General features: G+C 44.7%; 107 protein-coding genes, 1 riboswitch and 1 other annotated feature (1 of these 109 running past the window's edge). Of the genes, 44 read left to right on the top strand and 63 right to left on the bottom strand.

What is annotated here, in order from left to right; translation table 11 throughout:
- The first annotated feature begins 629 nt into the window (after positions 1 to 629).
- Positions 630 to 2,318 carry a bifunctional UDP-sugar hydrolase/5'-nucleotidase UshA gene (gene ushA / locus R8O11_RS13870; protein WP_203345809.1) on the top strand — a complete coding sequence of 563 codons (1,689 nt, stop codon included), beginning with the start codon at positions 630 to 632 and terminating at the stop codon, positions 2,316 to 2,318.
- 415 nt (positions 2,319 to 2,733) lie between these two features.
- Positions 2,734 to 2,955 (top strand): hypothetical protein, encoded by a 222-nt coding sequence (locus R8O11_RS13875; protein WP_005386686.1) that lies wholly within the window; start codon positions 2,734 to 2,736, stop codon positions 2,953 to 2,955.
- A 135-nt stretch (positions 2,956 to 3,090) separates the two neighbouring features.
- On the opposite strand, the gene R8O11_RS13880 is transcribed toward R8O11_RS13875, so the two are convergent.
- Positions 3,091 to 3,339 (bottom strand): DUF1289 domain-containing protein, encoded by a 249-nt coding sequence (locus R8O11_RS13880; protein WP_005378062.1) that lies wholly within the window; start codon positions 3,337 to 3,339, stop codon positions 3,091 to 3,093.
- 184 nt (positions 3,340 to 3,523) lie between these two features.
- On the opposite strand from R8O11_RS13880, the gene R8O11_RS13885 reads away from it, so the two are divergent.
- From R8O11_RS13885 to R8O11_RS13925, 9 genes are all read left to right on the top strand, one after another.
- Positions 3,524 to 3,970 (top strand): META domain-containing protein, encoded by a 447-nt coding sequence (locus tag R8O11_RS13885; RefSeq protein ID WP_005378077.1) that lies wholly within the window; start codon positions 3,524 to 3,526, stop codon positions 3,968 to 3,970.
- 434 nt (positions 3,971 to 4,404) lie between these two features.
- The gene (locus R8O11_RS13890) at positions 4,405 to 5,565 is read left to right on the top strand and encodes an ABC transporter substrate-binding protein (protein ID WP_203345808.1); all 1,161 of its coding nucleotides are present in this window, start codon (positions 4,405 to 4,407) and stop codon (positions 5,563 to 5,565) included.
- A 9-nt stretch (positions 5,566 to 5,574) separates the two neighbouring features.
- Positions 5,575 to 7,284 (top strand): thiamine ABC transporter permease, encoded by a 1,710-nt coding sequence (locus tag R8O11_RS13895; protein ID WP_318194226.1) that lies wholly within the window; start codon positions 5,575 to 5,577, stop codon positions 7,282 to 7,284.
- Entirely contained in the window at positions 7,250 to 7,897 is a 648-nt protein-coding gene (locus R8O11_RS13900) for an ATP-binding cassette domain-containing protein (RefSeq protein ID WP_318194227.1), read from the top strand. The genes R8O11_RS13895 and R8O11_RS13900 overlap by 35 nt, the downstream gene beginning before the upstream one ends.
- On the top strand, positions 7,890 to 8,501 hold the full coding sequence (locus R8O11_RS13905) for a CDP-alcohol phosphatidyltransferase family protein (RefSeq protein ID WP_033905112.1): 612 nt from the start codon (positions 7,890 to 7,892) through the stop codon (positions 8,499 to 8,501). The genes R8O11_RS13900 and R8O11_RS13905 overlap by 8 nt, the downstream gene beginning before the upstream one ends.
- 123 nt (positions 8,502 to 8,624) lie before the next feature.
- Positions 8,625 to 9,104: a glycine zipper 2TM domain-containing protein gene (locus tag R8O11_RS13910; protein ID WP_005386695.1), complete on the top strand. Its 480-nt coding sequence runs from the start codon at positions 8,625 to 8,627 to the stop codon at positions 9,102 to 9,104.
- Positions 9,105 to 9,306: 202 nt separating this feature from the next.
- Positions 9,307 to 10,836 (top strand): nitric oxide reductase transcriptional regulator NorR, encoded by a 1,530-nt coding sequence (gene norR, locus R8O11_RS13915; protein WP_318194228.1) that lies wholly within the window; start codon positions 9,307 to 9,309, stop codon positions 10,834 to 10,836.
- A gap of 174 nt (positions 10,837 to 11,010) precedes the next feature.
- On the top strand, positions 11,011 to 12,672 hold the full coding sequence (gene hcp, locus R8O11_RS13920) for a hydroxylamine reductase (protein ID WP_170890561.1): 1,662 nt from the start codon (positions 11,011 to 11,013) through the stop codon (positions 12,670 to 12,672).
- Between the two features lie 81 nt (positions 12,673 to 12,753).
- On the top strand, positions 12,754 to 13,809 hold the full coding sequence (locus R8O11_RS13925; RefSeq protein WP_318194229.1) for a hybrid-cluster NAD(P)-dependent oxidoreductase: 1,056 nt from the start codon (positions 12,754 to 12,756) through the stop codon (positions 13,807 to 13,809).
- A 213-nt stretch (positions 13,810 to 14,022) separates the two neighbouring features.
- Here R8O11_RS13925 and R8O11_RS13930 read toward each other — a convergent pair whose 3' ends face one another.
- From R8O11_RS13930 to R8O11_RS13940, 3 genes are all read right to left on the bottom strand, one after another.
- The gene (locus R8O11_RS13930) at positions 14,023 to 14,964 is read right to left on the bottom strand and encodes a class I SAM-dependent methyltransferase (protein ID WP_318194230.1); all 942 of its coding nucleotides are present in this window, start codon (positions 14,962 to 14,964) and stop codon (positions 14,023 to 14,025) included.
- A gap of 31 nt (positions 14,965 to 14,995) precedes the next feature.
- Positions 14,996 to 15,688 (bottom strand): TIGR01621 family pseudouridine synthase, encoded by a 693-nt coding sequence (locus tag R8O11_RS13935; protein WP_104975233.1) that lies wholly within the window; start codon positions 15,686 to 15,688, stop codon positions 14,996 to 14,998.
- Positions 15,689 to 15,770: 82 nt separating this feature from the next.
- Positions 15,771 to 17,141, bottom strand: a complete 1,371-nt coding sequence (locus tag R8O11_RS13940) for a sodium-dependent transporter (protein WP_043884644.1) — start codon at positions 17,139 to 17,141, stop codon at positions 15,771 to 15,773.
- A gap of 430 nt (positions 17,142 to 17,571) precedes the next feature.
- Here R8O11_RS13940 and cls point away from each other — a divergent pair, with 430 nt between their 5' ends.
- The 4 genes from cls to R8O11_RS13960 all read left to right on the top strand — a co-directional run bounded on the left by cls (position 17,572) and on the right by R8O11_RS13960 (position 22,470).
- Positions 17,572 to 19,026 carry a cardiolipin synthase gene (gene cls / locus R8O11_RS13945; RefSeq protein ID WP_017820861.1) on the top strand — a complete coding sequence of 485 codons (1,455 nt, stop codon included), beginning with the start codon at positions 17,572 to 17,574 and terminating at the stop codon, positions 19,024 to 19,026.
- Between the two features lie 211 nt (positions 19,027 to 19,237).
- Positions 19,238 to 20,443, top strand: coding sequence for a cystathionine beta-lyase (locus R8O11_RS13950; RefSeq protein WP_017820862.1), 1,206 nt, complete (start codon positions 19,238 to 19,240; stop codon positions 20,441 to 20,443).
- Positions 20,444 to 20,691: 248 nt separating this feature from the next.
- Positions 20,692 to 21,597 carry an esterase/lipase family protein gene (locus R8O11_RS13955; protein WP_017820863.1) on the top strand — a complete coding sequence of 302 codons (906 nt, stop codon included), beginning with the start codon at positions 20,692 to 20,694 and terminating at the stop codon, positions 21,595 to 21,597.
- A gap of 12 nt (positions 21,598 to 21,609) precedes the next feature.
- Complete coding sequence (locus tag R8O11_RS13960) at positions 21,610 to 22,470, top strand: lipase secretion chaperone (protein ID WP_182016153.1); 861 nt, start codon at positions 21,610 to 21,612, stop codon at positions 22,468 to 22,470.
- Positions 22,471 to 22,494: 24 nt separating this feature from the next.
- Here the strand turns inward: R8O11_RS13960 and R8O11_RS13965 are convergent, their stop codons facing one another.
- From R8O11_RS13965 to pspA, 7 genes are all read right to left on the bottom strand, one after another.
- Complete coding sequence (locus R8O11_RS13965; protein WP_053807226.1) at positions 22,495 to 23,061, bottom strand: DNA-3-methyladenine glycosylase I; 567 nt, start codon at positions 23,059 to 23,061, stop codon at positions 22,495 to 22,497.
- Between the two features lie 72 nt (positions 23,062 to 23,133).
- Complete coding sequence (gene vmeI, locus R8O11_RS13970; protein WP_053307437.1) at positions 23,134 to 26,244, bottom strand: efflux RND transporter permease subunit VmeI; 3,111 nt, start codon at positions 26,242 to 26,244, stop codon at positions 23,134 to 23,136.
- Complete coding sequence (locus tag R8O11_RS13975; protein WP_005378112.1) at positions 26,241 to 27,338, bottom strand: efflux RND transporter periplasmic adaptor subunit; 1,098 nt, start codon at positions 27,336 to 27,338, stop codon at positions 26,241 to 26,243. The genes vmeI and R8O11_RS13975 overlap by 4 nt, the downstream gene beginning before the upstream one ends.
- Before the next feature lies 1 nt (position 27,339).
- Positions 27,340 to 28,371: an efflux RND transporter periplasmic adaptor subunit gene (locus tag R8O11_RS13980; RefSeq protein WP_053307438.1), complete on the bottom strand. Its 1,032-nt coding sequence runs from the start codon at positions 28,369 to 28,371 to the stop codon at positions 27,340 to 27,342.
- Positions 28,372 to 28,532: 161 nt separating this feature from the next.
- The gene (pspC, locus tag R8O11_RS13985) at positions 28,533 to 28,922 is read right to left on the bottom strand and encodes an envelope stress response membrane protein PspC (RefSeq protein ID WP_017634673.1); all 390 of its coding nucleotides are present in this window, start codon (positions 28,920 to 28,922) and stop codon (positions 28,533 to 28,535) included.
- Entirely contained in the window at positions 28,915 to 29,148 is a 234-nt protein-coding gene (gene pspB, locus R8O11_RS13990; RefSeq protein WP_005378117.1) for an envelope stress response membrane protein PspB, read from the bottom strand. The genes pspC and pspB overlap by 8 nt, the downstream gene beginning before the upstream one ends.
- 14 nt (positions 29,149 to 29,162) lie before the next feature.
- Positions 29,163 to 29,834: a phage shock protein PspA gene (gene pspA, locus R8O11_RS13995; RefSeq protein ID WP_005378119.1), complete on the bottom strand. Its 672-nt coding sequence runs from the start codon at positions 29,832 to 29,834 to the stop codon at positions 29,163 to 29,165.
- 232 nt (positions 29,835 to 30,066) lie between these two features.
- Between pspA and pspF the strand changes: the two genes are divergently transcribed.
- The 6 genes from pspF to R8O11_RS14025 all read left to right on the top strand — a co-directional run bounded on the left by pspF (position 30,067) and on the right by R8O11_RS14025 (position 36,518).
- Positions 30,067 to 31,074 (top strand): phage shock protein operon transcriptional activator, encoded by a 1,008-nt coding sequence (gene pspF, locus R8O11_RS14000; RefSeq protein ID WP_213969490.1) that lies wholly within the window; start codon positions 30,067 to 30,069, stop codon positions 31,072 to 31,074.
- Between the two features lie 205 nt (positions 31,075 to 31,279).
- On the top strand, positions 31,280 to 32,899 hold the full coding sequence (gene sapA, locus R8O11_RS14005) for an ABC transporter substrate-binding protein SapA (RefSeq protein WP_213969489.1): 1,620 nt from the start codon (positions 31,280 to 31,282) through the stop codon (positions 32,897 to 32,899).
- Positions 32,899 to 33,861: an ABC transporter permease gene (locus R8O11_RS14010; protein ID WP_005378122.1), complete on the top strand. Its 963-nt coding sequence runs from the start codon at positions 32,899 to 32,901 to the stop codon at positions 33,859 to 33,861. Before sapA ends, R8O11_RS14010 begins: the two co-directional genes overlap by 1 nt.
- Positions 33,848 to 34,735 (top strand): ABC transporter permease subunit, encoded by an 888-nt coding sequence (locus R8O11_RS14015; RefSeq protein ID WP_005378123.1) that lies wholly within the window; start codon positions 33,848 to 33,850, stop codon positions 34,733 to 34,735. Before R8O11_RS14010 ends, R8O11_RS14015 begins: the two co-directional genes overlap by 14 nt.
- The gene (locus R8O11_RS14020; protein ID WP_005378126.1) at positions 34,735 to 35,730 is read left to right on the top strand and encodes an oligopeptide/dipeptide ABC transporter ATP-binding protein; all 996 of its coding nucleotides are present in this window, start codon (positions 34,735 to 34,737) and stop codon (positions 35,728 to 35,730) included. Before R8O11_RS14015 ends, R8O11_RS14020 begins: the two co-directional genes overlap by 1 nt.
- A complete protein-coding gene (locus R8O11_RS14025; RefSeq protein WP_005393308.1) occupies positions 35,727 to 36,518 on the top strand; it encodes an ATP-binding cassette domain-containing protein in 792 nt (263 codons plus the stop codon). Before R8O11_RS14020 ends, R8O11_RS14025 begins: the two co-directional genes overlap by 4 nt.
- Before the next feature lie 82 nt (positions 36,519 to 36,600).
- Here R8O11_RS14025 and R8O11_RS14030 read toward each other — a convergent pair whose 3' ends face one another.
- Both R8O11_RS14030 and R8O11_RS14035 read right to left on the bottom strand, forming a co-directional pair.
- Positions 36,601 to 36,990: a DUF2750 domain-containing protein gene (locus R8O11_RS14030; protein WP_005378129.1), complete on the bottom strand. Its 390-nt coding sequence runs from the start codon at positions 36,988 to 36,990 to the stop codon at positions 36,601 to 36,603.
- Between the two features lie 68 nt (positions 36,991 to 37,058).
- Positions 37,059 to 37,964 carry a manganese-dependent inorganic pyrophosphatase gene (locus R8O11_RS14035; protein WP_017634678.1) on the bottom strand — a complete coding sequence of 302 codons (906 nt, stop codon included), beginning with the start codon at positions 37,962 to 37,964 and terminating at the stop codon, positions 37,059 to 37,061.
- Between the two features lie 186 nt (positions 37,965 to 38,150).
- Here R8O11_RS14035 and R8O11_RS14040 point away from each other — a divergent pair, with 186 nt between their 5' ends.
- The gene (locus R8O11_RS14040; RefSeq protein WP_054700662.1) at positions 38,151 to 39,365 is read left to right on the top strand and encodes a putative manganese transporter; all 1,215 of its coding nucleotides are present in this window, start codon (positions 38,151 to 38,153) and stop codon (positions 39,363 to 39,365) included.
- Positions 39,366 to 39,442: 77 nt separating this feature from the next.
- On the opposite strand, the gene R8O11_RS14045 is transcribed toward R8O11_RS14040, so the two are convergent.
- The 4 genes from R8O11_RS14045 to torE all read right to left on the bottom strand — a co-directional run bounded on the left by R8O11_RS14045 (position 39,443) and on the right by torE (position 45,284).
- Positions 39,443 to 41,182, bottom strand: coding sequence for a glycoside hydrolase family 36 protein (locus tag R8O11_RS14045; protein ID WP_213969488.1), 1,740 nt, complete (start codon positions 41,180 to 41,182; stop codon positions 39,443 to 39,445).
- A gap of 198 nt (positions 41,183 to 41,380) precedes the next feature.
- On the bottom strand, positions 41,381 to 43,843 hold the full coding sequence (torA, locus tag R8O11_RS14050; RefSeq protein WP_062730706.1) for a trimethylamine-N-oxide reductase TorA: 2,463 nt from the start codon (positions 43,841 to 43,843) through the stop codon (positions 41,381 to 41,383).
- A 26-nt stretch (positions 43,844 to 43,869) separates the two neighbouring features.
- A complete protein-coding gene (torC, locus tag R8O11_RS14055; protein WP_005378139.1) occupies positions 43,870 to 45,054 on the bottom strand; it encodes a pentaheme c-type cytochrome TorC in 1,185 nt (394 codons plus the stop codon).
- Between the two features lie 50 nt (positions 45,055 to 45,104).
- The gene (gene torE, locus R8O11_RS14060; protein ID WP_005378141.1) at positions 45,105 to 45,284 is read right to left on the bottom strand and encodes a trimethylamine N-oxide reductase system protein TorE; all 180 of its coding nucleotides are present in this window, start codon (positions 45,282 to 45,284) and stop codon (positions 45,105 to 45,107) included.
- Positions 45,285 to 45,746: 462 nt separating this feature from the next.
- Between torE and R8O11_RS14065 the strand changes: the two genes are divergently transcribed.
- Together R8O11_RS14065 and R8O11_RS14070 are read left to right on the top strand one after the other, a co-directional pair.
- Positions 45,747 to 46,559 carry an ABC transporter permease gene (locus R8O11_RS14065; RefSeq protein WP_318194231.1) on the top strand — a complete coding sequence of 271 codons (813 nt, stop codon included), beginning with the start codon at positions 45,747 to 45,749 and terminating at the stop codon, positions 46,557 to 46,559.
- Positions 46,560 to 46,913: 354 nt separating this feature from the next.
- Positions 46,914 to 47,051, top strand: coding sequence for a hypothetical protein (locus R8O11_RS14070; protein WP_005378145.1), 138 nt, complete (start codon positions 46,914 to 46,916; stop codon positions 47,049 to 47,051).
- 85 nt (positions 47,052 to 47,136) lie between these two features.
- Here R8O11_RS14070 and focA read toward each other — a convergent pair whose 3' ends face one another.
- A complete protein-coding gene (focA, locus tag R8O11_RS14075) occupies positions 47,137 to 47,997 on the bottom strand; it encodes a formate transporter FocA (RefSeq protein ID WP_005378146.1) in 861 nt (286 codons plus the stop codon).
- A gap of 299 nt (positions 47,998 to 48,296) precedes the next feature.
- Here focA and R8O11_RS14080 point away from each other — a divergent pair, with 299 nt between their 5' ends.
- Positions 48,297 to 48,530 carry a TIGR02647 family protein gene (locus tag R8O11_RS14080; protein WP_005378148.1) on the top strand — a complete coding sequence of 78 codons (234 nt, stop codon included), beginning with the start codon at positions 48,297 to 48,299 and terminating at the stop codon, positions 48,528 to 48,530.
- Between the two features lie 43 nt (positions 48,531 to 48,573).
- On the opposite strand, the gene R8O11_RS14085 is transcribed toward R8O11_RS14080, so the two are convergent.
- A complete protein-coding gene (locus R8O11_RS14085; RefSeq protein ID WP_025766871.1) occupies positions 48,574 to 49,020 on the bottom strand; it encodes a PACE efflux transporter in 447 nt (148 codons plus the stop codon).
- An 89-nt stretch (positions 49,021 to 49,109) separates the two neighbouring features.
- On the opposite strand from R8O11_RS14085, the gene R8O11_RS14090 reads away from it, so the two are divergent.
- Genes R8O11_RS14090 through R8O11_RS14100 form a run of 3 tightly spaced genes read left to right on the top strand, consistent with a single transcriptional unit; the run spans position 49,110 to position 51,469 of the window.
- Positions 49,110 to 49,988 (top strand): LysR family transcriptional regulator, encoded by an 879-nt coding sequence (locus R8O11_RS14090; RefSeq protein ID WP_025766872.1) that lies wholly within the window; start codon positions 49,110 to 49,112, stop codon positions 49,986 to 49,988.
- An 18-nt stretch (positions 49,989 to 50,006) separates the two neighbouring features.
- Complete coding sequence (locus tag R8O11_RS14095; protein ID WP_025766873.1) at positions 50,007 to 50,834, top strand: NAD-dependent epimerase/dehydratase family protein; 828 nt, start codon at positions 50,007 to 50,009, stop codon at positions 50,832 to 50,834.
- Positions 50,831 to 51,469 carry a YdcF family protein gene (locus R8O11_RS14100; protein WP_025766874.1) on the top strand — a complete coding sequence of 213 codons (639 nt, stop codon included), beginning with the start codon at positions 50,831 to 50,833 and terminating at the stop codon, positions 51,467 to 51,469. Before R8O11_RS14095 ends, R8O11_RS14100 begins: the two co-directional genes overlap by 4 nt.
- A gap of 60 nt (positions 51,470 to 51,529) precedes the next feature.
- Here R8O11_RS14100 and R8O11_RS14105 read toward each other — a convergent pair whose 3' ends face one another.
- A complete protein-coding gene (locus R8O11_RS14105; RefSeq protein WP_005378154.1) occupies positions 51,530 to 52,108 on the bottom strand; it encodes a thymidine kinase in 579 nt (192 codons plus the stop codon).
- A gap of 87 nt (positions 52,109 to 52,195) precedes the next feature.
- Positions 52,196 to 53,578, bottom strand: a complete 1,383-nt coding sequence (gene cysS, locus R8O11_RS14110; RefSeq protein WP_005378155.1) for a cysteine--tRNA ligase — start codon at positions 53,576 to 53,578, stop codon at positions 52,196 to 52,198.
- Between the two features lie 202 nt (positions 53,579 to 53,780).
- On the opposite strand from cysS, the gene R8O11_RS14115 reads away from it, so the two are divergent.
- From R8O11_RS14115 to R8O11_RS14130, 4 genes are all read left to right on the top strand, one after another.
- On the top strand, positions 53,781 to 54,275 hold the full coding sequence (locus R8O11_RS14115; protein WP_005378156.1) for a peptidylprolyl isomerase: 495 nt from the start codon (positions 53,781 to 53,783) through the stop codon (positions 54,273 to 54,275).
- Positions 54,276 to 54,335: 60 nt separating this feature from the next.
- Positions 54,336 to 55,073, top strand: coding sequence for a UDP-2,3-diacylglucosamine diphosphatase (gene lpxH, locus R8O11_RS14120; protein ID WP_005389817.1), 738 nt, complete (start codon positions 54,336 to 54,338; stop codon positions 55,071 to 55,073).
- 98 nt (positions 55,074 to 55,171) lie between these two features.
- Positions 55,172 to 56,386: an EAL and HDOD domain-containing protein gene (locus R8O11_RS14125; RefSeq protein ID WP_005378158.1), complete on the top strand. Its 1,215-nt coding sequence runs from the start codon at positions 55,172 to 55,174 to the stop codon at positions 56,384 to 56,386.
- Positions 56,387 to 56,466: 80 nt separating this feature from the next.
- The gene (locus R8O11_RS14130) at positions 56,467 to 56,982 is read left to right on the top strand and encodes a YchJ family protein (protein WP_318194232.1); all 516 of its coding nucleotides are present in this window, start codon (positions 56,467 to 56,469) and stop codon (positions 56,980 to 56,982) included.
- Positions 56,983 to 57,262: 280 nt separating this feature from the next.
- Here R8O11_RS14130 and hisIE read toward each other — a convergent pair whose 3' ends face one another.
- The 9 genes from hisIE to tet(35) all read right to left on the bottom strand — a co-directional run bounded on the left by hisIE (position 57,263) and on the right by tet(35) (position 66,410).
- Complete coding sequence (gene hisIE, locus R8O11_RS14135; protein WP_005533681.1) at positions 57,263 to 57,898, bottom strand: bifunctional phosphoribosyl-AMP cyclohydrolase/phosphoribosyl-ATP diphosphatase HisIE; 636 nt, start codon at positions 57,896 to 57,898, stop codon at positions 57,263 to 57,265.
- Positions 57,895 to 58,668, bottom strand: coding sequence for an imidazole glycerol phosphate synthase subunit HisF (gene hisF, locus R8O11_RS14140; protein ID WP_004749837.1), 774 nt, complete (start codon positions 58,666 to 58,668; stop codon positions 57,895 to 57,897). Before hisF ends, hisIE begins: the two co-directional genes overlap by 4 nt.
- Positions 58,650 to 59,387 carry a 1-(5-phosphoribosyl)-5-[(5-phosphoribosylamino)methylideneamino]imidazole-4-carboxamide isomerase gene (hisA, locus tag R8O11_RS14145; protein ID WP_182038182.1) on the bottom strand — a complete coding sequence of 246 codons (738 nt, stop codon included), beginning with the start codon at positions 59,385 to 59,387 and terminating at the stop codon, positions 58,650 to 58,652. Before hisA ends, hisF begins: the two co-directional genes overlap by 19 nt.
- 12 nt (positions 59,388 to 59,399) lie before the next feature.
- Complete coding sequence (gene hisH / locus R8O11_RS14150; protein WP_005389830.1) at positions 59,400 to 60,014, bottom strand: imidazole glycerol phosphate synthase subunit HisH; 615 nt, start codon at positions 60,012 to 60,014, stop codon at positions 59,400 to 59,402.
- A 26-nt stretch (positions 60,015 to 60,040) separates the two neighbouring features.
- A complete protein-coding gene (gene hisB / locus R8O11_RS14155) occupies positions 60,041 to 61,114 on the bottom strand; it encodes a bifunctional histidinol-phosphatase/imidazoleglycerol-phosphate dehydratase HisB (RefSeq protein ID WP_182038184.1) in 1,074 nt (357 codons plus the stop codon).
- 69 nt (positions 61,115 to 61,183) lie between these two features.
- Entirely contained in the window at positions 61,184 to 62,224 is a 1,041-nt protein-coding gene (hisC, locus tag R8O11_RS14160; protein ID WP_318194233.1) for a histidinol-phosphate transaminase, read from the bottom strand.
- Between the two features lie 12 nt (positions 62,225 to 62,236).
- Complete coding sequence (gene hisD / locus R8O11_RS14165; protein WP_318194234.1) at positions 62,237 to 63,535, bottom strand: histidinol dehydrogenase; 1,299 nt, start codon at positions 63,533 to 63,535, stop codon at positions 62,237 to 62,239.
- A 5-nt stretch (positions 63,536 to 63,540) separates the two neighbouring features.
- Positions 63,541 to 64,437: an ATP phosphoribosyltransferase gene (gene hisG / locus R8O11_RS14170; protein ID WP_005378180.1), complete on the bottom strand. Its 897-nt coding sequence runs from the start codon at positions 64,435 to 64,437 to the stop codon at positions 63,541 to 63,543.
- A gap of 53 nt (positions 64,438 to 64,490) precedes the next feature.
- Positions 64,491 to 64,628: a sequence feature (His leader region), on the bottom strand.
- A 180-nt stretch (positions 64,629 to 64,808) separates the two neighbouring features.
- Entirely contained in the window at positions 64,809 to 66,410 is a 1,602-nt protein-coding gene (tet(35), locus tag R8O11_RS14175; RefSeq protein WP_064376956.1) for a tetracycline efflux Na+/H+ antiporter family transporter Tet(35), read from the bottom strand.
- Positions 66,411 to 66,519: 109 nt separating this feature from the next.
- Positions 66,520 to 66,702: riboswitch (Lysine riboswitch) on the bottom strand.
- Positions 66,703 to 67,284: 582 nt separating this feature from the next.
- On the opposite strand from tet(35), the gene R8O11_RS14180 reads away from it, so the two are divergent.
- Positions 67,285 to 67,692 (top strand): H-NS family nucleoid-associated regulatory protein, encoded by a 408-nt coding sequence (locus R8O11_RS14180; protein WP_005378185.1) that lies wholly within the window; start codon positions 67,285 to 67,287, stop codon positions 67,690 to 67,692.
- 127 nt (positions 67,693 to 67,819) lie between these two features.
- Here the strand turns inward: R8O11_RS14180 and R8O11_RS14185 are convergent, their stop codons facing one another.
- Both R8O11_RS14185 and R8O11_RS14190 read right to left on the bottom strand, forming a co-directional pair.
- Entirely contained in the window at positions 67,820 to 69,124 is a 1,305-nt protein-coding gene (locus R8O11_RS14185; protein ID WP_005378187.1) for an inosine/guanosine kinase, read from the bottom strand.
- 117 nt (positions 69,125 to 69,241) lie between these two features.
- Positions 69,242 to 69,511, bottom strand: coding sequence for a hypothetical protein (locus R8O11_RS14190; RefSeq protein WP_005378190.1), 270 nt, complete (start codon positions 69,509 to 69,511; stop codon positions 69,242 to 69,244).
- A gap of 188 nt (positions 69,512 to 69,699) precedes the next feature.
- Between R8O11_RS14190 and mnmA the strand changes: the two genes are divergently transcribed.
- The 3 genes from mnmA to purB all read left to right on the top strand — a co-directional run bounded on the left by mnmA (position 69,700) and on the right by purB (position 72,976).
- Positions 69,700 to 70,824, top strand: coding sequence for a tRNA 2-thiouridine(34) synthase MnmA (mnmA, locus tag R8O11_RS14195; protein ID WP_005378192.1), 1,125 nt, complete (start codon positions 69,700 to 69,702; stop codon positions 70,822 to 70,824).
- 10 nt (positions 70,825 to 70,834) lie between these two features.
- On the top strand, positions 70,835 to 71,452 hold the full coding sequence (gene hflD, locus R8O11_RS14200) for a high frequency lysogenization protein HflD (RefSeq protein ID WP_017634387.1): 618 nt from the start codon (positions 70,835 to 70,837) through the stop codon (positions 71,450 to 71,452).
- Between the two features lie 153 nt (positions 71,453 to 71,605).
- Positions 71,606 to 72,976: an adenylosuccinate lyase gene (purB, locus tag R8O11_RS14205; protein WP_005378198.1), complete on the top strand. Its 1,371-nt coding sequence runs from the start codon at positions 71,606 to 71,608 to the stop codon at positions 72,974 to 72,976.
- Between the two features lie 133 nt (positions 72,977 to 73,109).
- On the opposite strand, the gene R8O11_RS14210 is transcribed toward purB, so the two are convergent.
- The 9 genes from R8O11_RS14210 to htpX form a co-directional block, all read right to left on the bottom strand.
- Positions 73,110 to 73,643, bottom strand: a complete 534-nt coding sequence (locus R8O11_RS14210) for a DUF3833 domain-containing protein (RefSeq protein ID WP_005378200.1) — start codon at positions 73,641 to 73,643, stop codon at positions 73,110 to 73,112.
- Positions 73,643 to 74,236: a chalcone isomerase family protein gene (locus R8O11_RS14215; protein ID WP_138939996.1), complete on the bottom strand. Its 594-nt coding sequence runs from the start codon at positions 74,234 to 74,236 to the stop codon at positions 73,643 to 73,645. Before R8O11_RS14215 ends, R8O11_RS14210 begins: the two co-directional genes overlap by 1 nt.
- Entirely contained in the window at positions 74,196 to 74,708 is a 513-nt protein-coding gene (locus R8O11_RS14220) for a DUF2878 domain-containing protein (RefSeq protein ID WP_053303214.1), read from the bottom strand. The genes R8O11_RS14215 and R8O11_RS14220 overlap by 41 nt, the downstream gene beginning before the upstream one ends.
- Positions 74,709 to 74,714: 6 nt before the next feature.
- Positions 74,715 to 75,971 (bottom strand): SAM-dependent methyltransferase, encoded by a 1,257-nt coding sequence (locus R8O11_RS14225; protein ID WP_171342736.1) that lies wholly within the window; start codon positions 75,969 to 75,971, stop codon positions 74,715 to 74,717.
- Complete coding sequence (locus R8O11_RS14230) at positions 75,965 to 76,783, bottom strand: DUF1365 domain-containing protein (RefSeq protein WP_285400638.1); 819 nt, start codon at positions 76,781 to 76,783, stop codon at positions 75,965 to 75,967. The genes R8O11_RS14225 and R8O11_RS14230 overlap by 7 nt, the downstream gene beginning before the upstream one ends.
- Before the next feature lies 1 nt (position 76,784).
- Positions 76,785 to 78,095 (bottom strand): NAD(P)/FAD-dependent oxidoreductase, encoded by a 1,311-nt coding sequence (locus R8O11_RS14235; protein WP_054575130.1) that lies wholly within the window; start codon positions 78,093 to 78,095, stop codon positions 76,785 to 76,787.
- Between the two features lie 12 nt (positions 78,096 to 78,107).
- Entirely contained in the window at positions 78,108 to 78,833 is a 726-nt protein-coding gene (locus tag R8O11_RS14240) for an SDR family oxidoreductase (RefSeq protein WP_318194235.1), read from the bottom strand.
- A complete protein-coding gene (locus R8O11_RS14245) occupies positions 78,830 to 79,249 on the bottom strand; it encodes a nuclear transport factor 2 family protein (RefSeq protein ID WP_005378211.1) in 420 nt (139 codons plus the stop codon). The genes R8O11_RS14240 and R8O11_RS14245 overlap by 4 nt, the downstream gene beginning before the upstream one ends.
- Before the next feature lie 209 nt (positions 79,250 to 79,458).
- Entirely contained in the window at positions 79,459 to 80,328 is an 870-nt protein-coding gene (gene htpX, locus R8O11_RS14250; protein ID WP_005388085.1) for a protease HtpX, read from the bottom strand.
- Positions 80,329 to 80,837: 509 nt separating this feature from the next.
- Between htpX and R8O11_RS14255 the strand changes: the two genes are divergently transcribed.
- Positions 80,838 to 81,005 carry a hypothetical protein gene (locus R8O11_RS14255; protein WP_005378215.1) on the top strand — a complete coding sequence of 56 codons (168 nt, stop codon included), beginning with the start codon at positions 80,838 to 80,840 and terminating at the stop codon, positions 81,003 to 81,005.
- Positions 81,006 to 81,087: 82 nt separating this feature from the next.
- Here the strand turns inward: R8O11_RS14255 and bioD are convergent, their stop codons facing one another.
- From bioD to bioB, 4 genes are read right to left on the bottom strand one after another with little or no spacing between them, the layout of a single operon-like run.
- A complete protein-coding gene (gene bioD / locus R8O11_RS14260) occupies positions 81,088 to 81,774 on the bottom strand; it encodes a dethiobiotin synthase (RefSeq protein WP_005378217.1) in 687 nt (228 codons plus the stop codon).
- A complete protein-coding gene (gene bioC, locus R8O11_RS14265; RefSeq protein WP_053307453.1) occupies positions 81,771 to 82,592 on the bottom strand; it encodes a malonyl-ACP O-methyltransferase BioC in 822 nt (273 codons plus the stop codon). The genes bioD and bioC overlap by 4 nt, the downstream gene beginning before the upstream one ends.
- Positions 82,592 to 83,743, bottom strand: a complete 1,152-nt coding sequence (gene bioF, locus R8O11_RS14270; protein ID WP_017821706.1) for an 8-amino-7-oxononanoate synthase — start codon at positions 83,741 to 83,743, stop codon at positions 82,592 to 82,594. The genes bioC and bioF overlap by 1 nt, the downstream gene beginning before the upstream one ends.
- Positions 83,730 to 84,782 carry a biotin synthase BioB gene (gene bioB / locus R8O11_RS14275; protein ID WP_005378222.1) on the bottom strand — a complete coding sequence of 351 codons (1,053 nt, stop codon included), beginning with the start codon at positions 84,780 to 84,782 and terminating at the stop codon, positions 83,730 to 83,732. Before bioB ends, bioF begins: the two co-directional genes overlap by 14 nt.
- Before the next feature lie 130 nt (positions 84,783 to 84,912).
- On the opposite strand from bioB, the gene bioA reads away from it, so the two are divergent.
- Positions 84,913 to 86,193 (top strand): adenosylmethionine--8-amino-7-oxononanoate transaminase, encoded by a 1,281-nt coding sequence (gene bioA / locus R8O11_RS14280; protein ID WP_318194236.1) that lies wholly within the window; start codon positions 84,913 to 84,915, stop codon positions 86,191 to 86,193.
- Between the two features lie 69 nt (positions 86,194 to 86,262).
- Here the strand turns inward: bioA and R8O11_RS14285 are convergent, their stop codons facing one another.
- From R8O11_RS14285 to lrp, 9 genes are all read right to left on the bottom strand, one after another.
- Positions 86,263 to 86,529 carry a DksA/TraR family C4-type zinc finger protein gene (locus tag R8O11_RS14285; protein WP_213965350.1) on the bottom strand — a complete coding sequence of 89 codons (267 nt, stop codon included), beginning with the start codon at positions 86,527 to 86,529 and terminating at the stop codon, positions 86,263 to 86,265.
- Positions 86,530 to 86,666: 137 nt separating this feature from the next.
- Complete coding sequence (locus R8O11_RS14290; RefSeq protein ID WP_262627721.1) at positions 86,667 to 87,095, bottom strand: hypothetical protein; 429 nt, start codon at positions 87,093 to 87,095, stop codon at positions 86,667 to 86,669.
- Complete coding sequence (locus R8O11_RS14295; RefSeq protein WP_318194237.1) at positions 87,085 to 87,753, bottom strand: N-acetylmuramidase family protein; 669 nt, start codon at positions 87,751 to 87,753, stop codon at positions 87,085 to 87,087. Before R8O11_RS14295 ends, R8O11_RS14290 begins: the two co-directional genes overlap by 11 nt.
- The gene (locus tag R8O11_RS14300; RefSeq protein ID WP_285399639.1) at positions 87,731 to 87,976 is read right to left on the bottom strand and encodes a hypothetical protein; all 246 of its coding nucleotides are present in this window, start codon (positions 87,974 to 87,976) and stop codon (positions 87,731 to 87,733) included. Before R8O11_RS14300 ends, R8O11_RS14295 begins: the two co-directional genes overlap by 23 nt.
- A gap of 203 nt (positions 87,977 to 88,179) precedes the next feature.
- Entirely contained in the window at positions 88,180 to 89,487 is a 1,308-nt protein-coding gene (gene serS / locus R8O11_RS14305; protein WP_005378225.1) for a serine--tRNA ligase, read from the bottom strand.
- 91 nt (positions 89,488 to 89,578) lie between these two features.
- Positions 89,579 to 90,934 (bottom strand): replication-associated recombination protein A, encoded by a 1,356-nt coding sequence (locus R8O11_RS14310; RefSeq protein WP_017821702.1) that lies wholly within the window; start codon positions 90,932 to 90,934, stop codon positions 89,579 to 89,581.
- Positions 90,935 to 91,561, bottom strand: a complete 627-nt coding sequence (gene lolA, locus R8O11_RS14315; RefSeq protein WP_005388103.1) for an outer membrane lipoprotein chaperone LolA — start codon at positions 91,559 to 91,561, stop codon at positions 90,935 to 90,937. It abuts the gene before it with no gap.
- Between the two features lie 61 nt (positions 91,562 to 91,622).
- Positions 91,623 to 94,670 (bottom strand): DNA translocase FtsK 4TM domain-containing protein, encoded by a 3,048-nt coding sequence (locus tag R8O11_RS14320; protein WP_025766892.1) that lies wholly within the window; start codon positions 94,668 to 94,670, stop codon positions 91,623 to 91,625.
- Between the two features lie 152 nt (positions 94,671 to 94,822).
- A complete protein-coding gene (gene lrp, locus R8O11_RS14325; protein ID WP_005378234.1) occupies positions 94,823 to 95,317 on the bottom strand; it encodes a leucine-responsive transcriptional regulator Lrp in 495 nt (164 codons plus the stop codon).
- A 156-nt stretch (positions 95,318 to 95,473) separates the two neighbouring features.
- Here lrp and ald point away from each other — a divergent pair, with 156 nt between their 5' ends.
- Positions 95,474 to 96,598: an alanine dehydrogenase gene (gene ald, locus R8O11_RS14330; RefSeq protein WP_005378241.1), complete on the top strand. Its 1,125-nt coding sequence runs from the start codon at positions 95,474 to 95,476 to the stop codon at positions 96,596 to 96,598.
- 93 nt (positions 96,599 to 96,691) lie between these two features.
- Here the strand turns inward: ald and R8O11_RS14335 are convergent, their stop codons facing one another.
- On the bottom strand, positions 96,692 to 97,888 hold the full coding sequence (locus R8O11_RS14335; RefSeq protein ID WP_318194238.1) for a methyltransferase: 1,197 nt from the start codon (positions 97,886 to 97,888) through the stop codon (positions 96,692 to 96,694).
- Between the two features lie 53 nt (positions 97,889 to 97,941).
- Positions 97,942 to 98,916, bottom strand: a complete 975-nt coding sequence (cysB, locus tag R8O11_RS14340) for an HTH-type transcriptional regulator CysB (protein ID WP_025766894.1) — start codon at positions 98,914 to 98,916, stop codon at positions 97,942 to 97,944.
- Positions 98,917 to 99,229: 313 nt separating this feature from the next.
- Between cysB and R8O11_RS14345 the strand changes: the two genes are divergently transcribed.
- Together R8O11_RS14345 and miaE are read left to right on the top strand one after the other, a co-directional pair.
- Positions 99,230 to 99,994 carry a hypothetical protein gene (locus R8O11_RS14345; protein WP_005378247.1) on the top strand — a complete coding sequence of 255 codons (765 nt, stop codon included), beginning with the start codon at positions 99,230 to 99,232 and terminating at the stop codon, positions 99,992 to 99,994.
- Between the two features lie 97 nt (positions 99,995 to 100,091).
- Positions 100,092 to 100,862, top strand: a complete 771-nt coding sequence (gene miaE, locus R8O11_RS14350; protein WP_318194239.1) for a tRNA isopentenyl-2-thiomethyl-A-37 hydroxylase MiaE — start codon at positions 100,092 to 100,094, stop codon at positions 100,860 to 100,862.
- Between the two features lie 125 nt (positions 100,863 to 100,987).
- Here miaE and R8O11_RS14355 read toward each other — a convergent pair whose 3' ends face one another.
- A complete protein-coding gene (locus R8O11_RS14355) occupies positions 100,988 to 102,616 on the bottom strand; it encodes a methyl-accepting chemotaxis protein (RefSeq protein ID WP_017634953.1) in 1,629 nt (542 codons plus the stop codon).
- A gap of 155 nt (positions 102,617 to 102,771) precedes the next feature.
- On the bottom strand, positions 102,772 to 103,038 hold the full coding sequence (locus R8O11_RS14360; RefSeq protein ID WP_005388970.1) for a hypothetical protein: 267 nt from the start codon (positions 103,036 to 103,038) through the stop codon (positions 102,772 to 102,774).
- 291 nt (positions 103,039 to 103,329) lie between these two features.
- On the opposite strand from R8O11_RS14360, the gene R8O11_RS14365 reads away from it, so the two are divergent.
- On the top strand, positions 103,330 to 104,658 hold the full coding sequence (locus R8O11_RS14365; RefSeq protein ID WP_213866925.1) for a sphingomyelin phosphodiesterase: 1,329 nt from the start codon (positions 103,330 to 103,332) through the stop codon (positions 104,656 to 104,658).
- Positions 104,655 to 105,611 carry an ATP-dependent dsDNA exonuclease gene (locus R8O11_RS14370; RefSeq protein WP_225495539.1) on the top strand — a complete coding sequence of 319 codons (957 nt, stop codon included), beginning with the start codon at positions 104,655 to 104,657 and terminating at the stop codon, positions 105,609 to 105,611. Before R8O11_RS14365 ends, R8O11_RS14370 begins: the two co-directional genes overlap by 4 nt.
- 84 nt (positions 105,612 to 105,695) lie before the next feature.
- On the opposite strand, the gene trpS is transcribed toward R8O11_RS14370, so the two are convergent.
- A complete protein-coding gene (gene trpS, locus R8O11_RS14375) occupies positions 105,696 to 106,718 on the bottom strand; it encodes a tryptophan--tRNA ligase (RefSeq protein ID WP_318194240.1) in 1,023 nt (340 codons plus the stop codon).
- Positions 106,719 to 107,319: 601 nt separating this feature from the next.
- On the opposite strand from trpS, the gene R8O11_RS14380 reads away from it, so the two are divergent.
- Positions 107,320 to 108,276, top strand: a complete 957-nt coding sequence (locus R8O11_RS14380; protein WP_005388415.1) for an AEC family transporter — start codon at positions 107,320 to 107,322, stop codon at positions 108,274 to 108,276.
- Positions 108,277 to 108,320: 44 nt separating this feature from the next.
- Here R8O11_RS14380 and R8O11_RS14385 read toward each other — a convergent pair whose 3' ends face one another.
- The 4 genes from R8O11_RS14385 to R8O11_RS14400 form a co-directional block, all read right to left on the bottom strand.
- The gene (locus R8O11_RS14385; RefSeq protein WP_017635039.1) at positions 108,321 to 108,776 is read right to left on the bottom strand and encodes a MarR family winged helix-turn-helix transcriptional regulator; all 456 of its coding nucleotides are present in this window, start codon (positions 108,774 to 108,776) and stop codon (positions 108,321 to 108,323) included.
- 187 nt (positions 108,777 to 108,963) lie between these two features.
- Positions 108,964 to 112,125, bottom strand: a complete 3,162-nt coding sequence (locus R8O11_RS14390) for an efflux RND transporter permease subunit (RefSeq protein ID WP_318194241.1) — start codon at positions 112,123 to 112,125, stop codon at positions 108,964 to 108,966.
- Between the two features lie 2 nt (positions 112,126 to 112,127).
- On the bottom strand, positions 112,128 to 113,267 hold the full coding sequence (locus R8O11_RS14395; RefSeq protein ID WP_318194242.1) for an efflux RND transporter periplasmic adaptor subunit: 1,140 nt from the start codon (positions 113,265 to 113,267) through the stop codon (positions 112,128 to 112,130).
- Between the two features lie 466 nt (positions 113,268 to 113,733).
- A protein-coding gene (locus tag R8O11_RS14400) for a methyl-accepting chemotaxis protein (protein WP_186584348.1) crosses the window boundary here: on the bottom strand, positions 113,734 to 115,343 show its 3' portion. The gene runs 28 nt beyond the window's last position; only the last 1,610 of its 1,638 coding nucleotides appear in the window; the start codon falls outside the window, past its right edge; it ends in the stop codon at positions 113,734 to 113,736.

The raw sequence follows: 115,343 nt of genomic DNA on the forward strand, positions 1-115,343 counted from the left end.
TACATGGAAGTTACTGAAGAACTTAATGAAAACAGGATGTTAAGTCTTCAGCAACAATTAAAGGGAACATAGCCAATCTATTTGTTTAAACACTCGAGTGTCAAATGCGGAATAAGCACGATAAGGTATCGGATGAGGATAAATAAACGATGCCTAAAGCATAAGGTTTCTAAACGATCGCAATTATAGTAAAGAGATAAATACAATTTTTGATAGAGTTTGGCAGAATAAAGCCATGATCAAATGAGTTTAAGCTCTGTGCTGTTCATTATGCATACAAACCGAGCCCCTCATTATTAGAGCGAAAATTTATAACGATTTGTGTCATACCTATTAGGAAAAACATAAACCTGGCAAAATAATCACCAAAATCAGCGTAATACTTCGCAAAAATGCGCATTGATTCACACAAACAACACACATTCAATTAACTACCTCACAAAAAATAGAGCTAGCGATATAAAATAAATACTAAATACCAATTCTGTTTATTTATAGACGTAGTTTGCAGGCTTATTAATTCATTTCTCCGATAGAAGTATAAATAAGAGATAGATCACTAAAGTTTCACATTAATTCCGTATATTTCACGCCGTAACAATAACAAAATCACAAAGAAAGGATCCCTTATGAAGTTTTCCAAATCTCTTTTGGTAGTGGCAGTGGGCGCTGCGCTAGCAGGATGCGGCTCAGACAGCGACAATTCTCCAGTAACCTGCGAGACTGCAGATTCTTGTACTAAGTTCACCGTTCTCCACACTAACGATAACCATGGTCGCTTTTGGCATAACAGCGACGGCGAATACGGCATGGCTGCGCGTCACACTTTAATCGAATCTATCCGCGCAGAAGTCGAAGCAAAAGGCGGTGAAACCATTCTGCTATCTGGCGGTGATATTAATACCGGTGTACCAGAATCAGACATGCAAGATGCGGTTCCAGACTTCGTAGGGATGAACCTACTTGGTTACGATGCAATGGCTGTCGGTAACCACGAATTTGATAACTCACTAGATATTCTCGATATGCAGGCCGAGCTAGCTGACTTCCCTATGCTGGCTGCGAATATCTATAAAAAAGATACAAACGAGCGTTACTTCGACCCTTACAAAGTATTTACTATCAACGGCCTTAAGATCGCTGTTATTGGTCTAACAACGCAAGACACTGCGAAGCTAGTCAATCCAGACAACGTATCAAACATCCACTTCGAAGACCCTCAAGTAGAAATCAAAAAGGTACTGAAGGAAATCGAAGAGAACGAAAAGGTAGACCTAGTATTTGCAACGACGCACATGGGTCACTACGAAGATGGCAAAAACGGTAGTGAAGCACCAGGTGACGTTAAACTCGCTCGCTCTCTTGAAGAAGGACAGCTAAACGCTATCATCGGTGGTCACTCACAAAACCCTGTATGTATGGAACCAGGTACCAATGAGTATGCTGATTTCAAACCTGGGGATGATTGTGCCCCAGACCAACAAAAAGGCACTTGGATTATGCAAGCGCATGAGTGGGGTAAATATGTGGGTCGTGCTGACTTCGAATACTACGACGGCAAGCTTCACTTAGCGAATTACGCACTGATTCCTGTAAACCTTCTAGACGAAAACGATGAAGTTATCGGTGAACGAATTCAACAAGATGCAACAGTAAAAGCGTTACTACTGCCATACCAACAACAAGGTCAAGAGTTATTAGATGAGAAGATTTCTAATACGACGGGTAAGTTAGAAGGTGATCGTAACGTAGTTCGCTCTCAACAAACTAACCTAGGTCACCTACTCGGTGAGGCATACCGTACTTACAAAACGGTAAATGCTGACTTTGGTGTGATGAACTCTGGCGGCGTGCGTGATTCAATCCAAGATGGTGATATCACTTACCGTGACGTATTAACGGTTCAGCCATTTGGTAACTTCGTGACTAAAGCAACTATGACAGGTAAAGAAGTTAAAGAATACCTAGACGTGGTTGCGACGAAATCTGCAGGCTCTGGTGCTTACGCTCAACTAGATAACATCACTTTAGATGTAAATTGTGATGCTGGCTCAGTAACCATTACCGATATTAACAATAAAGGCTTCGATCTAGACGCAACGTACACATTCTCTGTAATCAGCTTCAGTGCTGCTGGTGGCGATAACTATCCAATCATCGATGTTCAATCTACACAGCTAACCGATGCATACGTTTTGCGCGAGTTCTTCGTAAACAAACCACAAATCTCTGCGGATAACTACAACAAGAACTTAGAGAACATCAAGTACTTCAGTAATGGCCAACCAGTAAAAGGCTGTCCTGCATCTGGTAGCTAATACTCAACACCTTACCCCTGGCACTAAGAGCTTTTACAAGCAATTTCGTCAGGGCTTTCCTCAAAACCGAAGCTTTGTGCTTCGGTTTTTTATTTTCGATAAATTACTGAAAACTCTCCACCTTCACAATATGTTCAAAAATTGTTCATTTGTGTTATTGACGCCCCTGTGTTGGGCTTCTATGTTTGATAAGGTCTTTTTAATATGCAGGTTCATCGGCTAAATTTCGCGAAACATTTTTAATCGCATAGTCAATGATTCTGAGAAAGATGTGAATGGCGTTACAAACACTGCTCTCAAACAATTTGTCTTTGGACTTCAAACGATGGTGATGTGCCTCCACGCGCACACTAATGAGCAGCGATCTGGACGTCAATGTGTTCAAACTGCTGCCATCGAGTTCTGGAGGTCAAAAATGAAACGAGCCAGCAATAGCTACAGACTCCAAATGATCAAAGAAGTAGTTACCCGTAGAGAGCGTGAAGCTTGTACGGATCCTATGGCGAGATATATTCATCAACTGATGGATGAACGCCCAACAAGTAAATTAGATGTTGAATTCAATCATCGATTTTCAGGAAATCACTTCGACGAACAAGCGGGAGGCTGGGTTAGCGACCGTTGGTCGATGAAATAACGCCAATTACCGCTCTATAGGGAAAATGGATAGGAGATTCCCGGTTCTTAAAGGACACCTTGCCGGACCGGGAATATGTAAAAGCCTAATCAGAACCGAAAGCGAAGGCGTAACCCCACAGACTGAACAAGAATTCTAGAATAAGTCTTGCTGAGGCGATGACTCATCTTGAAGCTGTTCTGGCTTCGTCTTCCCTGCCAACATCTTTCGTCTGTACCTTTGACGACACAACTTAATAACGTGCAACTGCTGAGCGGGGGTTAAGTTAAGCCAATTAAACCTTTCCTCTCTCTTTCTCATACACCCCTTGCAATACCCTTTTTCATCGGAGGTACATACTCCAACACAAGGGCTTGGGACAGTAAAAAACTCCAGTTGCTCCATACTAAAACCGCTCTTTCCATATTAGGGCGTATTGGCCTAGTTTAAATAATGAGAAGATTAGTCAGCAACAAAACTTGCTATATGCTTCGTTATGTCAAAAACATACGAAACCATAACCTTATGCTGACAAAAACAGTGTTTTATTACTTATACTTACCGCGTTTATAAAAACGGAGTCTATAAAATGAAGCTTAGCCTAAAAACGTTAGTTACAGCAATCTCTCTCCCTGTTCTTATGACTGCTTGTGCTAGCAACGGTGATGATGTGAAAGAAATAACGGCTCAAGATTTGCAGCACCACAACTGGGAACTTGTTCAAGTTGATGGCAAAAATATCGTTCTAGACGAACACCAAAAAGCGGCTCGCCTAGAAATCGGTGAAAATCTAACCGCAAACGGCAACGCAGGTTGTAATAACTTCTTCGGTCAAGCCGAGCTGAAAAACAACCAACTACGCATCGAAAAAATGGGCATGACCATGAAGATGTGTATGGAAGATCAAATGAAGATCGAAAACGCAATGACACAAACACTATCTAACTGGAGCGATATCACGCTAACTAAAGATGGTCTTGTTCTGAAAAGTGCCGATCACGAATTGACGTTTACACTACGTGACTGGGTAAACTAATCCCAACTAAGTAAACCAGATAGTATCTTAAAGCAGCCAAACGGCTGCTTTTTTATATCGATGAATCGTTAGTCATGCATGCTAAAGTCATTTAAATGGCCAACTTTCTTTCTCTTTTCGCCCTCAATTCCATGCTTTAGACATCAATTTTGCTCTGTAAAACAACCTATTCATATCTCTGGGGACAATAATTTTCAATTACTTGAAAGAATATCCTCAAACAAACGGTCCGCTCCTAAAATGACACCAAATTTGTCCTTTATTCGTTTTGCTTCACATTGAGAGTAATTCTTTGAATCAATGAGTGATTCCGTTTGGGATTGGCATTGATAATAGAGAGAGATGAATTACTATCCTTGTAACAGAGCGGAACGACTTGCGAAAACGTCAATAGAAACGAAAGCAAGAACCAAAAGACATAACACGGAATAGATATGAAAAAGCTACTCAGCAGCATTGGCATTTTAGCCACGACTTTTGCGACACCTTCTTTTGCCGATTCATCAGTGAATAGCGAATGGCAAAAAATCGAACAGCAAGCCGACGGGCAATCCGTCTACTTTCATGCTTGGGGCGGAAGCCAAGAAATTAATCGCTACATACAGTGGGCGAGTAGAGAGCTAAAATCACGTTATAACGTGACGCTAAACCACGTTAAAGTAACTGATATTTCTGAGACCACTACTCGACTTATCGCAGAAAAAGCGGCAGGCAAAAACAGCGGTGGCAGTGTTGATATGGTTTGGATCAATGGCGAAAACTTCAAATCAATGAAGGATAACCAATTGCTATTTGGTCCTTTTGTCGAAGGTTTGCCAAGCTGGCAATATGTGGATAAATCTCTACCAATTGATGTGGACTTCTCCGAGCCAACAGAAGGTCTAGAAGCACCTTGGGGAGTAGGACAATTAGTGTTTATCCATGACGAGCAAACCCTCCATAACCCTCCAAAATCATTCGCAGAAATGCTGAGCTATGCAAAAGCGTTCCCGAATCGTCTGACTTACCCTCGACCACCAGAGTTTCATGGCACAAGCTTTATCAAAGCATTACTCATTGAACTGTCTAACAACGCCCCTGAGCTGCAACAACCAGCTACCGATGACACGTTTGAGCAAGTCACTCAACCGCTGTGGTCTTATCTAGATGAGTTCCATAAAGTCGCTTGGCGCGGTGGTAAGCAGTTTCCAGGCGGTACAGCAGAAACCCTTCAGCTACTAGATGATGGTCAGACTGACCTGGCGATTACCTTTAACCCGAACGCGGTTTTCTCTGCGCAGTCGAGCGGTAATCTTGCAGAGAGCACCAAAGCGTACGCAATGGACGCAGGAGCACTCTCAAATATCCACTTTTTAGCGATTCCTTGGAACGCAAATGCCAGTGCTGGTGCACAAGTTGCGATAAACTTTTTATTGAGCCCTGAAGCACAGTCTCGCAAAGGTAACCTAAACATCTGGGGCGACCCTTCGGTACTAAGCAACCAATACCTAACTGGTTCGGCCAAAAACACTCAACAATTCAAATCTATCGCTGAGCCACATCCAAGTTGGCAAGCGGCGTTAGAAAAAGAATGGTTGAAACGCTACGGGAATTAGTAAGAATCCATGTTAAGAGCGCTGTATTTAGTCATTATCGCAGTTTGTATTTTGCCTACCATTCCGGGACTATTTGGAGTGGTGGTCTCTGCGCTCGGTTATGTACCTCCTATCGGTCTACACCACTTTTCTTTTGATGGCTTCAATGCCGTCTTTGATTGGGAAGGTGTTTGGACATCCATCGGGCTTACTTTCTACTCCGCCATTTTCAGTAGCTACTTGGCTTGCTTCATCACGTTTGCCATTCTACAGGCGTCTTGGGGCAGCAAGTTTTGGCGAAAAATTGAAGTTAGCCTTTCCCCACTTCTCGCTATGCCGCACGTCGCTTTTGCCATTGGCTTTGCGTTCTTATTTGCCCCAACGGGTATGGGCGTTCGTGTTCTCAACCAACTGTTTGGTTACGACCCGAATGCACAAACGGTGAATGACTTAGCATTGCTGATTAAAGACCCACATGCACTCGGTTTGGTCATCATGCTAGCGATTAAAGAAGTGCCGTTTTTATTGTTGATGAGTATTCCGATCCTTCAGCAATTGAAAGTCGATAAGGTTGAAAAAGTCAGTCACTCGATGGGCTATAGTTCGGCGCAAGCGTGGTGGAAATGCGTATTTCCGCAATGGTTAGCAAAACTTCGTTTCCCAATGCTGGCGGTATTGGCTTACAGTTTGTCCGTTGTCGATGTCGCCCTGATTATTGGCCCTACCAACCCGCCGACGTTTGCGGTTTTGGTATGGCAATGGTTTAACGATCCAGATTTATCGCTCCTACCAAGAGCGGCCGCTGGGGCAGTAATACTGTTTGTGATGGCTAGTCTTTTGATTGGTTTCGCTCGATTGGTGGAATGGTTAACGACCAAAGACTTCAAACGCTGGCAGTACTCTGGTCGAAACGGGTTTCGTTTACCCGGTAAAACCCTATTTTCACTGATTGCGCTACTTGCACTTCTAATGATTCCACTCATGGTGCTGTGGAGCTTTGCCCAACGTTGGCGCTTTCCAGATTTGCTCCCAAGCCGTTACAGCCTGCGTTTTTTGGAATACGAATGGCACAGTATTCTAGGGACTCTAGAACAAAGTATGTCAATCGCCCTAATCAGCGCGACTGTCGCGCTAGTTCTTGCTTTAATAGCACATGAGTATCGTCTCCGTTATCGCTGGCAGGTGCCCGGTTACATCATCGCCATCCCAATGCTGATTCCTCAGCTATCCGTGCTATTCGGTATGCAAGTAGTGACGCTGTACTTAAACAGTAACGCGTATTTCTTTTGGGTATGTTGGGCGCATGTATTCTTTGCGTTCCCATTTATTTACCTCTCGCTAGACGGTCCGTGGCGCAGCTTCGATAACGGCTTAACTCGCGTCGCACTCAGCTTGGGTAAATCACCGATGCAAGCTTGGTTAAAAGTGAAACTGCCAATCCTCCTGCCTGCAATTGCATTCGCGTGTGCTGTCGGTATTAGTGTCAGCCTAGCGCAATACCTACCTACATTAGTGCTAGGGGCTGGGCGCATTAGCACCATCACAACCGAAGCCGTTGCACTATCCAGTGGTTTTGACCGACGTGTCACCGCTATTTACGCCATTTGGCAAGCTCTGCTGCCATTCTTGTTCTTCTCTTTTGCGATACTGCTTAGCCACTTGCACAGAAAGTATCGCCGCTTGTCTATAAAAGGTTTACTACTGAATGAGTCTTTGTCTCGAAAACCTCGCCATCCGTAAAACCAATGGCGACGCGCTTTTCTCGGCGTTCAATATGACCGTAGAAAAAGGTGAAATCGTTACCCTGATGGGGCCTAGCGGTTGTGGTAAATCCACTTTGTTGGATGCCATTGCCGGGCACCTATCCGCCGAGTTCTACTACTCTGGATCCATTACGCTTGATAACGAAAAGTTGGATGCCCTCCCTGCCCATAAGCGTCAGGTCGGTATTCTATTCCAAGACGATTTGCTCTTCCCTCATTTAACGGTGTGGGAGAACCTTGCCTTCGCGCTACCAAACTCAATCAAAGGTGAAGAGCGTAAAGCTCACGCTATGCAAGCACTGAAGAACATTTCATTGACCAAACTAGCAGAGTCCTTTCCTGACCAAATTTCGGGAGGGCAACGTGCCCGTATCTCATTGACTCGTATGCTGCTAGCAAAGCCGAAAGTTGCGCTACTTGATGAGCCCTATAGCAAGCTGGATAAAGACCTGCGCGTGCAATTTCGTAATTGGGTGGCCGAACAATTGCAGCAAGCGAACATCCCTACTTTGATGGTAACGCACGATGAAGACGATATTCCTGATGGCAGCCGCTGCCTAAACTGGCCGTGGGAGACAAATCATGCTTGATAGCCTGAGTATAAAGCTCATCCGCAAACCGCTGGCACTCAGTGCGACATATCTCGATAAATGTGGTATCACTGCAAATCAGACGACAGTGTTTGGTTTTGTACTTGGCTGTTTTGCCCTGCCTGCTTTGATCGCCGAACAGTACTTGTTGGCGTTGCTGTTTATTTTGCTGAACAGAATCTGTGATGGGTTAGACGGTGCACTGGCAAGGATTCAGGGCATTACCGATGCGGGTGGTTTTCTTGATATCAGCTTAGATTTTTTGTTCTATTCGTTGATTCCTTTTGGCTTTGTGCTTGCCAACCCAGAGCACAATGCCGTTGCAGGCGCATTTTTGATTTTTTCCTTCATCGGCACTGGTAGTAGCTTTTTGGCTTTTGCCATCATGGCAGGAAAACAAGGCATCGATAATCCGGTATATAAAAACAAATCGCTTTACTACATGAGCGGCTTAACCGAAGGTACAGAAACCATTGGCTGCTTGGTTTTATTTTGTTTGCTACCGCAACACTTTGCCGTCATCGCGTATATCTTTGGCGCGGCATGCTGGTTTACTACTTTTACACGTATTTATTCAGGGTTTCATACGCTTAACGATCATTAATACTGCTTAGACAATCGCGTTTCCTTAAGGGACAGGCCGCTAAGCCACTGTTTTATAAAGCACCAAAACGCAGGTTAAATTGGGGTATATACTCTTTGAATGAAGAAACCATTCGGAGGCTATATGAAAAAACAGATCAATTTAGGCATGTTGCTCACCATTACTTGTGCGCTCGTGCTTGGCGGCTGTAGCTCACCTAACCCGTACGGAGATGCATACGGCTCATCCGACACTCGCAAAGTTCAGCAGGTTTACTACGGCACAGTAGAAAAAGTAGAACCCGTAACCATTGATGCCTCTACCCAATCCAATGCCATTGGCACCATCGCTGGTGCTGCCGTGGGCGGGATCTTAGGCTCAAAAGTTGGGGGCGGTTCTGGCTCGGATATCGCTGCCATTGGTGGTGGTCTATTGGGTGGCTATGCAGGCAGCAAAGCGGCTGAAGCAACCGCGAAAAGAAATGGCGTGAATCTGACCATTCGTTTAGAGGACGGAAAGATTATCTCTATTGTTCAAGAAGCAAATCCAAACATGATTTTCCAACCAGGCCAAGCGGTCCAAATCAATGTTTCTGGTAATGACGCTAGAGTCGTTCCTCGTTAATTCGGACGAACCAAACCTTTGGCCTGCTTTAATTCAAACACCTAACCCGCGCAAGCTTACATCACTGGCTTGTTAACTTGCGCGTTTCTTTTCGTATCAAACTTGATCGTCGTCAATGGAACATCAATCTCCCACACCTTTCGATGTTCAAATGACATCAAGTTGCTAGCATGAGCCCATTCCAGATAACTTTGGGCTTGTTATGACTCCGACTGTTGACCACGTACTCCTTAATATCGCGCTAAACCTCAGCTCAAATCGCTCTCACGAGCAGCAATATCAAAATCTCATTGATGGGGTCGCGCAAGTATTCCCATGTGATGCGAGCTGCCTGTTTATCTTCGATGAGGATGGTTTTCTAACTCCTGTCGCGGTAAAAGGCTTATCCAGCTCGGTCTTAGGTCGTCGCTATTTCCCCAAGGCGCACCCTCGTTTAGATGCCATTATTCATAGCCGTGAACCGGTGCGTTTCGATGCCGATTGTTCACTGCCGGATCCTTTCGACGGCACACTATTAACTGAAGACCAATGCATTGATGTTCACGATTGCATGGGCTTTAGCTTGTATGTCGAAGGCCAACTTGTTGGCGCACTAACGATGGATGCACTAACGGTGGGCGCGTTTGATGGCATCGATCCTGTCGCTATCGAAACCTTTGCGGCTTTGACCGCTGCGACATTGCGTAACATTGCGCAATTAAAAGCACTCAAAGCACAAAACCAGAAGCAAAAAAGCGTCACTCAAACCCTTATCCAGCAAGCCCGTTCTCAACATGGCGAAATGGTGGGTTTGAGTCCACAGATCAACCAGTTACGAAACAACATTGCGACTGTTGCTCAATCAGATTACGCAGTACTTATCACAGGAGAGACCGGTACTGGTAAAGAACTGGTCGCGCACTCAGTACACGCGCAATCTCATCGTAGCGATAAGCCGATGATTTACGTCAACTGTGCGGCCCTGCCTGAAGGTCTGGCTGAGAGTGAACTGTTTGGCCATGTCAAAGGCGCATTTACAGGTGCTAATAGCCACCGTGCCGGTAAGTTTGAACTGGCAGACGGTGGAACGATTTTCCTTGATGAAGTGGGCGAACTGCCTATGATTTTGCAAGCAAAATTGCTGCGCGTAATTCAGCAAGGCGAGCTGCAACGTGTGGGTAGCGATCAGCATTTGATGGTCAATGTGCGCATCATCGCCGCGACCAATCGACAATTAGAAAAAGAGGTCGAAGCTGGCACGTTTCGAGCAGACCTTTTCCACCGTTTAAACGTATTCCCAATCCAAGTTCCCCCACTTCGTGCCCGTGACGGTGATATTCCCGTTTTAGCCGGATATCTGTTAGAAAAGGTACGCCAACAATTTAATGCGCCCAATCTTCACGTTCACCCTAAAGTGTTGACTCAACTGGAGTCTTTACCTTGGTACGGAAACGTACGCGAGCTCGAACACACTTTAACTCGCGCGGCTTTACACGCTATTCAACAAGGTGCAAGCACGATCATGCTTAACCATTTTGACACCTCACTGGCTCTCGATGATGTAAAAAACACATCGCATTATCTGCCTAAAGAAAGCCAACCAATGCGAGAGCTAATAGAAAGCTATCAACGTGATTTAATTGAACATGCTTTGAGCCAAACTGGTGGCGTTTGGGCAAAAGCAGCGGAGTTTTTACAAATGAATCGCGGGAACTTATATCGGATGGGTAAAAAGCTCGGGATCAATAAATAACCGACCACAAGAAGTCGATGTGATTAAGACATCAACCCCGTTGTCTTAATTACATCAACCACTCTCCTAAATCTGATAAAATTCAATATAAATCAACAAGATAATAATTGGCACACATTCTGCTCTCTAGTGGTCAACATCACGACTATTAAAACAATCACTGGAGAACCCAATATGTTCTGTATTCAATGTGAACAGACAATTCAAACCCCAGCTGTTAAAGGTTGTTCTTTTGCACAAGGTATGTGTGGTAAAACTTCTGAAGTATCTGACCTTCAAGACGTGTTGGTTTACACACTGCAAGGGGTTTCTTTTTGGGCATCAAAAGCACTTGAATTCAACATCATTAACGATGAAATCAACCAATGGGCACCAAAGGCATTTTTCTCTACATTGACGAACGTAAACTTTGACCCTGAACGTGTCCTAGAGCTAACTTCTCAAGCGGCAACGTACAAAGCATTGCTAAAAGAGCAAGTAATGTCTGCTGCAACTTTGTCAAACACCAACCTTACTGACATTCCTGCCGTTGCCAACTTCGAGCTACCAAACAGCGCAGAAGCGATCTTAGCTTTTGCTCCTCAAGTCGCGGTTAACCGTGGTAAAGACCAAGTACATGAAGATGTTATTGGCCTACGCCTACTTTGCCTATACGGACTTAAAGGTGCAGCCGCGTACATGGAGCACGCACGTGTTCTTGAGCAAACCAACAACGATATCTATGCCGAATACCATGAAATCATGGCGTGGTTGGGCACAGACCCTGAAGATCTTGGCGAACTACTTGATTGCTCAATGCGCATTGGCCTGATGAACTACAAAGTGATGGAAATGCTCGACCAAGGTGAAACAACGACCTTCGGCCATCCAGAACCAACCACGGTGAACGTCAAGCCAGTAAAAGGTAAATGTATTCTTGTTTCTGGCCATGATTTGCATGACCTAGAAAAAATCCTGCAACAGACCGAAGGCAAAGGCATTAACGTTTACACCAATGGTGAAATGCTGCCTGCACACGGCTACCCTGAGCTGAAGAAATACTCTCATCTTGTCGGTAACTACGGCAGCGCATGGCAAAACCAGCAGAAAGAATTCGCAAACTTCCCTGGCGCAATCGTAATGACGTCAAACTGTTTGTTGAATCCAAATGTGGGTCAATACGCAGACCGTCTATTCACCCGCAGTATTGTTGGCTGGCCTGGAGTGGCTCACATCGAAGGCGATGATTTTAGCCAAGTGATTGAATGTGCTCTAGCGCAAGACGGTTTCCAACACGATGAAATCGAACACCACATCACGGTTGGTTTTGGTCGCAATGCACTGATGAACGCCGCCCCTGCGGTTATCGACCAAGTGAAGCAAGGCAACATCAAACACTTCTTCCTAGTCGGCGGTTGTGATGGTGATAAAGCGGAACGCAGCTACTACACCGATTTTACGGCTGAAGCGCCAGAAGACACGCTAATCCTGACCTTGGCGTGTGGTAAGTTCCGCTTCAACAAGAATACGTTCGGAGATATCAACGGCATCCCTCGCCTATTGGATGTGGGCCAATGTAACGATGCTTACTCTGCAATCCAGCTTGCACTTGCACTGGCGAAAGAGTTTGACTGTGATATCAATGAACTACCACTCACGCTTGTGCTTTCTTGGTTCGAGCAAAAAGCGATCGTTATCTTGCTAACGCTATTTGCATTGGGCGTGAAAGGCATTTACACAGGCCCTACTGCACCGGCATTCCTAACGCCAAACCTAATCGCCATCATCCAAGAGAAGTTCGATATGCGCAGTATTGGCAATGTTCAGGATGATCTAAAAGCCATCCTAGCAGCTTAATAAACTTGCTTGTTACGCGCCTCCTTACGCGGAGGCGCTATCTATTTCGAACCAAAAATAGCCACAACCAAAGAGATTGTTATGTTTTTTGAATGGCAAGGTAACCAACCCGTCACACTCCGTTGCATCGACAAATACTTCGAAACACACGACACCGTCAGCATCAAATTGGCTGAACTAACCGAGTCACTTCTGTTTCAGTTTAAGCCTGGCCAGTTTATTAACTTAGGCGTGGAAATTGATGGAAAAATGGAGTTTCGCGCCTATTCAATCAGCTCGATCAATGAAGACGATCACCTTCAACTCACCATCAAACGAGTATCTGGCGGTAAAGTATCGAACTACATCGTTGACTCGCTGCTGCTCGGTGATACTGTTCAAGCATTACCACCAGCAGGCGAATTTAACTGCATCGACCATCCACCCGTGTTACGTGATGGCGAAACAAAAGCCTTGCTTATCAGTGCAGGTTGCGGCGTCACGCCCGTATTTTCGATGGCAAAACACTGGCTGAGTAATCAAGATGAAAACGAAAACGATGTGGACATCGCATTTCTTCATATCGCACGCAGCCCAGAAGAGACGATTTACTACGATCAGCTAGAAACGTTAGACGCCGTATATCCCAACTTCCATTTAAAGCTGTTGCTGAAAAACCGCGAAGGAACGTCACACCCACAAGGTCGTTTGAATGCCGACTGGATTAAAGAGCTTGTTCCTGATTTCAAGCAACGCACCGTTTACCTGTGTGGTCCAAGCCAGTTTATGCAAGATGTTCACGGCTATTTGAATGATCTTGGTTTTGAAATGACGAACTTCTACCAAGAGAGTTTTACGCCAGCGACTGGCGCAGAATCATCGGTCTCCGATGAGACGGTTAACGTTTCTGTTCCTGATTTTGCTCAAAGCATCGATGCGCAAAAAGGTCAGGTACTGGCCGATGTGCTCGAAGGCGCAGGTTTACCATTAATCGTCGCTTGTCGAAGCGGGATTTGTGGCTCGTGTAAATGCAAGGTTCGTAAAGGCAACGTCTCTTCCACCAGCCTAGAAACATTGACGCAAGAAGAAATTGAACAAGGCTATGTGCTCGCCTGCTCATCAACCATCGAAGCGGATATTGAAGTGCAGATCGGTTAATGCTGCTGGTATCGATCTTTTATTGTTTCCCGTCATTCCGACGAGCCTAGGCGAGATCAGGAATCTAATATCAGCGTGTTAGGAATAACTCACTCTGATAATAGACTCTGAATCACACTCGCGTCTCGCTATTCAGATTAACGGGGTATCGTGGAAATGCCAGCCGTACTCAAACGGCTGGTATTATAGATAGGCACAACTTTCGTTTCGTCTTCATTGCTTCTCGCTAAACAGCAACACTTTCAATGCTGCTTCGCTGTCTACGTCTATAAACTCTGGTGGGTTATCCAGACGCTCACGGAATGTCAACTCTGGCGCTTCTTCTTTCATGCTCTCAATCAAGAAGTCGCTTGTCACAGATGGTGAGTTCACACATGCCATCACTTGACCGCCTTCTGCCAACAAATCCGGCAATCGACGTAGAATCTTTTTGTAGTCTTTAGTCAGCGCAAAGCTGCCTTTCTGGAATGAAGGCGGATCGATGATAATCAAGCCATACTGACCAGATTTTTTAATCTTACCCCACGATTTGAAGATATCGTGCCCCATAAAGCTTACCTGGTTGATGTTATGACCATTTAGCTTGTGGTTCTCACGACCTTTAGACAGCGACGCTTTTGCCATGTCGACGTTAACCACTTTATCTGCGCCACCCGCAATGGCAGCGACAGAAAAGCCACAGGTGTAAGCAAACAAGTTAAGCACGTTTTTGTGCTTCGCATTTTCGCGAACCCAATCACGACCGTAGCGCATGTCCAAAAACAGACCGAAGTTTTGGTTGCGGCCAATATCCAATTGGTATTTCAAACCGCTTTCTTCAACGACAGGGCGAGCGTCTAATTCACCGACAAGCACTTCTGAAGGCGTACCATCGGCATAACGGTGCTGAAGAACCATAGTACGACCTTGCTTGTCTGCCCACAACTGCGATTGTGCCAACGCATTGAGGCCGCTTTTCAGCTCAGCGAGAAACGCGTCGTCGACTTCTTTAAACAAGTTGATGATCAACTGACCTTGTAACCAGTCACAGGTGATTTGCTCTAGACCTTCAAAACGACGGCCACGACCGTGAAACAGTCGACGAATTTCATTCGGAGCTTGCGCGAGCTCGGTTTCTAGATGCTGAAAAAACAGCGAAAGTTGTGATGCTTGCATCGAGTTCTCTTATTAGTTTTCTTTGTGACGGTTATTTGATCGTAGGCCAGTTCAGTTCCCAGGGGGAAAGCCAAGTATCCAAACCCTGAGAGACGATTTCACTGTGCCATTTGTTACCAAGCACTTTGTATTCTCGTGGATCGCAAACAAAGCGATATTGCTCATCTCGGTATTGGAAGCAAAGTGAAAATGCATGCAGGTAACCGCGATCAGCCTCATTGCCTGCATTGTAAATCGGGTCGCCAACAATACCTGAGCCAACCGATTTTAATGCCACGCGGATTTGATGCGTTTTACCAGTGTGTGGCTTACATAAAAATAGGCGCTCTCCGGGCTCTGCCGCAAGAGAGAAAAACTGGGTGACGGCTGGGTTATTTTTGCTGTTGACCAGCTTCCATGATGAACGGCGCGAACGCTCCATATCACCAACGACCAAACCTTGTTTCTTTTTCGGCTTTTTAGAGCCAATCGCTAGGTAGAACTTTTCTACTTGGCGGTCAGCGAAGGCTTGCGATAACGCACTGGCCGCTTTGGCGTTGCGTCCGAGGAGCAGAATACCCGATGTCATTTTATCCAAGCGATGGATAAGATAGAGCTGCTGATCACCACTCTGCTTAGCCACTTCTTGCAGCAGCATTGTGTCGCCATCGTCTTTATGAACAGAGACGTTGGGATGCTTATTGATGATCAGAAAATCGGGATGGGTATGTAGAATATCGAACATAAAAAAACTGGCTCCACGTTTGGAGCCAGCAGTATACATAAGTTATCGGACAAAGCTATCGAGGCTTGCCCTAAGGCCTGAGCTAGAGCTTTCTAGAGAAAATACCAGCAAGACCAATGATTGCGATACCCAGCAGCATGATTTCACCTTTACCACTATCAAAGCCAGACTTAATCCCCATGAAGGCAACAATAGCAATCGCAACAGGAATCAGGTATTTAACTAGGTTGTACCACAATCCAAATAGCGGGAAGGATACTTCGCCGTCATTAGTGATCTCTTTTTCTAGCTCAGCACGGCTTAGGCGCCATCCAGCAAAGATACAAACCAACATACCACCAACCGCTAGGAAGATTTTGTCCGTTAGCAAGTCGAAGATATCAAAGGCACCGGTACCAAACAGCGTTGGTCCCATTCCACCTAACGATAGTGACGCAAAAATACATAATGCCGCCATAACTGCGCTTGCAGACAGAACTGCGTTAGAGCGCTTCATGCCTTTCTCGTCGATTAGGTAAGACACGACAACTTCCAATAGTGATACTGAAGAAGTTAATGCCGCCACCGTCAAACCGATGAAAAATAGCAACGCGAATAGCAACCCAATCACTCCGCCCATTTCAGCAAATAGCTGAGGAACGACAACGAATACAAGACCAGGGCCTGCTGCAGGCTCCATGCCAAAGGCAAACATTGCTGGGAACATAGCAACACCAGCAAGAATCGCGACACCAGTATCCATCGCTGTAACCATACCGGTTGTTTGAACTAGATTCTCTTTCTTCTTCAGGTAAGAACCGTACGTCATCATACAACCCATACCTAAGCTAAGTGAGAAGAACGCCTGTCCTAGTGCAGCAAGAACCACGTTGCTGTCGACTTTAGAAAAGTCCGGCATGAATAAGAACTCAAGGCCAGCCATTGCACCTGGCAGCATTAAGCCCTTAACAGAAACAACGATTAGGATTAAGAACAGAAGCGGCATCAGAACCTTACCGGCTTTCTCAATACCACCCGAAATCCCTTTCATCACGATCATGACGTTAAGGAACAGGTAAACACCCATCCACATTAAAGGTTGAATCGGATCTGAGATGAAACCGCCAAAACTGTCGCCAATTGCTTCTGGCGCGCTGAGTAGACCACCACCCACTTTAAAGATGTAGGCCAATGCCCAACCACCAACCACAGGGTAGAAGCCCATGATCAAAAGACCACTGAAAACTCCCATAACGCCAGTGAACGTCCAGCGTCGGTCAGTTGTTTTGAATGCACCTACGGCAGAAAGACCTGTCTTACGACCAATAGCGAACTCTGTCAGCATCACGCTAAAGCCGATAAAAATTACAAAGATAAGATAGATAGCAACGAATGCACCGCCGCCACTCTCACCTGCTGTGTAAGGGAATTTCCATATATTGCCTAAACCGACAGCGGAACCCGCTGCTGCCATTACGAAGCCTAGTTTAGACCCCCACGTATCACGTGGTGCTGCTGTATTAGTTGTAGCCACGCTTTTTCTCCAAAATTAGTTTGTTGTGTATGCATAGAGATAGGCGTCTAAAAAGTTTATGTAAAAATTATTGTACACTTATAAAATAAGCGTTCGACGCACTATATCTAGAAAGTAAAGCAGCTCCCCTTTAAAATTGGAACCCCAAAAAAGTACATTTATCGCACAAGTGTCGAGTTACGCAGGTTAAATGCTGCTTTTTTGTTCAAAAGTTAAAGAATGACCTTATTTTTCACATTAAAATAACAGAATCAGCTGTTATGAAATTCGTTCCTCATATAAGGTCAATCCCACGTCTAAATGGGAAATCTATTCCCCCAACCCACTTTTATGCTTAATATCCTAGAAGGGCATATTACTCTGAGCGTATATGGACAAGTTTTATCACTTTCTTACTTTAGCTGGCATCGGGCTATATTGGTTACTGGTCGCAGGTGTGACCATTCGTGTCGTTTTAAAGCGCCGTGCAGTGAGCGTGTCTTTAGCTTGGCTAATGATCATTTATATCCTTCCCGTTCTGGGTGTCGCATGTTATTTCCTCTTCGGTGAACTGAACTTAGGCAGAAAGCGAGCCGAACGTGCGAAAGAGATGTTTACACCATTCGAGAAGTGGTTCAGTCAGCTTAACGACTGTAACGCGCACAACCCAGAAACGATGGGAAGGCACATCTACCGAATTGATGAACTTTGTAACAACCGCCTTGGTCTTCCCGCATTGAGCGGTAATACATTGTCGCTGCAACAGTCACCTAATGAGATTTTGCATTCCATTATTGAAGACATCGAAAACGCGCAGAGCAGTATTCGAATGGTATTCTACATTTGGCATCCGGGTGGTTTGGCTGACTCTGTCGCTTCTGCGCTTATTCAAGCGGCTAAACGCGGCGTAGATGTCAAACTATTGCTCGATTCAGCAGGTAGTCCACGTTTTTTCAGAAGTCCTTGGTATCGAATGATGCAGGATGCTGGAATTGAAGTTATTCAAGCGCTAGAAGTGAAGATGTGGCGTATTTTCTTACGTCGTCTTGATCTTCGCCAACATCGCAAGATCATCGTAATTGATGATGAAATTGCTTATACAGGTTCAATGAACTTGGTTGACCCGGCTTACTTCAAGCAAAATAGTGGCGTTGGGCATTGGGTGGATATCATGGTTCGCATTACAGGACCAACGGTAAACGTATTGAGTGCCATCCACTGTTGGGATTGGGAAGTCGAAACTGGCGAACGTCATTTACCAAGACTACCTGAATGCAAGATCGATGAGAGTGAATTCCAACACCCTATTCAGGTTGTGCCTTCTGGCCCAGGTATGCCGGAATATCTGATCTATCAAGTATTAACATTGGCAATAAACCAAGCCAATCGCTCGGTACGAATCACAACACCATATTTCGTGCCCAATGCTGATTTACTCGAAACGTTAAAGATGACAGCACAACGAGGCATTAACGTTGAACTCATTATTCCCCATAAAAATGACTCTATGATGGTGCAATGGGCTTCACGCGCTTTTTATAGTGAGCTCTTGAGTGCAGGGGTCAAGATTTATGAGTTTTATGGTGGTTTGCTGCATACAAAATCTGTCGTAATTGACGACCAATTCTGTTTAGTTGGCACCGTAAACATGGATATGCGCAGCTTGTGGCTGAACTTCGAAGTGACCCTCGCCGTTGATGACGAAGAGTTCACCAAGCAAATGTCTTGGTTACAAGATAGCTATATTAAGCAATCTCACACTGTTGTATTGGAAGAATGGGAGAAAAGGAGCCTATTTTCTCGGTTCTTAGAGCGAGTGTTCTATCTCTTCAACCCACTCCTCTAATACCTCAAATACACAGGCTAAAAAACCTCCAGCGCTACATGCATCCTGCTGGAGGTTTGTTCTTTTAGCTCCCTATCTACACGATACCTCTCGACATCATTACCTGTTCATCTTGGCTGTTATTGGCTGATAGTTGACTTTTCCCTTGCATAACCTACGTCGTCCATGTTTTAAATATTCAAAACCGCAATATTTAAGACAGGGAACTTTTATGTCAGAGGGAAAAAAAACCAAACTCATTACCGCTGGCCGCGATAAAAAGTGGACAAATGGTGTTGTAAACCCACCCGTTCAACGCGCTTCAACCGTGGTATTCAATACCGTTGCAGAAAAGAACCAAGCCACCATTAATCGTGCAAACAAAACATTGTTTTATGGTCGCCGAGGCACCAACACGCACTTTGCTTTCCAAGACGCAATGGTTGAGATTGAAGGTGGAGCTGGTTGCGCGCTTTACCCTTGTGGAACGGCAGCAATTTCAAACGCCATCCTCTCTTTCGTTGAAACTGGCGATCACATTCTAATGGTGGACACTTGTTACGAACCAACTCGTGACTTTTGTAACACCATCATGAAAAAGATGGGCATCGAAACCACCTATTATGACCCAATGATCGGTGAAGGTATCCGAGACTTGATTCAGCCGAATACCAAAGTCCTTTTCTTGGAATCTCCTGGTTCAATAACCATGGAAGTCCAAGATGTACCTACATTAGCGCGCATTGCCCACGAGCAAGATATCATTGTGATGCTTGACAACACATGGGGAGCTGGCGTGAACTTCTCTCCTTTCGAGCATGGCGTAGACATTTCCATTCAAGCGGCGACTAAGTATATCGTTGGACATTCAGATGTCATGCTAGGTACTGCTGTGGCTTCTGAAAAGTATTGGGATCAGCTTCGTGAACAAAGCTACCTGATGGGTCAGTGCGTTTCTCCTGACGACGCATACCTAGGTCTTCGAGGTATTCGCACGTTGGATGTTCGCCTAAGACAGCACGCAGAAAGCAGTTTAAAAGTCGCTCAGTGGCTCGCTTCTCGCCCAGAAGTTGATCATGTCCGCCATCCAGCTTTAGAAACAAGCCCTGGCCATGAGTTTTTCAAACGAGACTTCACAGGGGGAAACGGCTTGTTTTCATTTGTTCTCAAAACGTCTTATCCAAAAGCGACGACGGCTCTGCTTGATGGCATGAAACACTTCAGTATGGGTTACTCTTGGGGCGGTTATGAAAGCCTCATTCTAGCTAACGAACCTAAGAGCTTTAACAGTCTGAGAACCGTAGCTCACCCACACTTTGAAGGTACTTTGGTTCGTATTCATATTGGCTTAGAAGACGTAAATGACTTGATCGCTGATTTAGAGGCTGGTTTTGCGCGTTATAATGCCTTAATGCTTGAAAAAGAAGTCTCCCTATAACAATGATTGAATCGCCCTGCATTGCGGGGCGTTTTTATAACTCCCTGACTTAATTAGAATTAACTAACATTCACCAGAACTATTAATTAATGTTAATCATTTGTGTTGTTTTTCAATTGAGCAGTCACAGAATGAAATAATGTGCCACAAATAGGCTTTCCAAATTTAGAGTTTCTCTCCTACTTTTTATCATTCATAAGAGGTCATACCACAAGGAGATAGTTTTGAAACTCAAATTTATAGCGCTAATGCTTTTTACCTTAGTTACCGTCCCAATAACCTCCGTATACGCTGCAACAGGTTATACCCAAACCAAGTATCCGATTGTTCTGGTTCACGGTTTGTTTGGTTTTGATACCCTGGCAGGCGTTGATTACTTTTTCGGAATACCACATTCCTTAACAAAAGATGGCGCTACGGTTTATGTTGCACAGGTATCCGCGACCAATAGCAGCGAAGTTCGAGGGGAGCAACTGCTTGCTCAAGTCGAAACCTTACTTGCAGCAACAGGCGCAGAGAAAGTCAATCTCATTGGTCACAGTCATGGTGGTCCAACAACGCGCTATGTTGCCTCTGTCCGTCCTGACCTAGTCGCATCAGTTACGAGTATAGGAGGCGTTAATAAAGGGTCTAAAGTGGCAGATCTAGTTCGTGGCACCGTATCCGAGGGTTCGGGTAGTGAGCAGCTCGCGGTAAAACTGGCGCAAGGCTTAACTACTCTTATTAATCTTCTATCAGGTGGTTCTGATCTCGACCAAGACCCTTTAGCCTCACTAGCAGCATTAACCACGGAAGGATCATTAGCGTTTAACCAACACTACCCGGAGGGAGTCCCTACCAGTGAATGTGGTAATGGTGACTTGCTAGCTTCAAATGGCGTTTATTACTACTCATGGACCGGATCATCCACTTTTACAAACGTTTTCGATCCGACCGACGCTGCCATGATGGTACTTGGCTTAGCCTTTGATGGGCCAAATGATGGCTTAGTTGGTGCGTGCAGCACACATTTGGGCAAAGTCATACGTGATGATTATCAAATGAACCATTTGGATGAAATTAACGGCCTACTCGGTATTCATCATCTTTTTGAAACCGATCCAGTCACGCTTTATCGCCAACATGCAAATCGTCTCAAACTTCAAGGTTTATAAGAGGTCATCACAATGAAGAAAGTCGCTCTCACCACTTTTATCCTGCTCTCGATATTTGGCGTGGGAGCACTTTCTCTGTTGCAAAGCGACAAACAACAAGAGATAACCTCTAACCATTCGCAATCTCAGCAAGATATAGCCGCCGATGTCTCTTCCCCAAAAGACTTCTTCGAATATTCTCTTAGCCGGCTGGGCGAAGAAGATCTCGATACGATCAAAGCGGAAGTCAATGATGACACTTTAGCAAAGCAAACTCTGAATATTGATGCCACACTTTTTCAAGCCTACCTTTCCTACAAGCAAGCACTCACTGCATTAGAGCCTTTTGAGCACAACCACCTAACGCTTGAACAGTTAACCATGCTGAATGAAGCAATACTGAACTTACAGCTTCAATACTTTAACGAGGTGCAGATAACCCAATTGTTTGACGAAGAAAACCGACTTCGCCAACTTGCTTTAGAAAAGCTGACGATTAAAACGCAGGCATCGGATATCGAGAGTCAAGCACACCTTCTCAATCAAGCGTTATCAGAACAACCGGATTACATACGAGAAAGTGAACGCAATAACGCATTAGCAGAGCAGCTCGAGCAAGCTTCTCAGCTTGATTCACAAGACAAGTACATCGCCCGTGTTGCTCTGGTAGGAGATGCCGGAGCGCAGAGGCTGCAAAAGCTTGATGAGCAAAGAGCATCATTTGAGACTCAACTCGCCACTTACTTAAAGCAGCGTCAAAATATTCTGAATAGGGATTTTCTAGGGCAAGACGAAAAACAGGCAGAAATCATTTCTTTAAGAAAACAAAGCTTCGATGCCACTCAATGGCGTCGAATCGAAGCTTTGGAACGTATTCATGATAGCCAGAACTAACAACATTAGCTTAATCGCCAAACGTTACTTATTCTGCTTTTTAGGACATCCAACGATATGGTCATCCACCATGCCGACGGCTTGCATGAAAGCATAACAGATGGTTTCACCGACAAACTTGAAGCCTTTCTTTTTTAGGAATTTACTCATGGCTTTGGATTGCTCTGTCGAAGCTGGTACGTCACTCATATGTTGCCATTGATTAATGATTGGTTCGCCGTCCACGAACTGCCACAACGCGTCTGATAAACTCCCGTATTCAGCAATTAACGCTTTAGCCGCTTTGGCATTACTGAATACCGAGTTAATCTTTCCGCGATGTCTCACAACATCGAAGTTTTCCACGATGTATTCAGCGCGTTCTTCATTTCTTTGTTCCAACGCATCTAGATCGTAATTCTCGAACGCTTCTCTGTAACCTTCGCGTTTTTTAAGGATGGTGATCCAGCTAAGTCCAGCTTGCGCACCTTCCAAAGTAATAAATTCAAACAGGACTTGGTCGTCATATACTGGCACGCCCCATTCGGAATCATGATATTCGCGCTCTAATGGGTGATTCATCGCCCACGCACACGTTTTTTGTTCTGTCATTATTCTTCCTTAAAAAGCGCCTCTAACTGATGAGCTAGAGGCGCAATACTTTTCATCGTTATATCAGTAGCACTAAGCCTGTTTCGGTACTGCCACTTTATGGAACAAACGATACAACACTGGCACGACAATCAGTGTCAGGACTGTCGCAAAACCCAAACCAAACATAATCGTAACCGCCATTGGTTTGAAGAAAATATCTGGCAACAGTGGGATCATACCAAGGATCGTCGTGATAGCAGCCATACAAACGGGACGGACGCGACTTACCGCAGCATCAACGACCGCGTCATAAGCCTCTTTACCGGACTTCATTTCAATTTCAATTTGGTCCAGTAATACGATGCCATTTTTGAGCACCATTCCCGATAAGCTTAAGAAGCCGAGCAATGCCATAAAACCAAACGGCGTGTTGAGCGCCAACAAACCGGTAGTGACACCAATTAACGCCAGCGGCACGGTAAGCCAAACAATGAGTGGCTCTTTGATAGAGTTAAATAGGAATACAGTGATCAAGAACATGAACAAGTACCCCATTGGCATGGTAGTAAACAGCGACTCTTGAGCATCACCAGAAGATTCGTATTCACCACCCCACTCTAGTGAATAGCCAGGAGGCATTTGAATCGCTTCGATTTGGGGCTGTAAACGTTTTTGCAACGTCGATGCGGTTTCTTCACCTAGAATATCAGGGTCTGCCATCACAGTGAGCATACGCTTACGGTTCTTACGTACGATGATAGGATCCTCCCAACGCATGTCGTAACCCATTGTGACTTGTTGAAGTGGGATAAACTCACTCTGTGCTGGACTCCATATTTTCATGCCTTCGATGTTACGAATATCAATGCGCTCATCTTCTGGTAAACGAGCCACTATAGGCATGAGCGTCGTGCCGTCTCGGTATAAGCCTATCGTCATTCCAGAGAATGACATGGACAAGAAATCATCGACGTCCGATTTGGTAATGCCATAGCGACGTGCCTGACTCTCGTTAAACTGAGGTTCAAGAACTTGGGTTCGTTCACGCCAATCATGCCTGATATTTGTTGCCTGAGGGTCGGCGTACATGATGTCCTTGACCTGAGCGGCTATCGTACGAAGGACGGTTGGATCTGAGCCAATAATACGCGCTTCAATTTTTGCACCACCACCAGGGCCTAACTCAATCTGTTTGAGCTTGTAATTGATTTCTGGATAGTTGGCTTTTAAATACTCTCGAAACTTCGCCATTAATGGTTTCAACGCTTCGTAATTTTCCATACGAGTGGTTATCTCACCATAAGCCGCATAACTTTTCTCTGGCGCGTACGTTAACATGAAGCGCTGTAAGCCTTTACCCGCGGTCGTCGTGATATGGTCAACATGCTCTTGCTTAGCTAACCAACTTTCTAACTCTTTAAGCGTTGTGTTGGTTGCTCGAATATCAGTTCCTTCTGGCATCCATACATCTAACTGAAAAATCGGCGTTGTCGAAGATGGGAAAAACGCTTGCTTCACAAAGGTGAACCCGTAAACACTTGCCGCTAATCCCACAATCAGCACCACAACGGTAAACCAAGCACGACGCATACAAAACTGAAGAAACTTTTTATAAATAACGAAAATAACCCCGTTATATGGATCATTTTCTTCCCCTTCACCTTGTTTAATCTTCTGGCCTTTAAAGAAGATGTCAGCAAAGAATGGTGTCAACGAGATAGCGGTAAACCAGCTCAACATTAAAGAGATCAGCAGAACCGTAAATAAAGTGCCACAGTATTCGCCCGTCGAGTCTTCAGACAGTCCAATTGGCGCAAATGCAGTTACCGCAATCACAGTTGCCCCAAGTAATGGCCACTTTGTTTGGGTAACAATGTCGGTCGCTGCTTGGAGTCGAGTTCGCCCTTTTTGAGTACCAATCAAAATCCCCTCAACCACAACGATTGCATTGTCCACCAGCATACCTAACGCGATAACCAAGGCACCTAATGAAATCCGCTGCAAATCTATCGCGAGATACTTCATGAAAATGAACGTACCCAATACCGTCAGCAGCAAGATTAAACCAATAAGTAGCCCCGAACGTAGCCCCATAAAGAACAGAAGTACGATAATAACGATACCGACTGCTTGAGCTAAGCTCACAACAAAACCGCTAACCGATTTATCCACCTCTTTAGGCTGACTGTAAATTTCGGAAATTTCGATACCGACAGGTTGTTGGTACTTTAGCTCGGCAAGGCGATGATCAAATGCTTTTCCGACTTCAACCACATTGACGCCTTCAGCAAAAGAAACGCCGACGTTTAGTGCAAGACTTCCGTTAAAATTAATAATATTACTCGGTACTTCTACATACCCGCGTTTTATTTCCGCCACATCTTTCAAGAAAATGAGCCCCTGAGCGCCCGACTCAGTAATCAACAAATCACCCAGCTCCTCCACACTCTGGAACTCGCCAGTCGGCTGAATTCTGATGTACTCGTCACCAATTCTGATCGCTCCTGCGTCAGAAACCACGTTTTGCGTCGAAAGAAGATTAAACACGGTATCCGGAGCAAGACCTATACTGCTCAGCTTTTTCATCGATACTTCGATGAAAACTTGCTCTTGCTGTTGCCCGGATACCGAAACTTTACTCACGCCATCAACCAGTTCGAGCTCTCGGCGTAAGTAATCGACGTAATCCAGTAGCTCTTTATAGCTATAACCGTCGCCAGTCACCGCTAACAAAATCCCGTAAACATCACCAAAATCATCGATCACTTGAGGTTCATTCACACCTGGAGGCAACGTCCCTTTAAGGTCGTTCACTTTACGGCGCAACTCATCCCAAATTTGTGGTAGATCATCAGGGCCATAATTGTTCTTCATCGTGACCGTGATTTGAGATAAGCCTCGGCTAGAAATCGAATTTACTTCATCAACATAAGTAAGCTGCTGAATCGCTTTTTCGATTGGATACGTCACTTCTTCTTCGACTTGTTGCGGTGTAGCACCAGGGTAAGAGGTCACTACCATCGCATCTTTAATAGTAAAAGCAGGGTCCTCAAGACGCCCTAAACCAAAGAATGCGGCGATACCACCAATCAAAAATATCAGTGCAACCATCCAACTGATGACGCGATTTCGGATGAAGTACGCAGCAATACCGGTCACATCATCATCACTTTGAGGCACTGATTTATTAAGATCGCTCATAGACCGGCCTCCTGCGTAGCCATTTCCTGTATCACTTCCACTTTCATGCCATCCCTTAATCGAGAAACACCGGCAATCACAACTTTGTCTTTGAGCATGAGACCATCAAGGATTTGAATGGACGTTTTAGATGCCTTACCTGCTCGCACCTGTTTGCGCGATACCGTATTGTCGTCATTCAGTACCCAAACAAATTTGTTTTCGCGCCCCAGCTCGTCACCGTCCGCATTAAAAATGGCTTCGATAGGGACATTAATTCCTAGGTTGAGATCAAGCCCAACATTCTCGTCTTTAGACGTTACCTCAACAGCCATACCATCTAGGATGTACTCTTCTTCCGGCATAGGAAGCGACAGTGTGACAGTAAACGTACCTGTTGTTGGATCGGGTTCGGTCGTAAATTCTTTTACCGTCGCGTTATATTCGTTACCGCTGGGCACGCGCACCAATGCTTTGATCGCTGTGAGTCTTTCTTCCGTTGGCGGTTGGTTCACATAGAGGCGGTCTGGAAGCTGAATCAACACTTCGACTCGCTCCAAGCTGTGAATATTAACGATATGCTGTCCGACTTGAACATTTTCGAATTGGTCGATATTAACTCGCGAAATAATCCCATCCACGGGCGCTTTTAAGGCAGTAAATGATAGACGAAGTTTGGCTAACTGAAGCTCAGCTAAGGCGATTTGTCGTTGTGCTGCAATTTCATCAAACTGAGACTTAGCTAATAGGCCTTTATCAACCAAAGGGCGTGAGCGGCGATACTGACTGTCGACAACAGAAAAACGCGCACTCGCATTATCTACATCCAACTCATAGTCAGTGGGATCTAGCGTTGCAATAACATCACCCTTCGTGACTTTGTCGCCCTCTTTTACCATGATGCGGCTGACTTCTCCTGCCACTCTGAAGCTCAAATGAGAGCGATCCGCTGCATTCGCAACCGCAGGGAAGTACAAGTTGTCGTCCACCTTGTTTCCCGCTAATGACGTAACTCTAACTCGTGGCGTTTCGAGCTCTTTTTCTGGCGCCTTATCCCCACAGCCAACGAGAAAAAGCGTTGAAAGTAAAGTCGCTAGAGAGATGATTCCTTTCATATTACAACCCTCTTTCCTTAATCCACGCTCTTACCTTAATTCCGGGTTCAATTACACTGACACCCGAGATAATGATTTGGTCGCCATCGTTAAGCCCGGCTAACACTTGATTTTTGTCATTCATCTCAATTGCGGCTTTGGACACAATGCCTTGCTCATCGACACGCCAAACGTATGTTTTGCCGTTCTCTTCTAGCAACGCGGAGTTAGGAATCTTTGTCGCTCCTGCACTTTTGGACAGGAGGTAAGCATTGCCAGACATTCCCGGCAAAAGGCCTATTTCTGCTGGTCGCTCCATGACCATCGTAACTTTGTAACTGCCCGTTTTAGGGTCGGCTTCAGTATCGATTTCCTGAAAGGTTAAGTCAAAGGCTTGCTCGGGGAACGCATCAAATATCATTCTGGCAGAGACATCGCTCCCCTGCGTGTAACGATTTAGAAGATAGTCTGGGATTTGGAATATCACTTTGAGGAGTTGGTTGGACTGAATATTCATCACCCCTTCTTTCGCGGCAACATATTCATGGTTTTCTGCTGGAATGTACGAAATGGTGCCATCATATGGCGCGACAAGTTTGGTATATCTTAAGTTTGCCTTTGCTTGATTCCATTGAGCTTTTGCCGAGTTGTGGTTCGCTTTTGCCTCATCAAAATCTTGCTCAGATACTACTTGGTCTTTACGTAGCTTTTGGTATCGCTTGTATTGCACATCTGCGAGCAAAAAATTTGCCCGAGCTTGCTGTTCGAGCAGAGAATATTCATCTGGGTTTAATGACGCCAAAACATCACCTTTACTGACGACTTGACCTTCATTCACTTCTATCGTTTGAAGAAGCCCTGGAACTCGAAATGTCAGTACTGCTCTATCGCCAGCTTCCGTCGTGGCAGGAAAATGTCGCTCAAACTGGGCATTGCCAACAGATACTGTAAATAGCTTCGCAGGACGCGATTCAGGTTCAGGAACAGGAGGAAGTTCTTTGCCGCACCCCGACAAGACAGCCGAGATGGCAATAGGAATGAGCAATTTTCTCATTACATTCATCCATAAAAATTGGGGGATTATTTTTAAAGTAGATGAATTTTGAACGAACTTCCAGAGTAGAAAAGATTAATAGTGCTTTAAAATTAGTAATTTGTGATAAAAAAGCAGGCTTTATGCCTGCTTCAGTTAAATCTTCTTTGGATACAAAATGCCTAGAGCTTACTGAATTCTCTGTTCACCCTATATGTATCAGACGTAACATAAGCTTCCATGTTACGAATTTTGCCATCAAGACGGTCAAAATCCCTTTCCAACACACTGAGCAGTTGATCAGGGCTTTGCCCTTTCTGCCAAGGCTTACTTTTGAGCGTATGCTCTTGCTGCGCTCTGATATTTTCAGAATACGTTACTGGTTGCTTTTCTAACATAAACGCCATCGCGACGTACGCTAACAATACCAAAAACGTACCACCTAGCAGCGCTGCAGAAATCACTACAATACGAATCAACCAAACTTCTGCACCAAAGTAGTTGGCAATACCGGCGCAAACACCGGAGATTTTGCCATTTACTGGATCACGATACAGTTCTCGATTATTCATACTTGCGTCTCCATGTTGGTGACTCAGCATCCAAGATGCGCTCCAATGTATCAACTCGGGACTGCATCGCTTCCGCTTTTTCAGATAGTACCTGAAGGCGCTCTAAATCTTGGCTCGACAGTGCACTATCTGTTTTGCGTTTGCTGCGATAGTGTAAGAAGAGCCATAGTGGAGCGACAAAGATTAAAAAGACAATCACTGGTCCTGCTATAAAAAATGCCGACATAAATGGCTCCTTTCTTATTTATCTTTCGATGACATCTGTTCTTTCAGTTTTGCCAACTCTTTTTCAATTTCGTCTTGTGCCTGCAACTCTGCAAACTCTTGTTCTAGCGATTTAGCATTACCAGTTTGAGCATACAGGTCTGCTTCCGCTTCCATTTCATCCACTTTACGTGAGTACTGCTCAAATTTCGCCATCGCTTCATTAGTGCGGCTAGTGTGCAGGTGTTTTTGCACATCACGACGGTTAGATGCAGTTTGGTTACGAATTGCTAGTGCTTGCTGTTTTGCGCGCGTTTCAGCAATTTTGCTTTCCAACTTACCAATCTCGCCAGTAAGCTTATCGATCGTTTCTTCCACTAAGGTTTGCTCAGTGTGGAGGCCTTTAATCACTTGCTCTAGCTTTTGCTTTTCAATTAACGCTGCACGAGCTAGATCTTCACGCTCTTTCACTAATGCTAAGCTCGCTTTTTGGCCCCATTCGCCAATTTGCTCTTCTAACGTTTCAACCTTACGAGCCAACTCTTTCTTGTCTGCAATCGCTTTAGCCGAGTTAGTACGCACTTCAACAAGTGTGTCTTCCATTTCTTGAATGATAAGACGGATCATTTTTTCAGGATCTTCCGCCTTGTCCAGTAATGCACTGATGTTTGAGTTAACGATATCTGCAAATCGAGAAAAAATACCCATAACGGAACTCCTCTTTTTTCCTATTAAAACTCGACAAGGTGGTGATTAACCTTGTGTCTCCCTGAATATATAACAAGTAACGTGCCAACTTATAATTTTCTTTTAAATCAGAGTGTTATTCATTTTGTTGTCGTTACACACTATTGTGCTATGATGTTTTTCACCAACTGTTGGTGAAATTTACCAACTCTATCCCTGAATCATGGCTCGGCTGTTAAATAAGAAGGACTTTATGAAGCAAAACCTGATTGGTGAATCACCTGCTTTTCTCGCTGTACTAGATAAAGTATCACAACTTGCACCCATTGAGCGCCCTGTCCTCATCATTGGTGAACGAGGTACGGGTAAAGAACTCATCGCTCAGCGTTTGCATTATTTATCAAGACGTTGGGATAAACCACTACTATCACTCAACTGTGCGACATTAAGCGAAGGGCTAATAGATTCCGAATTGTTTGGACATGAATCCGGCTCCTTCACGGGCTCTAAAGGTAAGCATAAAGGGCGTTTCGAGCGCGCCGAGGGCGGTACTTTGTTTCTTGACGAACTGGCAACCGCACCACTTTTAGTTCAAGAAAAGCTATTACGTGTCATTGAATATGGTGAATATGAACGAGTTGGCGGTCATACCGCTCTCAATGCGGATGTTCGACTTGTTTGTGCAACCAATGCCGACCTACCAAAGTTGGCAGAGCAAGGTGATTTTCGTGCAGATCTGCTCGACAGGCTAGCCTTCGATGTCATTATGTTACCCCCTCTTCGCGAGCGCAAAGAAGACATTCTCTCTTTAGCAGAGCACTACGCGATGAAAATGTGTCGTGAACTGCAACTGGAATACTTTGTCGGTTTTACCCCAAAAGCGCAGCAGTCGCTTATTGAATATGAATGGCCCGGTAACGTCCGCGAACTAAAAAACGTGATTGAACGTGCGATTTACCAACATGGTCTGAATGCTGACCCAATTGATGAACTGATTTTCAATCCTTTTGAAACGGTTTGGCACAGCGCGCTTGGCCATAGTGCAAAACAAGCAGAACAACAAGAAGAGGAAGCATCAAGCAACACCATCCAATTCCCTCTAGACTATAAACAATGGCAAGAGGAACAAGATATCCATTTACTCAATCGTGCATTGGAAGAAGCCAAGTTTAATCAACGACAAGCAGCCGAGCTACTTGGCTTGAGCTATCACCAATTACGAGGGATGGTTAGAAAATATGGTTTGGTCGGACAAAGCTAACTTGACCGAGAGTACTCAATCAATACACGAGCTCGTGACTGCGCTCTAATTCGCATGCATTTATGGCATAACACCTTACAGTGTATGGATTTTATGTTTGGAGCGAGTTCACAAAGGTGATAAATTAGCGAGATCATTTTCGCTTGTTAGCTTTGAAAGAGTAAGATCAAACGAAACGAGCAAGATCCAATGAACATTTCATATTATGAATGCTTTTATAAGATTATCGCTGAGCCTTATTGGGATTAGCCTACTGACCGCTTGTGGCGATGAAATTGACCACAATGATATTCGCAAAGCTGGCTTTGTGTTTTGCGGGCAAGGTAAGCCGACCACGTTTAACCCTCAGCTTATTGATAGCGGTATTACCGCAGAGGCTCTGAGCCCGCAGCTGTACGATACGCTGCTCACGCTCGATCCTAAATCACATCAGCCCGTGGCAAGCATCGCCGAGAGTTGGTCAGTAAATGAATCAGGGACGGAATACACGTTTAAGCTTAAACGTGGTGTTAAATTCCAAACCACGCCTTGGTTCACACCCACTCGCCCATTGAATGCAAAAGATGTGGTATTTAGCTTCAAGCGAATCATCGATGTAGACCATCCTTTTCACCAAGTAGGTGGTGGTTTTTATCCATGGTTTGCAGGGTTAGATTTTCAAAACCTACTCCAAGACGTGGTTGCAATAGATGAGCATACGGTAAGGTTTACGTTATCTCAGCCAAACTTTTCTTTCTTGGCCAATATTGCCACCAGCCATGCGGTTATCTTGTCTGCGGAGTACGGACAGCAATTGGCTGCAAAAGATCATAAAGAAGAAATCGACCAACTTCCTATCGGTACCGGCCCTTATCAATTAAAAGAGTACCAAGTGAACGATTTGATTCGATTAGAGCGTCATTCTAATTACTGGAAGTCACCAGCAAAAATGGAACAAGTGGTGTTCGATATCTCTCACAGAGGCACGGGTACACTAGCTAAACTTTTAAGAAACGAGTGTGACGTACTCTCTTCACCTATTTCGAGCCAAATACCTGTCATTCAAGAAAATGACAACCTTGAGCTGACGGCTACACCAGCTAACAACGTTTCCTTTATTGCGATAAACACAGAAACCACCGCGCTGAGTGATACTCGAGTTCGCCAAGCACTTAACTTAGCGATCAACCGTCAAAATATTTTAGATTCGGTTTACTACGGAACTGGCTCCCAAGCTTATACCTTGCTACCACCTAATTCATGGGCTTATCAAAAAGATAGCGTAAAAATTCGTTATGACCGGAATTATGCATTGGCACTACTTCGAGATGCAGGCTACGAAGACGGCCTAGAATTGACCATGTGGGTACCACTTGAACCACGTGCTTTTAACCCAAGCCCTCGTAAGACTGCGGAGTTAATCCAAGCGAATTTTGCCGATATTGGGGTTAAATTAACGCTACTGACCGATGATAGGTTTGAACGTGTGGATTTGGAGAACATCAACGATATCGATTTACTTTTAACAGGTTGGATTGGTGATACCGGGGATCCTGACAACTTTTTCCGCCCTTTATTATCTTGCGAGTCTGACCGCGTTGGCCTTAACGTGTCCATGTGGTGTAACGATGACTTCGATTTCTTGCTCGATTTGGCGTTAGAAACTCAAGAACCGCGTTACCGTTTGAACCTATATCGCCAAGCACAGAACATTTTGAATCAAGAGTTCCCGGTTATTCCTCTGGCGCATGGCGTGCAGTTCCGTGTGCACGACAAATCGCTGACAGGCTTCAAATCAAGCCCTTTCAATGCCCAACCGTTTGATAGAGTTGAGAGAATTCACTGATGTTTTGGTATACCGTTCGACGCTTTAACCTATTTATCATCACTTTGATGATCCTTACATTAGTGGGTTTTTCTCTGCTGCGCCTTGACCCTCTCTCGCACTGGGCAAACGTTGATTTTTGGTCTGGCTGGCAAACTTACTTGATCAACCTTTCTCAACTCGATTTTGGCATAAGTAAAAACGGCAATGCGATTTACGACGAGCTCGCCGTTGTATTCCCAGCCACTTTGGAATTGTGTTTCTTTGCCTTTTTGGTGTCCCTTTTGATCGGCATTCCACTTGGAACCGTGGCCGGGATGAAGCAAGGTAAATGGCTCGATACCAGCATTTCATTCATGTCAATGTCTGGTTATTCCGCCCCAATCTTTTGGGTAGCTCTGTTACTTATCATGGTCTTTTCATTGGAATACCAACTCTTTCCCGTTGCGGGACGGTATGATTTACTTTACGAAATTGATCATGTAACCGGGTTTGCCATTATCGACGCATTCATGGCGAAAGGCGAATACCGCGCTCATGCACTGCAAAGCGTTATTGAGCATATGGTGCTGCCATGTTTGGTGCTCGCTTTGGCTCCAACCACCCAGGTTGTCGGACTAATGCGCTCCTCGGTAGCGGAAGTGATGAGCCAAAACTACATCCGTGCAGCGAGAATCAAAGGTCTTTCTAACCGCGAAATCGTAACTCAACATGTATTGCGGAATGCGATACCGCCTATCATTCCCAAAGTTGGTGTTCAACTTTCGAGTATGATTACCTTAGCTATCATCACGGAGTCTATTTTTAACTGGCCAGGTATTGGTCGTTGGCTTTTAGATGCGCTGGCAAGCCAAGACTATGCATCTATCCAAGCTGGCGTGATGGTACTTGCGACTTTGGTTCTTACCGCTAACATTCTCTCGGATTTGATTGGCGCGATGATTAACCCTTTAGTTCGAAAGGAATGGTATGCTAACAAATAACGTTTATCAGGAAGAGCGCATTCCAACACAGTTTGAGCGTTTTTGGCGAAGCTACCGCGCCAACGGACTAGCCATGTTTGGCTTGTGGTGCTTGGTGTTTATCGTCCTTATTACCATTTTTGCCCCCCTACTTGCACCATTTGACGCCCAAGCACAGTCAGGTGAGTTGCTTGTGCCGCCATCATGGGCCCCAGCAGGAACGGTTGATTACTTTTTGGGGACCGATGACTTAGGTAGAGATATTCTTTCGCGCCTGATTATGGGCTCTCAGCTGACATTTGGCGCTGCTGTCGCCATCACCGCAATTGCTGCCGTTGTAGGCTGTTTAATTGGCGTATTGGCAGGTATGACGAAAGGCTTACTGTCGAGTACTCTCAACCACTTGCTCGATACCGTCATGTCGATCCCGTCGCTCTTATTAGCAATCATTTTTGTGGCATTTCTAGGCTTTGGTGGGTTCAATATTTTACTCGCAATCTGCTTGGCTTTGATTCCGCGTTTTATTCGCTCCGTTTATATCGCAGTCCACACCGAAGTTGAAAAAGACTACATAATGGCAGCACGCCTTGATGGCGCTAATGATTTCTACTTACTGTGGAGTTCAATTCTTCCTAACATTCTGACGGTCATTGCCGCTGAAATCACACTCGCGCTCTCTGCTGCGATTTTAGATATTACGGCACTGGGTTTTCTTGGCCTAGGCGCACAGGCCCCAAGCACCGAGTGGGGAGCAATATTAGGTGACTCTGTCGAGCTTATTTATATTGCACCTTGGACAGTGACCCTACCCGGCCTGACCATCATGTTTACTGTTATTACCCTAAACTTAGTAGGTGAAGGTGTACGTCAAGCGCTTAATGCGGGGATCGAATAATGCCGTTGTTAGATATTCGACATTTGACCATTGAGATCGAAACACCTCAAGGGTTGGTCAAAGCCGTTGACCGAATGAGCCTAACTTTGAACGAAGGCGAAATTCGTGGTCTTGTAGGTGAGTCTGGTTCAGGGAAAAGCTTAGTTGCAAAAGCGATTGTCGGGGTAAGTAAAGATAACTGGCGCATCACCGCAGACCGTATGCGCCTTGGCAATATTGACTTGCTTCAGCTTACACCAAAAGAGCGTCGGCGCGTCATTGCTCGTGATATTGCGATGATTTTCCAAGAACCTTCAACTTGTCTTGACCCTTCAGAGGAAGTCGGGCGTCAATTGATTGAATCCATTCCATCTCGCGCATTTGAAGGGAAATGGTGGGAGCGATTTAAATGGCGTAAAAAACAGGCCATCGCGCTTTTGCATAAAGTGGGTATTAAAGATCACAAGCGTTTAATGGGTAGCTACCCTTATGAACTGACTGATGGTGAGTGTCAAAAAGTCATGATTGCCATGGCGATAGCGACCAAACCAAAGTTGCTGATCGCAGATGAGCCAACCAACGACTTAGACCCGATTACCCAATCGCAAATTTTGCGTCTGTTGAGCCGCATGAACCAACTTAATAACACAACCATTCTGCTTATCGGCCACGACTTAGCGACCATAACACAGTGGGCAGGACGTATTACGGTAATGTATTGTGGTCAGTCGGTGGAGTCTGCCGATACCAGTAAAATCATTGCGGCACCCAAGCACCCGTACACCGATGCCTTGCTTAAAGCGATGCCTGACTTTAATGATTGGGTACCACACAAGCAAAAACTCCAATCCCTACCGGGCTCGATTCCGCCATTGCAGCATCTGCCTATCGGTTGTCGCCTCGGACCACGTTGCCCATATGCGCAGAAACAATGTGTAGAAATTCCACACACCAGACGAATTAAGAATCATAAATTTAACTGCCACTTTCCATTGAACACGGAGAAAAAGTCATGAGTGCGTTACTTGAAGTCGATAATTTATCGAAGCAATTTGTTACGCGCTCCCGTCTGTTCAAACGTCAGGTTAATGAGGCAGTGAAACCGGTAAGCTTTACTTTAGAGCCAGGACAAACTATTGGTTTTATTGGTCAAAACGGGTCAGGAAAATCCACACTAGCTCGTATGCTTGCTGGCGTTGTTGAACCAAGCTCCGGAGAGATCCGTGTGAATGGCGAACGATTGGAGCACAAAGATTACGCGACACGCTGCAAGCTCATCCGCATGATTTTCCAAGATCCAAACACATCGTTAAACCCACGTATCCAGATTGGTCGTATTTTAGAAGGTCCGCTAAAGCGAAATACCAACATGCCGCCAGATGCGCGCATGCAGCGTGTAAAGAACACCTTGCTCCGCGTAGGATTGCTGCCTGAGCACGCCTATTTTTATCCACAAATGCTAGCTGCCGGTCAAAAACAGCGCGTATGTTTGGCTCGTGCACTTATTCTTCAACCTTCCATCATTGTCGCTGATGAGGCGTTAAACGGTTTGGATATGGCAATGCGCTCGCAGATCATTAACTTATTCCTCGAGTTGCAAGAAGAGATGGGATTGTCATTTGTGTACGTGTCTCAGCATATTGGCATTGTTAAGCATATTACTGATAAAGTGATGGTGATGCATGAAGGTGAAGTGGTCGAGTTTGGCGAGACCAACCAAGTACTGACTCATCCCGAGCATCCTATTACTCAACGATTAGTCGAAAGCCACTTTTATAAAGCGCCAAGCCATCAAACAAAATAGCTTATCAAAGATGTAATCGTGCAAATGTAAAGAAGCCTGCTTTAACGCAGGCTTCTTTATTGCATGGGTACTAATCAAAAAACTAACGGCGGCTCGCTTGTTTGCGCAGTTCAAAATCAAACTCGTCAGGAAACAATACGACCCCTTCTTCATTTTGATTTGGGAATACAACAATCGATAGCTCGTCATCCTCTAGACCAGAGGTCCAACGGCTGTGCCACTTGTTTAGAGAGATCGCTTCTGGCTCGCAATCTTCCCAATCACCATTCGCCCATTGCAAAGCGAACTCTTCGTTTGGCCATACTGGTACACAATCATCATCTTCTGTATTTAACATGACACAGCCATGTTCGTCTTTCAGAATCCAAACCTTACGATTCGCCACAATCTCTTTTACGCAGTACTTTAAACGTTGCTCTTCGTTGTAGCGATTAATGGTATCCATCTGCTCTTGGGTCAGTTGCTCAGACATATTCGTCTCCTATTTCCCATAGAAAAATGCCCGCAGCTAGGCGGGCATTTAAAGTATATGCTAGAAAATTAAGCTAGCTCAGTTTGAAGCCAAGGCCAACCTTGCTTCTTACGACTTAGCGTGTTTTCCATCATTAGCATGCCGTCTTTTTCGTGCTTAACAAGCTTCTCAGCCCACTCACCTTTGTATAGAAGACGAGTTTGAGCAGTCGTGATGTCTGTTAGCATTACAGCAGCGAACGCTAGGTTATCTTTCTCACAACGAGATTCTAGGTCTGCTTCTAGTGCTTCGATCATACCGTCAACTTGCTCAAGAGTTGCAAGTTCAACTTGACCAACCACTACGTCACGACCGTTGAATGGGTAACCTTTAAGGTCTTTCTCAACAAGCTCAGCCGCTGATAGACCTTCGATGTTTGTTTTAGCAATTAGAAGATCTTTAGTGAACGCGTCAACATCTTGTACGTCTGCGATTGCCGCTAGTTCAGCAACGGCATCTTTGTCTTTTTGTGTACAAGTTGGAGAAGCAAAACCTACTGTGTCAGATAGAATTGCTGACATCATTAGCTTAGCAATTTGTGGAGTAATCGCGTGACCTTCAATCTTGAACATGTTGAATAGAACAGTGTTGGTACAACCAACAGGCCAGATCCATGCTTCCATTGGGTTTACTGTCATCACGTCACCTAGACGGTGGTGGTCAACAATACCCGCAATTTCAGCTTCTGCGATATCGTCTGGTGCTTGTGCTAGATCTGAGTAATCTACTAGCCAAACGGTCTCACCCGCAACTGATGTGCGAAGCTCAGGAACTTCAGCGCCAGCAACTTCTAGGATGTGCTGAGTTTCACGGTTGATTTCGCCTTGGCGAATTGGCATAGCTTCAACGCCACGCGCTTTTAGAAGTTCAGTTGCAACGAGTGCACTACAAATACTGTCACTGTCTGGGTTCTTATGACCTACAACTAGAATCATGTTTCTTCCTATTCAAGTCAATTTTATACGCCGCCTAATACAGTTAATTAGGGCGTGTTTGCTCACAAAGGCCGATACTTTACCTGATTTCAGAGAGTTTGACACGAAGAAAAGTTCACAATGCTATTGCGAATAAATCTCATTTACATATAATGATAATTATTCCTATTTGCATTTGAGTAAACGATGAACGCGACCCAATTTTTACACTCTGCACAACAGTTGTTTCAGCCTACTCAGTTTCGTTTAGCTTATAAGCGATTGCTGATCCCTATCGTCATGCTCATTTTGCTAGGCAATGAAAATACACGTGACGTTGCCGTACAGACGCTATCCGACTCATTCTGGGCAGTGTCATGCTATGTTGCTGCCACATTGGCTATTTATCATTATCTTTCAAACTTTATGTCGAAAACCAATCGAATTACCGAGCTATACCATCGCTCGCGTAATCATCAGGTTTTCTTTGCTTCTTTATTGGGTGCTTTGCCTGGCTGTGGTGGCGCTATTGTTGTGACAACGCAATTTATTAGTGGCCGAGTGGGATTTGGTGCGATTGTCGCGGTACTTACTTCAACAATGGGTGACGCTGCCTTTTTACTTCTGGCCGCCAAACCAAGTGTTGGATTAGGCGTGGTTGGATTAGGCATTATCGTGGGTACTCTTTCAGGGTTAGTCGTTAATGCTTTTCATGCTGATAACTTTCTGCGACCAGAACCAAAAGAAGCACCTCAGACACATGCTTGTTGCCAACACCAGACAGACCGACATACACCCCTTGAACAACGTGCAATCAATCTACAAGGCGCATTTTGGAAATGGCTTATTGTGCCTGCTAGTGTCGTTGCTGTGTTAATGTCTTTCCAAATCGATATTAATCAGTTGCTATCTTTGAAAGCCAACACCATTGAATGGCTGGGCGCTATCTTTGCAGTGATCACAATGTCGTTGTGGGCGATGACAAAAGAGCTCGGCGATTATCAGTCAACAGTCTCTGAAGATGAAAAAATTGTGGACTCGCACCCAATTCAAAAAGCGGCTCAAGACACAAACTTCGTCAGTGCTTGGGTGATCGTGGCGTTTCTGGCGTTTGAACTGACGACCTATTTTTCTGGACTCGACCTTGTAGAAACCTTTTCTCATTGGGGGATATGGATGCCATTAGCTGGCTTAGCCATTGGTATGCTACCTGGTTGTGGTCCGCAAATTTTAGTCACTAGCCTGTACATCTCTGGTGCAGCGCCACTTTCTGCGCAACTGGCCAATGCGATTTCTAACGATGGTGACGCCCTATTCCCCGCCATTGCAATGGCACCGAAAGCTGCTTTGGTCGCGACTATTTACTCGTCCATTCCTGCGTTTATTGTTGGATACGGGTATTACTTTTTATTCGAGTTCTAACGCCCAGAGCATCAAAACGAGAAAGGAGCCGCAATAGGCTCCTTTCTTGATCTTGGTATTGGGCGATTTACTTCACGTTATGCTGTAACGATCGCTTTCGCATTGAGCCCTTTATCAACGCTCACCATTAACAACTGGCAAGGTTCTTGGTTTAGCTTTTCCCCTGTCCAGTAATCATACCAGTCCACCGGTTGATCAGACGTCAGCGTAAATTCCATCGCTCCGTAACTCGCATAATTAAACAAACAATGGAGGTCATTCTTCGTCGTTAGTTTTAAAAACGCGTGATTTAAACTCAAAGCGGTAAACTTTGCAGATTGTTGGTTACGTTGTTGACGTAACATGAGCTTAGACAGTGTCTTCTTAGCAAACGGCGTAATCTCAGGGAGCGGGTCACCAGACAGCAGCAAACCACCACTCGCTAATAACACCGTGCGATGAAATTCATACTCTTCTCTGGATGCAGATTGATTAGCTAATGAAGTGAACGTGGCGCAATCCGGGTCAATTTGCCACAATTTTCGATGCTGCCAACTACGGTAAAAGGTTTCTTTGGCTATCTGCTCGAATCGACGACTATGACGCTCTACATCGTCAGAAACACGCATTGCATCCACAAGTCCCAGAGATGGCCACATTGGCGCGTTACAGCCTAACAGCCATGCATCCCCTGCCCCTTTAGCGATCGCTTCCATACCCATGCGGTAGGCTTCTACACCGGTGACACCCGATTGGCTTCGTTTACCTTTTAACGTGCCCCAGTAGTTTGCGTCTAATTTGAATAGCTCAACGCCCCACTCTTGACGCATAACAGAGACCACATGAGTTAGGTGATCTTGCACTTCAGGGTTTGAAGTATCGAGAATGTACCAAGGCGTGCATCGCCAACCACCGTATGTGACATCTTCTGCTTTAAGTAAGCCACCATCCTTGTGGCGAACAAACCAATCTGGATGCTGTTTGAAGATCTCCGACTCAGGCTGTGCAATGAAAGGCGCCATCCAAATCGCCGGCTTTTTGCCTTTTGCACGGATACTATGAATGAGCTCTTTCACACCACCAGAAAACTTATCCGATGGGATTAACCAATCGCCCATAAAGGCTTGATAGCCATCATCCAGAAGTAGCCACTCTAGGTCTTCGAGCTTATCTTGCATGCAATCAACGTTCTGCATGATGTTTTGCTCTGTCACGTCTGCGTAGTACGCATACCACGAACACCAACCAACAGGCGCATCTTGTGTCACACCTTGGCGAACAGGATGATGCTCTGCAATCATCTCGCCATAGGTTTGATAAAGCTCGGACAGCGATTGACCACAGAGTACCGCCACGGATTCAAGTTGATTACTTTCCCAATCCGCCACTTGAGTCAACTCACCATCAATTGCGGCTGATAAAACCCAATGCCCATCACGCAGTACAACATCAAAATAGCCAGCAAAGCGATGACATGATGTGAAGCCAAATAATGTGTAGCCCGCTGAACCTTCCACCACTAAATAGTTGTAATAACGCTTAGGGGCATCTTTAGGGTAGATTCGATAAGAAGGATTATTGTCTGGGCAGCGACCAATATCAACGGGGTGATTGATCGTTCCCGCCGTTTGCGCCAACATTTGAAAACCATCCCCAATTACGTTGGCCTCGTGCTCGTACAAAAACGGCATTTCGAGCAACACTTCACGGTCGGTAAAGGTTTTATTGTGGAGACCAGCAAAAGAAAAATGTAATTGATTACCCTCGACTTCAACTTGGAAGTCATTGTTATTCACAGTGATCTCAGTGTGATTTGCCAATTGAATGCTCTGAGCCATAAAGAGTCTACTCACTTAATTATTATTGTTTAGCTTGGCGCATTATCTCCTGCTTGTCTCACCCAATTCGTTACCATCATCACGAATACCAGTCTCGTTTAACGTTATGAAGTTACTATTGAGACAACGCTCACTGAAATTTTGATAAAAAAATACCAGCCCTGAGGCTGGTATTTCGATTTATGCAAACTGCACTAATTAAGCAACTTCGATCGGACCACCAAATGAAGTGACTGGTGGCACTTTACCTGTGAACTTCTCGAAGTCTACGATACATGTGTTCGCAGAAGTCGCCTGTGCAAGCTCAGAAGAACCGATGTCTTGCGTCAGCGTGTTAGGATCACCGTAGGTACAGATTGCGCCCTCTTTCTCGTTTAGAGGACCGTACCATGCACCTTCTTCGATACGAACAACGCCACGTGGGTAGCTGTCAGTCAAAACAGCACCAGCTAACAGCTGACCACGACCGTTGAATACACGTACCAAATCACCATCTTTGATGCCTTTTGCTTTGGCATCCGCTGGGTTGATGTAAACCGGCTCACGACCTTGTACCGCGTAAGTCGCGCGGAACTCTTCAGACTCACACATCTGAGAGTGCAGACGCTTATCAGGGTGGCAAGACTGCAACCAGAATGGGTATTTATCTGAACCAGGACCACCGTGTGAACGCTCTGATTTTTCGAACCACATTGGGTGCTCTTGACAGTGTTCGTAACCGTAACGGCCGATCTTACGAGACGTGATCTCGATGAAGCCAGACGGCGTACCTAGTGGATTCAGCTCAGGGTCTTTACGGAAGTCCGCATGACGAACCCAAGGTTTACCTTCACCGAAGTCTAGTACGCTCTTCTCCCAGAACTCGTTGAATTCTGGCATTTCGAACTTACCTTCGTTCGCTTTTTTACAATCGTTGTAAAGGCTTTCGATCCATTCCATCTCGCTCATACCACGAGTGTATTCTTCGCGGCGACCAAAACGCTGAGTTAGTTCACTCATGATTTGGAAGTCAGGCTTAGATTGGAACAATGGATCAACGAGGCGATGCATTGCAATCAGACCTTTGTTCGAGTATGAACCGTATACGTCGATGTCGTTACGTTCCCATTGCGTACACGCCGGTAGAACGATATCTGAGAAACGACATGTCGCAGTCCAAGCAAACTCGATCGTTACAACCGTTTGAAGCTTGCGGAACGCTTTCTTCATGCGGTTACGATCTTGATGGTGGTGCCATGGGTTACAACCCGAGATAACCATCATCTTGAAGTCTGGCAGTTTCACTTTACCGCCGTTGTAGTTGATCTCTTTGCCAGGCTCTAGCAGACAGTCGATCCAACGTGCAACAGGGATAGTACGACTGTAACCGTTAAAGTCGTTGTTGTCCCACTTCGGTTTCATACCTTGGTCAAGGTTACGAGGGAAACCACCAGGGCCCGCGAAACCAGTAGAAGGCACACCGATACTTGAGTAATGGTGACCGTAAGAGATACCACCGCCAGGTAGACCGATTTGACCAACCATTGCAGCAACCACAGCCGCTGCCCAGTATGGCTGCTCACCGTGCTCTTGACGCTGGATACACCAACCCATCAGGATCTGTGTACGACCGCTGACTAGCATGCGTGCGAATTCACGGATCTTGTCCGCTTTCACGCCACAAATCGCTGCTGCCCATTCGGGCGTCTTCTCTACTTTGTCTTTTGTCTTACCTTGAACGTATTGAATGAACTCTTCAAAGCCTAGACAGTAAGTATCAATGAATTTCTTATCGTACAGGTTTTCGTTGTACAACACGTGTGCCACAGCGAGCATGAACGCTACGTCTGTCAGCGGGTTGATGTACAAGTGATCGTTCTCTAAGTAGCGCTGAGTTTTGTTCTTCACTGGGTCTACAGATAGAACGTTGATCTCACCTTTTGCCACTTTTTCTTTTAGTTGTGCAAGGTACTTAAACGACTCATGCGTTTCACAGTTCCAACCTACTTGAAGGTTTTTCACTGGGTCGTTAGCCCAAAGAACGATGTTGTCAGAGTTTTCTAGGATCTCAGACCAAGACGTACCTTGTGCATAAACTTCGGTTGAGCCTAGCACGTACGGCATAATGGTTTGACCTGCACCCGTCGAGTAGTCACCTACTTTAGTGATGAAGTTGCCATGCATACCTACTGCACGTTGCATGTGCGCAGTACAGTTGTTAAATGAACCCGTTTGGTTCCAACCTGTTTGACCTGCATGCAGCGCCCATGGGCCGTAGTCTTTTTGAATACGTTCTAGTTCGCGATAAAACAAATCTAGCGCTTCATCCCAAGTTACTCGGATGAAACGGTTGTTACCGCGAGTATCTGCGCTGTATTTATGTTTCTTCAACCAATCTAGACGAACCATTGGGTAACGAACACGTGAAGGGCTGTAGATAATACCCTTAATGCCGTTCAACATTTCTGTTGGGTTTTTGTCTAGCTCTAGCGGCTTGATCTCTTGAACTTTACCCGCGTAGATGTGGGCGCGAAACGCGCCCCAGTGAGAACCGGTTACTTTCCAAGTACCTGTCGTCTCAACGGCATTTGCAGAGGCGGACGCCAATAAGCTAGGACCAATTACTGACGCTGCACTTGTGGTTGCTACACCTTTAAGAAAACTTCTTCGTGTAATAGCCATTTAAAATTACTCCAATCCGACGCTTATTAGTGGTGACCTTCAGCATAATCTGAAGAGTGTTTCTGTAGATACTTCAAGATCAGTGCTTCACTGTCTGTATCTAGGTTAACGAACGCCAACATACCGTCGAACATACCTGGCCAGGTGTTCGCGTCGAAGTGCGCTTCCGCAGGTTGAGTGTGACATACAGAACAATTGGTCTTGTAGGCTTCACGAGATTTTTCCCAAACAGGATTGATGTCGTTCAGCATAGACTCTTTCTTAATCCATACTTTCGCCGCTACTTTTTCCCAAGGAAGGCCTGTTAACTCATCCACTTTTTTCTCACCAGTCGTCACAATGTTGCTGTCTGTTGCTGCTTCTTTCATCAGAGACGCAGTCGCAATGTTCTTACCGAAGTCTTCTTGAATTACACGACCAAAACCTTTTGCTTTGCGCCAACCGTCAATTTCGATCTCAACAAACTCGCCTTTGTCTTCAAGAACTTTAACGGTCGATGCAGGATTAAGAAGACCAGCTTCTTTACTGCCTTGCGCATCAAAGTAAATTGGTAGGTGACGAACGCTCACGAGTTGCTGACCAACGCCGTAATCCGTGTTAGAAGTCATACCCTCTAGATCACCCACGATACCGCCAATGCTGTCCATGCCTGCTGGTAGGTTGTGCGCAATACCCTTGTGACAGTCAACACAGCTTTGATCTTTCTCAGCGGCTTGCTTCATTTGGATACGAGCCGTAGGAGACATTTGCTCGAAATCCATCGATTCGTAGTTGTGACAGTTTTTACACTCCAGAGATTTGTTTGCCGAGAAACGATCCCATTCGTGTTTAGCAAGTTCGATACGACGCTCTTCGAACACACCCGGTTCGTCGTAGTTGCCAAATACTTGTGCAAATACTTCTTTAGAAGCTTGCATCTTACGAGCGATCTTATCTGTCCAGTTATGTGGAACGTGACAATCAGGACAGGTAGCACGAACACCAGAGTGGTTTTTCCAGTGCACCGTTTCTTGTAGCTCAACGTACACGTTGTCACGCATTGTGTGACAACTAATACAGAATTCTTCTGTGTTGGTTGCTTCTAGAGCGGTGTTAAAGCCACCCCAAAAGATAACACCAGCAATAAAGCCGCCCATAGTCAGCACACCTAGGCTGATATGTACAGCTGGGCGCGTCATGGTACGCCACAGTTTAATGATTAATGATTTCATTATTTGCTCTCTTAAAATCTTTTCAAAAGTGTGGTTATGAGCTCACTGGCTTACATGCCGTGCGCGCCTGGAGGTCCAAAGAAGAAGACTTGCAACATCCAAACGATGAACCCGTAGCCGCCAACAAAGGCCACACTCAGAATTGGGAAGAGAACAACTGCAATGAAGAGGAACGACTTCCACTCCAGGGAGCGTTTTTCACCACTCTCAATTTTATTAACATCACTCATACATTTGCCTATTTTGTATCTAGTGTTATTGAAAAGCCCGCGTAACCAAGCTTAAGTTTTTTACAATCTCTAATGGAAAATGTTAGACCATACTAATAGTAGGGTTCAATCAAATAAGCGACCTCAGACCTTGTAATTCAACACTTTTTTGAGCTCATCCAGAGATATGATGGATTGATGTTATTTATTAAAAAACATGAACAGATGTGACAAAATAAGTCTTTTAAGGAGTTGTTAAATAACCAACATTTAAGAAACATCGATCACATTTAAATCGTAATTACCATGCCATAAATCGACTTAAAAACTCCGAAAAAGATATCCACTTGTAAACAGAATGCTGCGTATTAATGTCTAAAATAGCACTCAAGGTTTACTTTAAGAACAGCAAAAAGTGCACATAGTGGTTCATATAAAGGGGAGGCTTAGATACAATTATTCGCGTATTTTCAAGGAGCGATTATGGATAGCGTGGTGGATATAAGCTTGGTCAAACTGGCACTGTTTGGTTTGATTTTATTGGTCCCCTTCTTTATCAATGCCCGCTACAAATTAGGGATAGCAAAAGACACCATAATCAGTGTTATCCGAATGACACTTCAGCTCATATTGATTGGCGTGTATTTAGAATATCTTTTTCAATTAAACAGCTTACTTGTCAACATACTTTGGCTTGCCATCATGCTACTGATTGGTGCCAGCTCAATTGCGGGAAAAGCTCACTTACCTAAAAAGCCACTTATGCTTCCGCTACTAACGGGCCTTATCTGTGGTCTAATACCACTTCTGATAGCAATTACAGCAGGCTTAGTGCAACCATCCCCTATTTACAATGCGCAGTACATGATCCCACTTGCTGGTATGTTATTGGGTAACAGCTTGAGTAGTAATATCATCGCTCTTCAGAATTTGTTTACGGCTTTTGAGCAGAGACAAGCAGAATATGAGGCTGCAATCTCACTTGGAGCATCTCCTCGCTACGCATCCTTCCCCTTCATTCAAGAGTCTCTTAGAAAGTCCCTTGCCCCGACTTTAGCTTCTATGGCCACTACAGGGCTGGTTACCTTACCGGGTATGATGACCGGTCAAATTCTAGGTGGCGCGAGCCCGATGGTTGCGATTAAATACCAGTTAGTAATTATGCTGGCTATTTTCGTCATGTTGAGTGCCTCCGTAACCATAACGTTAGAAATGACATTGCGCTGGGTACAAACCAAAGAAGGCCGAATCAAGATAAAAATCGAGCAACCCGAATCGACCAAAACTCACGGTTAGTTGGCGCTTGTGGGTAAAGACCGTTAAACAACTTATATTGCCAAGTCGAACGTACTTATAACTGAATAACTCAACTATTCTTCGAGCACTCATCAAGACGCTTTCAGATGAAAAGTCAGGCAGAATTCTTTTTGATATAAGCCTCTAATTTTATGAAATTTTCTTTGCAAGTTTAGATACGCACGACCTTTGATACAGGTTATCCACAGAAAATGTGGATAAGCCCCCAAAACCCATACGCAACCAGAAACATAGCAACATAAGTGATCAATCGAATCGTCATGCATTGATCACGTGACTGACATGTTCTAATTTTAAAGTAAAGGCAGTGACCACAAACTTGGAGAGACGTACATGGATGTCTTAATGATCAAAGAAAATTACGATGAACTCCTGTCCGATGCACCTCTGGATTGGCTCGTTCAAGAACCAAAGGAAGTAACTTCTCATTGGCTCCCAACCGATTTTGGCATCAACGAAGAGTTGATTTAGCATGACTCGACTTGTTTGACATTTGCAGAGACAAATAAAAAGAAAGGCGAACCATCTAGTTCGCCTTTCTTGTGATCTTCTAAACTTATCGCAAATGGTTATCTTCATCGCGTAGATAAATCATCCAATACCACATGCCAACAAATACGCCACCACCAATAATGTTTCCTATCGTAACAGGAATTAGGTTGTTTACGATGAACCCCATCATGTTTAAGTCCGCGTAGTTTGCAATATCTGCCCCTGTCATTTGCCAAAACGCTTCTGGCGCAAAGTACTTAATACCAATCGCCATAGGTACTTGGAACATATTCGCAATACAGTGCTCAAAACCTGCCGACACGAACATAGCCACAGGCAAAATCATGACCGCTATTTTATCTGTCAATGTTCGCCCACTAAACGTCATCCAAACTGCAATACAAACTAATACGTTACACATAATGCCAAGCGCAACAGCGGCAAAGAAACCATGATGTAATTTGTGTTGGGAGATCGCCATCGCGTTGAGACCAACTTGGCCATGATCAAACATATATTGCTTGGTAACTAGCATACAGGCCACGAGCAAAATGGCCCCAACCATATTGCCAAAGTAAACCACCAACCAGTTTTTGATAAGTGCTTGCCAAGAGATTTTTCCACTCGCACGCGCAACTAGTGTCAGCACAGAGCTAGTGAAAAGCTCGCCGCCAGTAACCACCACCAAAATCAAACCAAGGCTAAATGCCAGACCACCAATGAGTCGTGTAATGCCCCAAGGCAGCTCGCCTGCGCCTGTCGTTACTGTGGTATAGAAGATGAAAGCAATACCAATATGAAGCCCCGCAGAAATGGCGAGCAGAAAAGATTTGATTGGAGCTTTCGTTGCTTTGCCTACCCCCACTTCAGCCGCGCGTTCCGCAGCTTGTGGCGGTAATAGTGAGTCAAACTGATTAAAGTTCATTCTGGTGTAACATTTAGAAACATTTAAAGAGGCGCGGATAATCGCTCTATTTCCCTATTTTTTCAAGTGCTATTTGGCGTGTTTACTAAAATCGTTGTTATTGGGAGATCAAGCAATAAATAGCGCCTATCATTCGCTACCGTAAGTATCATTGATACTTAACAAGTATTCGGCCTTTCGAACAAAGATCCTGCGTTATATCAGCCTGATAGCGCCATACTTAACACTTCTTGTCGTTGAATGTTGCCCAACGCTACTTTTCAGACTAGCTTGGTAAAAAAAGCGCAAAGGAATCATTTATGAAATATTCAGCTGAACATATCGCCGAATTGAATCTACTTCTTCAGTTCGACCTAAGTAGTGCTGCAACTGGTATTAAAGTTCATACAGACGCGTCAGAAGAAATGCAGGCAGCCGTTGCTCGTCTATATGAGAAGCAACTTTGTACACAGCCTGACGGTGGTTATCTAACAGACGAAGGCATTGAAGTTGCAGAACATGCAGATAAGATTTTAAGAGTTTTGTCTGTGTAATTTGAACAAAAAACGCCACCGAACTCGGTGGCGTTTTTTAGTCCTATATTTTTCCTGTCGATGCCTGCGGCAATAATCGCTTTTTCATTTTGCTAAATGGTTGAACCTTGTCATACAACCAGTTAAAACCAGTGGCATAAAATAGGAAGAAAACGAGGAAGCCGGCTTCCAGCATTAGAGCTTGAAGAAGCGTAATTTCTAAGAACCAGGCAATCACAGGTAGAGAGATAAAGATTAATCCTCCCTCGAAACCAATAGTGTGTCCAAGCCGCATCGCTAAACTTCGCTCAGCTCGATTGTCACCAAACCACTTATCAAAGTACAAGTTGTAGATGTAGTTCCATAGCACGGTATACATGCTCAACCCGACCCCAACCAACGCAAGATCACTAGAGCCCTTTCCAGTGATCAATGAAGCCGCTGGTACAATAATCGCGAGTGCGATTAACTCAAAAAGTACTGCATGAAAAATTCGTTCGTTACGAGTCATATTTCTCTGTCCAAATAGTTCTACTCAATGCTTAGAATTTTATCTATTATTTAGATAACCAAAAGTTAGATACCATCGGTTTAAGCGATATGTTTACCATCGAACAACTGCAAGCTTTTATTGCTACATCAGAAGCAGGATCATTTTCAGGAGCAGCTAGAAAGCTGGGGCGAGCTCAATCTGTAGTGAGCCAGCACATCATGAATATGGAGATCGACTGTGGCGTTGAGCTTTTTGATCGATCAGGCAGGTACCCTAAATTAACTGAGAATGGCCTCGCTCTCGTACCCTATGCACAAGCAACAATCAGCCAACTCGACCGCCTAAACAATAGGGCATCGCAGCTCTTTTCCACGCCAACGAACAAATTAGCCTTAGCTATTGATGAAGGGATTCCTCTGACTCGCTTGCCGGATGTGCTAAAGAAGTTAGAGCAACGCTTTCCACACTTACAAGTTGAATGCTTAACGGCATCAAGCCCTGATATCATTGAATTGGTTAAGTCGGAACGCGCCACGACTGGGATTATTTTGAGTGATTTACAAATGCCAAGGCACATCGATTTCACCAATCTTGGCAATATTGCATTTGATGTCTATGTCTCTTCAACGCATCCTTTAGCAAAGCAGCAAATCACTCACATTGATCAACTAAAACAACATCGTCAATTGGTCATACGATCCAAAAGTGCAGAGCCATGTGGTCTCAATCAAGCATTTAGCCCAGATATCTGGTACGCTGATAACTACTATATTTTGTTGGAATTGGCGAATAAAGGGTTTGGTTGGTGCTTTCTACCACAGCATTTAGTCGCGTATTCACCTAATACATTAAAAAAAGTTGGGGATGATTTCACAAAACTGGCTTGGCAAGTCAATGTTGACCTTATTCAGCACCAGAAATGGCATTCAGATCCCCTCCATCAACAAGCTAAAGCAGAACTGCTCAACCTATTCGGGCAGACATAAGTAAGTAGGAAGACCCAAATGGCAAATACATTGATCGTAGGTGCAGGCTGGCTCGGAACTCCGCTAGCAGAAACATTGATGAAAGATGGACACTATGTTGTCGTCACTCGTCGTAGCCAAACTCGATTAAAAGAGTTACCCACCTCATTAACTCACTCCGCATTGTTCGATTTCAATCAATTGAACGCCACAGCACGGCTAGATGAGCTGCTCAAACAGCATCAAATTACGCACGTTATCGGTGCTTTTCCTCCAGGATTTCGTAAAGGACGCGGTCAAGAATATGCACAGCAATGGCAAATACTTGCCAACGCAGCTAAGCAAAACAACGTTGAAAAACTTCTCATGATCAGCTCTACCACGGTTTACCCTAACCTTGCTTCCGATATGGAAGAAGCTGACGCGTCACTCTCGTTAGCAGCCGAAAGCCCTTATTTCTCTGACAATGCACGTATTATGCTTCAAGCAGAGCAGCATGTTATCGACTCGAATATTAACTTTGTTATTCTACGTTGTAGCGGATTAATCGGGCCAGATAGACACCCATCTCGCTTTGCAGCAAGGCTTCAACAAGTTAGTCGTAAAGCACCAGCTAATATGCTTCATCAAGATGATGCTGTCTCGGCTGCGAAATTTGCCTTAGGCAATTTAAGCAACCAAGTCATTAACGTTACTACACCTCATACTGTCAGCAAGGCTGAGTTCTACCAAGCTGCCATAAACAAAATCGGAAGTGAGATACCTCTTCCACCCGTCACAGAGCAAGCTGACAAGCGTATTCTTGCTGACAAACTACTCTCACTTGGTTATCGATTTCACTTCAATTCAACTTTGGATGCGCTATGAGACTCTATAGACATATAGAAACGCTTTGGGATTACATGCAACTCAAACATGAACTGAAACCTGCGGACTGTTTGTTTGTGATGTGCAGTAATGATGTGCGTGTAGCGGAGCACGCTGCCAAGCTCTACCACCAAAAGTTGGCACCTTTGATTGTATTTTCAGGGGGTGAAGGTCGCTTCACAGATGGACTGTTTGAAAAAAGCGAAGCAGAAACCTTTGCCGAGATTGCAAAGATGTCGGGCGTTCCAAGTGAAGCAATTTTGCTCGAAACTGAATCCACAAACAGTGGAGAAAATGTTCGCTTTACTGAGCAACGATTAAAAGAGGAAGGAAAACAGTGTTCCTCGTTTATTCTGGTACAAAAACCGTTTATGGAGCGTAGAGCAATCGCGACATTTGAAAAACAGTGGCAGTCACCCTACACTCAGCTCCAAGTAAGCTCTGCGGCTCTTCCATTTTTTGAATACATTAATGAAGACATGCCATTAATGATGGTGCTAGAAGCACTAATGGAAGATTTCTCTCGCGTAAAAAGCTATCCAGAGAAAGGATTTCAAACCGAGCAGAACATCCCTCAGCAAGTCGAATCTTCTTACCAGGTTTTACTCGAGCGGTTTGGTTTTGACTTAGTCTAACTTTTTCTAACCGACAACAAAAAGCCACCAAGTTCGGTGGCTTTTCTGTATCAATACGGCTTATTTACCGAGCGCTTCTTTGTAATGTTGGCGGCATACGGAGACATACTTATCGTTACCGCCGATCGCAACTTGATCGCCTTCTTTAATTGCCACGCCGTGTTCATCGGTACGAATAACCATATTCGCTTTGCGGCCGCAATGGCAGATTGTTTTGAGCTCAACCAGCTTGTCTGCCCAAGATAATAGATACTTACTGCCTTCAAAAAGTTCGCCTAGAAAATCGGTGCGAAGGCCGTAACACAATACTGGAATATGCAACTTATCAACGACTTCAGTAAGTTGATAAACTTGTTCTTTCGACAAGAACTGACACTCATCAACAAGAATACAGTGACGTTTTTCAACCTCATTCAGAGCTGCGATCTCCTGATACAAATTGGTATCCTGACGAAATAAATGTGCGTCAGATTGAAGACCAATACGAGAGCTCACTTTACCGACACCAAAACGATCATCTAGCGCAGCCGTAAAAATAACTGGCGTCATGCCGCGTTCTTGATAGTTGAAAGAGGATTGAAGAAGCGTTGTTGATTTACCCGCATTCATTGCTGAGTAATAGAAATACATCTGAGCCACAGAGCATTACCTAAAGTTAAAGTTTTAATTTATGGAAATGGAAAATAAAAGGGCTGAATTATCAGCCCTTTAAAAATGAAAATTCAATTACTTACGACGCCACGTTGTGCCTTCTGGACCATCTTCCAGAACAATGCCCATTTCGGTCAGCTTGTCACGAGCCATATCTGCATTCGCCCAATCTTTCGCAGCGCGAGAGTCATTACGTAGCTTGATCAGAGCTTCGATTTCAGCCACTTCATCATCGTTACCCGCATCACCTTTTAGGAAGGCTTCAGGATCTTGGTGAAGAATACCGATCACGTCAGCCAGTTCACGCATTAGCGCACCGAGTTCGCTCGCTTTCTCTAGGTTTTCTGTCTTCAGGCGGTTAACTTCTCGCGCCATATCGAACAGTACTGAGTACGCTTCTGGTGTATTGAAGTCATCGTTCATCGCTGCTGTAAAGCGAGATACGTACTCTTCACCACCAGCAGGAGCAGCATTTAGATCCAAACCACGTAGAGATGTGTACAGGCGCTCAAGCGAAGCACGTGCTTGGTTTAGGTTATCTTCGCTGTAGTTTAACTGGCTACGGTAGTGACCAGACATTAGGAAGTAACGAACTGTTTCAGCATCGTAGTGACCAAGAACGTCACGGATAGTAAAGAAGTTACCTAGAGATTTAGACATCTTCTCACGATCTACCATTACCATGCCGCTGTGCATCCATGTGTTCACGTATTGTGTATCGTGTGCACAGCATGATTGTGCGATTTCATTTTCATGGTGTGGGAACTGAAGGTCAGAACCACCGCCGTGAATGTCGAAGTGGTTACCTAGGATTGAAGAGTTCATTGCTGAACACTCAATGTGCCAACCTGGACGACCTGGACCCCATGGTGACTCCCACGTTGGTTCACCCGGCTTTGACATCTTCCAAAGTACAAAGTCTAGAGGGCTGCGTTTTGCTGTTTCGATATCAACGCGCGCGCCAGCTTGAAGCTGATCAAGGTCTTGCTTAGAAAGCTTGCCGTATTCGTTGAATTTACCTACCTCAAACATTACGTCACCGTTATCTGCAACGTATGCAAAACCGCGCTCGATTAGCTTCTCAACCAATTCGATGATTTCAGCAATAAACTGTGTCGCACGAGGTTCAACGTCCGGACGTTTCATGTTCAGCGCATCAAAATCAGCGTGCATTTCACCAATCAAACGCTCAGTCAATGAATCGCAAGACTCACCATTTTCTGCGGCACGTTTGATGATCTTATCGTCGATATCTGTGATGTTACGTACAAACGTCAGATCGTAGCCCAAGTAGCGAAGGTAACGTGATACAACGTCAAAAGAGACGAAAGTGCGACCGTGACCAATGTGACAGAGATCGTAGATGGTAACTCCACAGACATACATACCGACTTTGCCAGCTGTAATTGGTTTGAATTCCTCTTTCTGTCTTGTGAGTGTGTTATATATCTTTAACATGATCTCTATCTATGATTGTGAATGAATAAAAGAAGATGAGTATATCAACTCCAACCTAGTTAGGTAATAGCAATTAACCGATAAAACGATAATCGGCTAAACTTCAAGCACAAAACGAAGAATTTCCTCTTCCTGAGTTTTTAAAGCACTAGAACTTAGGCTAGAATCTCGGGCTCAACACAACAGAGTAAAGGAAAGTAGCATGATCACCCTTCACACTAATTTTGGTGACATCAAGATTCAACTAAACGAAGAGAAAGCGCCAGAGACAAGCGCAAACTTCCTTCAGTACTGCCGCGACGGTTTCTACGACAACACGCTTTTCCACCGTGTTATTGACGGCTTCATGATCCAAGGTGGTGGTATGGAGTCTGGTCTACGTGAAAAAGCGACTCGTGCACCTATCAAGAACGAAGCAAACAATGGCCTTAGCAACAAAGTGGGTACACTTGCTATGGCACGTACTATGGAGCCGCATTCAGCAAGCTCTCAGTTCTTCATCAACGTAAACAACAACACATTCCTAGACTTCCGTAGCGAAAGCCTAGATGGTTGGGGTTACTGTGTGTTCGGTGAAGTAATCGAAGGCATGGACATCGTAAATAAGATCAAAGGCGTTAGCACTGGTTCTTACGGCATGCACCAAGACGTACCTCTAGAAGACGTAGTAATCACTGGTACAACAATTGAAGAGTAATTCTTAGGAATTATTTTTAAAAGATAAGTTAATGGGGAGGCATAGCTTCCCCTTATTTCTATGACGACATTATTTATTTCCGATCTTCACCTTACCCCATCACGTCCTGATATCACGGAATGTTTTGTGACGTTCATGCGAACAGAAGCAACAAAAGCTGATGCACTTTATGTACTCGGCGATCTGTTTGAGTTCTGGATTGGTGACGATGACAACACCCCTTTTGCAGACCAAATCCGCGCAGAATTTAAAGCACTGACGGATGCGGGTGTGCCAACTTTTTTCATCCAAGGCAATCGAGATTTTTTACTCGGCAAACGCTTTTGCAAAGAAACCGGTATGACATTACTCGACGATGTCTGCACGATTGATCTTTATGGTCAAAAAGCCGTAATCCTACATGGCGATACGCTCTGCATTGACGATGTGAAATACCAAGAGTTTAGAAAAACCGTTCACAAGCCATGGCTACAATGGTTGTTTAACCGTATTCCTTGGTTCATTAAGAAGAAAATTGTCTCAAAAGTTCAATCCGATATTCGTGATGATAAAATGAGCAAGTCATTAGATATCATGGACGTCAACCAAAATGAGGTCGAGAAAGTGATGTCTCAGAACTGCGTCAACTTAATGATTCATGGTCACACGCATCGCCCGAACACACATTTTTTTGACGTCGATGGCGTTAAAAAGACCCGAATTGTTTTAGGGGATTGGTATACGCAAGGCTCAGTTTTAAAAGTAAATTCTGATAGTTTTGACCTACAAACGAGACCGTTCATACAGAATTTGCGTTAAGCATGTAGAGCGTGTAGAAGATTCACGCTCAAGTCGTAGATATTTTGTAAAAAATCGCTATTATCATAATACTAAGTTAAACAGAACGAAGTACCTAATTGAAGTATTCTTACGTAGCTCGCCAACCGATTCTGGATAGAGAAAAACGAACCATAGGTTACGAACTCCTCTTTCGAGACGGCCCTAAAAATACCTTCCCTGAAGTAGAACCAGAGCTGGCTACTAGTCGACTGCTATCCGATCATTTTTTGTCGACGCATTACAACACATTAGGAAACAAACTTGGCTTTGTTAACTTTCCGCATCAAAGCTTGGTGAACTTGGTCCCAACTTTGTTCCCTAAAGAATCTCTCGTCATTGAAGTCCTTGAAGACTGCGAACCGACAGAAGAACTGTTAGAAGCCATCAAGCACCTTCATGAGTGCGGATACAAAATTGCTCTGGATGATTTTGTTCCGACGAAAGCTTGGAAGCGTTTTCTTCCATACGTTTCCATGATCAAGTTTGATATTAGACTTGTGCCGATTAAGAAAGCTGCCATTTTTATTCAGGCGTTGAGCCCATTTAAAATCGACTTTCTTGCGGAAAAGGTAGAGACCTATGAAGAGTTTGAGCAAGCTCTAGAAGCCGGTTTTAACTATTTTCAAGGGTATTTTTTTAGCAAACCTGAGATGATCCAGAAAAAACGGTTGAACCCCGCGTTTCTTACCGTCATCCAACTTTGTAAAGAGATTGCAGATAAGCCCATCGACTTCAATGAGGTTGAACGTCTGTTTTCGATTGATGTGACGCTGTCATACAAGCTGCTTACTTACGTTAATTCAGGCTATACATTAACGACCAAGATTAAGTCGTTCAGACAAGCGCTTATTTATCTGGGTGAAGAGCGACTACGACGCTTTATTTCCTTAGTTGCAATTGCGTCCGTTCAAGAAGATAAACCTGACTCTCTTTACTCTTTAGCGATTCAGCGTGCACGAATGTGTGAACTGCTACTTAGTCAAATGAACACTAGGTATGACCCTGGGCAGGCTTTTTTGACAGGCATGTTTTCTTTACTCGGATCTTTGCTCGATCAACCGCTCTCGGATGTCATTGAAGATATCCCCGTTGACGAAGATATAAAACTCGCATTAACCAGTCGAAAAGGCGTACTTGGTCACTTACTTTCGATGACGATCGCCTATGAACAAGCGGACTGGGAGTTAGCCGAGCGATATTGCACCGTTCTTAAATTAACCGAACCTCAATTAGCGGACGCTTTTAATCAATCGACGGAATGGGCTCAAGAACTGCTGTCTCAAACGCCCTAAATCGCTATAATGCCTCACCCCCAGCCTCGCAATTGTGAGGTTGTTTGTTTTTACCGCTTAATTAATCGAGATTTCATTTTATGGCTTCTTCTTGCCCTTGCGGATCTAACCGCACCTACCAACAGTGTTGTGAAATGGCCCACAACAACCATGCTGACGTCACCACTCCAGAGCAGTTAATGCGCTCTCGTTACAGTGCGCATGTGTTAGGTCTAGTCGATTACGTGGTGAACACGTACCACCCAAGCTGTAATGCAGAAGAGCAACGTGAAGGCATTGCCCAATCTATCGACAGCGATTGGTGCAAACTTGAAGTTGTAAAAACAGAAGCTGGCAGTAATGACAATGAAGGCTTTGTCGAATTTAGCGCTTATTTTGATGAAGACGGCAAGCGCTACTGTATGACAGAGCGTTCTCGCTTCGTAAAAGAAAATGAGCTTTGGTACTACATTGACGGCACATTTCCTGAAGAAGAGCCAGAAGAAGAACCAGAACAGGATCCACGATTGAGCCAGCCAGTGAGTAGCCTAAAGCTAGGTCGTAACGATCCGTGTATCTGCGGAAGCGGTAAGAAGTTTAAGAAGTGTTGTGGGTAAAGGCATCCACGCCTAGCTTATTGAGTTCGCTTTAATGAGATTCCTGACCTCACCTAAGCTCGTCGGAATAACGTGAATATATGTACCTGTTTGAAGTAAATAACTCTACTGCAAGCACCATTAGAAAATATACCGTCATTCTGAACGGCGAGGAACGAGTGTGATTCAGAATCTAATCGCTACTAGCACTGTTGCCGGTTTTTACCCCGAATCAAGAACACTAAATTAAAAAAGCCCCTAGGCTCGAGAGCATAGGGGCTTTCACTTATCTATAGCAAGCTTACTTATGACGCTCTTTCAGTTTGTTCACTACGTCATTCATCGATAAGCCTTGGTCTTGAAGCAATACCATTAAGTGATAAATCAAATCTGCTGATTCACACACTAACTCCGCCTTATCGCCCGACGTCGCCGCAAGCGCGACTTCAACGCCTTCTTCGCCCACTTTTTGCGAAATACGCTTGGTGCCACGGGCATAAAGACTGGCAGTATAAGAGGAATCTGGGTCGGCACTCTTGCGGGCAGCCAATAGCTGCTCAAGTTGATGAAGCCACACCATTTGTGACTCCTCTTGAGGGTCCACATCCCAGCAAGTTGTATTACCCAAGTGGCACGTAGGACCAATGGGATTCACCTTAACCAGTAGCGTATCGTTGTCGCAATCTAGCTGCATGTTCACCAATTGCAATACATTACCGGAAGTCTCACCTTTCGTCCAAAGACGCTGTTTAGTTCGAGAGAAAAACGTCACTTGACCCGTTTCGCCCGTTTTTGCCAACGCATCTTGGTTCATGTAACCCATCATCAGCACTTGGCTTGATTGGAAATCTTGTACGATGGCAGGTACCAGACCATCCACCTTTTCCCAGTTGATTCGCTCAGCTAGCGAACTTACTTCGGCGGCTTTCACACTCATAGTCGTACCTCAATGCCTTGTTGTTTCAAATACTGCTTTAGTTCACCAATATTGATGACTTGCTTGTGGAATACCGATGCGGCAAGCGCGCCATCCACATTTGCTTTTTGGTAGGCTTCTGCGAAGTGCTCCATGGCACCTGCACCACCCGATGCAATCAATGGCACGTTACACACTTCACGCACCATATTAAGTTGTTCAATATCGTAGCCGTTACGTACGCCGTCTTGGTTCATCATGTTCAGTACGATTTCACCAGCGCCGCGTTTTTGTACTTCTTGCACCCAATCACGCGTTTCCCATTGAGTTGCTTTGGTGCGTTCTTCATCGCCAGTAAACTGGTAAACCTGATACTTGCCGGTCTCTTTGTCGTAGTATGAATCGATACCAACGACGATACATTGCACACCAAACTTATCAGCAAGGTCAGTAATCAATTGCGGGTTCGCCAAGGCAGGTGAGTTGATAGACACTTTGTCTGCACCAAACTCAAGAATGCGCGCCGCGTCTTCCGCTGATTTAATACCACCAGCCACACAGAAGGGAATATCAATCACTTCAGCAACGCGAGCGACCCAACTTTTGTCAACGACACGCCCATCACTTGAAGCAGTAATGTCGTAGAACACAAGCTCGTCTGCGCCCTCTTCCGCATAACGCTGTGCCAGAGGAACGATGTCGCCAATGATCTCGTGATTACGGAACTGAACGCCCTTTACCACTTGTCCATCACGAACATCAAGACATGGAATTATTCGCTTTGCCAGCATGCAAATGCCTCCTCTGCTGTGAACTTACCATCTAACAGCGCGCGACCAACAATCACGCCAGCCACACCGCTGCCTTTTAGTGCTTCGATATCCGCTAATGAGCCGATGCCGCCTGAAGATTGGAACTGCACTTGTGGGTACTGTTTACATAGGTCGACATAAAGCTCTACGTTTGAGCCTTCTAGCGTACCGTCACGAGAAATGTCTGTACAAAGCACATGCTGCAAACCTACCGTCAGGTAATCGTTGATCAGAGCTTCGATAGTCACGCCTGAATCCTCTTGCCAACCAGAGATCGCTACTTTACGTGTGCCGTCTTGGTCGATGTTGATGTCTAGCGCGAGAACGATTTTCTCCGAGCCGTATTTTTCCATCCAACCTTTCACAAGCTCTGGCTGTTTTACTGCTGTAGAGCCAACCACAACGCGCTGAGCACCCGCTTCTAGCAGATCAATCACGTCTTGCTCGGTACGCACTCCGCCACCGATTTGGATGTTCGCTGGCGTGCTTGCTAGTAGCGTTGCAATCAAATCAAGTTGGCGTGCTGTCGTGTCTTTCGCGCCAGTTAAATCCACCAAGTGCAGCCAGTTAGCACCCGCTTGGTGATACAAGTTGAATTGCTCTGCTGGGTCGACTTTGTACTCGGTTACTTGGCCGTAATCACCTTGATAAAGGCGAACCACCTGTCCTTCAATTAAATCAAGAGCTGGAATAATCACACTAAATCCCTTTTATAATTCTAAGAAGTTTTGAATAAGCTTCGCGCCCGCTTTTGAAGAACGCTCAGGGTGGAATTGCACGCCGTAGTAGTTACCGCTTTGTACTGCTGCTGTGAACGGGTTGCCGTACTCGCATTCCGCAATCGTGTAATCCCCAACTGGCATCGCAAAGCTGTGCACGAAGTAGAAATACTCTCCTTCTTCAATACCTTTGAAAAGTGGATTACCTGCTTTTGCAGAGACCGTGTTCCAACCCATGTGCGGCAGCGGCAAATCGCCAGTTTGTAGTAGCTTCACTTCGCCATCACAAAGCCCAAGACACTCAACCAACTCGTCGGCTTTCTGCCCTTTCTCTTGAGACACTTTGCCCAACAGTTGCATGCCTAAACAGATACCTAACAGCGGCTTTTCTACTTGTTTTACCAAGCTGATCAGATCGCGCTCTTCTAGGTTTTTCATCGCTTCGCTGGCGGTTCCCACCCCCGGTAGGAATAGCTTATCTGCCGACAATACGACTTGCGGATCTTTTGAAATAGTTACGTCATAGCCTAGGCGTTCAATAGCAAACTTCACCGAAGATACGTTGGCACAGCCAGTATCGATAATGACAACTTTCTGTTCTGTCACTGTTTTTCTCCTTGCTAAGGTTAACCTTAAAGCACGCCTTTACTACTTGGTAGCTCAGTGCCTTCTACTTTGATTGCTTGGCGCAAAGTACGACCAAACGCTTTAAACAAGCTTTCAATGATGTGGTGATCATTGTTGCCCGCAGAAGACAGGTGCAGCGTACACGCTAGGGTGTCAGTCAGAGAGCGGAAGAAGTGAACTACCATCTCTGTTGAAAGATCACCCACTTGCTCACGGCTGAATTGCGCGTCGAACTTAAGGTAAGGACGACCAGATAGGTCTAGTGCGCATTGTGCCAAACACTCATCCATTGGAAGGCTAAAGCCAAAGCGACCAATACCACGCTTGTCACCCAGTGCTTCTTTCAACGCTTGACCCAACGCAAGAGCGGTATCTTCTACCGTGTGGTGATCATCAATGTGCAGGTCACCTTCCACTTTGCACACCATTTGGAATCCACCGTGCGTCGCGATTTGATCCAGCATGTGGTCGAAGAAACCAAGACCAGTTGAGATGTCATTGCCGCCATGCTCATCAAGGTTAACTAATACTTTGATGTCTGTTTCTTTTGTGGTGCGGACCACTTCAGCCACGCGCGCTTTCACCGTCAGATCTTTCAAGATCTGTTTCCAACCCATGGTTTCTGGGTTGTATTGAATGCCACGAATTGCCATGTTTTCTGCAAGTTGAAGATCGGTTTTACGATCGCCAATCACAACAGAGTTTTGGAAATCAACTTTGCCGTCTTGAAGGTACTCTTTTACTAAGCCCAATTTAGGCTTACGGCAAGAGCAGTTGTCTTCATCAAAGTGAGGACAAATCAGCACATCATCGAACTTCACACCTTGAGATTCAAAGATCTCCATCATCATGTTGTGTGGCGCATCAAAGTCTGCTTGTGGGTAGCTGTCGGTACCTAAACCATCTTGGTTCGTTACCATCACTAGGCGGTATCCTGCATCCTGCAACGACAACAGGCTTGGGATAACAAATGGTTCCAGTTTTAGTTTATCTAAACGGTCTACTTGAAAATCAATCGGCGGCTCGACAATTAAGGTGCCATCACGATCAATAAAAAGGATTTTTTGTTGTTTGCTCACTCGAACTTCCTTATTGCTATTCTTTTGGCGCTCCCGCTATTGAGCGAGAGCGATAAATTCTGTCTCTATTTATGCGTAGTAGTTTCTGATAAATCCAAGCGTTTTTTCGCACTCGTCACGGTTACCCACACTGATACGCACACAGTTTTCAATTGGCGAGTTACGCAAAATAATGCCCGTATCCCAAGCCGCTTTGAAAAGGTCATCGCCATCTGGGAATTTCACCAATAGGTAGTTCCCCCACCCTTCAAACACTTCCAAGCCCGGAATCATTGAAAGGCCAACTTGCAAGTAAGCACGGTTTGCATTCAAATCGAGAACTTGAAACTTCGCTCGCGCTAAACCAGCTTCCGAAAGCGCCTGAGTCGCAATTTCTGCCACTGGAACTGGGACTGGGTAAGGTGCGATAACTTTAAGAAGTACATTAATCAGCTCTTCGTTCGCAAGCGTAAATCCACAACGCAGACCTGCAAGCGCAAAAGCTTTCGACAGAGTACGCAGAATTGCAAGGTTCGGGTATTGCGCCAGCAAATCTACCGTTGACGCTTCTGGACAAAAATCAATATACGCTTCATCCATCACCACGATTGCACGGTCTTTTGTCATCTCAAGCAGAGAGACAATATCTTCACGCTTAACTAAGTTACCTGTTGGATTGTTTGGCGAACATACAAAAACCAGTTTCACGTTATCCAGATTGGCTTCGATACCTGCAAGGTCTAGTTGCCAATCTGACGCTAGCGGCACAGTTTTTCTCTCTACACCAATGGTTTCTCCACTAATGGCGTACATACCGTAAGTTGGTGGACAGTAAAGAATCGCATCTTCGCCCGGCTCACAGAATGCACGAATTAATAACTCAATACCTTCGTCTGCGCCGCGAGAAGTCAGTGTTTGTTCTGGTTTCACACCCGCATAGGCTGCGTAAGCAGAAATCAGTTCTTTCGGCTGACATTCGTTGTAACGATTGAGACGAGCAAAGTCTGTTTTGTATTCATTGTTAAATGGTGATTCGTTGGCATTTAGCCATACGTCACCCGTACCACCGATTCGGCGAGCCGACATATAAGGGGTAAGCTGTTGGACTTGTTTACGCGCTAGCTTTTCCATCTCATTACTCTCTTATTCTTTCTTACTTGTTAATTTTTCTACGCGGATAGTAACAGCACGTTTGTGAGCGTCCAGACCTTCTGCTTCAGCCATCGTGACTACCGTTGGTGCAAGGTTCTTTAAACCATCAGCAGAAAGCTCCTGAACCGTCATTCGTTTAGAGAAATCCGCCAAACCTAAGCTTGAATAAGTACGTGTGTAACCGTAAGTAGGAAGAACGTGGTTAGTCCCCGATGCGTAATCTCCCGCAGATTCAGGCGACCAATCCCCAAGGAAGATAGAGCCTGCATTATCAAGTAGAGGTAGAAGCTCACGAGGGTTCTTAGTCTGAACAACCAAGTGCTCAGGACCGTAGTAATTGGAAATAGAAACTGACTGCGTCATCGACTCGGAAATAATGATCAAGCTTGATGCCAGAGCCTTTTCTGCGATGTCTGCACGAGATAGCTCCTTAAGCTGACGTTGAACCGCATCCGTCACTTGATCAGCAATCACAGGAGAAGGAGTCACAAGTACCACTTGAGAATCAGGACCGTGTTCTGCTTGGCTCAAAAGATCCGCAGCGATGAAGTCTGCATCTGCGGTTTCATCTGCAATCACTAACACTTCTGATGGCCCTGCTGGCATATCAATCGCAGCACCGCGGAAATCATTGCTAACCTGTCGTTTTGCTTCGGTCACGTAAGCGTTGCCCGGACCAAAGATCTTATCTACTTTCGATACAGTCTCAGTGCCATAAGCCATTGCAGCAACTGCTTGGCCACCACCGACGTTGTACACTTCATCAATGCCACACAGTTTCGCGACATAAAGGATCTCATCAGCGATTGGCGGTGGAGAACAAAGAACGACTTTACGACAACCTGCAATTTTTGCAGGAACGCCGAGCATCAAAACAGTCGATGGCAAAGGCGCACTGCCACCAGGAATGTACAAACCCACTTTTTGAATTGGACGTGTTACTTGTTCACAAAGGACACCTGGCTGCGTTTCCACCTTGATCGGTTGCGGCTTTTGCGCTTTGTGGAACTTAGAAATATTGGCGTAAGCTTGCTCTAGTGCGCTCTTCATTGACTCTGACAAACGCTCTGACGCTGCCTTAATTTCCTGAGAAGAAACACGAATGGATTCAGGCTTAACACGGTCAAACTTTTCTGTCAGCTCAATAAGAGCAGAGTCACCTTCTTCTCGAACTTTAGCAATAACTTCGGCCACAGCAGTGGTGATATTGGCTCCTTCTGCAATAGCAGGGCGCTCCAAAATAGAGTCTTGCTGATTCTCACTTAATGATTGCCAAACGACTGTTCTCATGATGCTTACTCCATCATTTTTTCAATTGGTAGAACGAGAATTGAACTTGCGCCCAACTCTTTCAGCTGTTCCATTGTTTCCCAGAACAGGTTTTCAGAACTCACTAAGTGAACAGCCATTTTCTGCTTATCTGCAGAAAGAGGAAGAACAGTTGGGTCTTCAGCACCTGGCAGTAGTGCTTTAATTTGATCTAACTTCTCTGCTGGGGCGTGAAGCATAATGTACTTAGATTCTTTCGCTTGCTGCACGCCTTGCATGCGAGTTAACAGCTTTTCGATTAGCGCCACTTTGTCTGCGTCGAACTCACCTGTGCGTTGAATCAATGTCGCTTTTGATTTGAAGATAATTTCAGCTTCTTTAAGGCCGTTCGCTTCCAGTGTTGCACCTGTAGAAACCAAATCAGCGATAGCATCAGCGAGACCCGCGCGAGGGGCAACTTCTACAGAGCCTGTCAGCATACATGTAGAGAATGGAACGCCGGCTTCATCCATGTACGCTTTTAGAAGTTGAGGATACGTTGTAGCAATACGCTTGCCAGCTAAGTCTTGTGGACCGTTGTACTCTTCGTCCTTGTCGATTGCGATAGATAAACGACAGCCACCAAAATCAAGTCGACGAAGCTGAACAAACTCGCAGGGTTCACCTAATGCTTTGCGGTCAAGGCGAACTTCTTCTAGTTCATTTTCGCCAATAAAGCCAAGGTCAACCACGCCATCCATAATTAAACCTGGGATGTCGTCGTCACGAACCAAGAGTAAATCAATTGGCATATTTTCAGAATGGACAACTAAACGCTCGCCCATTACGTTGAACTTTACGCCGCACTGTTTTAGTAGAGCTTGACTCTCTTTGCTAAGACGACCTTTTTTCTGAATTGCGATTCTTAAACGTTGTGTTTGCATTGCTTTGTCCCTATGCAAGATTTTGATATCTAAGTATTTTTCAAACTAATAAAACTAAAAAACCCTCGGGAGATTGAAGTCTCCCGAGGGTTTAAAATCTGCTTTTACTTTGATTTTACCTCCGGGAGTTTCCTGCCTCCCGGGTATGCGTACATCGCCCGAAAGACTAGATTGGGTGATGATGGTGATGAATGTTAATTACAAAATTACGCATACTTATTTCAAGGCTCTTCTCATTTGCTTTGTTACCAACCACACTAACCAAGCTGATTACTTTTTTCAACCCTTAATTTTAAAAAAATTCGAATTGTATAATACAAATAAAAAAGGAGGCCGAAGCCTCCTACAATTTCACTTTTTAAATCAGTGAATTACGCACTCTGGCAAGACGCTATTTTAGACTTTGAAAGCCATGACAAAATAGCGCAAACGATAACGAATGTTATCGACGCTGCAATGAACGAGAACGCTATTGAAGCAGTCATACCAAGGGCAATAAAGCCGACGCATGAAACAAGCGCGACTGATAATGCATAAGGTAGCTGTGTTGATACGTGATCAATGTGGTTACAACGTGCACCCGTCGATGACAAGATAGTCGTATCTGAGATTGGTGAACAATGGTCACCGAATACCGCACCAGCTAAAACCGCACTCAGCATCGGTAGCATTAGCGCTACGTCTGTTGCGCTAGCCATGTCACCCGCGATTGGTAACATGATACCGAACGTACCCCATGAAGTACCTGTTGAGAACGCCATCAGGCCAGACAACAAGAATAGGATAACTGGTAGCCAGTGCGGGTTAATGTTGCCCTGCGCCATTGTCGAAAGGTAAGTACCAGTCTTCATATCACCGATAACAGAACCAATGGTCCAGGCAAATACTAAGATTAGAATCGCACCAAACATAGACTTAGCACCAATCCAAAGTGTACGTGCGATCTCAGCCATTGGTAGACCTTGCTTCACAACAGTAAACAGTGCAACTGCTAAGCCAAGCAAGCTACCGTAGATTAGTGATGTACCTACATCTGTATTTTCAAAAGCACCAAGAAGCGCAAACTCCTTACCATCAGCAGCCAATGCTTGGCCACCCGTGTAAAGCATTGAAGCGATAGTCGCGATAATAAGCGTCACGATAGGAAGTATCAAATCTGACACTTTACCCTTTTCACTTTCACGGATATCTAGCTCTTCGTTTAGGTCATGCGCTTCTTGCGAGTCATTTTCTTTGTCTTTATCAAAGCCACGACCTTGCGATGCAGAGATTTCATGCTCACGCATTTTACCAATATCAAGACCAAACCACGCAACAGCGAACACCATTAACAGCGCAAAAACGGCGTAGAAGTTCATTGGGATAAGACGAACATATGCGCCAAGAGCCGAATACTCTGTGATCCCATGTGAGACTAAGATCCCGCCAATAATAGTAATAATGTAAGCACCCCAGCTAGAAGCAGGCATAATTACACACATTGGAGCAGCGGTTGAGTCTAGAATGTACGCAAGCTTAGCGCGAGACACATAAAAGCGATCGGTTACTGGGCGAGAGATCGCACCAACAGCAAGGCTATTAAAGTAATCATCGACAAAAATGAATACGCCTAAAAAGGCGGCAAGAAGTTTGGAGCCGCGTTTACTCTTCACTCGAGATTGTGCCCATTCAGCAAAAGCACGAGTACCGCCAGATAGCGTTAATAAAGCTGTTGTCATACCTAATAAGATTAGGAAACCAACAATGCTCATGTTCCAAGTGTTAATTCCGCCATCTTCAATAAAGACAGAAGAAACTTGAGAACTGACGTAACCTGCGGTGTCGCTGATAGACCAGCTATTAAGTAGCACCGCACCTAGCACGATACCTACACCCAAGGAAACTAATACACGTCGAGTCAAAATCGCCAAAGTCAAAGCGACAATAGGTGGCAATAATGAAACAGGAGAACTAGAAAAATCTATTAAATTCATGATCTTCAAAAACCAAAGTTTGGCTAGAGATCTACTGCAGACAAGTCACGTAGCATACGATACGTGCTCATGTTGAACTTAGCGACAGGGAAGCGAACACTCCACCCAACCCTACAGTAGCGCTCCATAGTTTAATGTGAATATATACTATGGCAGTGTTGTTCCTTTCAGATACAACCCCAGCAAGTAACTTTGATGAGTTACTTACTTCGGCAATCTTCGCCTTCCACTATTATTCATTGGCATCACCCCAATAATAGCTACTCTTCGAGACCGCGCCTCTACGGCAACAACAAACAATTAACCACTAACTGTACAAATTAACAACAAATTGTCTGCAATATTGCATCAGGTGGCAGCCATTGTACTTATGATGAGAGTCAATGCAACACATCAAACTAAATTAAACAAATAAATAATGACTGAGATAATTTATAAACCTTGCCTACTTCCATAAGTTTTGTGCAACTGAAATCACATCAATCATGTTATTTATGAAACATTATTACTACCTTAGAAATATCATGGTTTATCTTATATCAATAAATTAAGGATATATGACACACCATTAAAGATGGATGCTTCATATTTTTAAGTAATAACTCAAATTTTTTTATAAAAAACCAAGCTGTCACTCTCTCTATACAATAATGATTGTTGATTTTAGTTCTCATCTAATAATGATTTATTTCGAGTGTAATAATATTAATTGCTTTAAAAAATAGTCAAATTTAAACAAAATCTTGATTTAGCATTTGCACATAAGGAAAAGATAAAGTTAAATATAAGGACTCTTTGTTTATTTATAGATTGGCATTATTTAATCGTAACGATAAAAAGTGCCCAACACATTAACCTTTTAATAGGAATCGTTATGTCAGAGCTGACTAAAACCCTTCTAAATATCCGTAGCCTTCGTGCATTTTCTCGTGAGCTGACTCTAGAACAATTGGAAGAAGCTCTAGATAAACTCACTACTGTCGTAGATGAGCGTCGTGAAGCAGAAGAAGCAGAACGCGCAGCACAAGCAGAGCAAGAAGCTAAGCTTGCAGAGATTGCTGAGAAAATCGCTCAAGACGGTATTGACGTAGAAGCACTTATTACTGCGCTATCTGGCGAAACTAAGACGAAAGGCAAAGCGAAGCGCGCACCTCGCCCTGCTAAATACAAATACACAGATTCAAACGGTAATGAGAAAACTTGGACTGGCCAAGGTCGTACACCTTCGGCGATTCAAGAGCAACTTGATGCAGGTAAATCTCTGGATGAGTTCCTAATCTAGATCCGTGCTATTTTTAAAAGGCTCCCATAGGGAGCCTTTTTTATTTAAACCATTACAAATAAAAAAGGCACATTTCTTAATGTGCCTTTTACTTTAGTTACAGAATAGTTAATTAAACCGCTTCGTATTAACGTTCCCAGTATGCTTCTTCTAGGCTATCTTCTCGCTCAGGAAGTCCGCGCGACAATCGTGGTGAATGTTGCACGAGAACTTCGTAGCTAGCACGGTTTGCGTATTTGCAGACTTGAGAAAAAGAAGAGTAAGTTAAATACTCGTTACTGTGCTTGCTTGAATTAGGCACATTTTCTTTATGGTATTTATTTGCTGCCATATCATGAAGAACAGCAGATAACGCAGCATCACCTGCGCCATTTGTATTCTTAATTTTTTCTGGGCCACCCATATATGGCGAGATATGCGAGTACACTTTTATTGGCGTCTCGCATGAGTCTTTTTTCGCCGGACGACTGAATTCATAACGATTAAATTCAGCAATTGACCCTGGAAGTAATGGCAAAGAAGTTTCGCGCTTCGCGCTATCTTCCGTATACCCAGCCATAAATAGACCTACAGGACCCGCCGTGCACAATACTAGATCAGCCCACTCCAATGTTTTATCAGACGCAGCAAGTGGATCAGATTCCCCCGTCAGTGCTTCTGCTTCATCTTCATTCATCGCAACGACTGAAACGTTATCTCTAATGAATTCTTGCCAATATTTAGGGTCATCTTGAATAACAAACTTTGTGCCTAAAGTCAGAACAACAGGCACATCATTCTTTTTCGCGTACTCAATTGCTTTCATTGTTGCTTCCGGCATTGGGTCGCCGTCTTTGCAACGTACTAGATATGACGTCAGTACAAGTGCTGATGCATTTTTAAAGATTTTCTCTGGAATGCTATCAGGATGGAGTTGGTTCATTTGCCCTTCGCTGATAGCAAAAGTACGTTCACCGTCTTCTGTGATAAGAGCAAAACAACGGCCAATTGCACCATCTACACCTTGTAGGTAGTTCAAGTCCATGCGGCTTGATGTATTACAAAGATAACGGTAACCGTAGCTGCCAATCTTAATATCCTGGCTCATCACTCCAAGTAGTGTGGAGCGGTCATCCGCTAGCACGGAGTAGTTATGTAGCGTGTTACCAATTGTACCGCCCGCATACTCATTGGTAATCAAGTTCTCTTCTTTCAGTTGCTGGTATAACTCTTCTGCTCTTTCGTCATCGATAACCAGAGAGTGACCTTTACTCAGACCGTACTTTTCAATCACATCCGTTGTAACTTTTGCTTCAATATCAACCAAGGTTTGGTCAATACCAATGATGTGAGTGCGCGTCATCTTCTTGCTTTCTTGTGCTTGGCTCACCAGCGGGTCACGAGCATGAACAGGAAAATAGTGCTTCGATTTGCGTTGTCCAGGAAATTTCATATTGTCAGTCTGAGTAAGGGGATGAAAAGGAGAGCGGATTCTATACCGCTAATAATAAAGCAGCAATAAAAGCGATTATAGCAAACGTTTGCTGACTACTTTTTTCTTTTAGGTGGCTTATTCACCTTCCATAAAGCTGAGATCTGGTAGTTGCTCAAGGTGCTCGCTATAACGCTTTAGGTTGAACTCACCTTCATTCTTCATCACATCAAAAATCTCAATTGACATCGCACATGCCATCATCGCAACCGCATCTTCACGTGGTGTGCCAGTCATCATTAAACGCATAAGGGTTTCTTTTACTTTAAGCGGGTTGCCATCTTCGAGCTGATTTTCAACAATTTCAATCAACTCACTTTCTTGCATAAATTGGTTTTCTTCTGTCATTTGGTGTTTCCTCTTGGATTTTGGCCAACTATGCCATATATACCTCTTCTATACTTGCGAAATTACTCGTTCGAATCTTTGTTGAAGAAAAATCCAGCGAAACGAATTGTGATTTCGATCTCGGATCTGTCACCGGTCTGTGGATTCTGATAGAATCTGCATCCCGTTTATTTAAGTGGTGTTTAGTAATGTCTGATAACAGCCAAAAGAAAGTCATCGTCGGTATGTCCGGCGGCGTTGATTCATCTGTTTCCGCGTATCTTCTAAAGCAGCAAGGCTACCAAGTAGAAGGCCTTTTCATGAAGAACTGGGAAGAAGATGACAACGAAGAATATTGTACAGCGGCAGAAGATCTTGCTGACGCTCAGGCAGTATGTGACAAGCTAGGCATCCACCTACACACTATCAACTTTGCTGCCGAATACTGGGATAACGTATTTGAGTACTTCCTTGCTGAATACAAAGCGGGCCGTACTCCGAACCCTGACATTCTTTGTAACAAAGAAATCAAGTTCAAAGCATTCCTAGAATTCGCTGATGAAGTACTTGATGCTGATTACATTGCAATGGGCCACTATGTGCGTCGCTCTTTCCCAGAAAACGGTGAAAAACCACAAATGTTACGTGGTCTAGATGGCAACAAAGATCAAAGCTACTTCCTGTACACATTAAGCAACGAGCAAATCGCACGTAGCCTATTCCCTGTTGGTGACCTAGAGAAACCAGAAGTACGCCGCATTGCGGAAGAGCAAGACCTAATTACTGCTAAGAAGAAAGATTCAACTGGTATTTGTTTCATCGGTGAACGCAAGTTTACGGAATTCCTAGGTCGCTACCTTCCAGCTCAGCCTGGTAATATCGAGACTCCAGAAGGCGAAGTGATTGGTCAACACCAAGGCCTGATGTACCACACACTTGGTCAGCGTAAAGGTCTACACATCGGTGGCCGTAAAGGCGGCGGTGGTAACGAGGACCCATGGTTCGTTGGTGAGAAAGATCTAGAACGTAACGTTTTGATTGCTGTTCAAGGTAAAGACCATCCAATGTTGAAATCAGAAGGTCTACTTGCATCACAACTTCACTGGGTAGATCGTGAGCCAATTCGCGATGTTATGAAGTGCACAGTGAAAACTCGTTACCGTCAGGAAGATATTCCTTGTACAATCATCCCTATCGATGATGAAAACATTAAAGTTATCTTTGACGAGCCACAAATTGCTGTAACTCCAGGTCAATCAGCAGTGTTCTACAAAGGTGACGTGTGCCTAGGTGGCGGCATCATCGAGCAACGCATTAAATATTCTCAAGCTTAGGAGTCGTTACGTGGCGAATACACTTTATGACCGTACTATCGCTTTCGCTGGGATTTGCCAAGCTGTTGCTTTAGTTCAACAGGTAGCGAGAAACGGACATTGTGATCAAGCTGCTTTTGAAACATCAATCAACGCTATTTTGAGCACGAACCCTGCTAACACAGTTGGCGTATTCGGTCGCGAAGCCGATCTAAAGCTCGGCCTAGAATGCTTGGTTAAAGGGATTGATAGCACACCATCAGGCAGTGAAATTACTCGTTACATTATTAGTTTAATGGCGTTAGAGCGTAAGTTAAGCTCTCGTAACGATGCTATGTCTCAGCTTGGTGATCGTATTCAAATGGCCAAGCGTCAGTCAGAGCACTTTGAGCTACTAGACGATCAAATGATCAGCAATTTAGCGAGCATCTATCTGGATGTCGTTAGCCCTATTGGCCCACGCATTCAAGTAACGGGCACGCCATCTGTACTGCAGCAGACGGCAAGCCAACACAAAGTTCGTGCGCTGTTGTTATCTGGCATTCGTAGTGCAGTTCTTTGGCGTCAAGTTGGTGGTAAGCGTCGCCACCTAATCTTCGGGCGCAAGAAGATGGTAGAGCAAGCACAAATCCTTCTTGCTCGTCTGTAGTAAAATATCAAATAAGCAGCTCGCGTTTATCGCGAGCTCATTTTTTTCGACTAAAACAAATATCGCGCAAACGTTTGCGCGATATTCGTGACAATTGCCACAGTTATTGGTATAAAGCTCACGAAATTTAGAAACCCAATTCAGGAGAACATCATGGAACTGTCAGCATTGACTGCTGTTTCACCAGTAGACGGCCGTTACGGAAGCAAGACAATTGCGTTACGCGAAATTTTCAGTGAATACGGTCTACTAAAGTACCGTACTATCGTTGAAATCCGCTGGCTACAAAAGCTTGCTGCTACTGCTGAAATTGCAGAAGTGCCAGCGTTTAGCGCAGAAGCAAACCAATTCCTAGACGACCTTGCTGCAAACTTCTCTGAAGAAGATGCACGCCGTATCAAAGAGATCGAGCGTACAACTAACCACGACGTAAAAGCGGTTGAGTACTTCCTAAAAGAGAAAGTAGCAGACGTTCCTGAACTGCACGCAGTAAACGAGTTCTTCCACTTCGCATGTACTTCTGAAGACATCAACAACACATCACACGCTCTAATGCTTAAAGAAGCGCGTGAGAACGTGATTCTTCCAGAAATCCGTAACCTAATCGACGCTATCAAAGCACTAGCAGTGGAATACCGCGACATTCCTCTTCTATCTCGTACACACGGTCAGCCTGCTTCTCCATCTACTATGGGTAAAGAAATGGCAAACGTGGCGTACCGTATGGAGCGTCAATTCAAGCAAATCGAAAACGTTGAGATCCTAGCGAAAATCAACGGTGCAGTAGGTAACTACAACGCACACCTTTCTGCTTACCCAGAGCTAGATTGGCACAAGTTCTCTGAAGAGTTCATCACAGAGTCTCTAGGCGTAACTTGGAACCCTTACACAACTCAAATCGAACCGCACGATTACATCGCTGAGCTGTTCGACGCTATCGCTCGTTTCAACACTATCCTGATTGACTTCGACCGTGACGTTTGGGGTTACATTGCACTAGGCCACTTCAAGCAAAAAACTATTGCTGGTGAGATCGGTTCTTCAACAATGCCTCACAAAGTTAACCCAATCGACTTTGAAAACTCAGAAGGTAACCTAGGTCTTGCGAACGCTGTATTCGGCCACCTAGCACAGAAACTGCCTATCTCTCGTTGGCAACGTGACCTAACTGACTCAACGGTTCTACGTAACCTTGGTGTTGGTGTTGGCTACGCTATCATCGCTTACACTTCGACACTTAAAGGCATCAGCAAGCTAGAAGTAAACCGTGAAGCGCTTCTTGCTGAACTAGACAAGAACTGGGAAGTACTAGCAGAGCCAGTACAAACAGTTATGCGTCGTTACGGCATCGAGAAGCCATACGAGAAGCTGAAAGAGCTAACTCGTGGTAAGCGTGTAGACGGCGAGGCAATGCGTAACTTCATCGACGGTCTTGAGCTTCCTGAGCACGAGAAAGCACGTCTGAAAGAGATGACGCCAGCGAACTATATCGGTCAAGCAATCGAGCTGACAGATAAGCTGTAATCCTCCTGTAACGACCAGATACCTAAAAGGTTGACGCGAAAGCGCCAACCTTTTTTAGTTAGGAGAGTTAGGTCGGGAGAAAATAATTTTAGTTATATGGAATGGATTATTAATTGAAGATCAGCCCCATTTGTTATGGCTGCTTTTGGAAGAACAAGGTTATTGTTCCTACTTCCACACCAAACTTTTTTATTTTCGTTAGATTGAAAACGTGTCTGTCATCCTGACGATAAAGCCAATCATCAAAAGCAACCGTCACTGATGAATCCTCCATTTGTAGCTCAAAGTCATATTGCCACTGTAGCGCATTGCCCTGCTCTTCCCCTGTTGCTACACCTATAATATCGTCTGCCTTACCTTCATAACTACCGTCTTCTAATCTAGTGATAACCCAAATTCGCTGGTCCACCTCTCCGTCATCAAACACGAAGTCTTCCACCAGCGTCAGCGTATCACCTTCTACAGTACCCACTATATCGACTTCAAAGCGACGGGTTTGCTGTTCGGTATAATCTTGCACCATCCCCCACGCCTTTATGTCGCCTTCGAAATAACCGAATACGTCAAAAGTCGGTGTAGAAGAGCGGTAATTATCAATGTCTGCGGAACATGCCGAAAGAAAAACAGCTGCCACTAAAGTCGCTGATTTAAAAATTCGTTTAAGCACTATCTAACCTGCCCTATCAATTGTTTTCGGAGTTTCGGGAATTCTGTGTTGGGTGATAACCATATAGCTAAAAATGCATCGTTCATTCGTTCGTCTTCAATGATGCCAACGTTCTTTACTTGCACGTCCCCAACCTGCTTATAAAACAGCTGACCAGATTTTCCATCTGTTAGATAAGTAAGCTCGTCACCTTTTTGAATATCAGGAAACATACGATCGAGCTCGCTGATCCAAGTTTTTCGATATGAGTCAGTAAAACCCAGTTTCGCCCACTGCTCATCCGTCACATCAAGCAGCTGTTGCTTACTGATGTCTCTCTTGTAATTAATTTCCAATGCAAGGGGATGTGGCGATACGTCATCGCTTACGATGAACTTTCCATCAGGCGCTTTTAATCTTGAGTGATAAATATCGAAGATGAACCAAGTAAGTTGGGCTTCTCCAACAGTTTTCCACCCCTTCCAATTCGCAATGTTGCTGGCAGCTTCGCTATTTCCAACAGGTTGAGCTTGCAGAGCAAAAGAACCAGTTACTATTACCAACGCAAGCAACCTAGTCAGTCTCTGAGTTAAGTCTCTCTTCAAGCTTTTCATTTCCGTACACCTTGAGTATCAAGAGCATCATGACGCACCATTCGACAAACAACATTGCCAGTGTAGCGCCAGTGCTGAATCCAAATTCAACGGCTTGGAGTTTATGGCCAGCAAAGTAGCTCGCCGTTCCTCCGATACCGCCTACTATTGATACGTAGGTTTTTGGGAAACGGTACAAAATTGACTTAAGTTGATAGGCATACCAAGAAAACAAAACCCACAAGCATAATAACCAGACTGGCAGCCATGGGGTTGGAAAGACAAAGACCGAGAGTTGTTGATTGAGCGTATCAAGCACGAGCCCGACCGTGACAATCACACTAATACTTTTGAGCGAAGATGCATCGCTTTTCAAACAATATAGTAGGGTTGCCAAAGTAAGGAATAACGTCACCCATTGCCATTGATAGGTTCCAAGCACCGCTGCAAACCAGCAGAGTTGGAACCATGTCGAAGCAAGAAACACCTTCATAACGAACTACGGGCGTTGAAACGTCATGTGAACGGCACTGATCGTGCGAGCCAAAAAGCCACCTTCACAGTAGCTCAAATAGTAGCGCCACATACGCACAAAGCGGTCGTCGTAGCCAAACGAGCGCACTTCATTCTCTGCTCGATTAAAACGTAAGTGCCATTCGTTCAGCGTCTTGGCGTAGTCCAAACCAATATCGAACAAGTCTCGCGTCACTAAGTCACTGTATTTTGTTGTGGCTTGGGTTAGTGAGGTTACCGACGGTAAAAAACCACCCGGGAAAATGTACTTTTGGATAAAGTCGACGTTGTTACTGTAGTAATCGTAACGCTGATCGGCAATCGTAATCGCTTGAATCGCCATCAAGCCACCGGACTTTAATAAAGACTCACAGACCTTAATGTACGAAGGCAGGAATTGTTTGCCCACAGCTTCAATCATTTCAATAGAAACGAGCTTGTCATAAGTGCCGGTTAGGTTTCGGTAATCTTCTTTAAGTAGAGTGATTTTGTCTTCTAAGCCACGCTCTTTGATTTTTTGCTCCGCGTACGCGTGTTGCTCTTCAGATATCGTTGTTGTGGTGACCTGACAACCGTATTGTTCGGCCATGTAAATCGCCATAGCGCCCCACCCAGTGCCAATTTCAACAACATGATCAGTGGGCTTCAGCTCAAGTTGCTGACATAGACGATCCATTTTGTTGATTTGAGCCTGCTCTAGAGAGTCATCCGCATGATTGTAAAGCGCCGACGAGTACAGCATATTGGTATCAAGGAACGCTTCGTATAGGTTGTTACCCAAGTCGTAATGCGCATGGATATTTTTACGTGAGTTCTCTTCAGAGTTTCTGTTTGACCAATGACTGAACTTGTACAGTATTTTAGTCAACCAACTGCCTTGCTCTTCGAGTTTATCTAGAGCACGCATGTTAAGGGCCATCAGTTTCATTAATGAGGTTAAATCGGGGCTATCCCACCACCCATCCATATAAGCCTCACCAGCAGCAATACTGCCGCCCTGCAAGATCCGTGAATAAAAGCCTGGATGTTTTACCTCTATAATAGCGACAACAGGTTGACCACTGTACTCCCCATTTGGCGCACTAAAACGCTCGCTTCGCTCTGTCGTTTCCGTCTTAAAACTTTCAATAACTGTTAAGCAGCCGATTTCCATTTTTTGCAGACATTGAAAAATAACTCCGCGAGCCGCTTTTTGCGTTGTCGTCAATTTACGCGGCAATGTCATAGAACTAGTATTTAACATGCAGAATTCTCCTTATGCTTTTTATTTTTTTTGTCTGTTTTTTCAGTATCGGCTTCTATTTCTTCATGCGTTGAATATTTAGGATGAGAATAAAAAGGTGCGCCTTTCACCCAAAGTTTTAATGCGTGCCAATAAATACCAACCATTACTTTTACCGTTTGTATTGGTGTAACGATCAAACACCTCAATAAGGTTTTGCTTGAAAGTGGCTTTGCTTTCATAACCATGGTGGCATCAAAGTGTTTCTCTCCTTTGTGACATTCAAGATGAATATTCAACTTGTCTGTCAAAGGTTTAATTCTCCAGCGGTAGAGTTGGTCAATCGGGTTGAATGGTGAAACATGGAATGCTTTATCTTGTTCCCAACCAAATTTTTCTTCTTCTTTATCTGCTGACACCACGTAGTAATGTCGTTCATTCCAAGGAGTGTTACTCACCTCTGCGAGGAGATACTTCCATTCTCCTTCCGCGTTATAAACGTAGTAGAAATTAACGGGACTGAAATAAAGTCCTAGATAACGCAAGTGACAGACTGCGATTACCTTGCCGGTACAGCGAACACCTGTCAGTTCTTCAATTTTGCTGTGCACTGCCGACTTGACGCTACCTTCACCAATGTAATCACTGCGCTTGAAGCGAGCCCAATGCCACCAACGCGAACCAAAACCCCATACTTTTTTCTCTAAAGCATCGAGCTCGTCTACATCGATGGCGGGCATAAATAAAGAGTAGTTCAACTCATGATTCACAGGCGTGAATCGACGGTGACGAACGTTGCCTATAAACAATCGGCTGTTCATTTGGCTATCCATATCACGCTGCGCCTTTTTCGAAAGGAACCACATTTTGTTCGCGGTACTTTTCTTCTAGTTCTTTCACAACATCAAGCGCGCTACGCACGCCATCTTCATGAAAACCGTTGTACCAATAAGCGCCGCAGAACCAGGTACTTTGTTTGCCCTGTATCTCATCTTTGCGCTGCTGCGCTGCAATAGACTCAGTGGTGAATACTGGATGATGATAAGTGAACGAACGCAAGACTTTATTTGAGTTAATTTGCTCAGTACTGTTCAACGTTACACAAAACGTATGTTCTGATTGAATATGCTGAAGAATGTTCATGTTATAAGTGAGCGAAGGGAGGCGTTGCTGTTCCTCTTCACTGCCTTCCAATAGGTAGTTCCATGATGCCCATGCTGCCTTACGTTTTGGTAGTACGGCAGAGTCGGTATGAAGAACAACTTCATTTGCTTGGTATGTCATATCCCCCAAGATTTCCTGCTCAATTGGGCTGATATCCTCTAGCATTCTCATTGCTTGATCACTGTGACAAGCAAAGATAACGTCATCAAACCAATGCGTTTCTCCGCGAACTTGAACGCCAACCCCTTTTTCGTTGCGAACCACTTTTTCGACAGGACTATTAAGACGAATACTCTCGGCAAAGCCTTTGGTCAATGGTGGAATGTATGATCGTGAACCACCTTTAATCACATACCATTGTGGCCGGTTAGTCACATCTAGCAGACCGTGGTTGAGGAAGAAACGTAAGAAGAACATAAGAGGGAATGCGCGCATGTCAGCTAAAGTCGACGACCAAATCGCAGCACCCATCGGTAAAATGTAGTTATCGGTAAAGAAAGCACTGAATTTGTGTTCATCAAGGAACTCACCTAACGTCTGAGAGTGCGAGGATTGCTCGCTAGCGAAGCGCTTGGCAAGTTTATTGAAACGAAGTATCTCGAAGATAAATCGATAAAATTTAGGGTTTGCCCAGTTGCGTTTTTGAGCAAACAATGTCGACACTGTGTGGCCGTTGTACTCTAGTCCGTTCCCATCGTTTCTGACACTGAAGCTCATTTGAGTCGGCAGACCTTCAACGCCAATCTCGCTCATCATTTTAATGAAATTAGGGTACGTACGGTCGTTATAGACGATGAACCCAGTATCTATCGCGTATTCTTTACCATCAAGGCTCACATCAACGGTTGCAGTATGGCCACCGATGTAATCGTTCGCTTCAAACAGCGTTACATCATGTTCTTTATGCAAGTAATAACCACAAGTAAGGCCAGAGATTCCCGTTCCCACAATCGCTATCTTCTTTCTTCCTGCTGTTTTCATTTTTATTCCTTCTTATGATACGAGTTTAGCAGTTAGGCGAGCTTGCCAACTGTATGGAAGTAACGAGATAAAACGTAAAATACTGGTAAATCTCGCCGGGAAATAGATATAGGTCTTGTTGGCGGCTAACTGCTTCCTGATAGATTCCGACGCTTGCTGAGTAGAAATGATCATTGGCATTTCGAAGTCGTTTTTGTCAGTCAACGGCGTTTCAACAAAACCAGGAAACAACGTTACCACATTGATCCCTTTCTTTTTCAAGTCGACGGCGAGCGTGCGTGCAAAATAACTGACTGCCGCTTTGGATGCGCCGTAAGCTTCAGCACGAGGCAGTGCCACTTCTGATGCGATAGAGCCAACAATAACAATGCGGTGCCCTCTCTCTAAATGCACTTGGCAGCCTTCAACGCAGTTGGCAACACCGACAACATTTACGTTCATCACACGCGCCATGAGTTTCGCGTCGACCACTCCCTCATCCATGTACTCACAATCGCCTGCGTTAAAAACCCATGTGTTTGGCGTAAAGGGCAAATTAGAGAGCGCCTGCTGAGTTTCCTCATAATTTGTCACATCAAACTGCAATGTATGAATTTTAGAGGAAACTGCCTCCAGTTCTGCAAGAACATCTTGATTCCGACCACAAGCAATCACATTCCATTCTGAGTTCGCGTAATCTAGGGCAAGCTGTCTTCCTATTCCGGAGGTGGCGCCTGTGATTAAGATGGTGTTGTTCATTGTCCTAACCTCTGCTTGATGGTTTTAACGACTGAACCAAGTAACGGTAAATGCTCATAGAGCATCTCTCCGAGATCAAAATAGTCTCGGTGATAAATGACCTGACCTTCGCTAAATTTGAGGTGCGAAACACCATTGACGAGAATAGGCGCACCCTTCTGAAGTTTGGGATGCTGAAGGTCCATTGTCCAAGTTAGGAAGCCTGTATCTCCGACTTGTTGATGCTCATGGATTACAAAATCACAACTGATGACGTTGGCATATAATGAGGTGAAATAATCCGAAAGTGCTGGCCATCCTTCTAAACGATGCGCTGCGTCCTCAAATACTACATCTTGGTGATATATATCCTTAAGTAGATGTAAGTTCGCTTTGTTGAGCTTTTGATAGATATTGCCAACAGACTGTATGTCCATTTTTTACTCCTACACGCCCATTAAGTTGTACAAAATTATTATATGTACAAGATAGTTCATTCCACCAAAGTTGTACAAAAATAATTTTGTATAACTTTGTTTCTGTAAGTAGTACGTGATGAAGTTCGCACGCGATCAATCGGCGAAAAAAAAGGCTTGGTCAAAACCAAGCCTTTTCAGCAGATTAACAATTATTTAAGTAGGAACAATTAGTATTGCTGGCCTCGCAACGCTGCAATACGTTTATCTAGCGGAGGGTGGCTCATTAGTAGCTCAGTCAGCGACTGCTTGCCATTGATACCAAACGCCATCATGGTGCCATCCAGTTGAGATTCATGACTCACCTTCAAACGCTCTAGAGCCGCAATCATTTTTTCTTTGCCAACGAGGCGCGCAGCACCTGCGTCCGCGTGGAATTCGCGATGACGGCTGTACCACATAGTCAAGAAGCTAGCTAGGAAACCAAATACCAGTTCAAGCACCATGGATACGCCAAAGTAAACCATCATGTTTGTACCTTGGCCTTCTTCATCATCGTTCGATGCCACGATATTGGCAATAAAGCGTGATAGGAAGATAACAAACGTGTTCACGACACCTTGCATCAACGTCATCGTGACCATATCACCATTTGCAATATGGCTCACTTCGTGTGCAAGTACTGCCTCTGCCTCATCACGAGTCATATTGTGTAAAAGACCGGTAGAAACTGCGACAAGAGAGTCATCTCGTTTTGCACCTGTCGCAAATGCATTGATATCTGGTGAATCATAAATAGCCACCGTTGGCATGCCAATACCCACTTGTTGAGCTTGACGACCCACAGTTTCGACTAACCAATGCTCCGTTTCGTTGCGCGGGCTTTCAATGACCATACCACCAACCGAGCGTAGCGCCATACCCTTTGACATCATCAACGAAATAAATGCGCCACCAAAACCAAATACAGCAGCCATTACAAGTAAACCTGACAGACTGCCTGGTTGCATTCCAGTTACAGCGTAAACAATATTCAGAACAACACTAAGCACTAGCACGACAGCTAGGTTAGTTGCTAGGAATAACATAATTCGCTTCATTACTTTTCTCCGAGGAAGCTTATCGTTTTTTTAAAACGGATTGTTATAAGGAACAAATGGTAATCGCTATAAAAGCCAATTCCGTTGATTTTCATGTTCCGTGCGTTATAGATATAGTCTATCCGCGATAAAAACAAGGTTAAGCAATAAATTGCAACATTTGTTTTCGGGACTGAAATATTTGATTCAAGCGATTTCAAAACATGCTTTGGTAGGAGCTGGAACCTCCGTTCATATACATTTATCAAAATGATAAAATAAGCTCTGAGCTACACATCATCTATTGATAGATGATCTTGGTGTTAAATCTATCACCTCTTAGCAACTTAGCTAGAAATTTTTTAATAGACCAAAAACAGTACGTTAGCTCTGCTATAGACTTTGGTCTTATTGTGCGGCCACATGGACATGCTAAATTCGAATGAGATGAACAAAACAGAGCCACTCTAAGTACATTGCAAAAAGTGCATTGGGTGAGCTCAAAAACTCCATGTATTGAGGGAAAAACCATGGTAGAAACTAACGACTATCAAATGGCTATTGATTTACTACGTTGTCACCTAGGCATCTCAGAGGACGAGGCAAAGCAACAACTTGGTATTTCAACCGATCATCATATGTCTCAGCGTGTTGCAGAAACACAACAAGCATTGATGGGGCTCAGCCAAGATAAGTAATCTGACTTTTTAGGTTACACCAACAAGAAAGGGCTGCATTGCGCAGCCCTTTGGTTTTTTTAGTCTTTTATCCTAAACACCATTAGTCAGTGTTTAGCAACGGCTCTACATTAATGTACTTGCCTAGCTCTTTGCGTTTAGCACTTGGAATATATGGAATTTCCCCAAGCTTAGGTGCATCGATACGTGCTTCTAGCATCTCGATAATGTCAGCGTAGTGCTCTGTGCCAGGGTTGACGCGGTTTGCCACCCAGCCAACAAGATTCAAACCATCCGCTTTAATACTCTCCGCTGTGAGTAAAGCGTGGCTCAAACAGCCTAATTTAATGCCAACCACCAGTACAACAGGTAACTGCTCTTCTTTTACCCATGTAGATAAACAGTCCGTATCGGATACTGGCACACGCCAGCCTCCAGCACCTTCAACGAGAACAACATCGGCTTGCTGCTTATGTTGAGCCAGTTTTTGACTCAGAACATCGTAACTTATTTCGACATGTTCATGCTTCGCTGCAATGTGGGGAGAAGCAGGCAACTCTAAAGCGTATGGGTTCACATCATCATAGGCCACATCGAGTGTTGCGGCGTCTTGTAAGTGTAAAGCATCAGAGTTACGCCATCCGGCTTCAGTCTTGTCACTCCCTGCTGCCACTGGCTTATAACCAATAGTGTTTAGTCCTTTTGCAGCGATCGCTTGCAAAATGGCTTTAGACGCTACCGTCTTTCCAACATCAGTATCCGTACCAGCAATAAAAAAAGCATCAATCATAGATGTATTACTCCAAAACAAACCTGATAACTTGCAGGTAGAAGACCTTGATCGTTTTTAAACGCTTGGTACGCATGCTCAACTTTTAACAAAGTCTCGCGACTAGTTAAACCGTGTGAGCGCCCGCTTACGTGATTTGCACCTATACCTTTGAGGTCACGCATAACTGAAAATGCAGAGTCGTACCAAACTGTGATGGTGGTCAAGTCTAGTTGATGGCTGTCACATCGAGATTGCGCTAACGCAATTTTTACCTGATTGAGCGTTAGAAAGTTATTGACGTGTTGATATGCATCAATTTTTTCCCATGATGCACGCAGCTCATACAGTGATCCATCAACCAGTGTAGAGAACCACGCTTTCCCACCATTTTTTAGCACGCGGCGCACTTCTTTTAGTGGGTAACTTAAATCTGTACACCATTGCAGCGCTAAACTTGAAAACACGTAATCGAAGCTATCATCGTCAAATGGTAAGTTTTCAGCATCAGCAACTTGGTAATGCATTCGTACTGCACCACAACGCTGCTCTGCTTTATCTAACATGGCTTGAGAGATATCGCCGCAGACTACTTCCGCACCGCGTTGTTGAAGTAGTTGGGAGAAATAACCCGTGCCACAACCTAAATCCAATACACGTTTTCGCGTCAAGTTTTCAGGAAGTTTATCAAGCAGCTGATGCCCGACATCACGTTGAAAAGCCGCATGTTTATCGTATGTTTCTGCTGCTTTACCAAACGAAGAGGCAATCGCGTCTTTATCTTGATGGAAACTCTCTAACGCGAGCGTTTGCGCTAATGCGGTAGTTGCATTATCCATTACAGCGCTCCTAATGCTTGCTTCAATGCGATTGAAAGCGTTTTAACTTGTTCATTAGTGTGATTGGCAGTGAGTGTGATTCGAAGACGAGACGTTCCTTTAGGCACCGTCGGAGGGCGAATAGCAGTCACCCAAATACCGTTTTGGCGACAAGCACCTGCTACTCGCAAAGCCAATTCAGATTCACCAATCAAAAAGGGCTTAATCGAAGTTTGAGTCTCAACAAACCCCTCAAGGTCGCTAAGGCTATCTCGATACACTTCACTAAGCTCAGAGAGCTTTTCACGTCGCCAAGACTGCTCTTGAACCATAGAAACCGCATGCGTGAGCGCGTAGGCTTGTGCCGGAGGCATCGCTGTGGAATACACATGGTGACGAGCAAACTGAGTCAAAAAGTCTCCCGTTGCGTGGTCACATAAAATAGCCGCGCCAGACATACCAAACGCTTTGCCGAAAGTAACGATCAGTATCTCGGGTTTAACCGTTGCCAACTCGCAAGAACCACCACCGGATTGACCAAGAACGCCAATACCATGAGCGTCATCGACAGCAAACCAAGCATCATGACTACGAGTGACTTCAGCTATATCGCTAAGCGGCGCACAGTCGCCGTCCATGCTGAATACCCCTTCAGTCACAACTAGATGGTTGTCTTCGCTATTAATCAGCGACTTTAGGTGCTCGATGTCATTGTGTTTGAAGCGCTTCATCTTAGCTGGTGACAACGCCCCCGCTTCCATCAGTGAGGCATGGTTCAAACGGTCTTGGATCAATACGTCTGATTTTTCCAACAAGGTGAACAACAAGGCTTGATTAGCACTGAATCCAGAACCAAACAGAATTGCTCTGTCGTAACCCAACCATTCGGTCAGTGCGGCTTCTAAATTGCTGTGCGCGGCACTAAAGCCAGTCACCATCGGTGATGCTCCACTGCCACTACCATATACGCTTAAACCTTGCTGCCAAGCCCGAACAAGCGCTTGGTCATTAGCCAATCCCAAATAATCATTACTTGAGAAATTAATGTAGCGTCTACCTTCGTGTTCCAAAACGGACTGGTTACCGGCAAACACCACATTCATAGAACGATTCAACCCTTGCGTTTTACGCTCAGCAAGGGCGGACTCGATACGAGATTTAAACGCTGGCATCGTAGAAAAGGTCGTCTTTTGTCGGACGGGCAGCAACGCGCTCTACGACGCGATCGAGTAACTCGTTTTCTTCGATTTCATCAGGCTTTTGAGACACCTCTTGGCTGTTAATACCGAGCTTATTGAACAGCATCATGTCCTTATCTTCAGAAGGATTTGGAGTCGTCAGAAGTTTGCAGCCATAGAAGACTGAGTTTGCACCCGCCATAAAACACAGCGCTTGCATTTGTTCGTTCATGTTTTCACGGCCAGCCGATAGACGAACCGCTGATTGAGGCATCATGATGCGCGCAATCGCAATCAAGCGAATGAAATCGAATGGCTCAACATCGTCCACCTCTTCCAGTGGTGTGCCTTTCACCTTCACGAGCATGTTGATTGGCACACTTTCAGGATGCACTGGCAAGTTAGCTAATTCAACCAACAAACCTGCTCGGTCGTTAGCACTTTCACCCATACCGATGATGCCACCGGAACAGATCTTCATGCCAGCATCACGAACATGAGACAAAGTATCTAAACGGTCTTGATAAGTACGTGTGGTAATGATGTTGCCGTAAAATTCAGGAGACGTATCTAGGTTGTGGTTGTAGTAATCCAAACCTGCGGTTGCCAGTTGTTTTGCTTGATCTGGTGTCAACATGCCTAATGTCATACACGTTTCTAAACCCATGCCCTTCACGCCTTTGATCATGTCGGTCAAATGCGGCATGTCACGCTCTTTTGGATTTTTCCATGCTGCGCCCATACAGAATCGAGTAGAACCAGCATTTTTGGCTTTTTGCGCAGCATCGAGTACGCGTTCTACTTCCATCAGACGCTCTTTCTCGATGTCTGTGGTGTAACGAGCACTCTGAGGACAGTACTTACAATCTTCTGGACAAGCACCTGTCTTAATCGACAGAAGCGTGCTTACTTGAACATGGTTGGTTTGTTGATATTGACGATGTACAAGCTGCGCTTCGAATAGGAGATCCATGAATGGTTTTTCCATGAGATCGCGCACTTCAGCATGCGTCCAGTTATGACGAACTTCCACGTGTATTCCTTTAGTCACTTTTGTTGTTGTGTTGACAGTCTACTGAGTCTCGATAAACTGTCAACACAACGCAAAAGATCAAAGTTTACACCTGTCTGTTTTTTAACCTCAATTATTATTGGAATCGCACATGGATCTCGCCTTCGACCGCCAGCATATCTGGCATCCTTACACTTCGACATTGACACCTCTGACCTGCTACCCAGTGGCATCGGCAAATGGTGTTCATATTAAATTGGAAGACGGTACTGAGCTGGTCGATGGCATGTCTTCTTGGTGGTCGACGATCCACGGCTACAACCATCCGCATTTAAATCAAGCCGCTCACCAGCAAATCGATCAGGTCTCTCACGTGATGTTTGGCGGGATTACCCACCAGCCAGCAATCAGTTTGTGTAAAAAGCTATTGTCCCTTGCACCAAATAACCTTGAACATGTATTCCTTGCCGATTCAGGCTCCGTTGCCGTAGAAGTCAGCTTAAAAATGGCACTGCAATATTGGCATGCAAAAGGCGAACGCCGACCGAAGTTTCTTACTTTGCGACACGGTTATCACGGCGACACCTTTGCGGCTATGTCGGTTACCGATCCTGATAACTCAATGCACTCTCTTTACAAAGGCTTTTTGCCTGAGCATATCTTTGCGGAGTCAGCAACTTGTGGTTATTGGGATGAATGGAAGCCAGAGGACCTTACCGACTTCGAGCACAAGATTGAAACGCACCATGAAGAACTTGCTGCGGTGATCCTAGAACCTATTGTTCAAGGCGCAGGCGGCATGCGCATCTACCATCCAGAATTTCTCAAAGGCGTGCGTAGGCTTTGCGACAAATACGGCTTGTTATTGATTGCAGATGAGATCGCTACCGGATTTGGTCGTACCGGTAAGTTGTTTGCCTGCGAACATGCAGACATTCAACCAGACATTCTGTGTGTCGGGAAAGCACTCACTGGCGGCTACATGACCCTCTCTGCGACCCTGGCGAGCAAACACGTAGCAGACACCGTTTGTGGTGGTGATGCAGGCTGTTTTATGCACGGTCCAACCTTTATGGGGAATCCACTCGCCTGCGCTGTTGCCACTGCAAGTTTGCAATTGATTGAACAAGGTAATTGGCAGCAACAAACCCAACAAATTGAAACGCTGTTTTCTGAGTTACTACCAAAACTTGAAGAATACGAGTTGGTGAAGAACACCCGTTGGCTAGGTGCCATTGGCGTAGTGGAGACGTATCGCCCTGTGAATATGGAAACCATCCAAGCCTTGTTTGTTGAACACGGAGTTTGGATTCGTCCATTTGGTAAACTGATTTATATGATGCCGCCGTTCATCAGCAAGCCAGAAGATATTGAAAAGTTAGTGAATGCGATTGATGCTGCGTTACAACGTAAAGACTGCTTCGCTTCATAGTTCAATTCAATACGAAAACGGTTTGAGTATGAGACTCAAACCGTCTCGTTATTTATTAGAGCAGTAAAGCTATCGAAATTGACTATCTTTACTCGCTCGTCGATTGAACAATGCTTGGCGTTGAGATACCAATTCGATTGTTGACTGACATTCGATACACAAACGAACGCCTTTCATTGCAAGACGACGCGCTTCTGGAATCTCATCACCACACTCATCGCAGTAATGGGCGCTCTCACCCTTTGTGATACTGCCACGAACACGGGAAATCTCGTCGTCTATTGTGTTTTGAATTTGTTGGCTGACGCTATCGTCGTTTGCCCACCCTACGGCCATAAGCCCTCCTCGTTACTTGAATGAGAAAATCTACTTACCGTGGTAAGGTGGATGAGTATATCGATTACAAATAACAAGATAATTAGGGTAAATTCGAAAACACTATTACGTTTTGGTAATAATTATTCTGCAAACGATTATTCGGCACTCTCATGGAAAAGCAATGCAAGGTTACTCATACTCCCTTCCTCACATTCAAAGTACTGCGTTTGCTCAGGCTCTCTCAAAGTAACACTGAGTATCTTCTCTACCTCACCAAACTCCTCGCTAAAGTACTCACTGACTAATATGACGCGCTCACCAATACTAAATTCCAGTGACTTCTCATCTACCAACGCTCGATGATACTGGTCTAATTTAAAGTCCTTTATAACTAAGGTTCTTTCAATACTGCTCCCCCCTAAATTAAGCTCCGACAGTAGAACCTGACTGTTTATATTTTCTATTGATATTTCTAGACGGTTAGGATGTGAAGCATCACACTTAAATAGCGCAGTATTAGTGTGGCTGGAAGCACAAGCAGATGAACTAAAAATAAGTCCAAGCAAAGAAATGTTACGCAGCATTTTTAATCGAAGCATATTTTTTGTAAGCCTTTTCTAATTTGACGTCGTATTGATTTTTCTGATACTCAGAACCATTGTAACCACGAGCAAAGGCAGCCCAATTTTTATCTCTTATATGTTCACCTAAGCCAGACTTTTGGATAAACGTAACAAAAGCCTCAAGTTGTTTCTTCTCCGACTCGAATACAGCCTTAACAAAGGATTCAGCGGTAACATGACCAGCTAACTTGAAATTAAAGCCCATAATTTGGAAACGTCCCCAAGATGCGGAGCGGATTGCTGCATTTGAATTCAGTTCAATCGCTTTATTTAAACGTACGTATTCTGAGATACCACCAACATACAGACTTCGATTCCAATGCCGACTTGAAATACTTGGATGACTGTTATCGTAGGCTCTTGAAGTGAGTCTCGAAAATATATGAGCCTCAAACAAAATCTTTGGCTTACCATTGCTAAAGTAGGCTTCTCCTCGGCTCTCAACTTCCGCTACAGCTTTAATAGCAGCGACTTCGCATCTAAGAGTTTCAGCTACTTTGCGATAATCCAAGTCCGTCAACGCATCTCTTGAGCCAACCAAAGGTAACGTATATGCCACCATAGTCTCAGGTGTTCGTTTTAAATAATCATTCAGCTTACGATGGCTTCTTCCATTCACATCTATCCTTCCATCTGGACGAGCCATCCCAACAAGGTTTTTCAATTGCGCCGACAGTCTTGGAGTTTTCCGGTCTAGAGCCTAGTTTCCCATCCACTTTAAGTTCCTTTACTCCCTTTAAAGAACCAAGCAATTGGTTAATAGACCTTTGTACCGTACGAATATCAGCATCCACATTTTTACCACCTAAGCCAACAGAGCCGCTTATTCTTATTGAAGCCATGAAAGTACCTCCTCTTAATATTTTGGAGGAGCTTGTCATGCTCAATGAAGCTTAGAAAAATATCATTAGGGACTGGTTTTTATAATTTAGGCTAACTATGCAATACCTCATCCTACATTTACATAACAACGTATTTTCACTCGACGCAGATAACAAAAAACCCAGCACTAAGGCTGGGTTTTGGTGTTCTAGTGGTTAATGAATTAACCGATGTGCGTTGCGCCTGCCATGTACTTCTGAAGTACTGTAGGGATTGCAATGCGGCCGTCTGCTTCTTGGTTGTTTTCTAGAATAGCAACCATTGTACGACCTACAGCAAGACCAGAACCGTTTAGCGTGTGTACAAGCTCAGGTTTCTTCTCGCCTTTACGACGGAAACGCGCTTGCATACGACGAGCTTGGAAGTCCCACATGTTAGAACATGAAGAGATTTCACGGTAAGTTTCTTGAGCAGGAACCCAAACTTCTAGGTCGTAAGTCTTACGAGCGCCAAAGCCCATGTCACCTGTACATAGAACCACTTTACGGTAAGGAAGCTCAAGAAGTTGTAGAACTTTCTCAGCATGACCTGTTAGCTCTTCTAGTGCGTTCATTGAATCTTCTGGCTTAGTGATTTGTACTAGCTCAACTTTGTCGAACTGGTGCATACGAATCAGACCACGAGTATCACGACCGTAAGAACCTGCTTCTGAGCGGAAACATGGCGTGTGCGCTGTCATCTTAATTGGTAGATCCGCTTCGTCAGAAATCGTGTCACGAACTAGGTTCGTTACAGGTACTTCTGCAGTAGGGATTAGAGACAGTTTACGTGGCTCTTCGTCGTTTACTTTTTCCGCTAAAGGCTCAGTGTGGAAAAGATCTTTACCGAACTTAGGAAGCTGACCAGTACCGAATAGGCTGTCAGAGTTTACTAGGTAAGGTACGTACATTTCTGTGTAGCCGTGCTCTTCAGTGTGAAGATCTAGCATAAACTGAGCGATTGCACGGTGTAGACGAGCGAATTGGCCTTTCATCACGATGAAACGTGCGCCAGTGATCTTAACTGCACTTGCGAAGTCTAGACCGTCGCCCATTTCGCCTAGGTCAACGTGATCTTTCAGTTCGAAGTCGTAAGACTTTGGCTCACCCCAACGAGAGATTTCAACGTTGTCGTTTTCATCTTTGCCATCTGGCACTTCATCTGCTGGGATGTTTGGTACAGAAAGCGTGAATTCGTCTAGTTGAGCCATTACTTGCTCAAGTTCAACTTTCTTCGCATCAAGATCGCTACCTAGCGTACCGATTTGTTTCTTGATCTCTTCTGCGCCTTCTTTGTCGCCAGCCGCCATTTTTTGGCCGATTTGCTTGGAGATGGAGTTACGCGTGGATTGTAAATTTTCTACTTCTACTTGAATGGACTTACGTTGTTCTTCAAGTTTACGAATAGTATCTACGTCTAGCTTAAAGCCACGACGCGCCAGTTTAGCAGCTGTTTCATCCAGCTCTGTACGAAGTAATTTAGAATCCAGCATTGTTAATCCTATGCTTTTTGTTGTGAAATCACGCGCACTTTCCAAGCGTACGCGTTAAAAAAATTTACTAAACAAATGTATCCAAAAACGCCTACTTTTCATAGCGCTTTTGTGGGCTATTTGCGTCTAAAGTAGCCAAGTAATCTAACTTTTCGCCGATTTTGGTCTCCAGACCACGATTTGTCGGCTGATAGTACCTACGATCGCCCATTTCAGGCGGCAAATATTGCTCACCTGCTGCGTAAGCACCAGGCTCATCGTGAGCATAACGATACTCAGCCCCATAACCCATGTCTTTCATCAAACTGGTTGGCGCATTTCGAAGGTGATGCGGCACTTCATATTCAGGTAAGTTATGAGCGTCCGCTAGCGCTTGTTTCCAAGCAACGTAAACGGCATTACTCTTTGGAGCGCACGCGAGATAAACAATAGCTTGAGCAATCGCACGTTCACCTTCTGCTGGACCAACGCGTGTAAAACAGTCCCACGCGGAGAGTGCCACTTGCATGGCTCTAGGGTCCGCATTGCCGACATCTTCCGATGCTATCGCAAGTAATCGACGGGCAATATAAAGAGGATCACAACCCGCAGCAATCATACGTGCAGCCCAGTAAAGCGCCGCATCTGGGTTAGAGCCACGAATGGATTTGTGGACAGCAGAGATTAAGTCATACCAGATATCACCTTTGTTATCGAAGCGAGAGACTTTCTCCCCTGCCACTTCAGCCAGCAACTTAAGCGTGATCTCTTTTTCACCTTGCGCATTGTCTTCTGCCATGTCGTAGAGCAGCTCAAGATAATTGAGAGACATGCGAGCATCACCGTTGACCAGTTCTGCTAGGCGGTCTAATACGTTATCAGCGAAATGTGCGGGTGTATTGCCCAAGCCACGCTCTTTGTCACTGATCGCTTGATTCAGCGCCAGTGAGATTTCATCTTTATCGAGAGACGTTAGCTTGTAGACACGTGCACGTGACAGCAATGCGTTGTTTAACTCAAACGATGGGTTTTCTGTCGTCGCACCAATAAAGGTAACCGTGCCATCTTCGATATGCGGTAAAAACGCGTCTTGTTGAGATTTGTTGAAGCGATGCACCTCATCCACAAATAAGATGGTGCGGCGGCCCGCCATTTTGTTCTCACGTGCTTTCTCGATTGCAGCACGGATTTCTTTCACACCAGACGTTACCGCAGACACACGCTCTACTTCAGCATTGGCATAGTTTGCAGCCACTTCCGCTAATGTCGTTTTGCCTGTGCCTGGTGGTCCCCAAAGGATCATAGAGTGAATGTGACCCGCCTCTAGCGCACGGCGCAGTGGCTTACCGGGGCCTAAAATGTGCTGCTGTCCGATGTATTGTTCGATCGTTTCCGGTCTCATACGAGCAGCAAGGGGACGAAAATCTTCGTCCCCCGAGAAATCTAATGTGTAATTACTCACTACCAATTAATTCCTTTGGTCATCCACTTCCACACCTTTTGGAATTGTGAATGTGAATCTGTCTGCTTTTGGTTTACCCAGCTTCACGTTGTTAAAGGTGAACAAACCTTTTTGACCGTCTTGCTCAACCACGTTGAAGCCTTTCACCACACCTTTGGCATCAATATTAATCTGGAATTGACCTTGTGTGGAGTCTACTGCGGTAGGAATGAGAGTGAACTGGTCACCTTTTTGAGATATTTTGTAGTTATTCCAATCACTTGCTCGGTTACGCGTTAGCAAAACAAATGGCGTTTGCTCTGTTGCTTGCTCTTGCCAGTAGATGCTCACTTGCTCGATGAATGGGCTGTAGTACCACAATGTCTTACCGTCAGAGACCAATAGGTTCTCATCGGGGAATGTTGTACTCCAACGGAACAGGCTTGGGCGAGCGATTTCAACCGTACCTTCTCCTTCCATCACCGTTTCGCCTTCAGGGCTGATAACCTGCTGAGAGAAATCCGCACTGAAGCCATCATTCATAGAAAGGCGTTTGTTTAATTCATCTTTAGGAGATGCTGCGTGTGCGGTAGAAAAGAGGGAAAAGCTTAAAACAAGCGCAGAGAAAAGTTTCGCTGAAAATAGTTTTTTCATTCAGATACCTATTATTAGAACCACTCACCTCAGTTGGACTGAGGTGAGTAAAACAAGTTCATTAATCTTTTGGTGGCGCAGGTGCCAGTACTTCACGGTTACCGTTATGACCCGGAGCACTTACGATGCCCTGCGCTTCAAGCTGCTCTACAATACGGGCGGCACGGTTGTAACCTATCTTAAATCGGCGCTGAACACCGGAAACCGAACCTCGACGTGATTGAACCACGTGCTCAACAACTTGATCGAAGAGCGGGTCTACATCTTCATCCGCTTCCATTTGCTCACCTGGCAATAGACTTTCTGGAGTTTGATCTCCACTGATGATCTCTTCAATGTAGTTCGGTTTACCACGCGCTTTCCAGTTGTTTACAACAGCATGAACATCATCATCTGATGCAAATGCACCGTGAACACGAGTTGTATGACTTGATCCCGGCGGTAGATACAACATATCACCCATACCAAGTAGTGATTCTGCGCCGCCTTGATCTAGGATTGTACGAGAGTCCGTTTTAGTCGATACCGTAAACGCAACACGAGTTGGAATGTTCGCTTTAATTAGACCGGTAATAACGTCAACCGATGGACGCTGAGTCGCAAGAATTAAGTGAATACCTGCCGCACGCGCTTTTTGCGCCAAGCGAGCAATCAGTTCTTCAACTTTCTTACCTACCACCATCATTAGGTCAGCAAATTCGTCAACAACAACGACGATGTAAGGCAGCTTTTCTAGCAATGGCGGTTCAGTATCCATGCTGTCGCCTTCTTGCCAGAACGGGTCATGGATTGGGTGGCCCGCTTCTGCTGCCATCTTCAATTTTTCGTTGAAGCCCTTCACATTACGTACACCTAATGCCGACATCAATTTGTAACGACGTTCCATCTCGCCCACACACCAACGCAGAGCATTTGATGCGTCTTTCATATCAGTCACAACTTCAGAAAGAAGATGAGGGATACCTTCATAAATAGAAAGCTCTAGCATTTTCGGGTCAATCATGATGAAGCGTACATCTTCTGGACCTGCTTTATACAGCATGCTCAAAATCATCACGTTCACACCCACCGACTTACCAGAACCTGTTGTACCTGCTACTAACACATGAGGCATCTTCGCAAGATCTGCCACCACAGCTTCGCCCGCAATGTCTTGACCTAGCACAACCGTTGTTGGTGACGTTGCTTGCTCAAACTGAGGGCTACTGATGACATCAGATAAATAGACCGTCTGACGACTCATGTTTGGCAGCTCCAAACCGATGTAAGGCTTGCCAGGAATTACTTCCACAACACGTACCGCCATCGCAGACAATGCACGCGCTAAGTCAGTTGAAAGACCAGAAATACGACTTACTTTCACCCCTGGCGCCAAATCAAGCTCAAAACGAGTGATCACTGGACCAGGATAAATACCAACCACATCGGCTTTGATTTTGTAGTCAGCGAGTTTGCTCTCTACCAATCGAGCGACCTGCTCTAGCGCATCACGGTCGATAAAGTTTTCACGTTTTTCTGGATGATAAAGCAACTCGAGCGTTGGGAGTGGCTCTTCCGGAACTGGCAAGTTTTCTTCTTTCTGTACCAAAAATGGGTTCTGTGTTGCAGCGACTTTGGCTTGCGCATTGGAAACCATATCTTGGAATGCGGTAACATCTTGGTCGTTGTCTTGGACCTCTTCCACCTCCACTTTTTGAGGTGCAGGTTCAAATGTTGTTGAAGGTGTTGCAACTTGCTGATGAGGCGTTGTTGGCTGTGCTTGCTGTGCAGGCTGAGATTCCACTTCGTCTTCATCATCTAACACATCAAAGTCAGAGATCGTAGGCTCAATATGTTGGCTCGATTCTGTTTGCGCCGTGATGCTATCTAATACAGCAGAATCAATTGCAGGCTCTTCATGTACAGGATGCTCAATACTTGGCGGCTGTACTTGCTCTGCTTCAAATTGTTCGTACTCCGCATAATCTGGTTCAACACTGATCGGTTCTTCTGTAGCTGTATGTGGCTCTACATAGGAAGAGTAAGTGTCTGCAAATGATGGTGCTGCCTGTTCTTCAGTTCCCCAGTCATCTGCTTGTTGCGCCGCTGCTTCAAGCTCTTCTATCGTAACATTCAGTTGCTTGGTGCGTTCCAAGAGCGGATCAACGTTATCAGTGTTAACCGTATGGATAGGTTGTATTTGAGGCTCAGGTTCAGAATAAACTGGCGCAGCATTAACCGTAGCCTTGCGTTGTGGTGGCGTCGGTTCTACCATCGCCTGTTCCGCAGGCTTATCAGGTTTCGCTTGCGGCATATAAATAGGATACTCATGCGCTGGCGCCGGCTCTTTCGGTTCATCGACATCGTACGCCGTTAAATGAGGAAGCGGCTCATCATCAATTTCATGGTCTACATTGTGTTTAGGCGTAGAGACTTTGTCTTCTACAAACTCATCAAGCTGAGGTTCTAAAACTTCCTGCTCTGAACCTCTTGCCTTATTTGCAAGCGCGGCAATTAGTGCTAACGCACGATCACCAAGCCATTCCACGATGTTAAGCCATGAGATGCCAGTGAAGAGCGTAAAGCCCGCTCCCCACAAGAACAGCAATACCAATGTGGTACCGAGTACATTCAATGTAGGTAAAGCGAGGCTAGACAACACATCCCCGACCACACCTCCGGATGAAAAATACCAAATGTCATCAAAATTAATATCGGCAAGACCGCAACTGGTCATAATAAGGACGACCAGACCGAGCAGCCTTGTACCCCATAGCATGAAATCAATGGGCTCATCTTCTCCTCGTTTACGGCAAATCACCCATGCAGCCGCCGCTAGCAAGAAAGGGATTGGGTAAGCGAGAGAGCCAAATGTGAAGAATAGAGTATCGGCTAGCCAAGCGCCGAAAAGGCCACCAGCATTATCGATATCCCCTCCCCATGCGGTTTGGGACCAAGAAGGATCGGCCGGACTGAAGGTAAATAGTGCAACCGCAAGCAATACCGAGCTAAGAACGCCAACGATAAAGCAGCACTCTTTTAAGCGTTGGAAGCCATTTAAGCGTGAAGACTGGGGCTCTTCACTGGTTTTGATAATGGTTTCGACTTTCTTTGCGTTCTCTTTGAACATAAATCAACTTGAATATGGAAATGAAATAGGAAATTGCAAAACATTCCGAGCGGCATCAAGCCGCTCGGTAAATTGATTTAACCATATCAAGGAGAAAAACCCAATTACTCTCTGGCGAAAGCGGAAGCATATACCGCTTTCTTTGCAAGAAATTAACGAGTTTTGATCACAAGCTGGTTAGATTGTTTCACTTCTTCCATAACAACGTATGTGCGAGTGTCATTTACGCCAGGTAGACGTAGTAACGTATCGCCCAATAGTCGGCGGTAAGCACCCATATCTGATACACGGGTTTTAAGAAGATAGTCAAAGTCACCTGAAACAAGGTGACACTCTTGTATGTCGTCTAGCTTTTGAACAGCTGAGTTAAACTGCTCAAACACATCCGGCGCACCACGGTTTAGCGTAATCTCAACGAATACTAATAGTGATGCATCCAGGAACTGCGGATTCAATAATGCAGTATACCCTGTGATATAACCCTGACGCTCTAAGCGACGTACACGCTCCAAACATGGCGTTGGAGAAAGTCCCACACGTTTTGAAAGCTCAACGTTTGAAATACGACCGTCTTTCTGCAGCTCATTAAGAATGTTGCGGTCGATACGGTCTAGTTCCTTGGACGGCTTTTTATAGTTGTCTGCCATTTTTTATTCCACCTTATTACTTCCTTGCAAAAAAATATACTACAACTTTTTAATATTTGGTGCCAAATTTTACAAATCTATAACTATACTAGTTATTAATTCGACAATAACACCCTACTAACAGTTAATACAACCATTATAGAAAGAGGATACAGGATGATCATTGGCGTACCTAAGGAAATCAAGAATCACGAATATCGTGTTGGTATGATCCCAGCTAGCGTGAGAGAACTCATCTCACATGGTCACCAAGTTTTAGTTGAGACCAATGCAGGTGCCGGCATTGGTTTTTCAGACGATGATTACATCGCTGTCGGCGCATCCATTCTCCCTCATGCTGCTGACGTATTTGCGCAAGCAGACATGATTGTAAAAGTAAAAGAACCCCAAGCAGTAGAGAGAGCAATGCTCCGCGAAGGGCAAATTTTATTTACTTATTTACACCTAGCACCAGATTTTCCACAAACTGATGAGCTAATCAAGAGCAAAGCTGTCTGTATAGCCTATGAGACTGTAACAGATAATATGGGTCGTTTGCCACTGTTAGCACCAATGTCAGAAGTGGCAGGTCGGATGTCTATCCAAGCTGGCGCGCAAACGTTGGAAAAATCGCACGGCGGTCGTGGTCTGCTCCTAGGCGGCGTACCTGGTGTTGAACCTGCAAAAGTCGTTATCGTTGGTGGTGGCGTTGTTGGTGCAAACGCTGCTCGTATGGCGGTTGGCCTTCGCGCTGACGTCACCATTCTAGACCGTAACGTAGACACACTTCGTAAGCTTGACGAAGAATTCCAAGGTCGCGCAAAAGTGGTTTATTCTACTGAAGACGCTATCGAGAAGCATGTTCTAGAAGCGGACCTTGTTATCGGTGCCGTTCTAATTCCTGGCGCAGCAGCACCTAAACTGGTCACTAAAGAGCACATTGCTAAGATGAAGCCTGGTGCGGCAGTGGTTGACGTGGCAATTGACCAAGGCGGTTGTTTCGAAACTTCGCACGCGACAACTCACGCAGATCCAACTTACATCGTTGATGAAGTGGTTCACTACTGTGTAGCAAATATGCCTGGCGCAGTTGCTCGCACTTCAACATTTGCACTCAACAACGCTACACTTCCATACATCGTGAAGTTAGCAAATAAAGGCTACCGCGAAGCACTTCTAGAAGATAAAGGCTTCCTTGAAGGTCTAAACGTTATTCACGGAAAAGTAACGTGTAAAGAAGTAGCAGAAAGCTTTGACTTGGAATACGTTGAACCAACTCAAGCTATCGCTATGTTTAATTAATGACAAAATAAAACATAACTTGTCACGTTTTGTTTACAAAAGCCCACTCATAAGTGGGCTTTTTCATATAGAGCGTTTGGCTATAAAGAATAACTAAATCTTATATGAACAAATTAAAATATTTCTAGGTGTGACCAATTTAGGGCAAAACTCTGACAATCTAACACGGTAACCACGTTCTTCAAGATAAAGCACTTTATCTAATGCGAGCCAGATCTCCAACGGACGTTGAAAAACAAGTTGCACTAAGCTCATTCTCTCCATTTGCCAGAAGCGTTGTTCGCTTAACTTTTCAAAATGAGAGAAATCGATTTCTTGAGGAAGAACAATGCCTTTTTGCTCCGCTGCCCAGCGACAGAACGATTCAAAACCATCACTTAATTGCGACTTACGGATACTCGGCACAGGCTGATACTCTGCCATTCCCAAAGCTTGTCGCGTGATCAAATCAAACCCAAGACGAAACATCATTTCCTGCTGACGATGACGACGCACGCGCTCTCCTCCCGTCACCGTTTGTTGTAATGGGATACGCAGTTCTTGCTTAGACAATGAGAGAGAAGAAGCCCTGCCCGATTCCGACATCGGCTGGTATTGTTCCGACTGAATCAAGTGGTAACAACAAGGTGATATGGTCATCGCAGCAATCCCATTTTCACTGCCGTACTGCATTAGACGAACGTGAAGGTCACCGCATGCATGCAGTGCTACTGCGTGTTGCGTTGGCTTAAACACGGCTTTCGCTTTGCTATCAAACGCGTCGCCTTGAATAAACGTCATCTTCCAATGATGTTCATTGGCTGCTTGTTGTCCCGAATCGCACAGTGCTTGTTGGTATTCAAAGCTGGTTACAGGCTGATCGGTTTGCGTGGTCAGGATTCGCCCCAAGTAACCTTTACCTGAGCACCATTCTAGCCATTCTTCGCCACAGTGTTGTTGAATTGCAGCTTCACCCATCGAGCTAATTTGCTCCAACTTACGTCCCGGAATACCGTTATCTAAACCACGAGCGAGTTCCAAGCCGTTTAACGACAAAAGCTCTAAATGAGTCAGTTTTGCGAGTTGTTCAAGCTCAGGCAAAAACGGACTAAGTGCTTTTAACGCGAGTTCTGGTGCTGCTTTGTATTCTTCGATTTGAGAGGGAGTAAGAGACGCTAGCCATTGGCACAGTCGAGGATGTTGCTCCTGCCAAGGTAATGATGTGTGAATGCTGCTTTTAAAAGGCTCGAATCGCCACAAAGATTGGTTTTCGATTAAGCAGTCATTAATAAATTGAAATTGCGTTTTCATAGCTCCCCCTACAACGAGCGCATTGTAGAGGGAATCGAAACATCAATGAAGTGTTATCTCACCGGAAGCTCGATGTCTTTAAACATCTCTTCGATTTCTGCATTAGACTTCAACGAAATCGCCTGCTCAACCACTGGACGCGTTAAGTGCGGTGCAAAACGCTCCATAAAATCGAACATGTAAGAGCGTAAGAATGTACCACGGCGGAAGCCGATGCTCGTGGTGCTCGCGCCAAACAAATGGCTCGCATCTATTGCAACCAAGTCACCGTCCTGCTCTTCATCCACAGCCATGCTTGCGATCACACCCACACCAATACCCATACGAACGTAAGTTTTAATGACGTCTGCATCAGTTGCAGTGAACACCACTCGCGGGGTTAAACCTTCGCGGTTGAATGCTGTATCCAGCTCTGAACGGCCAGTAAAACCGAACACGTAAGTGACTAATGGGTAAGCGGCAAGATCACTGATCGTTACTTTGTCTTTCTTCGCTAGTGGGTGCTCTTTAGGCACAACTATTGAACGATTCCAGTGATAACAAGGCAGCATGATGGCATCTTGATATAAGTGAAGCGCTTCTGTCGCAATCGCAAAATTCGCTGTGCCTTTAGCTATCGCCTCAGACATTTGTGACGGTGTACCTTGGTGCATGTGTAACGACACTTTTGGATAACGAGAAGTAAAACCTTTGATGACATCTGGCAGTGCATAACGAGCCTGCGTATGTGTCGTGGTGATATTCAGCGTCCCCATTTCTGGATGGGTGTGCTCTCCAGCCACCGCTTTGATACTTTCTACACGAGCGAGAATTTCTTGAGAGATACGTACAATTTCTTCTCCAGCTGGCGTCACTTGCGTTAAGTGCTTACCGCTACGTTCAAAAATCTGAATGCCTAACTCGTCTTCCAGCAACCGAACCTGTTTACTGATACCTGGCTGAGAGGTATATAAGCTTTCCGCCGTTGCAGATACATTCAGATTATGGTTTACAACCTCAACAATATACTTCAGCTGCTGCAGTTTCATCGTAATCCCTTACTTATTCATGAGAGAGTTTATTGGCCACTCAAGCGAGCGATATAATAATTAGTTATAACGCGTTCAAATCGAAATGAACAGCAATTTCTAACTTATACCTCAATCACATACTAATAATCTTCAAGCAAGAAACAATATGCACAAAGTTGAGCCAATAAATGACCGAAGTTCTATGATGTGACTTCTATCAGTAACTAAAACGTGGGAGAGACAAAATAATCAAACAAATAAGGTGCCGAGTAAGATAAGATTCATGTATTCTTTAACGCTAGCCGCAGAAAAGTAAAGCAGACGCAAAGATATGAATATTGGTTTAATAATCGCTTTGGTAGCCATCCTACTGGTGTTAATCCTAGGCTATAACATTATGTTGCAATATAAGGTTAAAGTTGAAACCGCAAAAAGGCAGGAATCAGCGCGATATGTAGCCTTGATAGATGGTACTGAAGAGTTGATTGGTCATGCGCACCATATCCCTTTTAGTAAAGAGCTGTTGTTGTGTCTAAACAATCGCATTCTTGACGCGCTAGAGAGCATGCATGAGCTGGACCCGAAGAACAAGCAACTTGCTCAACGTATCGAAAATATGAAGCAGCAGATTACGCAGCTAAAAGAGAATGGCCCTACTGGCGAGAGTACCACTTTCAAGATGCCGAGTAGTGATAAACAAGCTATCGTCATGCTTAAGCTGGTTAAACGACTTCGCGACACTATCCGTAACGAGCACAACAAAGGCCGATTGGATACCCAGACTTACGTCACCGAAAATGCGCGCTTGGAAACGATGCAAATTCGCATCAACATTGAAAATGTCATCAAAAGAGCAAACGACTCTATCGCTCGTGGCCAACCAGGCACCGCGCTTCAACTGCTGCGTAAAGGTATCGATGCTTTGAGCACTAAGAGCGATCCTTATTCTATTCAAGCGAAACAAAAGCTTGAAGAGATGTTAGGTGACTTAGATAAAAAGCGCCAAGATAAAAGCGATGCCGAAATGCAGCAGATTGCTGACAAAGAGCGTGACAATGACATGGAAGCTCTCTTCGGCGAGAAGAAAAAGTGGTAACATTCCCTTCAGGTCAAAAAAGGCTGCAATTGCAGCCTTTTTTCTATCCGCAAGACAACGGATATGCCCAATAAAAATGTGAAGTACTAAAACTAAAATGATGAATCTAGACGCCTATCGAGATCTTCTTGCTCCCATTAACCAATTTCTGCGATGTAGTACACCTGATGAATGGGTAGAGGAAGCAAAGAAACCAGAGAACCTTCAAACCATTTTGTTAGACCACCTACTGTGCGAACTAAAAGCTGGCCAATCTGCCATGTTTTTAATTCGTAAGTATGCCGTTGACCAATCCAGTTCACATGCTCTACTTGACTGGTTTAAGCCCTACGAAGATTTTGCTTACCGTAACGTAGGCTCATTGGAAACTTTAAAAGGCAAGAGCAATATTTCTAAGTCAATCATGGCTAAGTCCGACTCACCATACAGCCAAGATTTGATCGATAAGATGGTGCTTTTGATAAAAGAGGAGTTACACCACTTTTATCAAGTTTTAGAGATCATGGAAAGTCGTGGAATTGAGTACAAAAATATTCCAGCAAGTCGTTATGCTAAAGGACTGATTTCGCATATGAAGACTCATGAGCCGGAAACGCTGATCGATAAACTCATCATTGGTGCGTACATCGAAGCCCGATCTTGTGAGCGTTTTGCCAAACTAGCACCACATATGGATGACGATATCGCAAAGTTCTACATTTCTTTATTACGTTCAGAAGCACGCCATTACCAGGATTATCTTGTATTAGCGGAGCAAATCGCAGGCAAAGATATCAGCGAGCGCATCGCCTACTTTGGACGTATAGAGGCAGATTTAATTTCTACGCCAGATACAGATTTTAAGTTTCACAGTGGTATTCCAGCCTAGCGAGCATATTCTCCCAAGGTTGAGCATACTCTGAACTTATATAGACAGAGAATAAATAAGCCGGACATTTCGTCCGGCTTATTTATTGTAGCAATGAGGTTAGGAATAAAGCTGAAACACAACAACTAGAGCTGGAATGAACCCATTCGAGTTTTCAAGTTGTGCGCTAGGCTACTAATCTGCTGACAAGCCACAGCCGTTTGTGAAGCTCCCTCAGCCATCTCTGTTGAAGCACTGTTAATATGCTCCACGCTGCGATTCAGCTCTTCGGATACAGAATTCTGCTCACTGCACGCCGTTGCGATTTGTGTGCTCATTTGCGCTATGTTATCGACAGAATGTTCAATTTCTTTTATCTGGCTATCAGCATCATTAACTTGCTCAACACACTGAGAAATACCCTCCTGACAATCACGGCTTGAATGCCCTATTTTACTGCTGCTCTCTTGTAGTTGATTAACAATTTCCACAATTTGTGAAGTGGAGTCTTGAGTGCGTTGCGCCAGAGAACGAACCTCATCTGCCACAACAGCAAACCCACGTCCTTGTTCACCAGCCCGAGCGGCTTCAATTGCGGCGTTCAGTGCTAACAAGTTTGTTTGCTCGGCAATCCCGCGGATCACATCTACGACCACATTGATATTGTTTGAGCTCGATTCAAGCTCACGTGCCAGTTCATCTGATTCTTGGATCGTATGTGATACACGCTCAATTACTGCGATAGTTTGTTGTAACGTCACCGTTCCTTGCTTTGCCACTTCCGCAGCCGAATAAGCAGAGGTTGCGCCAACTTCGGTATTTTGTGCCACTTCACTTACAGCAGCTTGCATTTCTGTCATCGCAGAAGCCACCGAGCTAAGTTCAATTTGTTGATTTTGCATACCAGAAGCGGTCTGAGAAGAAATAGCACTCACTTCCTCTACTGCTGCCGTTAGCTGAATCGTTGAGTCATTAATCTCAGAAACCAACGAATGTAAGTTTGTTTGCATACCGACAAGCTCTTTGAGCAGCGTTCCTAACTCGTCTTTGCTCAATTCGCTTTCGTCGATTTGATTATTCAATTGACCCTTGGCGATTTTGGAAGCGAATTCCAGTGCTCGATCAACAGGCCCGCAGATGACTCGAGAAAGCAACATGGCAGACATTACCATGACCAATGCGACGACAAGCGCACCAACAGCAGCGCTGTATTGTGTAAATGCCGCTTCACTTTGTACTTCTTCGCCAATCAAATTCACCAACTCATCGTTCAACGCGAGGGTATCATCCAAGCTGCTCAACGCTTTTGAGTAGGTATCGAAACTTGATAAAATTACATCATTTGCACTTTCAGCATCGCCTTGGCTTAGCAATACGTTGTAAGTCTTCGTTTCTTTGATGTATTGATTCCAAGTTTCTTTAAAAACGCTAAAGGACTGCGTTTCACGCTTATTAAGGTCGAGCTTTTCGTATTCTGCAATACCAGCCTGCACATCAGAACGCCATTGGTCGAGGCCTTTTAACCACTCACCAATTTTGGGGTGATTTGCGTTTGGCAATAAAGAGAACTCATCTTTACGCACTTTAGTAATATCAACTTGGATACCTTTCAAAATCGCAACAGAAGGTAAACTTTTATCTGTTAACACTGAGATGTCTTTATTCAGTGTTAACAAACCTTGCACCAACATTACTGACACTAAACCAAACACGGCAAAAACGGTTAAATAACTAACCGATATTTTCTTTACGACACTTAAGTCTTTAATACGCATGCACTTTCTCCCCGCAGCCTTTCCAAACCTCTCACTTAAGTGAAAGCTTAACCTCTAAAACACACTGTTTTTTGCGCTCGATATCATTGAACGCTCTTATATACATCGGCTTGAGAGATCAAATCTTGACCAGTAATTGATAGTTTTATCATATGCTATTTTAGAGATAGGCTCGTATGCTCCGTATTGTGTCTACATCTTTTCATGAGCGCTTCTCGGCGCAGATCCAAGATCTCATCGATGAGCTTTTCTTTCGCATTTATCCCAAAATGCTGGGCATAATTTTTTACTTTTGCTATCTCATTAGGTTGCAAGCGGTACACCTCTTTCTTTAAACGCGCTTCTGCTTCACTTCTAATCAAACCTTGCTCTTGTAACAATTTAATGATGGTTTCATCGGTTGGATTTACTGCTCTAGCCATGGTGCTCCATCTATCAATTTGAGTTCTAGCCATATAGCTAGATGAATGACGCCGCACAACTTATAGAGCAAAGATGACAGCTTGATTGCAGTGAATGCAATTCGTTGACTGTTGGTACTATTTTCCACCGCTTTAACGGCCACACACTCAATATCCCCATTCTCACCATTGAATAAAGATCACATTCTGATAACAATTTTCAGCGCTGGCTTAGATGTCATCCATATTTAACGTGCAAGTAACATTTATAAACAAGAATGATTGCTCTAGTTCAAATGATGGAAAAATAAGATGAAATTTTCGCAGTGGAGCCTTTTATTAAGTAGCTTGATAGCGTTACCCAGCATTGCAGATACCGACGTTTACCTAACGAATAACTCTGATCAACCGTTAACTATTCAAGTAAAACATGAAGGCAGTGATTTGCTTCAATACGGGGAAGAATGGCAACAACATGTGCAGGTACTTGGTCCGTGGGAAACTAAATCTATATTAAGCTTCAACCGCTGGGAGGGCGTGAAATCAAATCAAACTTACCGTTTTGAAACTGTGGTTTCTAGCCCCGAAGGTGAAAGCATAACACTCAATCAAATAATGGAAGGCCATTGGTACAATTCGACCATTGAATACGGCTTATCCGCAGCCGATGTCGAGTTATCTCTCAAAGATGATCGTAACATTCATCGTGCCAACACTAACGCTTTTGGTACGAGAGAAACCGAACTGGCATTTAAGTCAGACAGTACCGCTCGATATGATGATCTTTACTACACCATCACGCCAAGCAAGGTAGCGGAGTCTGTCGACAACGAAGAACAAAACCTTAAGTTGATGACTTATAACATCTGGGCGTTGACGGCTATTGCATCGCACATTAGAGATCGTTACGAACTGATTCCTCAACATGTAAAAGGTTACGATGTTTTGGCGCTGCAAGAGGTGTTTGCCAGCGGCCGTGAAGCATTCTTACGTGAGTTAGCCAAGGAATATCCTTACCAAACAAAGATGTTAGATAAAGAAGGCGTTAATATTCATGATGGTGGCGTAATCATAGTTAGTCGCTACCCTATCGTGAATGAAGCGCAATATGTCTTTCCCGATTGCTCTGGTACAGACTGCTTTGCCGATAAAGGCGTAAATTATGCGGAAATAATTAAAGGTGGTCAGGCTTACCATGTGTTTGCTACCCATACCGCATCTTTCGATACAGACACCGCCCGTGAGTATCGTCAGCGCCAGTTCAAACAAATCCGCGCACTCGCCCAATCTCTTGACATTCCTTCAAGCGAAACTGTGGTATACAGCGGCGACTTTAACGTAAACAAAAGAAAGTTCCCTGGTGACTACCAACAAATGATCGCTAACTTAAGTGCCATAGAGCCTCAGTACTCTGGTTACACGGAGTCAACCTTTGATCCCCGTATCAATAACTTCGCAGGTGAAGCGTTATCAGGTGGCGAAAACGTGGAATACCTTGACTATGTTATGGTGAGTAGTGAATACGGGGTGAAATCATTCAATGACAACCGTGTAGACGTGCCGCGCACAACCGCAGAGAGTTTATGGAAACACTATAACCTTTCTGACCATTTCCCAGTAAGCGCAACAATCAAGCCATGAAGAAAATCGCTTTGATAATAATGTCCGCCATTATGGCGGGCATGATATTTTTAACTTTCAGTCACGATGTTCAAAAAGAAGAGCTCGCTTCCTCTCCTTCCCCTAAGACAAAAAATCAGAGTGTCTCCAGTACATCACCACAAACAAGCAGCATCGTTCCCGATACAGATACTTCACCACAAACAGCTAAGCTCCCTTCCACAGTTCAAATAACGACTGAGCGATTAACTCAACTCAAAGGCAGGAAACTTGTCGCTGAACTTGAGACGTTTTGGCATGAGTGTATGTTGAACCGTAGTTGTGAAGAGCAGATCGCCTTGTTTGAGGCGCATTTATCTTTAGCTCGATTCCAGCTTTTGGCGAACTACCCTCAGCTCAGCAGCCAATGGCAAGAGAGTGTAGGAAATTTGTTATTTGATGAGCAACAATCACTGGCATCGCGTATTGCACAGCTGAAGAACGAAGCAAGAAGCATCTGGGGAGAATTGGCTGATATTGTTTTCGCGGATGAGTTCGCGCTGTACGATTTCAACTTAGAAGCCCAAAAGCTGGACACTCAAAGCCCAGATAACTTTTTGCGAGCTTTCGAGCAACTCACCATTGACTGGCAAGAACATGCAGGTGCTATCGGGCTAACAAGCGACCAGGAAAAATATGAGCGTGCGGTCACCCTGATTCCTAATAGTATAAGCCTACCAGATCGCTTGGCGCTCATCGCAGAGCTAGAACGAACTTACTTAACGAAAGAAGAAACTAAAAACATTCATGCTCGTCAGCAGCAAATTACAGAACAAAAAAAACAAGTCAAAGATTACCAACAAGCATTACAACAACTTGAGTCCAAGCTAAGAACGCAAAGAGCTTCTAGCCATTCAAATTTGTCAGAACCGGAATGGCAAAGCTATTACCAACAAGAAGTCGCGGATTTTCGTCGTGAATTTTTTTCTTCTTAACAATGCGCTTTGACTGACTGGGAACTTAAAAAGGCACGTTGCTAACCAGCCGTCGTGCCTTATGTTCAACTCTCTACTTTTAATTCAGAACAAATTTAAACCAAATACATCTTTCACATCAAATAGCACTTTTTCGGTTTTCTCGCGAGAACGCTCACTACCTTGTTTTAAAATATCAATCAGCTGCGCTTTATCATTCAAATACATAGCGCGCTTTTCTCGAATAGGGCGAAGCATCTCTTGTAAGCATTCTTCTAACACTTTCTTGGTCAAACCATCACCTAATCCACCTCGTCGATAATGGTCTTTTAGCTGTTCGACATAATTTTTATCAGGATGAAAAGCATCGAGGTAGATGAATACAATATTCCCTTCGACTTGGCCAGGGTCCTCAATTTTCAGATGATTGGGATCGGTATACATAGATTTCACTGCCAAAGAAATCTCCTTTTCGGAGGCCCCTAAGTTGATTGCGTTCCCCATGCTTTTAGACATCTTATTTTTACCGTCAGTACTCGGCAAACGAGGTGCATCGCTGAGTAATGGACGGCATTCTCTAAGAACCTCTTTTCCACCCAGATGGTTTATTTTTCTCACGATTTCATTAGTTTGCTCCAACATCGGCAGCTGGTCATCACCCACTGGTACTAGCGTCGCATGAAACCCCGTAATATCAGCAGCTTGAGAAATTGGATACGTTAAAAAGCCTGCGGGAATAGAGCGTTCAAAGCCTTTACATTGAATCTCATTTTTAACCGTGGGGTTTCGCTCTAATCGTGCGATAGAAACAAGATTACTGTAATACATTGTCAACTCGGCTAACGCTGGAATTTGGGACTGCAACGTGATCGTAGTTTGAGCGGGGTTGATACCAACAGCCAAATAATCTGCAACGACATTGAGAATATTAGAGGATACCTTTGATGGATTATGCGCGTTATCCGTCAACCCTTGCATGTCCGCGACCAAGATCGTTTGCTCGTGCTCCGTTTGCAATTTGACTCGTTGTTGCAATGAACCAATATAGTGCCCGAGGTGTAATGGACCTGTTGCTCGATCTCCGGTAAGTATAATTTCACGCTGAGATGTATTTTTATGGGTATTCATATTTGTCTCCAAGTATTTAATAGATCGCTACTGGAGATAAAAAGATCAAACACTCTTAGCTACCATCCAGCAGCTTAAGAATGTAAGTATTCCGCGCCGCTCTATTTAGAGCGCCACCAAGAGAAGGTTGTTAATGAAGGGCGAACGTGTATTTTCATGTTTTTTAAACTAACAGCACATACCGCAGAACTCAATCTGTTTTGTACTGAATTAGAGTGAGTGTTCCAACAGCCAATTAAGAGGATTACATTGGTAAAGACATCGCAATGACCAAAACCGCACCAAATACCGAACCAGAGACAAACGCACACAGTACAGTTTTGTTGTGTTTCCTTTTCATTGATGAACTCCTATCCATAACTACGATGACCAGCCCTCACATCTAATACGCATGTGGATGCATCACGACAACGAGTTAACCAACATATCTCACGTAGGACCAGTACCGCTTTGTTAAATTGGGACCTCGTCCATAACTTGGAGTGTAAATGACTCCGGAACCTACAACAGAAGAAAATTTCATCACGTTACTGTCCTACCCTCCGGGTTTGTGGCTTAATAGGCAACAGGAACACTTTTTTCTTTTGCTGCGGATACTTACATGGAAGCTGTTTTACATCAGTTGCAATTCTCTTTGTCGATAACCGGACCTATCTGTTTGATGTTGGTACTTGGCGTTCTTTTTAAGCGCTTTGGTCTAATCAACGATAATTTTATCGAAGTAGGCTCTAAACTGGTGTTTCAAGTTACCTTGCCTGCAATGTTATTTGTCAGCATTGTGGCTTCAGAACACGACTTTTCCGCGGCAAGTGGATTCGTCAATTTCGGCGTCATCGCTAGTATTTCGTTTTTCATTTTCACCTACCTTTCCGTCAAACTTCTGTTCAAAGCATCGCCTGACCAAGGCGTTCTTATCCAAGGTGGGTTCCGAGCAAATACAGGTATTATTGGTATCGCTTACGTTGCCAATGCGTATGGTTCTCAAGGTGTGGCGCTAGCAGCGCTCTATGTCGCGGTCACCACATTTATTTATAACGTCCAAGCGGTAATTTGCTTATCGCCCAAGGGGGCAACGTCTGCCTCGCAAGCAGCAAAGATGATGGGCCGAACACTGACTAGGAATCCGCTCATAATCTCCATTGTTCTAGGAATGGCTTTTTATTTACTCGCTATTCCAGTACCGAATGTGGTTATTGACGCAGGAGACTACTTGTCCAAAATGACATTGCCTTTGGCGCTGTTGTGTACGGGTGGCTCACTTGACTTTAGCTTGATGAGAAAAGAGAAAGGTCCATCTTGGTTTGCGAGCAGTTACAAGCTCATCGTAGCGCCAGTCATCATCACCATGGGAGCTTACTTAGTAGGATTTCGAGGAATTGAGCTAGGTATTCTTTTCTTTATGAACGCCTCTCCAGTCGCTGCTGCCAGCTATGTCATGGCGCGTTCCATGGGAGGCAATGCCACGTTAGCTGCAAATATCATCGCACTCACTACGGTGCTTTCTACCGTGACCTGTACGTTGGGCATCCTATTTCTTAAGTTCTACAACTTAATATAATTGGTCCGCGATAAAATAAAGACGCTAAACGGCATTGATGTCAGTTACTGGTCGTGATTCGCAAAAGTGAGCTTTCTTACCAGACGAAAAAATTCACTCGCTTCAGATTCCGACAAACAAGAAAAAAACTCTTTCTGTAAATTCGTCATGATTTGATGAACTTGCTTTAAAGCATTTGCTCCCTCTTTTGTCATGCTTAGCATTTTAAGGCGCTGATTCGATTTACTTTTAGAAACTTGAACAAACCCTCTCTTTTCCAGATTGTCCACCATCCGCTTTGCTACACTTCGCTCAGTTCGAACCGCATCAGCCAACGCTTGCTGGCTCATAGGTTGAAATTCTTCTAAAGCGGCCAGTGCACTTGCCATTTCTAGTGTCATCAAATTTTGCCGAGAGAGCTCGGCTTGGGCACGATTGCGGTACATGCGCTGCATCACACCGCAGACAAACATAGGGCTTTGATCCAAAACGGAAATTGGAGAAATTTTCTGATCTTTCATCGTCGTTTTTCTTCTTTAGGCTTTCATTCGGTCGAAAAGGCTGTGCTGATACTGCACACAACACGCCGTCTTTCAGGCTCGCGTCATAGACGGTAACCACCAAGTGAAAACATAAAATAAAGAGCGCCGAAGCGCCCTTTTATTGTGTTTATTATCACTAGTATAACTCAGTTAACACAACCAAGTCCTACTCGCTTTGCTGAGTGGGTTTAGTGCTGGTCTCAGACAACTCTGCCTCCGACTCTTTTCTCGCACGTCGATCAAACAATCGCTCAACCACTACAAAGAAGATTGGGACGAAGAATATACCCAATATCGTGGCACTGATCATGCCACCAAGTACGCCGGTACCCACTGCGTTTTGACCTGCCGATCCCACACCTGAACTGATAGCAAGTGGTACCACACCCAAACCAAAAGCAAGCGATGTCATGATAATTGGGCGCAGACGAACGCGAACAGCATGTAAGGTTGCTTCGATAAGCCCAGCGCCTTTCTCATAGTAGTCCTTTGCAAACTCAACAATCAGAATGGCGTTTTTGGTTGCCAAGCCGACCGTCGTTAATAAGCTCACCTGGAAGAACACATCGTTATCCATACTGCGCGTCATTACCGCAAGCACAGCACCAAGCACACCAAGAGGAACAACTAACACCACGGCGAAAGGTACTGACCAACTTTCATACAAAGCGGCAAGAACTAAGAATACGACGAGGATAGATAGCGCATATAGCATCGGCGCTTGGTTTCCGGAAAGGCGCTCTTCATACGAAATACCATTCCAGTTCACCGTGAAGCCTTCCGGTAGCTTTTCTACCATTGCTTCAATTTCTTCCATGGCTTCACCAGTACTTACACCAGGAGCTGCATCGCCTTGAATATTCATTGCTGGCAAACCATCAAAGCGCTGCAAAAGAGGAGAACCATAGGTCCACTCGCCACTCGCAAAAGCAGAGAAAGGCACCATCTCTCCTTTAGCGTTGCGTACGTACCATGAATCGAAGTCTTTTGGCTGCATGCGGTATTCCGCATCACTTTGTACCATCACTTTCTTCACACGACCGCGGTCAATATAATCGTTAATGTAAGCCCCGCCCCATGCAGCTGACAGGATTTGGTTTACGTCATTGATACTGACATCCAAAGCACGAAGTTTGACGTGGTCAATGTTCACTTTGTACATTGGCGCATCTGCCTGACCGTTTGGACGAACACCAACAAGTTTCGGGTTTTGTGCTGCCATGCCCAGAAGTTGCCCTTGAGCCGCAACTAATGCATCGTGCCCTTTATTCAACGAGTCTTGGAGATAGAAATCGAAACCTGTCGAGTTACCTAGCTCTTGAATCGCTGGAGGGGCGAACGCAAACACCAAAGCTTCTTTAATAGTAGAGAAGTACCCCATCGCTCGGCCCGTAATGGAAGCGGCATCGGCGCCTGGCGCTTCACGCTCAGACCAATCTTTCAGGCCGATAAATGCCATACCCATATTTTGGCCTTGGCCTGCGAAACTAAATCCAGCAACGGAGAAGACAGATTTTACATTGTCTTTTTCGTCTACTAGATAAAAGTCACGCATTTTCTCAAGTGTTTTTTCCGTCTGCTCTTGTGTTGAGTTAGGCGGCAAAATAGCCATTGAGAATACTGTGCCTTGGTCTTCATCTGGCAAAAATGACGTTGGAAGGTTCATAAATAACCAGCCAGCACCTGCACTCATTGCCAAAAATACAACCAACATGCGACCTGTGCGTTTTAAAAGTTTAGCAACACCGGTTTCATAGCCAGCTGTCATCGCATCAAACTTGCGGTTAAACCAGCCAAAGAAGCCTTTCTTTTCTAGAAGCTCAGCATCGCCTTTTTTCAGTAATGTTGCACATAATGCTGGAGTCAGAATTATCGCAACCAAAACGGAAAGCGTCATAGCCGCCACAATAGTTATTGAAAACTGACGGTAAATAACCCCGGTAGAACCAGACATAAACGCCATAGGGACGAATACCGCTGAAAGCGTCAACCCCACACCAATCAGGGCACCAGTGATCTGCCCCATCGATTTTTTGGTCGCTTCTTTGGGCTCCAACCCATCTTCATGCATCACACGCTCGACGTTTTCCACCACAACGATGGCATCATCCACCAGCAAACCGATAGCCAGAACCATCGCGAACATGGTTAACGTGTTTACGCTAAATCCAGTCGCGTACAAAATAGCGAAGGTTCCGAGCAATACGACAGGCACTGCGATCGTTGGAATGATCGTCGCACGGAAGTTCTGCAAGAACAGGTACATGATTAAGAACACAAGAAGAATAGCTTCTAATAGCGTTTTAACCACTTCTTGAATCGAGGCTTTGACGAATGGCGTTGTTTCAAATGGGTACGCAATCTGCAACCCTTCTGGGAACGTTGCACTCAGTTGTTCTAAGCGCTCTTTTACCGCATTGGCTGTCTCAAGCGCGTTTGCGCCAGTACCTAATGAAATACCTAACCCCGACGCTGGGAAGCCATTATATTGGCCTCGAATATCATAACTTTCTGCACCACGCTCAACGCGAGCTACATCTTTCAAATAAACATTCGAACCACTGGCGTCGGACTTAAGAATGATGTCTTGGAACTCTTCTACACTGCTCAAACGACTTGCAGAAGAAATCGTAGCATTCAACAACTGACCTTCCTGCGCAGGTGCCGCACCAAGTTGACCTGAAGAAACTTGCGCGTTCTGTTCACTGATCGCGTTCGCTACATCGATTGCGGTCAAGTTGAACTGCGTAAGCTTAAATGGATCCAGCCAAACTCGCATCGCATACTGCGCACCAAACGCCTGCACTTGTCCTACGCCAGTTACACGACTTATCGGGTCTTGAATATTCGTTACAACAAAGTCGCCGATATCGTTTTCTGTAAAGCCAGGATCTTCAGAATAAACTGCGACAACCATGAGAAATGCCGTATTGGATTTATTGACGACAATACCTTGGTTTTGTACCTCCATCGGCAATGAAGTCAATGCCAATTGCAGTTTGTTCTGCACCTGTACTTGCGCGATATCAGGATCAGCTTCGCTATCAAACGTCAGGGTAATTGTCGCATTACCAAATGCATCACTGCTCGATGATAGGTAGCGAAGGTAATCTAATCCCGTCATGTTTTGCTCGATAACTTGCGTTACCGAGTCTTCAACGGTTTTTGCTGATGCACCTGGATAGCGAGCACTGATGGTGATCGTCGTCGGTGAAATCGTTGGGTATTGCGAGACGGGTAAATTGAATAATGACATTACCCCCGCCAACATCGTTAGAATCGCGAGAACCCAAGCAAATACCGGACGATCGATAAAAAATCGTGTCATGATTACTCCTGTTCACCGTTTTGGATAGTTACCGAACTGCCTGGCCCTACCTTTTGTAAACCGGCGGTAATGACTTTATCACCCGCGTTCAAACCATCAATAATGCGCCATTGGCTATTGTTCGCTTCAGCAGTCTTCACTGGTTTCGCTTCCACTTTGTTCTCGCCATTAACCGTCATCACTGTCGCTTTACCTGTCGCATCACGAGATACCGTATTTTGTGGTATTAGAATCGCATCAGGGTCGACACCAGTAATGACCGTCGCACGAACAAACATTCCAGGTAGCAACAAACCGTCAGGGTTTGGGAATTCGGCACGAAGCGTCACGCTGCCCGTACTTTCGTTCACATTGACCTCAGTAAATTTCATTGTGCCTTTGTGTTCGTAAGTGCTGCCATCTTCAAGCATCAATGTAACTTGCGCAGAGTCATCTTCTTGCATATGGCCTTGGGAGAGTGATGCTTTCAAACGCAGCAGTTGCGCGGATGATTGCACAATATCAACATTGATAGGGTCAAGCTGCTGAATGGTCGCTAATTTGGCAGCTTGGTTAGCCGTAACCAACGCACCCGCTGTCACACTCGATTTACCGATCACCCCGCTAATCGGAGCTTTGACTTGCGTATAATCTAAGTTGATTTTTGCTGTGTTGATCTTGGCTTTTGCGACTAGGACCTGCGCTTTCGCTTCTTTGTATGCCGCTTCTGCTTCATCCAAGTCTTGTTGGCTGATGGATTTTTTGGTGATCAAGGTTCTGTAACGCTTCACCGTGGCATAGGTCGACTCTGCCGCAGCTTGCGCACGGATTAATTCCGCTTCAGCGCTCAGCAAATCCGCCTGAAATGACGAATCATCAATTTGATATAGCGACTGTCCTTGTTCAACAAATCCACCTTCAACAAAATTTCGTTCCGAAATAATGCCAGTAACTTGCGGACGAACTTCTGCTTCTTTGAATGCTCGGCTACGCCCCGGCAACTCTACTGTCAATGCTTGGCGCGTTGGCTGCACTGTTAACACTTCTACTTCGGTTGCGGGCGCAGGACCACCACCTTGGCTCGATCCTTCTTCGCTAGGTTGACATCCAACCACAAAAAGGCTCGACGCAATCAGCAGAGATAGCGTGGTTTTACGTCTCATGAATTTTTCTCTCTTATCTACCGACAAGCCTTCAAGATTCCTTATTAAAAGCTTCTAGAATGACTTAATAATGACTAACGGATGTATATCCAGAACAAATTAATTAGGATGATAAATACCCAGTGTTGTACATACAACAAAATTTACAGTTCTATACGCTTACGAAAAACGTTTATGGTAAAGGTGTTATGAAGTTCTCAAATTTGAAGATTTTGGGTTGGAAATCACATTTTCCTGTGTGCAATTGCAATGGTTAAAAAGCAGCAAAAGTGATGATAAAAACATCATCACGCTGTACAGAGTTTGTTACCGCTGTCTAGGGTTATTTGCCCACTCTGGTATACGAACTAAAGTGAGAAAGGAATGTAAATATAGTCGAAATTTCACAAGTCAGGTTCGCCACTTATCTAAAAAATAACCCGCTAAGAAGCGGGTTATTTCGTCAGTGAGATTGCTGTTCTCAAGCTTATACTTTGAACTGACTGACCTGATGATCTAAACGTTGAGTTTGCTCTGACAACATGGCTAAAGAAGCTTGCGCTTGGTTTACGATTTCCACAATTGAAGTGCTACTGTCTGCAATGCCTTGTACGTTGCTATTTACTTCGTCACTTACTGTACTTTGCTGGCTCGCAGCCGTTGCAATGTGTGTATTCATCTCGTTCATACGTGAAATCGCGTTCAAGATTTCAGAAAGGGATTCACTCGCTCGGCCAGCGGACTTGATCGTTTCATCACTGCTATTTTGGCTACCGCGCATCACTTCTACAGCTTGTCCTGCACCAGATTGTAGCTTTTCAATCATGGTTTGGATTTCTCCCGTACTCTGTTGCGTACGACTGGCTAAAGAACGAACCTCGTCCGCTACCACAGCAAAGCCTCGCCCTTGCTCTCCAGCGCGAGCCGCTTCAATGGCTGCGTTAAGCGCTAATAAGTTTGTTTGCTCGGCAATACCACGAATTACATCCAGTACGGACGCAATGTTACTCACATCATGATCCAATGTGTTAATGACGTGGCTTGCGCTTTCGATTTCACTTGCGAGGCTACGAATTGAGCTAACCGTTTGATCCAAAATAACATTGGTATTGGTAAGTTCATCATTCGCTGTTTGGCTCGCAACCGCAGCTTCGTTAGCGCTATCGCTTACATTTCTGCTGGTGACTTGCATTTCATGCACTGCCGCCGCTACCGCCTCGCTATCTTTTTGCTGAGAAACGGTCGAGTTCGCGATGGTCGTGGTCAACGAGCTAAGATTTGCCATTTCGTTACGTAAGGTATTTGAGCTTTCAATTACCTGAGCGACTGTCATTTGAATTTTGGACACAAACTGGTTAAATGCGTCTGCTAAATTGCCAATTTCGTCTTGTGTTTTTACATCGATTCGCTGACTTAGATCACCTTCACCGGACGCAATTTCTGTCATCGCATTTTTAATATCATTGATAGGCTTCACAACCGTTTGCAACAACAAAAACGCCATCGCAATAGCGGCCAGAATAACAATCACAATGCCCGCTTCAAGAATGAGTTCTGCTCTTGTTGCAGCCGCTGATATTTCGTCCTTCAATTGGCTTTGCTTTTCTTCTATTGCATCTTTTACAACGTTAAGCTGCGCTCTAACCTCGATAAATTGGTCTTCAAAGGTATGTTTGTGCTCATTGTAGTAACCACGCCATTGAGATTGAGGTAAACGTAGCATCGCCTCATAACTTGCTAACCATTTTTCACCCAAAGAGACAAGCGTTCGAACTTCATTACCATGTGTAGAAGGCGTCACACCGGCTTGCGATAGCTCAATCATTTGTTCCATACGCGGCAGCGCTTTGTATGCGTTGTCTTTGTATTCACCGATGTGGTGATCAATATCGGTTTGAGTATCAGAAAGAGCAACACCTTGGATTGCAGATGTAGCTTGGTAAAGATCGCGGTAAGCATCCTCAATCGTTAATAAGTTCGGCACGATCTGTTCGTTGAGTGTCTCACTCAATTCAGATTGCTTCCAACTTGTCATAACGTTTAATACAGAGCTCACAATAAACAATCCAATAATCAATGACAGCGGAATCACTATCT

The sequence above is a fragment of the Vibrio sp. 1288 genome (assembly GCF_033344475.1).

Excerpts from the sequence above, each read along its gene's own strand:
- ushA (WP_203345809.1), top strand. The coding sequence starts at position 630 with ATGAAGTTTTCCAAATCTCTTTTGGTAGTGGCAGTGGGCGCTGCGCTA.
- R8O11_RS13875 (WP_005386686.1), top strand. The coding sequence starts at position 2,734 with ATGAAACGAGCCAGCAATAGCTACAGACTCCAAATGATCAAAGAAGTA.
- R8O11_RS13880 (WP_005378062.1), bottom strand. The coding sequence starts at position 3,339 with ATGGAGCAACTGGAGTTTTTTACTGTCCCAAGCCCTTGTGTTGGAGTA.
- R8O11_RS13885 (WP_005378077.1), top strand. The coding sequence starts at position 3,524 with ATGAAGCTTAGCCTAAAAACGTTAGTTACAGCAATCTCTCTCCCTGTT.
- R8O11_RS13890 (WP_203345808.1), top strand. The coding sequence starts at position 4,405 with ATGAAAAAGCTACTCAGCAGCATTGGCATTTTAGCCACGACTTTTGCG.
- R8O11_RS13895 (WP_318194226.1), top strand. The coding sequence starts at position 5,575 with ATGTTAAGAGCGCTGTATTTAGTCATTATCGCAGTTTGTATTTTGCCT.
- R8O11_RS13900 (WP_318194227.1), top strand. The coding sequence starts at position 7,250 with ATGAGTCTTTGTCTCGAAAACCTCGCCATCCGTAAAACCAATGGCGAC.
- R8O11_RS13905 (WP_033905112.1), top strand. The coding sequence starts at position 7,890 with ATGCTTGATAGCCTGAGTATAAAGCTCATCCGCAAACCGCTGGCACTC.
- R8O11_RS13910 (WP_005386695.1), top strand. The coding sequence starts at position 8,625 with ATGAAAAAACAGATCAATTTAGGCATGTTGCTCACCATTACTTGTGCG.
- norR (WP_318194228.1), top strand. The coding sequence starts at position 9,307 with ATGACTCCGACTGTTGACCACGTACTCCTTAATATCGCGCTAAACCTC.
- hcp (WP_170890561.1), top strand. The coding sequence starts at position 11,011 with ATGTTCTGTATTCAATGTGAACAGACAATTCAAACCCCAGCTGTTAAA.
- R8O11_RS13925 (WP_318194229.1), top strand. The coding sequence starts at position 12,754 with ATGTTTTTTGAATGGCAAGGTAACCAACCCGTCACACTCCGTTGCATC.
- R8O11_RS13930 (WP_318194230.1), bottom strand. The coding sequence starts at position 14,964 with ATGCAAGCATCACAACTTTCGCTGTTTTTTCAGCATCTAGAAACCGAG.
- R8O11_RS13935 (WP_104975233.1), bottom strand. The coding sequence starts at position 15,688 with ATGTTCGATATTCTACATACCCATCCCGATTTTCTGATCATCAATAAG.
- R8O11_RS13940 (WP_043884644.1), bottom strand. The coding sequence starts at position 17,141 with ATGGCAGCAGCGGGTTCCGCTGTCGGTTTAGGCAATATATGGAAATTC.
- cls (WP_017820861.1), top strand. The coding sequence starts at position 17,572 with ATGGACAAGTTTTATCACTTTCTTACTTTAGCTGGCATCGGGCTATAT.
- R8O11_RS13950 (WP_017820862.1), top strand. The coding sequence starts at position 19,238 with ATGTCAGAGGGAAAAAAAACCAAACTCATTACCGCTGGCCGCGATAAA.
- R8O11_RS13955 (WP_017820863.1), top strand. The coding sequence starts at position 20,692 with ATGCTTTTTACCTTAGTTACCGTCCCAATAACCTCCGTATACGCTGCA.
- R8O11_RS13960 (WP_182016153.1), top strand. The coding sequence starts at position 21,610 with ATGAAGAAAGTCGCTCTCACCACTTTTATCCTGCTCTCGATATTTGGC.
- R8O11_RS13965 (WP_053807226.1), bottom strand. The coding sequence starts at position 23,061 with ATGACAGAACAAAAAACGTGTGCGTGGGCGATGAATCACCCATTAGAG.
- vmeI (WP_053307437.1), bottom strand. The coding sequence starts at position 26,244 with ATGAGCGATCTTAATAAATCAGTGCCTCAAAGTGATGATGATGTGACC.
- R8O11_RS13975 (WP_005378112.1), bottom strand. The coding sequence starts at position 27,338 with ATGAAAGGAATCATCTCTCTAGCGACTTTACTTTCAACGCTTTTTCTC.
- R8O11_RS13980 (WP_053307438.1), bottom strand. The coding sequence starts at position 28,371 with ATGAGAAAATTGCTCATTCCTATTGCCATCTCGGCTGTCTTGTCGGGG.
- pspC (WP_017634673.1), bottom strand. The coding sequence starts at position 28,922 with ATGAATAATCGAGAACTGTATCGTGATCCAGTAAATGGCAAAATCTCC.
- pspB (WP_005378117.1), bottom strand. The coding sequence starts at position 29,148 with ATGTCGGCATTTTTTATAGCAGGACCAGTGATTGTCTTTTTAATCTTT.
- pspA (WP_005378119.1), bottom strand. The coding sequence starts at position 29,834 with ATGGGTATTTTTTCTCGATTTGCAGATATCGTTAACTCAAACATCAGT.
- pspF (WP_213969490.1), top strand. The coding sequence starts at position 30,067 with ATGAAGCAAAACCTGATTGGTGAATCACCTGCTTTTCTCGCTGTACTA.
- sapA (WP_213969489.1), top strand. The coding sequence starts at position 31,280 with ATGAATGCTTTTATAAGATTATCGCTGAGCCTTATTGGGATTAGCCTA.
- R8O11_RS14010 (WP_005378122.1), top strand. The coding sequence starts at position 32,899 with ATGTTTTGGTATACCGTTCGACGCTTTAACCTATTTATCATCACTTTG.
- R8O11_RS14015 (WP_005378123.1), top strand. The coding sequence starts at position 33,848 with ATGCTAACAAATAACGTTTATCAGGAAGAGCGCATTCCAACACAGTTT.
- R8O11_RS14020 (WP_005378126.1), top strand. The coding sequence starts at position 34,735 with ATGCCGTTGTTAGATATTCGACATTTGACCATTGAGATCGAAACACCT.
- R8O11_RS14025 (WP_005393308.1), top strand. The coding sequence starts at position 35,727 with ATGAGTGCGTTACTTGAAGTCGATAATTTATCGAAGCAATTTGTTACG.
- R8O11_RS14030 (WP_005378129.1), bottom strand. The coding sequence starts at position 36,990 with ATGTCTGAGCAACTGACCCAAGAGCAGATGGATACCATTAATCGCTAC.
- R8O11_RS14035 (WP_017634678.1), bottom strand. The coding sequence starts at position 37,964 with ATGATTCTAGTTGTAGGTCATAAGAACCCAGACAGTGACAGTATTTGT.
- R8O11_RS14040 (WP_054700662.1), top strand. The coding sequence starts at position 38,151 with ATGAACGCGACCCAATTTTTACACTCTGCACAACAGTTGTTTCAGCCT.
- R8O11_RS14045 (WP_213969488.1), bottom strand. The coding sequence starts at position 41,182 with ATGGCTCAGAGCATTCAATTGGCAAATCACACTGAGATCACTGTGAAT.
- torA (WP_062730706.1), bottom strand. The coding sequence starts at position 43,843 with ATGGCTATTACACGAAGAAGTTTTCTTAAAGGTGTAGCAACCACAAGT.
- torC (WP_005378139.1), bottom strand. The coding sequence starts at position 45,054 with ATGAAATCATTAATCATTAAACTGTGGCGTACCATGACGCGCCCAGCT.
- torE (WP_005378141.1), bottom strand. The coding sequence starts at position 45,284 with ATGAGTGATGTTAATAAAATTGAGAGTGGTGAAAAACGCTCCCTGGAG.
- R8O11_RS14065 (WP_318194231.1), top strand. The coding sequence starts at position 45,747 with ATGGATAGCGTGGTGGATATAAGCTTGGTCAAACTGGCACTGTTTGGT.
- R8O11_RS14070 (WP_005378145.1), top strand. The coding sequence starts at position 46,914 with ATGGATGTCTTAATGATCAAAGAAAATTACGATGAACTCCTGTCCGAT.
- focA (WP_005378146.1), bottom strand. The coding sequence starts at position 47,997 with ATGAACTTTAATCAGTTTGACTCACTATTACCGCCACAAGCTGCGGAA.
- R8O11_RS14080 (WP_005378148.1), top strand. The coding sequence starts at position 48,297 with ATGAAATATTCAGCTGAACATATCGCCGAATTGAATCTACTTCTTCAG.
- R8O11_RS14085 (WP_025766871.1), bottom strand. The coding sequence starts at position 49,020 with ATGACTCGTAACGAACGAATTTTTCATGCAGTACTTTTTGAGTTAATC.
- R8O11_RS14090 (WP_025766872.1), top strand. The coding sequence starts at position 49,110 with ATGTTTACCATCGAACAACTGCAAGCTTTTATTGCTACATCAGAAGCA.
- R8O11_RS14095 (WP_025766873.1), top strand. The coding sequence starts at position 50,007 with ATGGCAAATACATTGATCGTAGGTGCAGGCTGGCTCGGAACTCCGCTA.
- R8O11_RS14100 (WP_025766874.1), top strand. The coding sequence starts at position 50,831 with ATGAGACTCTATAGACATATAGAAACGCTTTGGGATTACATGCAACTC.
- cysS (WP_005378155.1), bottom strand. The coding sequence starts at position 53,578 with ATGTTAAAGATATATAACACACTCACAAGACAGAAAGAGGAATTCAAA.
- R8O11_RS14115 (WP_005378156.1), top strand. The coding sequence starts at position 53,781 with ATGATCACCCTTCACACTAATTTTGGTGACATCAAGATTCAACTAAAC.
- lpxH (WP_005389817.1), top strand. The coding sequence starts at position 54,336 with ATGACGACATTATTTATTTCCGATCTTCACCTTACCCCATCACGTCCT.
- R8O11_RS14130 (WP_318194232.1), top strand. The coding sequence starts at position 56,467 with ATGGCTTCTTCTTGCCCTTGCGGATCTAACCGCACCTACCAACAGTGT.
- hisIE (WP_005533681.1), bottom strand. The coding sequence starts at position 57,898 with ATGAGTGTGAAAGCCGCCGAAGTAAGTTCGCTAGCTGAGCGAATCAAC.
- hisF (WP_004749837.1), bottom strand. The coding sequence starts at position 58,668 with ATGCTGGCAAAGCGAATAATTCCATGTCTTGATGTTCGTGATGGACAA.
- hisC (WP_318194233.1), bottom strand. The coding sequence starts at position 62,224 with ATGGAAAAGCTAGCGCGTAAACAAGTCCAACAGCTTACCCCTTATATG.
- hisD (WP_318194234.1), bottom strand. The coding sequence starts at position 63,535 with ATGAGAACAGTCGTTTGGCAATCATTAAGTGAGAATCAGCAAGACTCT.
- hisG (WP_005378180.1), bottom strand. The coding sequence starts at position 64,437 with ATGCAAACACAACGTTTAAGAATCGCAATTCAGAAAAAAGGTCGTCTT.
- R8O11_RS14180 (WP_005378185.1), top strand. The coding sequence starts at position 67,285 with ATGTCAGAGCTGACTAAAACCCTTCTAAATATCCGTAGCCTTCGTGCA.
- R8O11_RS14185 (WP_005378187.1), bottom strand. The coding sequence starts at position 69,124 with ATGAAATTTCCTGGACAACGCAAATCGAAGCACTATTTTCCTGTTCAT.
- R8O11_RS14190 (WP_005378190.1), bottom strand. The coding sequence starts at position 69,511 with ATGACAGAAGAAAACCAATTTATGCAAGAAAGTGAGTTGATTGAAATT.
- mnmA (WP_005378192.1), top strand. The coding sequence starts at position 69,700 with ATGTCTGATAACAGCCAAAAGAAAGTCATCGTCGGTATGTCCGGCGGC.
- purB (WP_005378198.1), top strand. The coding sequence starts at position 71,606 with ATGGAACTGTCAGCATTGACTGCTGTTTCACCAGTAGACGGCCGTTAC.
- R8O11_RS14215 (WP_138939996.1), bottom strand. The coding sequence starts at position 74,236 with ATGAAAAGCTTGAAGAGAGACTTAACTCAGAGACTGACTAGGTTGCTT.
- R8O11_RS14220 (WP_053303214.1), bottom strand. The coding sequence starts at position 74,708 with ATGAAGGTGTTTCTTGCTTCGACATGGTTCCAACTCTGCTGGTTTGCA.
- R8O11_RS14225 (WP_171342736.1), bottom strand. The coding sequence starts at position 75,971 with ATGTTAAATACTAGTTCTATGACATTGCCGCGTAAATTGACGACAACG.
- R8O11_RS14230 (WP_285400638.1), bottom strand. The coding sequence starts at position 76,783 with ATGGATAGCCAAATGAACAGCCGATTGTTTATAGGCAACGTTCGTCAC.
- R8O11_RS14235 (WP_054575130.1), bottom strand. The coding sequence starts at position 78,095 with ATGAAAACAGCAGGAAGAAAGAAGATAGCGATTGTGGGAACGGGAATC.
- R8O11_RS14240 (WP_318194235.1), bottom strand. The coding sequence starts at position 78,833 with ATGAACAACACCATCTTAATCACAGGCGCCACCTCCGGAATAGGAAGA.
- R8O11_RS14245 (WP_005378211.1), bottom strand. The coding sequence starts at position 79,249 with ATGGACATACAGTCTGTTGGCAATATCTATCAAAAGCTCAACAAAGCG.
- htpX (WP_005388085.1), bottom strand. The coding sequence starts at position 80,328 with ATGAAGCGAATTATGTTATTCCTAGCAACTAACCTAGCTGTCGTGCTA.
- R8O11_RS14255 (WP_005378215.1), top strand. The coding sequence starts at position 80,838 with ATGGTAGAAACTAACGACTATCAAATGGCTATTGATTTACTACGTTGT.
- bioD (WP_005378217.1), bottom strand. The coding sequence starts at position 81,774 with ATGATTGATGCTTTTTTTATTGCTGGTACGGATACTGATGTTGGAAAG.
- bioC (WP_053307453.1), bottom strand. The coding sequence starts at position 82,592 with ATGGATAATGCAACTACCGCATTAGCGCAAACGCTCGCGTTAGAGAGT.
- bioF (WP_017821706.1), bottom strand. The coding sequence starts at position 83,743 with ATGCCAGCGTTTAAATCTCGTATCGAGTCCGCCCTTGCTGAGCGTAAA.
- bioA (WP_318194236.1), top strand. The coding sequence starts at position 84,913 with ATGGATCTCGCCTTCGACCGCCAGCATATCTGGCATCCTTACACTTCG.
- R8O11_RS14285 (WP_213965350.1), bottom strand. The coding sequence starts at position 86,529 with ATGGCCGTAGGGTGGGCAAACGACGATAGCGTCAGCCAACAAATTCAA.
- R8O11_RS14290 (WP_262627721.1), bottom strand. The coding sequence starts at position 87,095 with ATGCTGCGTAACATTTCTTTGCTTGGACTTATTTTTAGTTCATCTGCT.
- R8O11_RS14300 (WP_285399639.1), bottom strand. The coding sequence starts at position 87,976 with ATGGCTTCAATAAGAATAAGCGGCTCTGTTGGCTTAGGTGGTAAAAAT.
- serS (WP_005378225.1), bottom strand. The coding sequence starts at position 89,487 with ATGCTGGATTCTAAATTACTTCGTACAGAGCTGGATGAAACAGCTGCT.
- lolA (WP_005388103.1), bottom strand. The coding sequence starts at position 91,561 with ATGAAAAAACTATTTTCAGCGAAACTTTTCTCTGCGCTTGTTTTAAGC.
- R8O11_RS14320 (WP_025766892.1), bottom strand. The coding sequence starts at position 94,670 with ATGTTCAAAGAGAACGCAAAGAAAGTCGAAACCATTATCAAAACCAGT.
- lrp (WP_005378234.1), bottom strand. The coding sequence starts at position 95,317 with ATGGCAGACAACTATAAAAAGCCGTCCAAGGAACTAGACCGTATCGAC.
- ald (WP_005378241.1), top strand. The coding sequence starts at position 95,474 with ATGATCATTGGCGTACCTAAGGAAATCAAGAATCACGAATATCGTGTT.
- R8O11_RS14335 (WP_318194238.1), bottom strand. The coding sequence starts at position 97,888 with ATGAAAACGCAATTTCAATTTATTAATGACTGCTTAATCGAAAACCAA.
- cysB (WP_025766894.1), bottom strand. The coding sequence starts at position 98,916 with ATGAAACTGCAGCAGCTGAAGTATATTGTTGAGGTTGTAAACCATAAT.
- R8O11_RS14345 (WP_005378247.1), top strand. The coding sequence starts at position 99,230 with ATGAATATTGGTTTAATAATCGCTTTGGTAGCCATCCTACTGGTGTTA.
- miaE (WP_318194239.1), top strand. The coding sequence starts at position 100,092 with ATGATGAATCTAGACGCCTATCGAGATCTTCTTGCTCCCATTAACCAA.
- R8O11_RS14355 (WP_017634953.1), bottom strand. The coding sequence starts at position 102,616 with ATGCGTATTAAAGACTTAAGTGTCGTAAAGAAAATATCGGTTAGTTAT.
- R8O11_RS14360 (WP_005388970.1), bottom strand. The coding sequence starts at position 103,038 with ATGGCTAGAGCAGTAAATCCAACCGATGAAACCATCATTAAATTGTTA.
- R8O11_RS14365 (WP_213866925.1), top strand. The coding sequence starts at position 103,330 with ATGAAATTTTCGCAGTGGAGCCTTTTATTAAGTAGCTTGATAGCGTTA.
- R8O11_RS14370 (WP_225495539.1), top strand. The coding sequence starts at position 104,655 with ATGAAGAAAATCGCTTTGATAATAATGTCCGCCATTATGGCGGGCATG.
- trpS (WP_318194240.1), bottom strand. The coding sequence starts at position 106,718 with ATGAATACCCATAAAAATACATCTCAGCGTGAAATTATACTTACCGGA.
- R8O11_RS14380 (WP_005388415.1), top strand. The coding sequence starts at position 107,320 with ATGGAAGCTGTTTTACATCAGTTGCAATTCTCTTTGTCGATAACCGGA.
- R8O11_RS14385 (WP_017635039.1), bottom strand. The coding sequence starts at position 108,776 with ATGAAAGATCAGAAAATTTCTCCAATTTCCGTTTTGGATCAAAGCCCT.
- R8O11_RS14390 (WP_318194241.1), bottom strand. The coding sequence starts at position 112,125 with ATGACACGATTTTTTATCGATCGTCCGGTATTTGCTTGGGTTCTCGCG.
- R8O11_RS14395 (WP_318194242.1), bottom strand. The coding sequence starts at position 113,267 with ATGAGACGTAAAACCACGCTATCTCTGCTGATTGCGTCGAGCCTTTTT.